Here is a 115,343-nt window from a genome sequence, read left to right as displayed (position 1 = left end):
AAACAAAGCTACACCGGCTCCTTCTGCCATAACGACATGGATATGCTGATTGTTGGTATGTACGGTGGAAGCAATAATGATTATATTGGCAGCATCGGCGGATGCAACGACGTCGAATATAAAACCCACTTCTCACTCTGGTCCATGATGGGTTCACCGCTAATGATTGGATGTGACGTGCGTAAGGCTAACCAGGTTACAAAGGATATTCTCCTGAATCCTGACCTAATCGCTATCAATCAGGATGTAGAAGCACGCGGAGCTTACCGCATTAAACCAGAACCGCAATGGTTTCACACGGACGATGTATTTATGCTGGTGAAGGTACTCACAGATGGAGATCTAGCTATTGGTTTCTTCAACCTGAGCGACAGCCAGCGGGAATTGTCTTTGCAATTTTGGGATATGGGTCTGCCTTACGCTGCCGGTTATGCCCTGTCCCTGTATGACTGCTGGGAACATCAAGAGCTTGGCGTATTCCGTGAACGCTTCGCTCCCGTTGTCGCAGCACATGATTGCCTCGTCGTCCGGGCCAAACTGGTGAAATAGATGGCTCAACATCGCCTGTGCACCTCATGTCATGTTCCGCTCTCTTCAGACGATGTGGGCATCTACCTTAAATTGATCTCGCGCTCTGCCCAGCAATTTCTGTGCATCGATTGTATAGGAGTGAAGCTGAACTGTGGACGTGAGCCTATTGAGAAGCTGATCCGTTATTTCCGAGAGTCCGGGAACTGCGCCCTGTTCCGTTAACGTTATGCCTTGGTCCGGTGCAGCGTCATGTACGCGGTTGGCGTGTGTGAAGTTGCTTTCTTGAATACTTTGGAAAAATATAACGGGTCATTGTAGCCGACAGAATAGGCTACCGATTGGATCGGCAGGCCCGACGTCTTCAGCAGTTCACAGGCGTGCCCGATACGGCAGGATGTAATATACTCCAAAACAGACTTGCCGGTTGCTGCCTTAAACAGACGAAACAAATAACTGCGCTCCAGATTAACTGCCTTTACAATCTCGGTGACGGTCAATGTCGGCTTCCAGTAGTTCTGCTCGATGTACTTTCTTGCCAGCCAGACATAATCCTTGGCTTCTACCTGCGGCTCCTTCGGATAATATTCCATATAGTAGGAGAGCAACAGACGCAAACGCGCATCCGCCCGCAGTAATTCATAGGAAGATGCACCCGCGTTCCAGGCAAGGTGGAAAAAAGGCTGCAGTGTCTCCGGCGATACCGTCACCACGGGTTGTACCTCTGAGAGCTGTGTCAGCCCCAGCAACCGCCCGGCATCCTCACCGCTAAATTCCACCCAGACGTACTCCCATGGATCTTGCGGGTCTGGATAATAGTAAATCTCCTTTTGCGGAAATATGATAAAGCTTTCCCCCGTAACGAGCCGAAAAACGCGGCCGCCCGTCTCCAGCGTCCCTTGGCCGCGGATAATATAGTGCAGCGCATAAACGTCACGCACGCCTGGCCCCCACTGGTGAGGGTTAGCTGGCTTGTGACCACCGCTGATAAAATACAAATTACTGGCCCTACTGCTCTCATGCCAAATCGGATTCAACCTTGATTCCCCCTTTCTAATGCCACGTTGATCAGATGTCCGGTAACGCTTACACGCTAAATCCAGAGAGGAGAATGTTGTATGCTTAGAATGGTTACGGTAGAACATGGACAAGTGCAAGGACTGCCCGCGGCGGACCCGCGGATTACCAGCTTCAAGGGAATTCCTTTTGCCGCACCTCCTGTAGGTGAGAACCGCTGGCGCGCTCCGCAGCCGCAGTCGAACTGGGAAGGTGTACTGCAAGCTTTTGATTTTGCCCCCATCTCCATGCAAGCCCCAACAGTCATCGATGATAACAATATCTATACCCGCGAATGGGCCGTTGATCCCGACCTGCCTATGAACGAGGATTGTCTGTATCTGAATGTCTGGACACCCGCCAAGCGCATGGACGAGAAGCTGCCTGTCTTTGTCTGGTATTTTGGCGGGGGCCTGCAAGTCGGCCATACGGCCGAAATGGAATTTGATGGCGAGCGAATCGCTCGCAGAGGTATTGTCGTTGTAACAATTAATTATCGGCTGAATGCCTTTGGCTTCCTGTGCCATCCTGAGATTAGTGCCGAATCCCCCCATGCACCCGCCAACTTCGGGCATCTCGATCAGCAAGCAGGTACCCAGTGGGTCAAACGCAACATTGCCGCCTTTGGCGGTGATCCAGAACAGATCACCATCGGCGGACAGTCGGCAGGCGGAGGAAGTGTACTCAGCCAGATGACCTCTCCGCAAAATAAAGGCTTGTTCCAGCGAGCCGTCATCATGAGCGGTATAGCTACCGAGTTGTACCCGAAGGTCCGAGTGCCTTCTGTCCGCTCCACACTAAGGGATGCAGAGCAAGCAGGGGTTGAATTTTTTGGCTTCCTGGGCGTAGCTTCACTGGCTGAGGCGAGACAACTGGACGCTGAATATCTCCGTGACAAAGCACTCGAATACAAAAGCTTCTGGGGAACCGTCATCGACGAACAATTCTGCGCAGGCGATCCGTTTACTCGTTTTGTTCAGCAGGAGCGCGAGGCGATACCCGTAATGCTGGGGCATACGTCTTCCGAATTTTGGACCCGTCCCGCCGCAGCCAATCTGGAAGAACTGAAGCAGATGGCTGTGGAGTTGTTTGGCGAGGATGCTCCTGCCTTTTTGCAGCTATGTGAGGCTGATTCCGGCCAAATCGAACATGCTCTGCAACAAGCATCGGTCCGCATGATCCAACATGCCATTCTGCTCGCCATCCGCGCGAACAGCGGTCATCCGTCTGAAACGCCTCTCTACTATTATAACTTCGACGCCGAGATTCCGGGCTGGGATCAGCCAGGTACTTTTCACTCCGTTGATCTGTGGTTTTTCTTCGAAACACTTGCCAAATGCTGGCGGCCATTCACAGGCAAGCATTATGATCTGGCTCGCCAGATGTGTAATTATTTATCCAATTTTATTGCTACAGGTGACCCAAACGGCTCGGATTCCACCGGAAAGTTGATGCCTCATTGGACTTCTTGTACTACGGAACAGCCGTATCTCATGGAATTTGGCGATCAAGCTCAATTACAGAAGGCCGAGTCCGGACCAATGCTCGCGTTTCTAATTGAACAATATTTCAAGAAACAGAATGCACCTGTTGTTTAAAACATAAGGCTTGCCCTCTCGCGATATATGTAAGAGCCATGCGGTCGCATGGCTCTTTTTGTATAGTGTGAATGGTAGAGCGATGTTCTTTCGCCTATGCCTATCTAGCAAGCTTCTCCACTACAGCAGTCTAAGGTAACAAAATTAGACAGCCAGAGAACCCCCACGGAAGACCATCAACATCATTCCAAGAGATTCGTTTTTGTTGCTCGCGATAATGATAACGTCTCTTTCCCCTCCATTATATATGAGTCTGAGTTGGTTTGTTGAAGATGACAGGTAGCTTAATCTGTAGCGAAAAGGTATCTTCTTCCTCCGATACTGTCAACGTCCCGTTGTGCTGCTGGATCATTTTCTGACAACTAACGAGTCCAATTTCGTTGCTATCTTTCTTTTTGCCAACACGTTTAATCTTATTCTCCACCGCAAGAATGACCCATTGTTGCCTCAAAGAAATCTGGATATGAACGGGATGCACTGGATCGGCGTATTTTCGAATATTTGAAAATATGTTATCCATTACGCGACGCATGGCGACCAGATTGATTTCCAGCAAAAACTCCTCATGATGAGCATCTGTCTGAACCTGCACATCTATATCGTCTAAAACCACTAATTGCTCATCTATGAGTTGATCGATAAGAGCTCTGCCCTCATACATTTCAAATTCTACTTCCTCTTCTTCAGCGGCAGAGGATACCGTAAAATATTCGAATAGTTTGTCCGACAGCACTTTGATCTGATAGGCCTTCTCCCGGCTATTATGAATATACTGCAACAGATCCTCATGTGTCTTATATTTGTTAAGCTCTATGATATCCATATATCCTAATAGAATCGTGAGTGGCGTACGCAAATCATGGGAAATCGCCGTGATCAATTCACGGTTGGCCATCCTGACCCTCTCCTCGCTGTCCAGCCGCTCCACAAATGATTTCCTCATCTCATCAATACTCTGGGCCAGAGATGACAGTTCATCCTTTCCCGATATCGTAATCGAATAATCCAAATTTCCACCTTCGAGTATTTTGATCTCTTGTTCAAGCACGCCAATATAAGATGTTTTCTTATTAATCATCAGTAGAAAGGAAACAAGGAACACAATCGCCGCTATGAAAACACCAATAATCAGAATGAGGTTGTAATATTGATACTCATAAAAGCTAACCAAGTATATCTGGGCATCCTGATCCGCAAAATGGATGGTGGTGATGGGTATTTTCGATGGCACGAATTGAGTTAACAACTCTTCATTAATGGCAGGATCAACTTCCGTGTTGGAGGAAAATATCAATTTGTCTTTTGCAAAAATATACAGATTTAAGTAGCGCTCATGTCTTATCCAAGCAGACAATTCCTCATGATCACGAGTTGACACGTTCTGGTTATTCACAAATGCTTCTAATCGATCCAGCGCATCTTGCTGCCTGTTCTCTACAAAAGTGGATTTGCTTAAATAACTATCCAATACCGTCTCGCCAACAACTTGTAAAATAACGAGTGCACTTATGGAAATGACCAAAGAAATGACAACCGCCAGAACCAGTTTAATCTTCAGCTTTTTTCCGATTAATAATCTATTCAATTTTGTACCCCTTCCCCCAAACGGTCTTCACATATTTAGGGTTCTGCGGGTCATCCTCCAGTTTGCCTCTCAAGTTACGAATATGAACCATCACTGTGTTATTACACGTATAAAAATAGGGTTGCCCCCAAACACTCTCATATATATTTTCTGCCGAAAACACCTTTCGTCGCTTCTTAGCCAACAGCAGCAAAATCTGGTATTCAATTTCAGTTAGAGCAATCTCCTTCTCTCCAACAAACACGGTTTTTGAATCCTGATGGACGGTAAGATCCTTAACGATAATCTGGTCCTGTTCTTCGGTCTTCTCCTTGCCCCGATAAACATAATACCTCCGCAGTAAGGCCTTCACCCGCGAAACAAGTTCTGTATAGGAAAAGGGTTTGGACAAAAAGTCATCACTGCCTGAGGAAAAGGCCAATTGTTTGTCAGAGTCCTGAGTTTTCGCTGTGAGAAACAGGATCGGTGCGCTTGTTTTTTCACGAATCTCCAGACACGCCTTCAGCCCCGATTTATTGGGCATCATCATATCCAAAATAATGAGATCCGTCTCTTCGTTCACTTTATCAATCGCATCTTGACCATCTATCGCTTCAATCACTTCATAATTCTCACTCTCTAACAAAATCCTTACAATTTCACGAATTTCACTGTTATCATCAGCAATTAGAATTTTCTTGCTCATCTGATCCCTCCGTCTAATTTCAGTATAATATGCGCTATTAGCGACTACCAGCAAATACAATCGACTTAAGAATTCTTCAGAAGTTATGTAGGTATCTCTTAATAATTTCGTCTTATACTGTAAATATGTAGAAGTTATTACACAAAGGGGTCGTCAGGAATGCCACAAACTTCGAAAAAAGTAATGATTAACATATTGTTGGGTCTGTTCATCATGTTGTCCATTGGTCTACTGGTGTATTATTCTCCTGCCATTATTAGAATCATGTCTTCCATGGACAACTTCAGAGCGTATATTCACTCAACAGGCCATTGGGGTCCGGTCATGTTTATTTTATTCCAGATTCTTCAGATCGTGGTTGCACCTATTCCAGGAGAAGTGGTACAGGTCGCAGGCGGTTATATCTACGGGGTTACAATTGGGTCTTTGTATACTACAATAGGCTTGATTATAGGCTCAGCGATCGCCTTCTATTTCACCCGTTATATCGGTCGCACCTATATTTCACGACTAATACAAAAGAAAAATAATAAGTGGATGTCGTTAATTCATGATGAGAAGAAGTTCTCCGCATTTTTATTCATCTTTTTCGTAATTCCTGGCTTACCCAAAGACATGCTTGTATTTGTCGCCGCACTTACATCGATTAGTTCGTTTAGGTTCTTCACGATCCTTATCGTCGGTCGTCTGCCATGGATCATCGCATCTACCGTTATAGGGTCCACGATTCATATGCAACAATACACAATCGCCATTATTATTTCTGTTATCGCTGTAATCGGGTTTGTACTCGGTTATATCTATAGGGAGAAATTGGTGGGATTGTTCTCCCGGTCAGACAGTACCAAAGCCAAACCCAAGGTTATACCCAGTTATAGTACTAATAGGGAGTCTCGTAAAATAAAAAGAGATACAACATGATCATAGCCAATCTATTGATATGAAAACCGGAGGTATATCATCTTATGCAAACACTTGAAACCAATCGATTAAGCCTGCGAAATTTCACCGTAACGGACGCAGCCGGACTGTTGGAATACACGGCAAATCCCAGAGTGAATTGTTTTATGGATCAAAGAATTTCCACATTGGAAGACGCGGCGGCAGCAGTCGCAAAAAGAAGCAGTGACGATTCCCACATCGCGGTCTGCCTGAAAGACAGTAACGAGTTGATCGGTGAGCTGTTTGGTATGAGGGAAGATCGGGATTCCGATACGGATAAGGATTCGAATTCAGATACGTACAGTATTGGTTGGAATTTTAATGGCAGATATGAAGGGAACGGGTACGCCAGTGAGAGCGCCAATGCTTTCATTGAGCACCTCTTTATGGAACAGGGAATAAGAAGATTGTACGCCTATGTCGAGGATGATAACTTCCGTTCTCAGAAACTGTGTGAGAAGCTGGGCATGCGCCGGGAAGGTCTTTTTTTGGAGTTCATTTCATTTGTCAAAAATGAGGACGGCACACCGAAATACGAGAATACGTATCAGTATGCTTTGTTGAAAAAGGAATGGCTGGCACAGCGTGAATCACAGAAATAAAGAATGACATACCTATGCCTCATCATTAGTTTAAAAAAGTTATAGAAATGAGAACGTACCCATGTGTACGTTCCACAACAAAAATGGCGGCTTCTCCCTGGATAGATTCCAGAGGAAAAGTCGCCGTTTCATTATCGCTCAGAACACCTATTGTTCGAGCAATGTGTTTATAAGGTCACAATACATTCAGCTTAAATCCTAGACGGTACTGCCCCAATATTGCTTTGCAATCTTCTGCCCCTGATCAATCTTCGCCCATTGCTGAGCTTCGCTTAATTCGTTACCACCATCGCAGGATGCAAATCCGCATTGGTGAGACAACAGCAGCCGATCCTTATCGATGATTTTGGAAGCTTCGTCCAGCAAACGGACAACGCGCGCTTCATCATCGAGTGTACTCGTTTTGGATGACAACAGACCCAGTACAATTTCCGTTTCAGGTCTGTCCTTGAACACTTCCAGAGCTTCAATTGAACCCGCACGATCATCATCCCACTCCAGGAAGAAACGGTCATACTTCAATTGCTTCAGGAACAGATTCGCAATTTTGGCATACGATCCACCACCCATGTTGCGGGAATCATAATTGCCGCGGCAGTTATGTGTCCACATTTTCAAGCCAAGGCTATGACCAAAGTCAATCACGGTATTATTAATATCAATGAATTCGGTAGCAAGTCCCTTTACTTCATCTTGATTAATATTTTCCCCTGTAAAAGGAGAGTTCGGGTTGTCGTCTGCAAACAGTTCCCACAAGCAATCATCGAATTGCAAAATTTTACCGCCCACTGCAGCGAATTCCTCCACGAATTCCTTATACGCGATCACAAGACCCTCTTTTAGTTCCTGTATGTTTTGATATACAGCATCCGTTCCACCAATGTTATCCGACCAGGAAAGCTCACCGAAAATATGGGAAGGAGACGGTACGCAAAGTTTCGTTTGTTGCTCGCCAGCCGTGTCTTGCAGTTGTTGGAACAATTGAATGAAATGATGGTTCTTTCCACTCAATTTATCAGTGATGCGCAGTCCAATATCTTTGCGTGTTTCATACTTCGAAGTTCCGTCCACATCTCTGAAAAAATAGCCATGATCCGCGATGTAACGCTTCACTCCGCCAAATCCCCATACAAAGTCCAGATGCCACATCGATTTGGAAAATTCGCCATCGGTAACCACGGACAAGTTATGTTCGATTTCCTTAGCGACAACTTGTTTGATTGCCTCTGTCTCACACTTCTCATATCCTTCGTAGTTTTCATAGAACGGATATTGGATATCATCATTATGTTCAATTTGCGTTTTATATTTCAGCAGCTCATCCGGCCGCAATAAACTTCCTACGATCTGGAACTTATCAGTCATGTAAAAAACCCCCTCGTTGTATACAATGATCATATCATGCTGAGAGCAGTTAGAAGGGATACTTAAAAACCATAACTGGTTATAGTTAAAAGCTATATCCACTTATTAGACAGATTTCAGTGAAACCGTCACCGACACAGTGTACCTCTATCCGTGAACGTTATTCAATTTCACACCGTACGACGACGCAGTTCATAAAAATATTGTACCGCTGGATGCTTTAATTTGACCTGCTCCGACATGTTTAGAATTCGCTTTTTGCCAACTCGTCTATCCATTAAAGCCAGAATATTAAATAAGATATCCTTGCTCTCCAGATTATACTCTATAGAAGTGGATAAATACGTCGTAGCTGCAACCGTAAAATTTGATTTACTGAGTGCGGTCTGAGCCAGCAAAAGCTCTTTGGCATGTACGGAGATTTTTCTGCTTCTTGCCATGACTTGAAGACGATCCTCGGGAATGGGTCCTTTGGAATCTTTTCGAATAACTTCAATCTCTTCATCGCTCACAGGAATCATAATCTCCGGGTCGCTCTTGATCTCCTGCTCTGTCTCATACCATCGGATTGGGGTTGTTGTATCGTTCATGTTGAGTACATTCTTTTTATCTACAGTAATATAACAATTGCCTGATTTATCAGGTGAATAGCGATAGCTGGTAGCACGGTACTCTACCCTTCCAACTAACGCAGGACTAAGAAAACTCTCCAGTTGTTGCTTCAATTTGCTCCAGGACATAAATCCTCCTATTATCAAAAGCCTACCGCACGATTTGCGGCGATCATTTCAAATATTTTTCAATCCGTCTCCAGTATCAACATTCATCTAAATTATAACATAGCAAAACAAATTGACGATGGAAGAAACCCAGTTATTGGTTTTAAATTTCCCTATGTGATAAAATTGCAGAAAATTATCTACTTACTATTAAATCGTCATAGCCTACCATTGGAACATACGTTGTTATTCACAAAGGAGAGGAAGAGTGTAATGGCTACGAAGGAAGCAACCTTACCTGCTCATATGGAAAAACTCGTTAAAGATAATGATATCGCAACCGTAAAAGAGGTTTTCGAGCAATGCGAATGGGATGCCCGCGGGGGCTACAGCAAAGGTACGACCCTCAGCTTTCGTCAAATATCGGATGAATTGGTTCGTTGGCTGGTAGCGCAAGGGGCAGATATTAATGCACGCGACAAATATCAACGCACGCCTTTACATGCCCATGCCTCACATTGGTCAGGAAATGTGCCCCTGTTCCTTGAATTAGGTGCGGATCTGGACGCTGTGGATTACCAAAATGAAACTCCGTTACATGCAGCGGTCAATGGGTATCGAACCAAAGTGGTTCAAGAGTTGGTAAACCAAGGCGCTACTATTAACGTAGAAAATAAACAGGGAAATACGCCATTAGCTAAGGGGTTAGCCAATTGCAGGAATAGCGATATAGTCAATCTGGCAGAGATTGCCGCAATTCTGCTGGATGCCGGAGCATCGGTCACCCCGGATATGAAAGAATCGGTGAAGCGGATCGGTAAGGATTTTGAATTCGTCCGTGAGAAGTTCAATAAGGACAAGGTCGATGAAGTTTCAGACGCGCTGATCAAACTGTACCAGTTATTTGATGTCGAAACGGTAGCGAATCGGATCATGCATGACGGGACTTCACCCATTCATGTAAAGGCAACCACTTGGACCAAACAGCACCAAGAGCTGTGGGAATATCTCATTCCGGCCCAAGGCCACGCTCAAACGGTGCAGGGAGAGGTCATCCGCATCACAGGACGTGTGTCCCATGAAGTATTGGATAATGGCGGTGGAAACTGGGATGCGGAGTATCGCAAGATGCTGGATGCACTGATTCGTCACCTGGGCACTGGTGCGCCACTCGCCCCGGCCCTGCTCCAAGAGGCAGCAGACTTAGTCAGCAGACTTCACAATGGATACGATTTTGATGCGCCTGCCAGATTATCCGAGTTGGCTGTGATATGGGTGCTTGCCAATCCTCAACCGGTCGCAATGGAGAAGCCTGCGTATACGCGTTAAACAGCAAAGCAAAAAAAAAGAAGCGGATGAGTTACCGCTTCTTTTTTTTGCTATTAATCTACCTGAATCATACTCCGTATCCATGATTACGCCTTACTCTACTCGGTCTGTTCATTACTTTCAAACTCATTGAGCAATTCGCGTACTTTAGAAGTGGTCTTGGCGTTCATCAAGCTGTTTCTCAGCTCACTAGCACCGCGGAAGCCACGAACATAGATTTTGAAAAAACGGGCCAGCGGGCTGAATGAACGTGGGTCAAGCTCGGAATATTGATCATGGAGATCCAAATGCAGCCTTAGCAGATCAAGCAATTCCTTACTGCTGTGTTCCTTCGGCTCCTTCTCAAAAGCAAACGGATTCTGGAAAATACCGCGTCCAATCATAATACCATCCACACCATATTGCTCCACGAGCCTGAGGCCTGTTTCACGGTCAGGAATATCCCCATTAATCGTCAGCAGTGTATTAGGCGCTATCTCATCGCGAAGTTTCTTAATCTCCGGAATCAGTTCCCAGTGAGCGTCTACTTTGCTCATTTCTTCTCTCGTTCGTAAGTGAATGGACAGATTCACGATGTCCTGTTGCAAAATATGGGTCAACCAGTCGCGCCATTCATCGACCTCAGTAAATCCAAGACGCGTTTTTACACTGACCGGCAGCCCCCCGGCTTTCGCCGCCTGAATAATCTCCGCCGCAAGGGCTGGCCGGCAGATCAATCCACTTCCTTTTCCATTCTCAGCTACATTCGCTACCGGACAGCCCATATTGATATCGATGCCTTTAAAGCCTTCCTTTGCCATACCGATACTCATCTCACGAAAGAATTCCGGTTTATCTCCCCAGATATGAGCCACAATAGGCTGTTCATCCGCTGTAAATGTCAGACGCCCGCGCACACTATGGTGCCCCTCCGGGTGACAATAACTCTCTGTATTCGCAAACTCCGTAAAAAACACATCCGGTCTGCCCGCTTCACCTACGACATGCCGAAACACAACATCCGTCACATCTTCCATCGGTGCCAGAATAAAAAATGGTCGTGGCAATTCACGCCAAAAGTTTTCCTTTGTCATCTCAAAAGCTCCTCTATACATTCCAGGACAGTCTTTGTCCTCATTAATAGTAAAACTCGTAACTCATGCATCTGATTGCTATCATTTACATGATCATTCGCATTTTCGTTGCAATTCACATTATGGTGTCCTAGCTTCTTCTTCACTTATACCATGCAAATGTAACTTTGTTCAAACAGCAGTATCTGTTATTACTTCCATTAGATCTTCAGATTAACGGAAGTTCGATGATCTCGAAATTGCCCTTTCCCGATTTTATCACGTCTTTATTAGATTTTCAGCCCGATTGCTCTTGCCGAACTGGAAAAGCTCCTCTAAAATGAAGCTCGACAGGCTTTTAACCTGCAAATCGAGATTTTAAGGAGGCCTGAATTAGATATGGAAATTTCACTGGATATGATCAAAGACAAAGTCGAATGCTTACAGGCTTATGACTTCCGTGAACTGGAACGAGCGATCGAAGAACGAATCGGAATGAACAAAGCATTAATGCTGCGTGTGAAGCAAGTTCAACATCAAGTAACGTTTGACCCTTTTCGCAACAAGATGTTATATAGTGCAATCGTGCATTTTGCCGTAAATTAATGGACCAAGATTTTAAATAGTGAAAAACAGTTCACTGACGCAATTGCATTTAAACATATCCTATAAAGCATGCAAAAAAGAAGACGCGAATTCGCTCGCGTCTCTTTCCATATCATACTCCACTTTCTCTTGTTACAACTCCTGCTTAAACAACAACAACAACAACTTATAAGCAGAATTGTCACCTGCAATCATATTTTACATAGTTAAATACGGGATCGTACAACTATACAAATAGTCATTTTTGAGGATTAAGGGGAGAATACCATGCAAGAATTAATATTTATGAAGAATTATAAAAACAATGAAGTACTGCGCAAGAGTTTTTTCGAGCTTGCTGTCAACACGTTTGAGATCAATTTTGAAGATTGGTATCAACAAGGATACTGGGGCGAGCGTTACATCCCTTATTCATATGTCGATGGAGACCAGGTTATTGCCAACGTTTCTGTTAACATCCTTGAGCTCATCATTCAGGGTGAGAAGAAAAAAGCGATTCAAATCGGTACGGTGATGACACATCCTGATTATCGGGGGAAAGGACTCTCTACACATTTAATGAATAAAGTTTTAGAGGAATACGAGAACAAGTACGATTACATGTACCTTTTTGCCAATGAATCGGTGCTCGATTTTTACCCCAAGTTTGGATTTAAACCCGTGGAAGAACGTCTTTTTTCAATGAATTATACGGCAAAAAAATCACCCGAGCCTGCGAATATCCGAAAACTAAATGTAACTAACGCGGAGGATTTACGTCTTATTCAAAAATTGGCATCGGAACGATTACCTGTTTCTCAGTATTTCTCCACCCATCATGCTCAAGGAATACTCATGTTTTATTGCCTGAATGTTTTTAGTGATGATATTTATTACTTGGAAAACGAAAACGTCATTGTTATTTATCAGAAAGAAGACAATCATATTGAGCTCTTCGACGTTGTTAGCTTAAACGAAATGAATATGAAAGATATCTTGGATAAGATTGCAGATGAAGATACAGAGAGAGTAACCTTTCATTTCACTCCAGATGATCAGGGTCTTGATCTAAAAAGTTCGATCACCAATGAAGGTTTATTTGTAAGAACCCATGGTGAACATATCTACCCTCTGCACGTTAAACATCCGATTACATCTATTGCTTGATGATTTAATTTAAATAAGACCTACCACCTGACCATATTAAAAAAAGATCAAAAAGGAGCAGGATTTCCCTGCTCCTTCGTTATGTGAAACTTCTTTCTCTCATCAAACGTAAATTCACAAGGTATAATGAAATCAGATGACCGTTCAGCATGATCTTATGACCATCATAATGAAGGAGGGGACATTCGTGGCGTTTATCCCGTTAAACTGCCCCAATTGCAACGGAAAAATTGAATACAAGAAGGATGAGGTTTTAAAGTGTCCCTATTGTGAAACAGAGCTTTTATTGAAGCAAAATCATGTCTATTACGTAGACCAGACTATTAATCATTACCATGGAACGCCCCCTAAAGTACCACCGAAGCAGACTGCCTCCGTAAAGGTAATGCTGATACTGATGTTAGTCCTAACTGGCGCGATCGGTACATATTTTTATTATAGCAACAGCTCCACCTATCCAAAAACAGAAGCCAATCTGCCTGTGCGAAAGATGCCCGAAAGCGAGGTTCTGCTCTCATTTTTGCGAGATATCTTCGATAAAGGGTCCGCCTTGCCAACAGAGGAGGACTTGGCTCGTATTCGCTATTTAACCGTAGAGCATTCGGAGAATGATCAGTGGAAGTTTACATATAGCCTCTCCGATCCCTTCAGCGATGAACAGGCCGAGAAGATCACTTATGTTACTCAGGACAAGAAACTGAATAGCCAGCGGATTGATCAGCGAGATTTTGAAGCTTTTAAGGGACTGACGGCATTGGACCTGACGAATACCTATGAAATATCCCAGACGGACCAAACCACTTTGGCCCATATGCCCGGATTAAAAAGTTATGCTGGCGCTTTTAACGAATCCTTTAGTACATTTTCGGGCTACTTTGGCGACAAGTCTACAATTACGGAGCTTACCACTCAGCTTCGCAGCAATCAGGAATTGGCCATGTTGCTGGACTTCCCCAATCTGAACTCTTTATCCATTACCTATGTGGATGAGTCCGTAACGGATTTTCACTTGTTAAACCAATTGCCAATCAAGTCCCTGTCGCTCACCTTTGTCGATGAACTCGGATGGTTGTCGTCCATGACCGGGCTATCATCCTTGTCTATACAGTACAGTGAAACCACAGACCTGCAGCCGCTGTATGCCTTGACCCAGCTTCAGGAGCTTCAGTTGTCCTATTTAACGAATGTAAAGTCCATCGACTTTGTGCAAAATATGCCTGCTCTACAAACATTAGATATTGAAAATGTAAACTTCTCCAGTCTGGAGCGCTTGACCGGCAAAAACTCTATTACCACACTACGCCTGGCTTCTCTAAGTGAGCTTGGCTCGGTAAAGGCCATCAATAGCCTGTCCTCTTTGCGGGAATTAGCGTTGTCCGGCTACTACGAGAATGCAGAAGCGCTGACACTGCCTAAAGTAGAGCGAGTGGAAGTTCCAAGCTCCTTTCTCCCCGGGCTAAAGGCCCCGGCTACAACCAGTCTGACGCTCCGTGGCGGAAGTGGGGAACTGAACTTGGCTGCGCTGGGGAAATTCCCGAAACTGGAGCAACTCTCGCTCTGGGAGATCGATGAAATAACCCGTCTTGCCGCCCTGGACGGCTTGTCCCGCCTAGAAACCTTAAACATTTACGACTCGTCACTGTTCAAGGAAAGCGATGCCTTATTTCGTTTGAAGCAGGTGAAATCTTTGGTGTGCTCCGAGTGTAGGCTGAACTTTGAACAAAAGGCGGCCGCGGAGAACAGCGTACTTGAACATTTGATCTTAGACCAGTCATATTTTAGCATGAACAATACCTCTGTTACTGAAGTTGACCAGATGATGCCTTACTTTGCCAACATGTCCGCTCTACGTTCCTTCACCATGCAGGATAGCAATTTGGATTCTTTGGAATTCATGAGTAACTGGCAGGGCATAGAAGAGCTTCATCTCGAGAACAATGCCATTTCCAATATCGAGACCCTAAGCCAGCTGCCTGATCTGCAAAAGGTATATCTATCCGGTAATTCCGTACAAAACAAATCCGTGGTTGGTACGGGTGTGCACGTATATTAATTACCGGCTGGGATGATGGGAGTTCTAGACTATTTTAGTTAATGGATGCTATTGAAACAAAGACAAGAAGGGGTTCGAGAATTATGTATAAATTCTCGAACCCTTTATGTTTATATTTAGCTTCTAACCGACATCTCTACACTCCAGAACGCTGCGGATTGTCCGTGCCAAAGATATGATACGGTGTAATCCCCTTTGAAAATAGACTATCGATCAGCTTGATCAATTCTTCCGACGATAGATCTTTGTCTCTGTGTATCCAAAGGCGAAACATAGATATTAATATTGAAATGTAAAACTCAATGATATATGGTGCCAAGACATCATCTGTTGGAAAATCCACAATCAATCGCTCAAAGGGAATTTCTCTTTTCAAGCGTTCCACAAAATGAACAGAACCATAGTCGCCCAAGAGGGCTTTCAGAACTGAAATGTCCTCTGCATTTTCCAAGCATTGAAGTGCATCCTGGAACGTATGTGTAGAAAACTCTCTGCCTGCCATTTCCTCGTTAATGGATTTCAAAACACGCTCTTCAACGCAGTCCAACAACTCATAGATATCTGTAAAGTATTGATAAAATGTACTCCGATTATATCCTGATTGGTTAGCAATCTCTTGAATGGATATTTTTTCTATTGGTTTTCGGCTATATAAATCGCAGAATACATTTATGAATGTCTGCCTTGTTTTGTCCGTAATTTCAGGTTGCTTTTTCATTATTTGCCTCCGTTTGCTGTTCGATCAATTATCCGACAGATATTAAAAATCTGATGGTTGATGACCGTATAGTGAATCAATACAATAACATTATACAACACGTTGTTGGATCATCAACAAGGATGAATATGGATTATTAGGAGGCTAAGATGAGAATTTTATTTTTCGGTAGAGGTGTCATATCGACCCAATACGCATGGGCTTTCGAAAAGGCAGGGCATACCGTTGAGTTTTACGTTAGAAAAGGGAGAAAAGAAACCTTTGGAAGCCATATAGCGCTTGAAATGTGGGATGCGCGAAGAGGGAAACAGTTAATCCAGGAAAGCTGGAAAGTCAAGTTGCATGAGGAGGTAAGCCCAAATTACGATCTCATTATTGCGAGTGTCAACACGAAACAACTTCCCGAAGCAGCACAATTACTATCGACTACCGCGGGTAACACCCCGATCCTTATATTCAATAATATTTGGCAGGATTTAAAATCATCGATCTTGCCCTTGTCTATGAACAATGTTGTCTTTGGTTTCCCAGGAGCAGGAGGCGGCATTGAGGACAATAAGCTTAGGGGCGGCTTTTTAAAAATGATATTTCTGGAGAAACCACGTGTAGGCACGGAACAGATTAACAACAAATTCAAAGAACTATTTGAGAGCGCCCATTTTAAAATCAATTGGATAAAGGATATGCAAAGCTGGCTATGGAATCACTTTGCCATGAATGCGGCGATGGAGACCGAGGTGTTAAAACGGGGAAGTTTTCCAGCACTTATGAATCATCGTGACTCATTCGCAAATGTTGGTAAGAATATGCGGGAAATGGCACCTGTACTTAAAGCAAGAGGAGCAAAGATGGACGCGATTACTCTACTGTTGACCAAAATTCCATCAGCACTTCTCGGCACGCTGTTTAACAAGGTTATTTTTGCAAAGGGCAGCTTACCGCGACTTTTCATTGAATACAACAATAGTAAAGCCGGCTTTGCAGTACAAGAAGTTGTGAGAGAAGCAAAAAAGTTAGGTATGCCTTCACCACGGCTTACTGCGGCATTTGCAAACACTGAGCAACAACACAAAGCTATTGAGAAATGATAAACTGAAAACTGGATATTGTTCAGACCAACATCAACTCTACTAATGGTTATAACAACTATAGCCCGAGCTTTAGAAGCTTCGGGCAAAGTAGCTATTTATTAAAAAGGTAAATGTAGCTTCAAAACACTACACCCTAACCAACATCGCTACACTCTCCACATGCACCGTGTGTGGGAACATGTCCACCGGCGTTACCTCAACCGTCCGATATCCGCCATCCTCCAGCACACGCAAATCACGCGCCAGCGTACTTGGATTACAACTCACGTACACAACTCGCTCCGGCTTCATCTCCTGGATCGTTTCCAGCAAACGTGGATCGCAACCCTTCCGCGGCGGATCGACGACGATCACATCAGCTTCGATGCCTTGTTCTTTCCAGCGTGGAATAACGTCCTCTGAGGCACCAACTTCGAACTTCACGTTACGCATCTCGTTCAAGAGCGCATTGCTACGTGCATCCTCGATTGCTTCAGGCACGATCTCTACCCCGTACACCTGATCCGCATGTTGCGCGAGGAAAAGAGAGATCGTACCGATGCCGCAATAGGCATCAATGACTGTCTCTTTGCCACTCAGTCCTGCATACTCTACCGTCTTCCCATACAGTACTTCCGTCTGCACCGGATTCACCTGATAGAATGAACGCGCTGAGATTGCAAACTGCACATCACCAATATAATCATAGATTACATCACGGCCCCACAAGACGCGGGTCTCATCGCCAAAGATGACGTTCGTCTGTTTTTTGTTCACGTTCTGGCAGATGCTCGCCACATGCGGAATCGCTTCACGGATACTGCCAATCCATTCGTCTTTGTACGGAATGTCTCGACCATTCGTAACCAGAACAAGCATCATCTCGCCAGTACGGAACGCTTTCTTCACGACCACGTGACGCAACAAGCCGCGACCTGTCTCTTCGTTATAGGCACTAATTCCAAAATGACTGCCGATCTCCTTCACCTTCGCAACCACTTCATCATTATGTTCGTGCTGAATGAGACAAGTCTCCATGTCAATGATCCGGTGGCTTCCTTTAGCGTAAAATCCACCCACCAAGCCGTCCTCGGTCACGCCAATTGGCACCTGTGCCTTGTTCCGATAGCGCCATGGCTCGTCCATACCCATCGTAGGCAGTACACGAATGCCCTGCTCCGTATCCTCTTCGTTCATGACACCTTCGAGACGAAAACGAATACGATTACTTCCAATCATTTGTGCTTCATTCGCCTCACCAACTGAAACGTCATCCTGCACGTGCTGTTCGGCGCCCTCATTATCATCCACGTTGGATGCCAACGTCTCTGCATCCTCCACCATTACGTTCAACTTGCCAATCCGCTGCAAATTATCTACCACCAATTGGCGTTTCCAAGCAAGCTGTCCGGCATAACTCATATGCTGGATCTGGCAGCCGCCGCACTGATCATAGATCGGGCATGGCGCGGACACACGATCCGGGCTTGCTTTCACGATCTCCAGCAGTTTGGCATAGCCATACTGCTTCTTGGTTTTCATCACGCGCACACGCACGGTTTCACCTGGAAGCGCACCCTGCACAAAGAGCGTGTATCCATTCGCACGACCTACACCCTCACCGTCATGGTTCATGCCAATGATGTCGATGACGGTCTCTTCATTTTTGCTAACGGGCAGACCTTCGATTGGTGCAGATTCACGCGTTCTCCCCTTTGGACGAACGGCAGAAAGAGATGCGCCTTGTGGCCGCACCTCTTTTCCCTGCTGACGTGTAGATGGACGAGATGATTGACTTGGCTGACGGGACGCTGAAGCGTTCCCTTGCCCCTGAGAGGCAGCCGAATTCCGGCGGTTTTTTCCACGACCGCTGCGGTTCGTATTAGACAACGTACATTCACTTCTTTCTTTTTAGTATTTAACGATACAACATCAGATGATGACGCAAGTTGGTAAATGTAGCTGGCAATGTTCCCCCCAACTCTCCATCGAGGTTCAATTGCACATATCCCGGGGACGTAACTTCCATATGACTCGTCTGGAAATGAACCACTTTCTTGTCGTTCAGATGCTCCCCACGCAGCGCGAGCGTTACGAGGCGGATCATATCGGCCAGATTACACTTGCGAACACCGATCACATCGAACAGACCATCATCAATGGTTGCACCTGGAGCCAACTTCTCAAATCCCCCGACCGAATTGGTATTGGCGATGAGGAATAACATAAATTCATCATGGATTTCTTCCTGACCGTCGGCGCGAATAATCAGCTCCTGTGGAGACAGACTCGCCATTTTCTCAATACCCTTCATATAATAGGCCAGTTGCCCAATCATCGTTTTCAGACGACTCGGTACTTCATAGGTCAGTTCAGTCAATGAGCCGCCACCGGCGATGTTGATAAAATATTTATCATTCGCTTTGCCCAGATCTAGTGGACGAAGCTGCTGGTTAATGACCAGATCCACGTAGTCTTCCCACTGTCTCGGAATGCCTAGAGCACGCGCAAAATCATTCGTCGTTCCCAAAGGAAACACACCCAGCGGAGGACGGTTCTCCCGCTCAGCCATACCGTTAATCACTTCATACAACGTGCCATCGCCACCAGCAGCAATAATCATGTCATAACCGCGCTCAATCGCTAGTTCAGCTTCCCGGGTTGCGTCACCTTCACCCGTTGTTGCGTGACATGAAGCTTCAATACCACCTTGATCCAAACGCTGCAAAATATCAGCCAGACGTTTCTTCATTTCTTCCCGGCCTGAGGTCGGATTATATATTAAGCGAGCTTTTTTCATCTCATACGCCACCTATTCCACATTATCCATGAGTCTAAACGACCTCATATTCTTACGTTGCACGAGTCCACAGAAGGGTATATTTTTTACATATAAATGATCTTCCGTTCATTCTGCTCGAATCTTTCGTCTTACCTATATCTATGCATCAGGAATTCCGTCTCATTCCAAAGCCTTTAACTCCTATCATATCATCAAATGTAAAGATGTCCTAGCCTGTAATCCATAAGTATATTTTTTCATATAGGTACCCATTAATCCATCCATTACCCAATAAACCTCACGCACCGCTCCTGAATCTTCCCCACTACCTTTTATGTAAAATAGTCTCATTAATCAACCATTCTGCCCGCTTGGACAGGAATTAGTCTTCGATTTCGATGATCTTCATATGATTATGACATAGATATGCTACAAATTTACAAATCTTAAGATGAAAAGATAAATAACATCAACCTTTTTCCAATATAGTTTTATTGAACTCTCAACTTAGCACCACATCATACCCTTGAAGGAGAAGTGTAAATGAAAAAAATCGTGTTAATGCTCATGGTTTCGCTTATGGCCTGTATTCCTTGGGTCACTGTTATTGAAGCGGCAGAAATTAATCATGATCAGGTAGTCGGATTCCAGGAAGTTACGCCTGTCACCGTCACGCAACAAGCAGCCAAGCGTTTTCAGCCTTTTCTAAAAGTCTATCATGGATGCGTGCCTTTCCCCGCAGTGGATCAACAGGGCAATACCAGTGCTGGCTTGAATACGTCCGGGTCATCGAATGGGAACTGTAGCTCAAATACAGGGCAGATCTACTCCCGCTCCGCATGGCACAATGGGGTGTGGGCTATCATGTATTCGTGGTATTTCCCCAAAGACTCCCCTTCCTCTGGACTCGGCCATCGTCATGATTGGGAAGGGATCGTCGTGTGGGTCGATAATCCGGCAGCGGCCAATCCCCAAATCCTCTCCATCGCCTATTCCGGTCACGGACAATTTACAAAAGTTACACCAAGCAATACCAATACACAAGGTAACCATCCGTTGATTTCCTATAATAGTACCTGGCCACTGAACCATGAGCTTGGCGTTACTAATGCTGTAGGTGGAACTCAGCCTTTAATCGGATGGGACGATCTGACTTCTGCGGCACGGAATGCACTCAACACCACGGACTTTGGCAGTGCCAACGTACCTATGAACGATAACAATTTCACGAACAATTTGAACAAGGCCTGGTTTAGATAAAAAAAGAAAATCCTCTTCGAGTGAACAATTCACTTGAGGGGGATTTCATTATAATGCGATCGTATTCCGATCGCCATATAGGTCCAGCTAAAAGCTTCCCGCCAGAAAGCTCCTCGGAACATGACTGTCTTTATCCTTACTCGAAGAATAAGTTATTCTGTCCTCGTATCGCTCTTCAGCCAACCTCAAAATCCGATTTTTCTACCTGCATGCAGCTGTTTATACCAGAAATAGACGGTGCAGCCTACACAATAACCCAGCAGGGCCGCACTTGCAGCCATGAGAAGCATGACGGAGAATACATAACCTGCAGCTACCCAGCTGAGCGAGAACGAGATGAGTGCCAGAGACAGGAAGAGTACAGCCAGAATATTGTTGAATCGCTGGAGCTCCACCGCCTGCGTCTCTGTCCCTTGACCAGTCAGCACGACTTTGCCAATTTGCACAAACAGATTCAATTTGCCACTGGAAACCAGCCCCACCACCTGAATGATCCACAGCAAGCCCAGAACTACCAGCGGATTGAACACAAACGAGAGTAAAACAAACAATACAATACCGACCTGATTCGCTTTCACATAGCGCATAGGTATTTCCCGCATCTGTATATCTCCTTATCCCCATTTTATTAGTTGGTTTTATTGTAGTCGGTATGCAGGGAATGAGCAATACATCATTTAAGGGGAGTAAAATCTCTTTTCAGCACGTCCCAATGGGGAGTCGGGACGCCTGTTGTCTTTTTCCAATCGGTAAATGCATTATTTAACGCCTCAATCTCTCCAAAAGAACCCGCAATCAGCTTATGAATTGGAAGCACACTATAGATCTTCAACAGAAGGTGCAACATCCGTTGATGCTTGCGAATCATTTTAGCCTGAATCTCCGGTATAATCGTTATGCCCATAGCCTCAAGCACGCTAAAGCCCTCATCCATCGCCCTAATCATATGTTGGATTTGCTTTCTGTTCCCGTCCAACTTGATCAACTCACGCTTCTCATTAAAGCTCACCGCATTAAGCATCAGAATGGGGATGATATGGCTTTTCAGCCAGGCATCAATATCGCTCAGGACATTTAACTTGTATTTCACATGTTGGAAAGCTTGATCCAGCAAAGGTTTGAAGCCTATCTCACCGTCCAGACTGCCGATCACCATTTGTCCGCTACCTCCACCGATCGATAACATTCGGTCCTTTTCCCGCTTTCCTCCACTCACATGGAATCCAAACGCGACCTGTTTTGCTACCCTGCTGTTTTCCTCCAAAAAATTTTGCATGCTTCGCGCATCTGCGTTGTTTCCCACAATCACAATATTGCTGCTCTGATTCTCTGCCAGAATAGGTAACACTGAAGGAAAATCATTATATTTCATGACAACAAAAATCAGATCATATTGGTCATCCATTTCCAACGTTCTGGCTACCCGAACCGGATCAACTGTCGTTTTGAATTGAAAAACATGCCGGATGACGATTCCATCCTTCTCCAGCTCCTCTGCCCGCTTCCCTCTAGCCAGAATGGTGACTTCATTGCCGCCGCGCACCAGAACATGCGCCAGTTGACTGCCCAAAACACCTGCACCATACACTAATATTTTCATTGGTTATCCCTCTATTTCATATTTTATCAATATTCGTTGCTTTATGAACATTTGTTGATAAAATAAGATTAACAAAGCACCTACTGTGCTTCAATCGTTAAAATATCCGTTTTTGTTGAATAATCAACGAATGATTCCTTATTGTTGAAAACCATCATAGGAGGGGCCATGGACAGACGAGTACTCAAGACACGAAAGGCGATAATCGAAGCTTTTGTCGGGTTACTGGAAGAACGGGATTTCGAGCAAATTACGATAAACGATATTGCTGATCGGGCTAATGTAAACCGAGGAACAATCTATTTGCATTACGCTGACAAGTTCGACCTGTTGGATCAATGCATTGAGACCTATTTGCAGCGGTTGTTGGATGCCTGTATGATCGAAAGCTCTACTACAACACCCGTTACGGCCAAGGATGCGCTTCTCAGAACCTTCCGTTATCTGGAACAACATGCGTCTACCTATACCATACTTCTAACCAAAAAAGGTATTCCGGCATTCCGTAGTAAGTTGATGACATTGTTGGTCCAGGGAGTGGAGGAACAGATGGATGCCTGTGGTATACAGGAAGGTATGAAAAAAGAGATCACCATACAGTTTCTTGCTTCCGCTGCTGTGGGCCTCCTGGAGTGGTGGATTATGAATTCCATGCCTTATCCGGCCGAGGAGATCGTTGACCAATTAATAAGTTTACTGGAGCTACATCTGCAATTGCACGCACCGATTAATGGATAGCCCAATTTCTTTCAAGTGATCTACAACAAACAAAAACCACGTCCTTCGACGTGGTTTGATTGTTTATGAAGCTATGGAGTTCAAATCAATTGATACGACATTACTGCGAGCGATGTGATTACACACCTATGCCAAAGCGATCACTTCAAGAAGAAGCTTTAACCTCATTACATCTCTCCAGCAAAATCTGGATTTGGCGCTCCAGCCACTGCCCAAGCAATGGATGTGGTAACAGTGTCTCACCGCTGTACACATAGTTCAGTTCCTGCAGCCGATCCGGGATAACGTTCCTCGTGAAATAACCGGCACTCAAAAACAGCGGCGCCACAATGACTCGGTTCCCCCGCTCTTCGCTCCAGTACTTCACTTTATCGTACACACTCTCCGGATTCAGCAATGCATAATCCATATGGGCTACACCACTAACTTCCTGCACACGCTCTGCAAGGGAAGAAATTCCGGCTTCCCAACGCTCGCGAAAACCATCATGAATACTCCCATGGCCTACCAGCAGAATCGTTTCCTTCTCTGGTTGCTGCGACAACAATCGGACTTTGTCCCACACCATCACGGCAATATCCGGATCGTTATCCACCGGATACCCGAAGTGAACCCGAGCCTTCACATCGAACGGTTCCAGATCCGTTTCGCGATCAGGTGTTTCCTTTGCACCAATGGCATATTCAATTTCATCCACATGTGTACTCCCGGACGAAACAAATAGAGGTACGACCAGAATATCGGTTACGCCTTGTGCTTCCAGTCGGTCGATACCGTCCTGGATCAGGCGTCCTTCCACAAGTTCAAGAAAACCGGCTTCAACCGGTAATGGAATAGGCAGATTCAACCGGGAGATCGCGTCATCGACGGATTCCACCCAGGTCTGCTCCTGTGAACCGTGACTGATGATGAGTACACCCGGCTTCTTCATATTAGCGTCCCAGGCGTTCCAGCGTCATTTTATAACCATCATTGCCGTAATTCAGGCAGCGTTTCACACGTGAAATTGTAGCTGTACTCGCGCCTGTCTCTGCTTCAATCTGGTTATACGTATTGCCTTTACCCAACATACGAGCCACTTCCAGCCGCTGGGACATGGATTGGATCTCGTTAACTGTGCAGAGGTCATCAAAGAAAACATAACACTCTTCAATATCTTTTAGCGTCAAAATAGCCTCGAATAGTTGTTCAATGCTTTTATCATTTAGCTTTTTCAGCTGCATTTCATCATCATCCCCTAGCGGTTACTGTGTACCTACATTGTACTCACCCTGAGTTGGTATTTCAAGCGTTACCGATTTCACGCACTACAGAATAAAAATACATGTTACCGCTTACAAAAGGTACTATTGTCCTCCCCTCGCGTACATCGGACGAATTTACCGCGCTATTTCCCAGTTTTCACCTGTATATATCCGATTACTTATGTAGGATTTCAATCCTCCTAAATGTTACAACTTTGTGTCTGAACTGCATTTTACTCTTCGTGAACCTGCCATCTTACATGCGCCCAAATCCGCAAATATCCCGTTTTCCGGGATACCCGCCTACGCCGTCTCTCCGCGAATGACATACAGTATAACAAAAGGGAGTTCCACAAGGGTCTATGATGTACATCTGTCATGCAACTCATGGAACGCAATTCCGAAATCCAACATAGAAGGAACGTGATCGTTCATGCCACAGCATTATTATCACCGCCAGCCAGCACCAAGGCAGCGTCCGTCTTCTCATGCTCATCGCCAGGCGCATACTTCTGCCTATATGCCGCCCGGTGTGGTTCCACGGTCTTTGAATGAAACCCAGATCCAACCGATGTACCCTGGCGTAGAACCACACTACCCGGGCTTTGGTGAAGTCGAAGCATCTGCAATCGTACCGTATGGGCAAGGTGTAGCTGGCGGGAACTTATATGGAGGCGCAGCTCAGGTTCTTCCCCCAGCTCCGGTACCGGCGCCTGCTACTGGCAGTTCCGGCTTTTCATTAGCCAACATCGGTGAGTTAAAAGGAATGATTGACCGCTTCGGCGGCATTGATGGGATCATGAGTGGAATAGGCAAAATGCAGAAGGTCGTCGGTGGGATCCAGCAGATGGCTCCGATGATGAAACTTGTTATGGGCATTCTGCCTTTTGGAAAAGGAAAATCGAATAACAGCGCAGCTGATGCAGACTATGAAGAATATACGCCACCCCGGAAACGTAAAAACAAACGTCGGAACAAAACAACGAATGCTACACGTCGCCGCAACACAACTCCAGTCCGCCGCAAATCCAATTCCACGAAGCGTCGTCCCAAAAGTCGCAAAGGTTAAAAAATCCAGGCATCCCCTTGCAAAAGGCGGGTGCCTTAACAACGTTCATCCGTATACAAATAAATTTCAGGAACTTACGTTCTTATTTCTGTAATTTGAGGTATACTGGATAGTAACTAAAGGAGGCGGACCATGGAACTTATCAAAGACAAATACACTCCCGCATTAATCGATCGGACCGGCGAACTGTTGCGTCAATTCTACCCAAAGCTGGATACACAGCAATTTCATGAATTGGTTTTCGCTGAAGGCTGGGGACAGTTAGAATTCAAAGCGCGCATTCGCAGAATCACACTGGCTTTGACCCAGGTACTGCCGGACAATTATGAGGAAGCATTACATATTATTGAACAAGCCGCCCCGACGATGAGAGGTGTTGAATATCTATTTGTACCCGATTTTATCGAAGTGAACGGACTTGACCCAGAGGATTACGAGTTATCCATGAAGTATCTGACCCTCTTCACACCTTATTCCAGCTCTGAGTTCGCGGTACGCCCGTTTATTGAACATTATCCAATCCAAACGATGAAACATATGATGACGTGGGCAGAGAGCAACAACGAGCATATCCGCAGACTTGCCAGTGAAGGCAGCCGGCCACGGTTGCCATGGGGCGCCAAACTCCAGAACTTTATCACCGATCCAACACCTGTACTTCCGATTCTGCATGCATTGAAACAGGACGAGTCCCTCTATGTTCGCAAAAGTGTCGCCAATCATCTGAATGACATCTCCAAGGACCACCCTGAACTAGTTATGGATCTGGCCACGACCTGGTATGGACAACATGTACACACAGACTGGATTGTCCGGCATGCCAGCAGGTCATTACTGAAGAAAGGACATAGCAAAGCACTAAGTCTTTTTGGTTATAACGAGCAGGATTCGATTCACATTGAGCAGCTTCTGCTTGTCCAGGATTCGATTAGCATTGGCGAGGATCTTCACTTTTCGTTTGATGTCGTTAATGAGAGCGGCGAGTCACAGATGCTGCGAATTGAATATGAGATGGGTTATATGAAGGCAAACGGCAAACAGGCTCCCAAACGATTCAAATGCTCCGATAAAATGTACCCGACAGGCAGAACCAAGGTAGCCACTACACAATCGTTCAAAATCATTACAACAAGAAAATATTATGCTGGACTACATACACTAACGATTGTTGTGAATGGTAAAGAGGCAGCAACGACTTCTTTTGTTCTTGAAGTGGAGTAACAGGAAGACATCGTAAGTTATACACAGCTTACTGCAGCGGAATAGTTATTCACATGTGGATACATTTTTTTTTCAAAACTTCTAATAGAAGAATCAGAAAGGCCACCTGGCAAGCATCATCTCCCGACAGTTATTTCTGCCTGAGATCCTTGTCCAGTGGCCCTTTTCATATGTAACAAACGTTGCTTCAGCTAGCTATCTTCTTCTGATGATCTGCTTGCAATAGCGTGCGCTTATCACCGAAAGATGGAACTGCATACGGAGCAGTAAGGTATAACATTTTCTACTTAAACCAACCCCGTTTTACAAACCAAGCCACCATACTTCCGCCAAGCACAAACATTAACAGCAGCACCGCACCATACCCAAACTTCCATTGCAGCTCAGGCATATAGGCAAAGTTCATGCCATAAATACCCGCGATCAGTGTGAGTGGCATAAATACGGTCGTAATCACCGTGAGTGTCTTCATGATCTGATTCATCCGGTTGGAGTTCAGGGAAATATAACTGTCGCGCAGGTCAGCGGTCATCTCCCGATCAGCTTCAATCATATCCGTCAGCTTCAATAAATGGTCATAGATATCGGTAAAATAAGCCGTATGTTCACCTGTTCGCTGTACATGCTGGGAATTGACCACCCGATAGAGCAGATCCCGCATCGGTACTACCGTTCGTCTCAGCTTCAGCAATCGAGTCCGCAGATCAAACACCTGGTTCATCAAGTCTTCAACTGACTCCTGTCCACCCCGGTTCTCCAGTTCAGCCAGTTCATCCTCAATCGCAAATAAAGACGGAAAATAATGATCGACCAGCTTGTCCATCACCGTATAGGCTGCTGCCACCGGACCTCGCGCCCAGATGGTTCGTTCATGTGCATGGTGCAACAAGCGCTCCCACGCTTCATCCACTTCCTCCAATACGCCATGATGAAAAGACACTAGGAAGTTTGATCCGAGAAACAAGTCAACCTCCTCGGCTTCCAGTGTGGACGGGTTCAGTGCATGCAGTACAAGAAACTGCAGATTATCATAATAATCAAGCTTAGGCCGCTGCAATACATGCAGACAGTCCTCAATAGCTAAAGGGTGAAAATGAAAATATGTATCCAGCAAACGGCTTTCCTCTTCCGTTGGCTGGTTAAAATCGGCCCATACCCAGGCGTAATCGTTCAGATCCAGCTGTGTAAGTGGTACGTTAACGGAGACTTGATGTTCTCGTGTAATGGCGAGTGTACGAATCATAAATTAGACCACGTCCTTGTCCTGTATCTTTACGTCATTGTACAACTTTAACCATAGGTACGTCTCCCACGTGTCCAAAATATCCACAGACGCATTCAAACTCGACAACAAAAAAAGCCAACCCTGTTGGCTTCTCTCATTTCCCTATCCACAGTTCCCTGTATCCACAGGAATATCTTCTTTTGGTTTATCATTCCACGGATGGCTATCCACATATCCAGCCTGTCCACACGTTCATGCACAGGCGTCTCTTGATTTTGGTTGTATATTTATCCACATATCCCGATATTCACACAGTTATGAACAGATTGTCTGGTAACTCCGAATTTGTTCGGGATAACTTCTCTTTTTAGAAAATAATCCAGTACAATAATCCTGCCAGTGCCCCAGTAATCGGAATCGTAATGAACCACGTAATAATAATACGTCCAGCAAGTCCCCATTTCACCGCAGAGAAACGTTTCGCGGAGCCCACACCCAGAATAGCTGATGTGATCGCGTGCGTTGTACTAACTGGAAGGTGAAGCAACGTTGCTGTGAAAATAACGGATGCAGCTGACAGATCCGCGGCAAAACCGTTGATCGGTTCAATTTTAAAGATTTTGGTACCCATCGTTTTGATGATTTTCCAACCACCAATGGATGTACCCAGAGCCATCGCAGTTGCTGCTGAGATTTTAACCCACAGCGGAACATCCAGATTATCCTGCACACCTGCTGCAACCAGAGCAAACGTAATAATCCCCATCGCTTTCTGTGCATCATTCGTACCATGCGTGAATGCTTGCAGTGCTGCCGTGAAAATCTGTACCGTACGGAAACCTTTGTTCACGTTATGCGGACTGCGTTTGGCGAAAATATATTTGAGAATCGTCATGACCACATAACCTATCGCAAATGCGATCAGAGGTGATAATAACAAACCACCGACGATATCAATGAATCCGCTCCATTTCACTTTATCAGATCCTGCGCCAACGAGTACGGCACCTGCAAGGGCTCCAATAAGTGCATGTGAGGATGAGGACGGAATACCGAACCACCATGTAACCAGGTTCCAGATAATCGCTGATATCAAGGTGACTATGACGACCTCTATCCCGTTATCCAGCGTGGTGGGGTCGGTCACACTCCCCCCAATCGTCTTCGCAACACCTGTGAACATCATCGCACCGACAAAGTTCATCACCGCTGCCATAAGAATAGCTCGACGTGGCGTCAGCGCTCGGGTTGAGACCGAAGTCGCAATGGCATTGGCCGTGTCGTGAAAACCGTTGATGAAGTCAAACGCCAGTGCAAGGAAGACGACTATACCTAATACCCAAATCGTTGTTTCCATTATTCTCTGGCTCCTTAAGAATTACGCATAATGATGGATTCAAGCACATTCGCTACGTCTTCACAAGCATCCGTTGTTGTCTCAAGACGCTCGTAAATTTCCTTACGCTTGATCAGTTCAATCGGATCAGACACGGTAGCGAAGAGATGTTTGATACACATGCGAAGCACTTCGTCGCCCTGGTTTTCCAGATCATTCAAACGAATGGTGTACTCACGAATAGCCAGCAATTTTTTCTGGGACAGCAGATGGATCGCCTTCTGAATTTCGTAAGCCGATTGGCGCAAAATTTCAGAGAACTGAACGATAAATTCATCCGGTTCAGTCAATTGGTACATATAGAAACGGGAAGCCGTTGCTTCGAGTCCGTCCAATACGTCATCAAGTGTTGTTGTCAGCTCCATGATGTCATCGCGTTCGATCGGCGTGATAAATGTTTTGTTGAGTTCTGTAATAATCGTATGCACGAAATCATCACATTTCGACTCGTACTTCTTCATTTCATTAGCGAAAAGAGTCACATCCTGAAGGTTGGACACATGCTGGGAGAAATAATCCGCCGCTTGAACAACCGTATCTGCCATGTTCTCCAGTGTCTCAAAAAATATATCCTTCTTCTTCTTAAGCTTCATAGCTCTATCCCCTTTACGAGAAAAATTGCTGATAACCGATGAAACATGAAATGACAACCTTTGATATCTTATCATATTTGTTTCATGGTTTGTACAAAAGGTGTGATCCTTTTTTATATTCTTATCACATTAATCTGAAATGAATCTTAATTATTTGGAATAATGGTAAATTCAAGTCAAGATTTTACACTGCGTTTACAATTCGACATCAAAATACAGAATCGACACGATTCTACTTTTCACGATAAGGTAAGTTATAATGCCTTTTTGACAACAAAATGGATACATGTTTCATTGTTTTCTTTCATTACATCCTTTTATTGGTGCACAGCCAGCTTCACGTGACTGGAAAATTCCGGTTGATTGGGAACAATGCTGATAAAGGTTTTACCCGGCACAAGAGCAACTTCATTACCACCCTGAGCAAATCGTATAATATCCCCCTGCTTCTTCACCCACTGCCCACGAATCATCTTGCCCTTCTGAAACAACATGGCTTCCCCGCCCTGTTCCAAATTAACGGACAACCGACCTACACTATCGAGCACCTTGTGATCTGCACCTGCCACAATGATGTTCGCTGCGCCAAGTTGAGTGCCATTATCCAGATCCTGATCTGCCTTGCCATTCACCATTCTCATATATCGTCCGCTAACTTCATCATAATCATACGTCACCCGGTAACTATCCAATAAATAATGGATATCGAATTGCTTCACTGCCTCTCCTGCGGATGTCGCGCCTTCTTCGTTATAGATGTATACGGGAGACTTGAAGTCATGGCTATAACCCTTGATATCTGATCCTTCTCTCAGCTTGTCCGCTGAAGTATATAGATTATGCGGAGCTTTACGATCAGAGGAACGCCAGAAATATGGTCCACCATTCGAAATTTCATCCATATGCTGTTTCTGCTGCCTTTGCAAAATGGAATACGCATCCGGACTGCCTCCAGCGTGAACAAGTACCCCATCATAACTCTCGCCCAGCTCAATCAGATATGGACGTATACTGCGGACAGGTCCAACCGTCTCCGCACCGCCTTCACTCTGGAAGATGGCTATGAAACGGGTAATGCCTCCCTCAGCGAGGACTTCAAGAATGATATCGGCTGAACTAAGACCCGATTGGGGCCGAGCTGCTGGTGCATTATTAATCATTACGGCGAGTGGTCGACGCGTAATCGCTTCATCTACAGGCAGACCCGTCAGAGGTGCTGTATAAAGAGACGTGTTGGATTCCTCCACATTCTGTTCTTCTTGTACAGGGGCAAGTGTCGGTTCTGGCTGAAGTGGCATCGGGGTCGCCTCCTGGTTTTGGCAGGCAACAAGACTCAATGAGAGAATAAAGAGAGATGCAGCCGATGCTGCTTTGTTCCATTTAAAAAGCTTCAATATAGGACCTCCTGAACGATATGGCCTGGTTCTAAGTTGTGATATATGTCTCATGTAGGCAACCATTTCACGTATTTCTTTCCATTTAATCACACCCCATCCGATTTGTCTGCGCCCAGAAGGCCTTGATACAGCGTGTAATTCATATTTGAAACAGCATATCGCGAGAAAAATATGTCCTAAATGTGAACTCCTCAAACCTTACTTAAAATTTGAACTAGATTGTGATTTTAATCACAAACAAAACGACTTTTGAACTATACAATAAAGACATCAAAGGTGATCACTTAGAAAAAGAAAAAAAACAACACACACTAAATTCCATGAAGGAGTGGTTCATATGTTCAGCACAAACCAATGGCTTAGAGAAAACAAAGTAGCAATGTGGATTTTGACAGTACTTCGGGTGTATATCGGTTATGATTGGATGACTCATGGATGGAGCAAATTAACTGGCGGATTCCAAGCTGGCGGGTTCTTGGCCGGTGCGGTAGAAAAAGCAACAGGTGATCACCCGGCTGTCCAAGCTTGGTGGGCAACGTTCCTTGAGAAATTCGCAGTACCAAACGCAGGACTGTTCGACTTCGTTATCCCATTGGGTGAATTCCTTGTAGGTTTGGGTCTCATCCTCGGCTGCTTCACAACACTGGCTGCCCTGATGGCTATGGTCATGAACTTCGCGTTCCTCTTCTCGGGAACAGTAAGCACGAATGCTCAACTGGTTGTAATGGAAATCTTCCTTGTCGTTGCTGGTGCAAATGCAGGTAAAATTGGTCTGGATCACTGGGTACTGCCTTACCTTCGCGGATTGTTCACTCGTAACAACAAAGGAAATCTTCCTAAAGACACACCAACGATTAGCCCTACTCAAAAAACAGCTTAAGCAATCATTCATAGCATTCTCGGCCCTGCTCCCAATCCCCCTGGAGAGCAGGGCTTTTTACTTTTCAAAATCAGCCCGAATGCCTGACTGACTTGCCCATCCACAGAAAATCGTATTATGATGAAATAAAGTTGAACTTCAAAGGAGTACAGGATATGCCGACCCAGCGACGTCTCGAGACCGATGCGGACTTCCAGGAAGCCATGAATATGAAGTATAAGGTTCGAGTTTTTAAAGATAATCACCAGATTGACTCCGGTGGCATCATTATCCGTTTTGACAGCAACACCGTAGTGGTACAATCCAGTGTCAGTGAGCTCGCTTATCATTCGCGTACAGACTGTGAATTGTTCGAAATCCGCAAATAAAGATCTATTGCATGAATAAGTCCTTGTATTGAAAAAAGGTTACTGTAGCCCATCAAGGGTGTACAGTAACCTTCTTTTTTGTTTATATATTGTAATTGTATGCATTAATACACGTTATTCGTACGAAACTGGCTTCAAGCACCATAATCAGGCTGTTGTCTGTTCCAAGTTACACGCCGTCTCCAAACTGCCAGCAGTTCAAACTGAGCGTTCCATAAGGGTAAGACTGGAATAGACGCTTCGCTGATCGGGACATATCCGCTGTACCCATGGCGTAGAACAAAGGTGCAATGTGTTCTGTACCATACGACGGAACCGCCGTACGTGCATGAGGGGCTTTTTTCTCATATTGAAACAGTTCTCTTGTGTTCCACTGCTGCAAGCGCTCCCCGATCCAGTTATCAAACTCCACCGCCCACTCTTGCGGTTCATCCGTATTGCCCAGCAATCGCAAATTGTGAACCGTTCCACCGCTGCCAATGATTAACACATCATCATGCCGCAGCTGTTCCAGCATTCGGCCAATATCATACTGTTCCTGCGGCGTACGCAGTGAGTCTACAGATACAGCAATCACAGGAATGTTAGCCTCGGGATACATATGGAGCAACGGTACCCATACGCCATGATCCAGCCCTCGGCCTCGAATCGGCTGATGTGCCAGATTGCTGCGGGTGAACAAAGCACATATCTCGTTTGCTAAATCTGGCTGCCCAGATGCAGGGTATTCCATCGTATACATCGTAGAAGGAAATCCGTAAAAATCATGCAAGGTCTGATGTGTATCATCCATCGTCACGGACGGTTCAGGACAATCCCAATGCGCCGTAAATACGACAATGGCTTTCGGAGCCGGCAGCCTGTCTCCAAGCTGGTTCAAGAAGTGAGTGTAGTCATTGCTCTCCACCGCCAGAGCGGGAGAACCATGCGCAATGAAAAGTGCGGGTAATGTCATTGCTGCCAACCTCCAGACACGGATAGAATGCTTACTCCTCTATTTTACCCTTAAGAAGGCGCTTTTCCAAGCTGACATCCCAAACAGTTGTAATCCTGCCACTTATATCATCCAGTGCTGCCAATCCTGCTCGATCTTCTGACGTTCGCCAAGCCACTCTCTGGTACGCGTAATCAGCTGTTCCCGCTCTTTACCTGAAGAGAAGGTGTGATCGCCCTGGAAGATGATCTCCTTGTCACAGCGGCCCTCTTGGCGCATCCAGAATACCTTTTGATACAGGAATGCGTAGTCTACAGGAATAATCTCATCTGACGTGCCATGCACGACGAGTACATCTCCGCTAAACTTAACTGCTTCCTGGAATGGCTGTTGTTCAGCTAGGGACTCGAAGAACGTCGGTGTGAATTTGTATCCCAGATAATCAGCCGCACCCAGTTTCACGCCTTCATCGTATACTTCCCGTCCCGTAATCTTCACGATATCATTGAATGGATAACCCACGGAGGACCACATCACCAGGTTTTTGACACGTTTGTCACGTACTGCAGTTAGTAATGCAACGGCACCACCCAGACTATGACCAATCAGCGTAACACGCGTAGGATCTACATCACTGCAATTCACCGCGTAATCCAGCACCGATCGGGTCTGCAGCACCATGGACTCCAGTCCTTCCGCTCCGTACTCCCCACTGCTCTCTCCGCAACCGATATAATCGAAACGCAGGACCAGATAACCGTCTTCAGCCAGCTCCCGAGCAGTCTTTACAAACAAACGATCCACGCCGATCCGGCTACCAACAAAGCCGTGGCAGATGACCGCCAGAGGGACCCGTTGCTGGCTCTTCTCCTCCTTGATATCTTTCACAACCGGATAATGAATCGTGGCTGTTAATTCTTCCTGCCCATGACGGATACTGATCTGACGTTCCATACCGATTTCCCCTTTCACGCTTAGCCTGTTGAGCTTCATTTATTAAATATATATAATCCGATAAGTTTAGTGTGTATTAAGATGTTATTCATATATTATCATCCCGTAACCTTCAAGTCAACGTACGTAAGAATCCTTTCTACGTCGACTGTTATTCTACATTTTATCGGTTGATGACCGCAAAAAAATGAGCCACGCTGATAACAGCTGGCCCGGATATCATTTGGAATTCTAACAAGTGTTGCAGGATCGTTATTCGTAGCTTCTACGGAACATCTCGTGGGTCTCCACCCGCCCATTCCACTCATGCTCATGACCCGAATCACTATTGTCCCAGAAACTTCTTCCCTTCAAATTGCCATCTGTCAGTTCTTCTGCATACTCCGTATCCTCCAGGTTCTCTTCAAAGGATACAACTTCGTCCACGACTCCACGGGAGTTGCTGTTCAGTAGCAGCTTCCGCGTCAATTCTGTTTGTTTATCCATAACAAGCACACTCCAATCTTGGATTTCTGTTGGAAATGCTACTATTGTGATGGAATCGGCTGCTCTTTATGCATCCTTCACACAATCGTTAGATCTGGGAGGCGTGAGGGTATTTTTTTACATGAACAGGGGAAAATAAATGAACAAACATAGGTAGCATATGCCTCGGAATCCTTCTGCCGAAAGGAATGAATTCATGGAACATCTACTGGAATGGATTCAACATCACGGTAAACTGGTGCTGTTATGCACCTGTGTTATACTGGCCTGTGTATGGATATGGGTCCACCATGAGCAGCTTTTTTATAAGGAATAACTTTGCGAAACGAGAGCCCTTCCCGTATACTAAAATACCGTCAGGGTCTTCAGACCATTGGAAGATCAGAACGTGTGTAGACAGGGGGAGCAATCATTGGGGATTTCCTATAAGAAGCTTAAAGAAATACAGAATCGGCAAATAACCGAGATGAGTCGAATGACACCTGAACATGTGAAATTGTATGACCAGATCAGCACAATTGCGCGTCATGCGCCAGCGGACGAGAGAACACAGGAAGAGTGGATACTCTCCGCAGGAAAAGCAATCGTACAGGCTCAGCGGGATAACAAACCCGCTCGCGAGTTATACGGACCTGATCTGGAACAAGACATCCATGCACAGCTCGGGATAACAAATAAAGCACCGGAGAAGACGGCTGCCGTTGAGCTGGGTAAATCCAGCCCAACTCGTGGTAATAGTCCAACAGCTTCATCGAAAAAGAAAGCCAACGCTGTAGAACCACAGCCAACCGAGAATCCAGAGCCTGTGAAACGGACACCAAAGTGGTATGCCATGATCGCTTGGGCGGCTTTGTCTTTTGTCATGTTGATTCAAGGATGTGTGGGATTGTTCGTGGGTTGGACTGGCGGAGATACGGAGCCTTTCCAACACATTAGTCTGTTCTCTCTGATCATTGCGGCAGTTGGAGGGATCGCATTGGTGGAGATGCTTCGCCGTCTTGCTGAGCGACCGGACGATGAAGGAGCGGACAAGAACACCGTACCTAAGGTTAACCTTAAGGGAATCATCATCTACATCGTCATCGTGGTCCTTGTGCTATTTGTAGGGTATCCATTGCGTGATAAATTGCCGGTATTTGCACTGGCTCCGTGGGTGAGTGCGGTGATCGGAGTTGTGGGACTTGCAACGGTAAGGCCTTTATTTGGACAAAAGAAAACTGCATAACACGCTACACGTTATATAAGCGAGGCTTCACGAATTCGTGAGGTCTTTTTCCATTTGGAGCTGATTCCGATGTTTGATTCCTTTGCCCGGTGTCTCTCCAAACTCCCGCTTGAACATCCTGATGAAATAGTTCACTTCCATCCCAACGGTCTCTGCCGCCTCTCGAACACTTGCTCGTGGATGCTTGTCCATCCAGTCCGAAGCCTTCTTTAAACGTAATCTTTGCATATATTGATGTCCTGTCACGCCATAATGCTGGTGAAATAATCGATTGAGATGCTGAACCGAATAACCCACTGCGTCAGCAACATGCTTCAATAACAGATCGTCTTGATAGTGCGTATGCATCAATGCTACTGCTCGGATGAGTGCATCCTTGCTCGGATCAGACTCCCGATTAGAACGTGTTACAGTGCCGTCCTGTGCCATCGATGATCCATCACCGCCAATATCTACAACAGATGGAATTTTCGATTGTGCTATATCCAAAATAAGCTGGTAGATCAGGGTTGATGTGTTCCACATCTCCGTTGCTCCTCGATCCAGCCCATGCCAGAGATTGGTCATCCTTGACCAGATGATTTCAAAACCGGAGATATGGTACGGCTCGTTCTGAATCAAACCCGCGCATTGTAGCACCGATCCAGCCGATGCACCGCCAATACCGATATAACCAAGTTCTCCTTTGGATTTGGAATGAGGCACATACTCATGCGCAACCTCGGGTTCCATGATAAATAACTGCCCTGCTCCCATCGTCCATGCCCCTTTATCCGGAAGCCTGAACTGCCCTTCACCACCATGTGACAAAAACAATTGATACACCGGAAATCCATTCGGTCTATGCAGAACTTTCTCTTCCTGCGTGCCTACACAATACAGGTACAGCGGCAACCGGGAATCCGGCAGGCCGGTCAAACGAAATGCAAGCATTCCATCATTCCTTTCGGCTCATAGGCTTTACATAAGGTAAACTAATGATATTTACACTGGCCACTCCGTTTCGTGTAAATGTTTAGTTCGATCTATATCGCCTATTTACCTTTATTATCCATTATTCGTTCCTTATGTAACAATGGTCTAAGGAACCTTTTTGGCGACAAGATTTTCAAAAAGCAATTTGAAATACTAGCCAGACGATTGTCGTTCATACATAATGAAAACACCCTTTCCGGATGGAAAGGGTGTTCGAGTTTGTTTCAGTGTAAATTTTTACATTCAGCCCTGTGGAGGTGTTTGCCCCTCACTTGAGGCTGGTGGATTGGTAGAAGGCGTCGGCTCCTGTGTTGGCGTAGACTGAGCTTTATCAAGCTTGAATGTATCCGATGGGCCTGAAAGTGTATGTTTATTCGTTGGTGTATTTGCAGCAACTGAAAGAATATACACCTTGTACTCGCCTCCTTCCACCAGATTGGCTCCAGTTGAATCTATAGCTGTTTTCGTTAATGTAACTTCAACCGCTGCAGGATTTCCAATTGGGTAGCTAGTGTTAGAGCTTGCTGTAGTAATATCCAAATTATCTGTTCCTTTAACAATAAAGAGTCGGTATGCAGAAATCCCAGTTTCAGAAGTTGGTTTAGCAAAGCTAAGCTTATAACTTGCCTCGGTTACAGTACTTGTATTTTGAAGACCTGTTATAGTGGCAGTTTGAACCACATTTGCTTGTGCAAAGATATTAAACTCATTGGAAGCAGAAGACAGATTGGAAGCACGTGATGTACTGTCCGAAACGGACAAGACAAACACTCTGTACTTCTGTCCAGCTACAAGGGCACTACCATTAATATCTCGATGTCCACCGTTTAGTACTACCGGACTGCCTGCATTGTTTTTGTTAATTTCAATAAAAGAATTAATTCCAAGAGCAGAACTTGTATTGAATGCACTCACTTGGTTAGCAGGCACAATCAGGATACGATAATTGGAGATATTGGTCTCGTTAGTTGCCTTATTGAAGGTTATTGTTACATCCGAAGGCGTTCCAGACTGTCCTTGATCTTTAACGGTTGCATTCACATTACTCGCCACTGCTACAGCGGAATTTGAAGTTAATGTGATTACACTGGAGGCTGACGATAATGCATTTGCCAAAGATGTATTATTATTCACAGCCATCACGTAAACGCGATAGCCTACATCATTACGGATCAAGTCACCATCCACTGTTCTCGAACCAGATAAAGTAATCGTCTGGTTGCTTCCAGTTCTACTTACATACGTATAATTTGAGCTATTCACTGTATTGGCTACGTTCAGATTGAAGCTGCCTGCATTTGCATTTTTCACTACAAACACCCGATAATGATTCACATTTGTCTCATCTGCGGATTTAGTGAACGTCACACGCAGATCACGTCCATCTCCAGTATCCCCAATATCACTTGCAACCACATTGCTCGGAGCTGTTACAGCCGCGTTTGCCGACAATGTAATTTGGGAAGAGTAACCAGACAAAGCATTCTGACTGGAGTTTCCGTTGTTGTTCACCGACAGAACGAATACCCGATAAGCAACATTATTGCTAATGGTATAACCATTGGTATCTACCGCATAGTTTGGAAGCGTAACGGACAGGTTACCACCCGTTTTGTTCACCTGCGTATAGTTGTTTGACGCATTAGCTGCGCTTAGTGTGAAGCTGCCCACATTAGCGGAACGAACTACATATACTCGGTAGGCAGAGATTCTGGATTCATCCGCAGCTTTGTTGAAAGACACCCGCAGATCACGCCCATCACCGTAGTCACTAATATCCGCAACAGACAGGTTGCTAATAACTCCCGCGTTACCGGTCGTTGTCAGTCTCAGAGCTGTGGAGGAAGCTGACAGCGCATTGGTGTATCCATTTTGCTGATTGCCCACCGCCATCACAAAGATGCGATAATCTTGCAGATTCGTTACGTTATAACCACTTGTGTCCTTCATGGATGAAGGCAAAGTCGTTGTAATGTTGTTACCTGTTTTATTCACCGTATAGTACAGACTGGAGGACAGGTTGCTTGCCGTTGTCAGATTAAAGCTGCTGGCAACCGAGTTGCGCACCACAAAGACGCGATAATTCGCCACCTTGGACTCATCTGATGAACGGTTGAAGCTCACCTGAATATCACGACCATCTCCATAATCCGAGTTATCCTTCACCTGCGTAATTACTGGAGAGGTTGCTGTGTTCACGGACAGCGTAAGTGAAGATGTTGCTGCGGACAGCTTGCTGTCTGTTGTTGTATTAGTGCTTACCGACAAGATGTAAACTACATATGCTGTACCGCTTTTGATCAATTCGCCGGACGTATCCCGTGTCGAAGAAGTCAACTGGCTTTTCACTGCGGTACTGTTTCCTTTGTATATGATCGTGGAGTTTGCACTGGACACTTTGTTCGCTGCAGCCAGATTAAATGCAGAAGAGTCCTTCGCTTTAACAACAAAAGCACGATAATACGTAATATTCGATGTTGTGTTCGGCTGCGTGAAGTTAATCTCCAGATCGCGGCCATCGCCATAGTCACTAATATCTGCGGCACGCAGACTTGTAACCGCCTGTACTGTGGATTTCACATTATTGAGCTTCAATGCTTGGGAAGACCAGTTCAATGCATTTTTATAATTATTGCTGCTGTTTCCAACAGTCAGTACATACAGGCGATACGTTTCATTGCTGTTAAGCAAATCCCCGTTTACGTCACGCGTCTGTGCATTAAGTGTCAGTTTCGGGTTGCTGCCATTTGGTGTAACCGATGTATAGTTCGCAGAAGGTACGGCAGACGCTGCCGACTCCGTAAAGCTATTCACATCGCGAGTTTTCACCAGCATAATTCGGTAAGCAGATACAGCCTTCTCTGAAGTTGGACGTGTGAAGCTCACGGTCAGGTCACGACCATCTCCATTACTTCCAGATACCGAACCATAGATGTTCCATGCAGCATATTGTGTCTCATCCACTGGAGGCGTCGCGGTTGTCTTGATATCTACACGCTGATTACGCGAGTTCCAGAATACTTTCTCTCCAAAAGCTTCACTGACAAAACGAATTGGAACCATCGTGTTGCCCTTAATCGTGTTCGCAGGTACATCCAGCGAGATCGCTTCTCCGTTGATGTATGCCGTTTTGGAACCAAGTTTCAAAGTAACTTCCTGATCATCACGAGTTGCAACAATCGTTTTGGTTCTGTTGGTGTACGATACCTTCGCGTCCAATCCTTCAAAAATCGACCGAAGTGGAACCAGTACACGTCCACCTTTCATGACAGGTGCCTGAGCAGATGATAACTCTGCATCATTAATATATATACTGATTCTCGCAGCTGCATCCATAACCGACGTTGGAAGTGCGGACATCAGCATGGCCGATACAGCCAGCGCTGACATTACCTTCTTCACTTGTTTTCCTCCCGCTTTCCTCATGTCCCATATCCCCATTCTCGCAATTAGTTAACATCGAAATAGATTCGCTGTTCTTTTCATTAATTCCTGTATTTACCTATGCACAACTAAGACGTTCCGATCGGCTCAAAAGTTTCCAGTTGTACAAAAAATATTTTCTCAGAAGTCTTCCTCTATCTTCCACCCTCCAAAAGTTAAAAATAACAGAAGAATTTGTCACCATTCCGCAACCACATCCTGCACCAATTGGGTTAATGTATAGTGACTAGTGAACAACGCCTATCATTTTCTCAACTACGGGAGGTTCATATCTATGACATCATCGTTTCAATCCGCCAAACGTACAGGCATGCGCACCTTCATTACAGCTACCGCCATTGTCTTGCTACTCCAAACGGCTGTCGCTCCATTATCCGGAGTCGCTGCTGCCGCTTCTTCCAGTACAGATACCAAAGTCACGACGGCCAGTTCAACAACGATATATAAAACATTTCAATCCATGCTCTATAAAAAGAACGGCTTGCCTGCCGCGGATACCTATCTCGAATCTCATATCAAAAAAGTAACAAAGCATCACGCCACCCTGATGGTGCTTCAATTGGAGAATGCTCGCCTGGAGGCGCTAACAGCCATGACGGACCGCATACTCGTACCTAATGTTCAGGACAAGATGATCAAGGCCTACAAGTTGAATGATAGCTTCACCAAACTCATGGAGCGTACCCAGGACTCTGATCTGCGTGCACTGTTAAAAGAAGCCCGTGACAGCGGCTACCGCCTCGTCATGCTCGAAGGCTCCCTCTATCCCATAATGAATTATGCGGCTTTCGTGAAATATAACTCTGAAATTAAAGAAGATATCTCTAGCTACATCAGTATCATGACAAGGGAAACGAAAAACTTGCCTGCGGATGACGGTGCTCTGGTTATTGGCTATCAGGAAATTCTCCTTCGAGCACTCGGCCAGGAAAGATTCCTGGAACTGCATCCAAAATCAAATCGAGCTAAGCAGGTGCATAATCTGTTAAACAGTTATACCCTGTATACCTTTTATGGGCTGAACAATACACCGCTGTTTGATTATGACACGAACAAAATGGTTGCGAACGCCCAAAGAGGCTACAACGGCGTCTTGCAGCGTCTTGCATCCGTCGATAGTGAATTCCTCACTAAGCTGGATGCCTTTATGGGCGTGGTTAAGGAATCGAAGTATGAGAAAACGGCTGCTGTCGAGAAATGGCTGGACCAGAATGTGCCGGTCAGCGACTATGCGAATTATTGAGTTAATCCGTTCCCAGAGTTAATATCCAGGCCAAAATTCAGGCTAAATCCCAACAGATAATCACGACAAAAACCGCCACAGGATTCGCTCCTATGGCGGTTTTCTTCATGCTTCTATCATCAAAACTGACTTAACCCGTCAGCGCTCTGTACTATTGAATCGGTTTAACCATATGATTATACTCATGTCCTGCGATGACAATCACACCGTCTTTGACATATCCCTGCCGTTCATAGAGCATTAGCGCACGGCCGTTGTCCCGTTCTACAATCAGGGATACCTGCGAGTGACCCAGCTCTCTGCCCTGCTGCTCAAAAGCAGCCATCAGTGCCCGGCCGATGCCCTGCCCCTGATAAGCTTCACTTACCGAGAGAGTATCCAGATAATACTCCCCCGGACGGGTTTCTTTAACCAAAGCATACTTCTCTTCCTGGCTTCGTCCAGGTCGATCCAGAATCGGCTGGTCCAGACGATCTGCTTCTCCGCCATCATAGGCTACCAGAATCCCCGCAATCAGCCCATCCTGCTCCATCACTGTCACATGACGATAGCTAATCCGGTTGTTTTCCTGTACATAGAACGCCTGCAAAATCCGCATCGCCTTCTCATGATCCGCCTCACCCGCAAGCGCGTATGCAATGTCTCCTATCGCCTGATACAGCAAAGGAATAACCTGATCAGCATCTTCTATGCGTGCAGGTCTGATCAGAGGAGATGTTTCTTGGTGATCTAATTGCATCTTGTAATTATTCATCAGATTAACATGTTGAACAGATTTAGATTTTTGTTCAGTTCGGTATAGGCGATACCTTTGCGGTTCATGCGTTCAATGAGCGGGTGGTAGTCTTCCTTGTACATCAGCTCAATGCCCACCAAGGCAGGGCCATTTTCCTTATCATGCTTTTTCGTATATTCGAACCGGGTGATATCATCATTCTTCCCTAGAACTTCCTCCAGGAATTCACGTAAAGCTCCTGCACGCTGCGGGAAATTAACCATGAAATAATACTTCAGACCTTCATAGATCAGGGAACGTTCCTTGATCTCCTGCATCCGGTCGATATCGTTGTTCCCGCCACTAATTACGCAAACCACCGTCTTGCCCACGATTTGCTCACGATACTGCTCAAGCGCCGCAACAGCCAAGGAACCGGCAGGCTCCACAACGATCGCATTTTCATTATATAACTCCAGAATAGTTGTGCAGGCTTTGCCTTCTGGTACTTTCACAATGTCATCAAGTATACTATTGCAGATATCAAAGGTGAGATCGCCAACACGTTTCACCGCTGCGCCATCCACGAATTTATCAATATCATCCAACGTCACAACCTGTTTGCGGAACATCGCCTCACTCATGGAAGCTGCACCAAGTGGCTCAACTCCAATGATGCGTGTCTCTGGACTCACGGTCTTCATGTAGGTTCCCACGCCGGCTGCCAGCCCTCCGCCACCAATCGTCACGAATACATAGTCGGCATTCTCATCGAGACTTTCCATGATTTCCATCGCTACCGTACCATTACCTGCAATAATCTTGGGTTGATCAAAAGGATGGATAAACGTCATGCCCTGTTCGTCACATGCACGCATCGCTTCAGCATAAGCATCATCATACGTATCTCCGATCAGCACCACTTCAACGTTGCTGCCGCCAAAACGTCTCACTTGCTTCACCTTCTGGTTCGGTGTTGTACTCGGCATGAAGATTTTGCCGTTAATTCCAAGGGCATTACAGCTAAAAGCAACACCCTGAGCGTGGTTACCCGCACTTGCACAGACAATACCCTTCTCCATCTCGGCTGGTGTCAGACTGCGAATCATATTATAGGCGCCTCGAATTTTGAACGAACGCACCACTTGAAGGTCTTCCCTTTTCAGATACACATTACAGTTATATTTGGCCGACAATACAGCATCCCGCTGTAACGGCGTTCTTACAATGACCTCACGCAGCACATGATGTGCGCGTACGATATCTTCCATGCCAACACTGGCACGACCGGGACTTGTGGTTCCCGTTGGTTCTTGTTCAACTGGTTTCATGTTGTCTCCACACTCCGCTTTTATGGTCTATATAAGTTGAACTAAAGTTTTATTTACACTGACACTACGATGACAGAATAACCCTCCAATCGCTGTTATCCCCAGATTTTTTCGATTCCCTTTTCTCAAGGGAAAAATCCGGTGATAAAGGCGAACGCTTCGCTTTTTCAGGTTCTTTCTGTCCTCTCCGTTATCGTGTAAATCACTAATTCAACTTATCTAGCAATGTCGCGCACTGCTTTTCTTTGTATTGTATCACTTTTGCTCTGTTCTTGCGCCTGAGCTCACGTCATTTATCATTCGTACAATTTCATCAATAATGACCTGAGGGTCTGTATACATAACCATATGTCCCGATTGATCGGCCCCAATCCATCTCGCATTAGAGAGCTGGCTCACCGTCTGGCGATGCGCCGTGATGAGGGCAGGCCTGATTTTCCCCTCTCCCTTGCCCGGGTTCGTACCCGAGATCACGCTAACTTCCAGATTACCCAGAGCCGGAGGATGTTCCAGCAACGCTGCCATGTCATCCAGAAATGTTTTTCCTTCCGCAAGCATCGTGCTGGCTGCCCGTACAGTGAAATCCTCCTTGAGATGATCCGCTGCCACATCGTCAGGCTGAACACTTCCAGCTTTGCTGCCAAGTTTCTTATATAAGCCAGTCCGCGCCATGATTGGAATAATGAAACCATTGATGGCAAAGCTCTTTTTAGTAAGCTTGGAAAAATACATTTCGCAATGCTCGTCTGATGGATCTACCAGGATAATGCCACGTAATCGAGATAGATGTGCAGCTGCCGTAGCCCGTACAATCGGACCTCCCCAGCTATGTCCAACCAGAATGAATGGGCCCGGGCCCAGAGCTGTCAGCAGTTCCCCAAGATCCCCTGCAATACGTTCAAGGCTGCGGGGAGCCGAGTCGATATCACTTTGTCCCGCCCCTGCCCTGTCATATACAACTGCACGTGCATGCTCAGCAATGGCTGGTGCAACCAGTCCCCAGTTTGATCTGGAGGCGCCCATACCGGACTCAAACACCACCGTCAGGTCTCCTATCCCCTTGGACATATAATGTAGTTTGCGACCATCGCGGGTCTGAACAAACGCACTTGAACCAAATGTATGTGAGCTAGGGTTAGAATTCATATTCCCCTCCTGATTACGTGGATAATCATCTTTCACCGAATCTAATTGAAAATGATTATCAATTACTTTATTATAGAATAATCCATGCTTTACGACAACCATGTTGCTTCAGCAAGATACAGCCGTTCTGTCGCTTCTATCACGTTTCAACGATCATTCCCCGCCCCACCGTTCTGCTAAGCCTCCTTTTTCCTTATGGAAAAGAAAACCCGATCCATAATCGGATCGGGTAACTGTCCCTGCCACTATGCGGCTAGGCATCATATATAAAATATAAAAAAACAGCCCGATTTCAATTTCCATCAGGGCTGTTTTTAACTGCTTTAGCTTCACGATACCCAGGATTAAACATATCGCTCATTTAATAAGGAAACAACAATTTATGCCTGTGTCTTAAACCAAGTTGCCGTAGCTTCTGCTTCGGTACGAGTCAACTGATGACCTTGACGCTCCCAATGTGTGTTTACATTGGCACCTGCACCGCTCAGCAACGAAGCAAGTTCCTCCGTCTCACGTCTTAGTACAATCGGATCGTTCTCGCCCGCACCAATGAACACAGGCAGACCTTTCAGATCCGGCAGTTCCAGTCCGCGCAGCGGTACCATCGGGTGATGCAGAATTGCACCTTTGAATACATTTGCTTGATGGAAGATCAAACTTGCCGCAATGTTGGCACCGTTAGAGTAACCCAGTGCATACACGTTGGACCGATCAAAACCGTATTCCACCGCAGCTGCATCGACAAAAGATCCCAGCTCTGCCGTACGAGCAATCAGATCTTCTTCATCAAAAATGCCTTCGGCCAGGCGGCGGAAGAAACGGGGCATCCCGTTCTCCGATACATTACCCCGCACCCCAAGTATGCCAGCTCCTGGTGCGATCATCTCCGCCAGACCGATCAGATCGTTCTCGGTTCCGCCTGTACCGTGAAGTAACAGGATTGTTGGCGCATCCGGCTGAGCACCTGCTTTATAGATATGTTTCATTGTATTGGTTGTGGTCATGATTTGGACTCTCCTTTCCATTCACGTACTTCAATTCGTGGCAACAATTGTTCAATCTGCTCACGCTGTGGTTCATACCATTCAGGCAGCATCAGTTTCTCACCCATGCTCTCTGCTGGTTCATCCCGTGAAAATCCTGGAGGATCCGTAGCCAGTTCGAACAGTATACCACCCGGCTCCCGGAAATACACAGCGTTGAAGTATTGACGGTCAATGACTGGCGTTGGATGATATCCGGATTGTTCAAGATCCTGCTGAATTTGTTCATGTTCCACGTAATCTTTGGCACGCCATGCAATATGGTGGACCGTTCCGGCTCCACCAATCCCGCGCTGGATGCCTGTGGACTGAATATCGATGATCTGACCGATATCGCCGCTTGCCTGAAGACGAAGGAGTCCGTTCTCTTCACCGACTTGCTCCAGACCCAGTTTACTCACCAAGACGTCCATGGTTTTCTCAGGAACGTGGCTGAACAATACGGCTCCGCCAAATCCTTTGATGGCATGCTCCGGTGTCACACCGTTGAAAGTCCAGCTGCTTGGCTGACCACCTTCACGCTCAACCAGTTCAAGCAACAGACCGCCTTTGTCGAAGAAACGAATGTATTGCTCACCGAATCTGGTTTTATTTTCATATGGAATATCGAAGGAAGCAAGACGTTCTTTCCAGAAAGGCAGGCTTCCTACCGGAACCGCATATACGGTAACTCCAGTCTGACCGGAACCAATGACACCTCTTCTTGAATTTTGCTGTGGGAAAAAGGTAATGATTGTGCCCGGTGCACCCTGCTCATTCCCGTAATACAAGTGATACACGTCCGGTGCATCAAAGTTAATTGTTTTTTTCACCAGTCTGAGCGCCAACACACCTGCGTAAAAATCAACGTTTTTCTGCGCATCGTCAACAAAAGCTGTAATATGATGAATTCCTGAAGTTCTGAACATAATCTCCACTCCCTTGTTTTAGTTGTATCATAGGTTGTTTTTACTTCTTTTATTTATTGCTTTTCGTTATTTATCTTTAAGTTAAGATTCTTTAAATTTATATTAATCCATTGAACCTCAATATGCAAGCTTTTATTTTAAAATTAAGATTTAATACAAAAAGCAGGCCCCGATCACTCCGGGAACCTGCATATCGTTATAACGATTGATTAGGTTGGTATTCCTGTATTACTTTTGTATTACTGCTTCTTAAACCAGTTTCATTCTTTTTGGTGGATTCACCAAATCTTTATGTTCGTATTCATCCTTGATATCTCCGACAATCTCTTCAAGGATATCCTCCATCGTAACCATACCTACCGTAGCACCTGCCTCGTTTTTCACGGTTGCAATGTGTACACGGCTTTGCTGCATCTGGATCAGTACATCCTTGATTGGAGAACGCTCGGAGAAACTCGGGGTATTGTGAACAAATGTCTCCATATTGAAGTCTCTGCCCGCAGCTACACTCGTCAGCATTTCTTTGGTGTTAATAAAGCCCACAAAATGCGCCTGATCCCCATTTGCAATAACAGGGTATCGCGTGTATTCATGTCGATTCAGCGTCTCAATAATCTGATCAAGCGGCATTTCCTTATTCAACGTAACAATTTTATCACGTGGAATCATAATCTCCTGAAGCAGACGCTCATCAAAAGCAAAAATGTTTTTAAGATAGTCCAGCTCCGTCTGATTGATCTCGCCACTCTCATAACTCTTTGCCATAATCAGTTTCAGCTCTTCCTCCGAGTGAACGGTATCATGCCCGGCAGGTTTTACACCAAATATGCCAAGCAACAGACGAGCAGCTCCATTTAATGCATAAATGAACGGATTCATGATTTTACCGAACCAGTACAGTGGTGGTGCCAGCAACAACGTCATTCTCTCTGCAAACTGGATCGCCAGGGTTTTTGGTGCCAATTCACCAATAACCACGTGCAGGAACGTAATGATCGCCAGAGCGATACCGTAGGAAAGCACGGTAGACAATGCCGCCGGCACTTCCATTCGCTCAAACAGCGGATGCAGCATTTTCTCAACGGTAGGTTCACCCAAGGCTCCCAATACCAGCGCCGTGATGGTAATCCCCAATTGACATGCCGACAGATAATAATCCAGGTTGTGCGCCACTTTTTTGGCCAGTACTGCCTTTTTGTTCCCTTCCGAGATCAGTTGATCGATTCGGGACATCCGTACTTTAAGAATTGCAAATTCGGCTCCAACGAAAAAGGCTGTCAGACCTATAAATACGGCTACTAAAAATAAATTCAAGGCTATTATTCCGTCCAATGATTTCCCTCAGGTTGAGGGATTCACCTCCAAGTAAAATTTATATTAAGGTTGCACGAGTGATGTTCCGGTGACGGCTCGTTCTTCCGATCGCCATTGCCTCCAAATTTTCCTGATTGTTGTTTTCAAAGGTTTAAAATTGGTTTGCAAACGCGAACGCTACGCTTCTTCAGAATCGATTCCGTCCCCTACACTGTTACGTTGCCAAAACGCTTTAAATTCTGAGGGCAATATCACGCCAGATCGCTTGTAGCTTCCTCAACCTGCGCACCGCTCACTCGTTCCAGAAGAACTTGTTTGATGTGATAATTTTCAGTGTCCACAACGGTCCAGACATAATCACCATGTTCCACCGTGTCGCCTTTTTCCACACCTACACCCTTCTGGTATTGAATCCATCCGGCCACGGTATCCATCTCTTCATTTCCTTCAAAGCTAAGCCCGAACTGCCGCTCCACTTCATCCAAAAGTACCCTGCCGTTAATGAGATATTGATTTTCTCCGGTCTCCTGAATATCGGCCACCTCATCAGCATCGAATTCATCGCGAATCTCACCGACAAGCTCCTCCAGAATATCCTCCATTGTAATGATTCCCGAGGTACCGCCGTATTCATCCACGACCACGGCCATGTGTACACGTTCCTGCTGCATTTTTATCATCGCATCTTGGATACTTGTAACTTCTGAAACGAACGGGATCTCGCGAACGAATTCACTTAGTTGATACGATCTTGCAGCAACCATGTCAGGCAAAATCTTTTTCACATTCACGACGCCGACAATACGGTCCTTGTCCCCATCCTCGATGACAGGGTAGCGTGAATAGTTATGTTCATCCAATATAGGAATAATATCGTCATAGGTCATATCCTGACTTAATGTCACCAGTTCCGTGCGCGGGACCATGATGTCTTTGGCATCACGTTCATCGAATACAAATACATTTTCCAGATATGAAAGCTTGGTCTTGTTATTCTCGTCACCTTCATAACTCTGGTTCATAATGATTCTGATCTCGTCCTCCGAGTAAGCTTGATCATGTTCCGCAGGTTTCACACCGAATCCCCGCAGAAGAACACGTGAGGCTCCATTCAACGCCCAAATGAACGGGTACATGACTTTACCAAACCAGTATAATGATGGGGAGAGCATCAATGTCAGTTTTTCCGAAAACTGAATTGCCAGCGTTTTGGGCGCCATTTCACCTACAACCACATGCAAGAACGTGACGAGTATAAAGGCGATCGCATAAGAAGCAATCGACGAGATTGAAGCAGGTACGTCTAAATAATTGAATACCGGATATAACAATCTCTCAACCGTCGGTTTTCCGAGTGCACCCAGTCCCAGTGCGGTGACCGTAATACCGAGCTGACAGGCTGACAGATAATAATCCAGGTCCGAGACAACTTTTTTGGCGAGTACAGCCTTTTTATTGCCTTCCGCGACCAGTTGATCCACTCTTGATGTACGAATTTTGACTACAGCAAACTCTGATGCTACGAAAAATGCAGTCAATGCAATCAAGATAATAAGTAAAGCGATATTCAATATGGTAATTATGTCCAATGATTTCCCCGGTTCTCAGGGATTCACCTCCAGAGATAGTTACAGCGTGATCCGTTAACTACGTTAACCATTCATGCGCTGTTTGTCGTTCATCATGGCTTATGCCTTATATGAAATCGAATAATGATCATATTTGTATATGTCATACGGTTTGACCTTGTAAAATACAAAACAGGAATTCAAGATGAAGTCAATGACTTGCAGAAACTTCTTCATTCAAATCGGGTTACCCCTCATGCTGTCAATTGTTCCTCGCTTAACTCCACCTAGATTCGCCATTTGGACAATTTACAATATCGCCTACCCAATAGATATCCACCTCCCCTCATACGCATTCCTGTTTCCGAAAAGTATACCATGATTCCAATACAACCATCCAGTTGCACGTTATGGTTTGGCACAAGCTTACAGTTTAATGTTCACAAATTAGTCTTTATGTATGTTACGAACTTGATATAAAGATATGTTTGGTATTACCTTATAATGTGATATTCTTCACATAATTAGTATAGTCCAATTTATAAAAATACTACCCTTTACTTTAGGTCATTAAACATGTGTGTTTACATAGCATACATCTATATACGCAACAAAGAGCCCGCAGGATGCAACAACCTTACGGCGCACATCTTTACGGGCTCTCTCCTATTTATCCTACACCAATGCTTTGGCAGCAATATCCGTCCGCTGATGTTTGCCATCAAAATGGATACATTCCGCCTGTGCGTAGGCTTTGTTTCTAGCTTCTGCAATATCCGCGCCAAGGCCAACTACGCCCAGGATCCGTCCACCATTCGTGACCCAGTCTCCTGCTTCACTACGCGCTGTACCTGCGTGGAATACCACGGCATCTTGCACTTGTTCGAGACCTTCAATGACTACGCCTTTGGCATAAGGACCCGGATAACCTCCTGAAGCAAGCACCACACATACTGCGGCTTCATCGCTCCATTCAATTTCAATGTCTGCCAGCTTACCATGAACAGTTGCCCAGAAGATATCGAACAGGTCACTCTTCAATCGTGGCAAAACAACCTGTGTCTCGGGATCACCGAAACGTGCATTGAACTCAATCGTTTTGGGTTTACCATCTGGTGAAATCATCAGTCCAGCAAACAACACGCCTTGGAACGGACGCCCTTCGGATACCATGGCCTTGGCTGTTGGTTTGATGATCGTCTCTACGGCTTCTTCAATAATGGATGCAGGAATGTGTGGCAAAGGTGAATATGTACCCATACCGCCTGTGTTTGGCCCCTGATCATTATCGAATACAGGTTTGTGATCCTGTGCTGCCGCCATTGGACGAACCGTCTCCCCATCGACAAAAGCCAGAATCGACATTTCCTGTCCTGCGAGGTATTCCTCAATAATCACTTTGGCTCCTGCTTCACCAAATACTTTCTCCACCATAATACTGCGAAGTGCCTGATCAGCCTCTTCACGGGAATAAGCTACCGTCACACCTTTGCCCGCTGCCAATCCATCTGCCTTGATGACAACTGGAATCGCTTGCTCATTCAGGTAAGCCTGTGCCTGTTCGTAGTTATCGAATTTTTCATAGGCTGCGGTTGGAATGTTGTATTTGTGCAGCAGGTCCTTCATGAATGTTTTACTTCCTTCGATCTCTGCTGCATTACGACGGGGTCCGAATACTGGAATACCTGTCGAATCAAATGCATCCACGATCCCATCCGCAAGCGGATCATCCGGACCAATAACCACCAGACCCACTTTAAGCTCTACAGCAAGAGCCGTTAGTTTATCGAATTCATTTACCGCAATGGCATGACACTCAGCGAGCTGAGCAATACCTGCATTTCCCGGTGCACAGTGAATCTTGTCTACCTTTGGACTCTTTGCCAGCGCCCAGATGATGGCATGCTCCCGGCCACCGCCACCTACTACCAAAATATCCATTCGTTCTGTTCCCCCTCCGTGCATAACTGGATTTGTTACGTTATTGCGTGTTGATAAGCCTAAAAAAGAGGGGGTGTACCATAAGTCATAGATATGACTGGCGACACCCCTTATTAAACCTTTTTCGCTCTAGTGCTTGAAGTGACGAACGCCTGTGAAGACCATGGCAATTCCGTATTCATTCGCTACTTTGATGGATTCTTCATCTTTGATCGAACCACCAGGTTGAATCACTGCTGTAATTCCGGCTTTTGCTGCCAGTTCCAGCGTATCACCCATTGGGAAGAACGCATCAGATGCTAGAATAGCACCTTTTGCTTGCTCGCCAGCTTGCTCAATTGCAATTTTGGCTGCACCCACACGATTCATTTGTCCAGCGCCCACACCTACCGTCATATCATTCGCAGCAAGTACGATCGCGTTCGATTTCACATGTTTAACTACTTTCCAGCCAAACAACAGCTGTTTCAGTTCTTCTTCCGATGGCGCACGATCCGTTACCACGTTCAGCTCGCTCGCTTCAATGGAGTGCACATCGGACTGTTGCACGATCATACCGCCGTCGATGGACGTAACCACGAATTGGCTCTCCCGTTTACGAGCAGCATTCAGTTCGCCCGTTTTGAGCAAACGAATGTTTTTCTTCTTCGTCAGGATATCGAGAGCCTCTTGCGTAAAGTCAGGAGCAAGTACGATTTCCAGGAAAATCTCGCTCAATTTGCCTGCTGTATCGCTATCGATAATGCGGTTCGCTGCCACAATGCCACCAAAGATAGATGTTGGATCTGCAGCATATGCTTTGCTGTAAGCTTCATAGATACTTACGCCAATGCCCACGCCGCATGGGTTCATATGTTTAACCGCGACAACGGCCGGTTCTTCAAACTCTTTGACAATCTGCAATGCTGCGTTCGCATCGTTGATGTTATTGTAAGACAACTCTTTGCCATGCAATTGCTCGGCTGTTGTCAACGTATCTTGAGCAGCCAGCGGTTTGCGGTAGAATGCCGCCTGCTGGTGTGGATTTTCGCCATAACGCAAATCCTGGAGTTTTTCGTAAGTAACCGTCAGACGCTCTGGCAGTGGATCACCATTTACGTTGGACAGGTAGTCGGAGATGAGTGCATCGTAAGCCGCTGTATGGCGGAACACTTTTGCCGCAAGCCGTTTGCGAGTTTCGAGAGTGGTATCTCCATCGTTGCGCACTTCCTCCAGCACTTGGCTGTAATCAGATGCGTCTACAACGACACTGACAAAGGCATGGTTTTTGGCTGCCGAGCGAAGCATCGTTGGACCACCGATATCGATGTTCTCGATGGCATCTTCGTATGCCACGTCCGGTTTCGCAATAGTCTCTTGGAATGGATATAGGTTCACGACAACCAGATCGATATAGCCGAGACCGAGTTCTTCCATCTGGCGTGTGTGCTCTTCGTTATCACGCACAGCCAACAACCCACTATGAACTGCCGGATGCAATGTTTTGACACGTCCGTCCATGATTTCCGGAAATCCGGTCACATCCGAAATTCCGATGACAGGTACGCCTTCCTTCGACAACAGGCTGCTTGTACCTCCTGTCGAAATAATCTCCACACCCATTTGCGACAGCTCGCGGCAAAAGTCCACGATGCCCGTTTTATCCGATACGCTAACCAGCGCTCTTTTGATACTCACAATATGCTCCTCCTTTAATGTCCCATGGCTTCGCGTTTTCTGACGAAACACAGCCGATTTATTTCCCGAGAAATATCACAAAATGCGTACCAATATTCGACTTCTGTTATATAAGTGGAACCAAGATGTTTACACGGGACACTCCGATGACAGAACAACCTTCCAATCGCTGTTATCCCCAGATTTTTTGATTCCCTTTTCTTAAAGGGAAAATCCGGTGATAAAGGCGAACGCTTCGCTTTTTCAGGTTTTTTCTGTCCTCTCCGTTAATGTATAAAAATTTTTCAACTTATATCAAACCGGTTTGTTAACAGTGACGTGACGTCCGTCTAACTGAACCAGACCTTGCGCGAACCAGGAAACAACTTCAGGGTATAACTGCTGTTCAGCTGCATGGATGGAACGGCTGATGGTTTCAGGGGTATCCTCTGGCAAAATGGGAACAGGATGCTGGGCAATAATCGGCCCTGTATCCATGCCACCGTCTACAAAGTGCACGGTCACACCCGTCACTTTCACGCCATAATCGAGAGCCTGTCCAATCGCATCCTTACCTGCAAATGCCGGTAGCAAGGACGGATGAATGTTAATCAGCCGCCCTGCGTAACAATCCACCACAACAGAAGTCAGCAATCTCATATATCCTGCTAGAACGACCAAGTCTATCTTTTTGGATTCTAGCACTTCCACGATCTCTGCCTCATAGGCTTCACGGGAAGCATAATTTTTCGGAGTAAACAGATGACAATCCACGCCTGCGTCCTGTGCCCGCTGCACAACACGTGCAGCCGGTTTATCACACACGAGCAGATCAACGGACGCATTCAGCCCACCGTTTCGTACTGCATCGACCAGTGACTGAAAGTTGGACCCTTCACCCGAGGCAAATACAGCTATGCGGTAGTTCCCCATTAAACATCCGCTCCCGTGAAGGTTACTCGCGCATCTCCTTCAGTAACACGGCCAATGATGTACGCTTCTTCACCAGATGCTTTCAGTTGTTGCAGCGCTTCTGTTGCATCTGCTTCATTAACGACCAGTACAAGCCCAACACCCATGTTGAATGTGGTGAACATGTCACGGTTTGAGACAGCTCCCTTTTCCTGTAACAGGTTGAAGATCGGCAGGATCGGCCAAGAGCCGTAGTCAATATCCACATTCACGTTGCTTGGCAACATACGTGGGATATTCTCGATGAAGCCACCACCTGTAATGTGTGCCATGCCTTTTACTTTTACCTTTTCCAGCAGGGACAACAGAGGTTTAACATAGATCTTTGTAGGTTCCAGCAGGGAATCACCCAGCTTACCGCCCAGTTCCGCTACTTCATCATGCAGATCAAGTCCCGCATCTTCCAACAAAAGTCTGCGTACCAGCGAGAATCCGTTACTATGCACACCGCTGGAGGCCAATCCAATCACTGTGTCGCCAGGTGCGATGGTTGTACCGTTGATGATCTTCGCTTTGTCCACGATGCCCACCGTGAATCCGGCAATATCGTATTCGCCTTCACTGTACATGCCCGGCATCTCCGCCGTTTCGCCACCGATCAGCGCACAACCCGATTGATGACAGCCTTCAGCGATGCCCGCAACAATAGCTTCGATCTTCTCAGGAATGACTTTGTCACATGCCAGATAGTCAAGGAAGAAAAGTGGTTCTGCACCCTGTACCACAATGTCGTTCACACACATCGCTACCGCGTCGATTCCGATGGTATCGTGACGGTCCATGGCAAATGCAATTTTCAGCTTGGTGCCTACACCATCCGTACCGGATACAAGCACCGGCTCATCGTATTTATCTTTGTTCAAACCGAACAGGGCACCGAATCCACCCAGATCCGTCATCACTTCCGGACGGAAGGTACGCTTCACGTGTTTTTTCATCCGTTCAACCGCTTCATTACCTGCCGCGATATCGACGCCGGCCTTTTTATATGCTTCAGACAAGTGGAATCATCTCCTTTTTTTTCGCCCCACCTAAATCCTCCCGCCCGGGAGGACCCCATAGGACCTTGGCAGGCCCTCTGGACACCCGCCAAAAAAAGCGGTGCAGAGGTGGCTGGTGTGATCTTGCTATGGTTGGTTCGTTCGTGATCTCGCGGGATTGTTCGCCGATTCCGTTGGCTGTAAGCCATCGGTCGGCGAACCCCGCTCAGCTACGCTGCGGGGCAAGCCCGCTGGACAGCTGCTTCGCTCGGCTGCCTGGCCCCTATTGCTCCGCAAGGCGGGGCTTAACGGCGCGGGCTAGGCCCGGGGGCAGCTGCTTCGCCTGGCTGCCTAGCCCCTGTTGCTCCGCAAAGCGGGGCTATAAGGCTAACAGCTGCAGCCGAATTTTTCTTCGCCGTTGAAATCGAGGCGGGTTGGGTAATCATGATCAAAACATGCGAGGCAAAGCCCGCCCTTGGGATCATCCTGATTATCTCCCTGAATCGATGCAATCAGTCCATCGGGACTGAGGAACTCCAGGGAGTCCGCATTAATTTCACGGCAGATTTCTTCCACCGACAACTGTGAAGCAATTAATTCACGGCTGTCAGGCGTATCAATACCGTAGAAACACGGGTTTTTGAAAGGTGGTGATGTAATTCGCACATGGACCTCGGTAGCTCCTGCATCACGCAGCATGTTCACGATCCGACGGGAGGTTGTTCCCCGTACGATGGAGTCATCAATCATGACCACACGTTTGCCTTCCACAACGCGACGTACAGCGCTCAGCTTCATCTTCACACCCTGCTCCCGCAGTTCCTGGCTTGGCTGAATAAACGTACGTCCGGTGTATTTGTTCTTGATCATACCCATCTCGTACGGAATACCCGTTTGCTCCGCATAACCAATGGCCGCCGAGATGCTGGAATCTGGTACCCCCGTAACCAAGTCCGCATCCACAAACGACTCAATCGCCATACGGCTTCCCATCCGTTTACGAGCAGCATGCTGGTTCGTACCATTCATATCACTATCCGGACGGGCAAAATAAATATATTCCATCGCGCATAATGCCTTGCGGTGTTTGTGATGATCAAAGCGATCCTCGTGCAGACCATCTGCATCCAGCACAAGCAATTCACCCGGCTCGATATCACGAATCAACTCTGCGCCGATTGTTTCCAGTGCACAAGTCTCGGATGCAAACAGATACGCATCTCCCAGCTTACCCATCGTCAGCGGACGAAGTCCGTGCGGATCGGAAGCCACGAGCAGCTTGTCGTTGGTCATGATCAGAAACGCATAACCACCCACAATGCGCTGGAATGCCTCTTTTGCAGCCTCAACAAGCCCCTTGGAGGATCGTGCAATCAGATGCGCAATGACCTCGGTATCACTTGTTGTTTGAAAAATGGACCCGCTCTGCTCCAGCTCACGCCGGATCGTTGGTGCATTCACAATGTTTCCGTTAGTCGCTACTGCGAGATCACCATCACGGTATTTAAATACCAATGGCTGTGCGTTCGTCAGTTTACTGTCACCACTTGTTGAATAACGGACATGTCCAATGGAAATATCCCCAGTCAATGTCTGCATCAGGTCTTTGGTGAACACTTCTTTCACCAGACCCATACCGCGATGATAGTTAAACTGGCTGCCATCACTCACACACATGCCTGCACTCTCTTCGCCCCGATGTTGCAGCGCATGCAGTCCATAATAGGAGAGCGAAGCCGCGTCAGGGTGTCTGAACACCCCGAACACGCCGCATTCTTCTTTCAATTTGTCGAGTCCGTCCTTGCCGGACCCTTCATTATAATAATCGCCTGTCCACAACGGTCCTGTCGTCAGTTCATGAGACATGGAATCGCATCCTCCCAGACCTGAGCTAAACCTCCTACAGGTTCGCTCACGGCTGATGTTCCGTTCAATTCAATCGTCAGGTTACTTCCTTCTACACGTCCAATCACAGCTACAGGTACACCGCGCTCACGTACAAATGCCTCAAGTTTACCCGCTTGCTCTGGCGTAGCCGACAACAAGATACGGGATTGGCTCTCACTGAATAGGGCGTGATCTGCACGCAGTGCAGTCTCGACATTTACCTGTGCTCCTACGTTACCACTGATACAAGACTCTGCGAGTGCAACAGCCAAGCCGCCTTCAGACAAGTCATGTGCCGAGCGAACGAGACCGGATTGAATAGCTTCCAGCACCGTGCTGAGCAACGCTTTTTCCGTTTGCAAGTTCAGTTCTGGCGGACGACCTTCCGTCTGACCATGAACCGCGTATTGCAGCTCGCTGCCACCCAGTTCAGCTTTTGTTTCACCGAGGAGGATGATGACATCACCTTCGGACTTGAATGATTGTGTCGTGATATGATCCGTATCATGAACAAGACCTACCATTCCGACAACTGGCGTTGGATAGATGGAGCCTTTGGCGTTTTCGTTATACAGACTTACGTTACCACCGATGACCGGCGTATCCAGCACACGGCAAGCTTCTGCCATACCGTCTACGGCTTTCTCCATTTGCCAGAAAATATCCGGCTTCTCCGGGTTACCGAAGTTCAGGTTGTCCGTGATCGCCAGCGGCTCCGCACCGGAACATACAATGTTACGCGCTGCTTCACTCACGGCAATCCGTCCACCAACTTCAGGATCAAGGTACACATAACGTCCGTTACAGTCCGTTGTCATCGCGAGACCTTTGCGTGTGCCACGAATCGTAACTACGGCTGCATCCGAACCTGGACGAACGGCAGTACTTGTACGCACCATGTAGTCGTATTGATCATACACCCATTTTTTACTTGCTACTGTTGGGGAAGCCAGCACTTGTTTCAACGCTCCGCCGAGATCCGACACTTCGTCGTAACGAAGCGTGTCGATGGAGGCACTTTGCTCGTAGTACGCAGGTACAGAAGACGGTTTGTCATACACTGGACATTCGTCAACCAATGCCGTTACTGGCATATCTCCGACCACTTCGCCGTGGTGGATCAATTTCAGACGACCGTCATCCGTTACTTTACCAACTTTGGCACAGATTACGCCCCAACGTTCAAAGATTTCCATCGCCTGCGCCTCATCCTTCGGCTCAACAACGAATAGCATCCGTTCCTGGGACTCAGACAACATCATCTCGTAAGGCGTCATGCCTTCTTCACGCTGTGGTACCTGATCCAGATACAATTCCAGACCGTTACCCGCTTTACTTGCCATCTCTGCACTTGAACATGTCAGACCCGCAGCACCCATATCCTGAATACCGAGCACGATGCCCGTGTCGATCAATTCCAGACAGGATTCCATGACGAGTTTTTCCATAAACGGGTCACCAACCTGAACCGCTGTCCGTTGGGACTCGGATTCTTCCGTCAGTTCAACCGATGCAAAGGTTGCTCCATGAATACCATCCCGGCCAGTTGGTGGGCCCACATAGTAAACCGGGTTACCTACACCTTTAGCTACACCGCGCTGAATCTTGTCATGATCAATTAGACCCACACACATGGCGTTAACCAGTGGATTACCTTCGTAGCTCTCATCAAACATGACTTCGCCTGCAACGGTAGGAATACCGATACAGTTACCGTATCCAGCAATACCCGCTACCACATGTTCGAACAAATATTTAACGCGATCGCTCTCCAGCTTGCCGAAACGAAGGGAGTTCAACAACGCTACCGGTCTTGCGCCCATGGAGAAAATATCACGGATAATGCCGCCCACGCCTGTTGCCGCACCTTGATAAGGCTCAACCGCGGAAGGATGGTTATGGCTTTCAATTTTGAATACAACGGCCTGGTTATCACCGATATCCACGATACCGGCACCTTCACCAGGTCCCATCAGGACACGTGGTCCAGTGGTTGGGAAACGGCGCAGCAATGGCTTGGAGTTTTTATAAGCACAATGCTCGGACCACATTACACTGAACACACCAATTTCCGTGTAGTTTGGCTTGCGCCCCATGAACTCACAGATCAGCTCATACTCGCTGTCAGATACGCCCATTTGTGCGTAAAGTTTATGTTCTGCGACCTGTTCTGCTGTTGGTTCCTTAGCGGATAGCTGCTGCGTCATGCCGATCCCTCCATGCTTTCAAAATAGATGTAAACATACGTTTGCCGTCTTCCGAACCAAACAGTGAATCCACTGCACGCTCTGGATGCGGCATCATGCCGACCACGTTTCCAGCCTCGTTACAGACTCCTGCAATATCACCCAGAGAGCCGTTCGGGTTGGTACCATACGTAAATACGATCTGGTTGTTCGCTTGCAGACTCGCCAGCGTCTCCTCGTCGCAATAATAGTTGCCTTCACCGTGAGCAATCGGGATGATAATCTCTTCGCCGGGTGCATAGTCACGTGTAAATGGTGTATCTGCGTTTGCCACTTTCAATACCGTATCGTGACAACGGAATTTCAGGGAAGTGTTACGGATCAATGCACCTGGAAGCAATCCCGCTTCCGTCAGGATCTGGAATCCGTTGCAAATACCCAAAATATATTTACCTTGTTCAGCAGCTTTCGCTACCTCGTTCATTACCGGTGCAAAGCGGGAAATCGCTCCGCAACGCAAGTAGTCACCATAAGAGAAACCACCTGGAACTAAAATACAATCATAAGCCGATAGATCTGTAGCCGTGTGCCATACATAATCAACCTCTTGTCCAATCGCATCTTCCACTGCCTTGTAACAGTCGATGTCGCAGTTGGAGCCAGGGAACACAAGAACTGCAAATTTCATGAGATTAACCCTCCAATTCGTAGCGGTAATCTTCAACAACGGTGTTGGCCAGCAGCTTTTCACACATGACTTTCAATCGTTTCTCCGCTTCCGCACGATCTGTTGTATCCAGGTTCAATTCCATGACTTTACCGATCCGTACACTTTCCACTTCGTTGAATCCCATGGAATGCAGGGCTCCTTGAACAGCTACGCCTTGCGGGTCGAGTACGCTTTGCTTAATAGTGACATATACGGTTGCTTTGATCATGATCCTTATGTTCCTCCTCAGTAATGAACGGGATAAATGCTTTACGCTGTTAAAAAAGATGACTTGGGGCGCTTGCTCCGGGGCGGATTGTTCTTCCGGTCGCTTGTTGTCCCCAGGTTTTTTGATTGTTTTGAACCGCTGTGCGGTCAAAACCCGGGGACAAAGGCGAACGCTATCGCTCCTTTAAGAACAATTCCGCCCCTACGCTAGTCCATGCGACGTTTTTTAAAGGCCTAAACCTTTTACGTTGCACGGTGTGTAATGGTCTAGTCTGACCATTACTTGGAAAGAGTGAATGGTCTTCAAGTTACTTTAGTAATCAATGAATTTAACTCTCATAATCTTTTCAGGCTTCCCTGCCTGCGGGTAGCCACCGCTCTTAAATTGCCTCATCCACCAGTTTGAACACTGGCGGAGGGAAAGATTTGAGCTAGAGAAACGAAGTGCTCGCCTTTGCAACCGGAATGTTTCCTTTTAAAAAAAGGATTCCAATCAAAACATTCCGGGGGCAACAGCGATCGAAAGCCAAACTTTCTCGTAGTCCGCTCAAACGTTAGTCTCCTCAAACGTTATTATTTCGTTAAACGATTATAAATATCGACGTATCTTGCGGTTGTTGCTTCAACTACCTCTTGTGGGAGTGGATCGGGTTTACTGTTCTTGTCCCAATCGGTTCCAGCGAGATAGGTGCGCACTGGCTCTTTATCCATGCTGTCGATCTCGATGTCCAGTTCATAGTTCTCTTTGGCCCAGAAGCGTGAAGCATCTGGAGTGAAGATTTCGTCAATCAGGATGACCTTGCCATCCACGATGCCGAACTCGAATTTGCAGTCTGCGAGAATGATGCCACGCTGATCGCAGTAATCACGGGCGAATTCGTACAGGCGCAAGCTTTTTTCCTGAAGCTCAACTGCGAGTGCGTCTCCCACCAGTTCTTTCATGCGATCCATTGGGATGTCCTCATCGTGACCAACATCATTTTTGGCTGCCGGTGTGAAAATTGGAACTTCGAGCTTGGCGTTTTTGCGAAGTCCATCAGGCAGTTTAATGCCATTCACTTCACCACTCGTCTCGTATTGTCTCCATCCCCCACCAGTGATGTATCCACGCACGACACATTCAATATCAATGCGTTCTGCTTTGCGGGTTACCATGATGCGGTCTTTGAGCAATTCAGGGTCTGTGATGAGATCACCCAGTTGATTCACATCGGTATGAACGACGTGATTCTCCATCATGTCACCCGTCAGTTCGAACCAAAAGCTGCTGAGTTTATTCAGTACGTTTCCTTTCTCGGGAACCGCCGGGTCCAGCACGTAATCAAATGCCGATATACGGTCCGTAACCACGATCAGAAAATGTTCACCCAGATCGTACAATTCACGTACTTTTCCTTTATATAACAGAGGTGCTTTAACGAGATCTGCCGCAGTGGACAGTGCCATGGGCTCACCTTCTTTCAGGAGATGTAAAGTATACGTCCAATTCCCCTTATCACGCGGGTCCACTCCGAATGCAGAACAACCTTCCGATCGCTGTTATCCCCAGATTTTTTGATTCCACTTTTGCAAAGTGAAAATCCGGGGATAAAGGCGAGCGCTTTGCCTCTTCAGGTTTTTTCTACCTTCTCCGTTCCAGCGTGAACACATAATCAACCTATACTTTTAGGGAGTAAAACTTGTTCTAAATTTGATAAAGGCGCAGCGTATGCTTCCGAAGTAGCTTTCTTTCAAAAAGCTTTTAGCTTTGCTTCTTCAGCTTATTTCTGTCCTCTGCGTTCCCTGCGAAACCATCATTCTGCGCTATAGCCTTATGGGAGTTATATATTAATCGTTCAAGCCGAGCTTTTTGAAGATGGTGTCTACGTGCTTCAGGTGCCATGACGGGTTGAATGCATCTGCGATTTCCTCTTCGTTCAGCACTTCTGTGATTTCCGGTGTGGATTTCACGATATCCTGGAACTGGCGTTGTTCTTCCCATGCTTGCATCGCACGTGGTTGAACGGTATCGTACGCTTGCTCGCGGCTGAAGCCTTTGTCGATCAGTTTTGTCATGATGCGACCGGAGAACGGTACCCCGTAGGTGCGCTCCATGTTGCGTTTCATGTTCTCAGGGAAAACCGTCAGGTTCTTCACGATGTTACCAAAACGGTTCAGCATGTAGTTCAGCAGCATCGTTGCATCCGGCAGAATGATACGTTCTACGGAAGAATGTGAGATGTCGCGCTCATGCCAGAGCGTTACGTTCTCGTATGCGGATACCATGTGTCCGCGAATAACGCGGGACAGACCAGAGATGTTTTCACTACCAATTGGGTTACGCTTGTGCGGCATTGCTGAAGATCCTTTTTGACCTTTAGCAAAAGCTTCTTCCACTTCACGGAACTCACTCTTCTGCAGTGCACGTACCTCTGTAGCAAACTTGTCCAGGGACGTTGCGATCAACGCCAGTGTAGCCATATATTCCGCATGACGGTCACGTTGTAATGTTTGGGTCGAGATCGGCGCAGGTTTCGTGCCCAGCTTCTCGCAGACAAACTCTTCAACAAACGGATCGATGTTCGCGTATGTTCCTACTGCGCCAGAGATTTTGCCGTATTGTACATTGTCTGCCGCATGACGGAAACGCTCCAGGTTCCGTTTCATCTCTTCATGCCACAATGCCATTTTCAGTCCAAATGTCGTTGGCTCAGCATGCACACCGTGCGTACGTCCCATCATTGGTGTGTGCTGATAAGCCAGTGCTTTTTCACGAAGAATTTCAATGAAATTCACGATATCCTTTTCCAGAATTTCATTCGCTTGACGCAGTACATAACCCAGAGCCGTATCCACGACATCTGTGGAAGTCAGTCCGTAGTGCACCCATTTCCGCTCCGCACCCAGACTTTCAGATACCGTACGTGTAAATGCGATAACGTCATGACGTGTTTCCTGTTCAATCTCATAGATCCGGTCGATGTCAAAAGATGCGTTCTGACGAAGCAATGCTGCTTCTTCCTTAGGAATTACACCCAGTTCAGCCCACGCCTCACATGCACAAATTTCAACTTCCAGCCACGATTGGAATTTGTTCTCTTCGGTCCAGATGGCTCTCATTTCGGGTCTGCTATAACGTTCAATCATGAATTTGTATTCCTCCAGAGGTTAGTTTGTTCAATCCATTGCAATCCTTCTTCAACATCCTGACAGAGCAGATTCACATGCCCCATCTTCCGTCCTGTTTTTGCTTCAGTTTTACCATATATGTGAAGCTTGGGAATCACACCGAGTTCTATCGCTTCTGCATCAGGTTGCCCTGTTCTGGCGATAATGCCTTCCAGATGTTCTCCAAGCACATTGACCATAACAACCGGACTCAATAACGAAGTGTCCCCGAGTGGTAATCCGCAGATCGCACGGATATGTTGTTCGAACTGAGAAGTCGCACAAGCTTCCATCGTATAGTGACCAGAATTATGCGGTCTTGGTGCCAGCTCATTGACGTACAGTCTTCCATCCGCCGCTACAAACAGTTCCACAGCCAGCAGTCCAACAGCCTTCATCGATTCTGCCACCGCTGCTGCCAGCTTTTGCGCTTCAATCTGGATATCTGCGGCAACTCTAGCCGGTACAATTGAAGCATGCAAAATGTTGTTCACATGAATGTTCTCCGCTGGCGGGAACGTTTTGATCTCCCCATTTGTACTACGCGCTACAACGACCGATATCTCGCATTCAAACTTGATGAATTGTTCCAACACCAGTTCCGCACCAGTAGCCGCAAGTTCTTCGTATGCCGCAACAGCCTGACTTGCTTCCCGGATGACCCGTTGACCTTTGCCATCGTAGCCTCCAGTCACCGTCTTCAGTACACACGGCACTCCAAGTTCGCTAACAGCAGCAAGCATTGTATCCGCACTTGTGATCTCACGATAAGGCGCGACTCTTACTCCAGCAGCTTCGATCGCACGTTTTTCACGCAACCGATGTTGTGTGGTGTACAGTAACGCACTTCCTTGTGGAACGTAAGACTCACGCTCGAGCAGCCCAGCGACTTCTGCATCCACATTTTCGAATTCATACGTAATGACATCGCATTGCCGAGCCAGTTCAAGTGCAGCTTTGGCATCGTCATAACCAGCTTCAATCTGGCGAGCAACTTGACCACAAGGTGCATCCGCAGCCGGATCAAGAGTAACGAATCGATAACCCATTGCCGTTCCTGCGAGCGTCATCATACGTCCGAGCTGTCCGCCTCCAAGAATGCCGATGGTTGTTTTCCCGGGCAACAGGACTTTTTTTAGCTCTCCTGCTATACCGGATTGGTTCCCGACTCTATTCATAGTTCTTCACTACTTTCGAGTACTTCTTGTTTGATGCGCTCTCGGCGAGCTTCAGAGCGACGTTGGACATCCGGGTCAAAAGCACCGATCATTTGAGCTGCCAGCAATCCTGCATTCGTTGCCCCTGCCTTGCCAATCGCCACAGTTGCGACGGGAATACCACCAGGCATCTGAACAATGGACAACAAGGAATCGAGACCGTTCAATGCTTTGGACTGAACCGGAACGCCAATGACCGGAAGCATCGTTTTGGCGGCAACCATACCGGGTAGATGTGCTGCCCCGCCTGCCCCTGCAATGATCACCTTGAATCCTCGATCAATTGCTTGCTCTGCGTATTCAAACATCAAATCCGGTGTACGATGGGCGGAGACCACCTTTTTCTCATACCCAATCTCCAGCTCATCCAGCACCTCGCACGCATGTTTCATCGTTTCCCAATCCGACTTGCTGCCCATAATTACAGCGACTTGCAGTGACATGAATACATCCAACTCCCGTCTGAGCTTTTTTGATTACATCTGACTATTAAGGAACTCTTATTACGTGTGAAATGAAAAAATCCGCTACCCGCGAAAACATCACATTTTCTCCGGACACCGGACTCCAAGAAATACGTATCCCTCATTTGGGCATGCCAAAAGGGGGCTTGCTGTCCGCATCTGGTTGCGTGCGACTCTCAGCCGTATCTCCTCGTAGTCCGGAAATTTACGGTTCCCGGGTAGATACTTCCGGGCCCTATTCCCGGCGTTATACGAGCAAATATCTATCAAACTATCATCGTTCATTTTTGTTATCTCTTATTACATATTTCGTTCCTACTCGACCTTATTCTTACCTGATCGACACATCTAACATTCTAACAATCCCCTACAGCTAATGTCAACTTAAAGACGAACATTTAACATATTGACAAATATAATGTTCGGGAATTGCTTCTTTAGATTCGCTTAGTCATCCATTTCATCCCATAAAAGAAAGCCGGCTCCTCTTCAATCTCTCGAAGACAACCGGCTTCCTGCTTTTTAGTGCGTACACACTTCATCCATTATTATTTTACGACCAGTACTGGAACCTGCGCATGCTGCACCACATTGTGACTGACACTACCCAGAACAAATTCCCGAATTCCACCCAGTCCGCGGCTACCAATAATAATGATATCAGAATCATTTTCTTTGGCAAAATCAAGCAATACTTCCGCAGCCGCTCCTTGAATCAAATCCACATTGGCCGTTACACCCGCAGCCTGAATTCGTTCTTTCGCTTCATCTGTCGTCTGTACTGCCAGATTGTAATAGTCATTATTAAGGGAAGGTGGCAGTGGAGCCAACCCCTCACCGATGAATACACGCGGGAAATCAAAAGCATGAATGACATCCAGCACTGCATTCGGGGACACTTTCGCTAGCTCAATCGCACGATCAAGTGCTTTATTTGAAGCTTTGGAACCATCATAAGCCACTAATATTTTGGAAAATAACATGTGAATCCCGTCCCTTCCTTTATATGTAGAGCACGCGAAGCAAGCTTCGGTCTGACATGTAATAAACTAACAGTTAAATAACAGAACCATGTAACTCCTTAAACGTTCCAGAGCCACAATGAACCATTTATAAGAACGAATTTACATATGAGACCACAGTATGAACGGTTACGCATGTGTTCATTGAATAAAGTAACCGTAGATTACCGCATTCAAGAATAACAACAATGGAATACCAATGGTGAAGCTGGGATGTTTAGTCTTATGCCTTTTCCGATACATTGCGATCCAGACTCCCAAAGCACCGCCTATAAAGGCTAATAAGAATAACGTCCGTTCGGGTGTACGGTCACGACGCTGTTGTGCACGCCTCTTATCATCGGACATCACCAGATAACCAACTACATTAATAAATAAAAACCACAATATAAGTCCGGTTTGCATATAATTCTAGCGATCCCCCTGTCCCGGGACATCTCCCTGTCTCCATTATAGTCCTCATTCGGGACATGTTCAACGCACCGGGTAGGGAACCGGAAATTGGTGTATAAACGCTAACTCACTCTGACCTAGGACTCCTGCTTGGGAATACCGTTCAGACTTGGTACTCTTTTGGCTGCTTTGGCTGGACGAACAGCGATGTTTTCTTCCCGAATGCTATCTTTGTTCTGCTGGTTATGGATCTTTTCGGGTTTGTTATGCGGCATATGGGTATCACCTCCTTGGCTTACGTTGCCTGAAAACGGAGGATCTTATACCGCATCACATGTATGATTAGGGATACGCGCAGCAATCCCTCTCCATAACGTCAGTTATTCGCAACTAGCATTACATGCGTGATGCGATCTGCGCTAACTCAGAGCTTGCTCTACTCTCCCTTTTTCTCCATAGCCGCCTTCAGCAGATCTCCAAGGTTAGAACCAATGGACTCCTGCTTCGCATATTGTTTCACCAGCTTTTGCTGATCGCGTTTGTTCACATGCTGTTTGTCCTTATCCAGCGTTTCTGTAATGCCGCAAGGCAGACATTGAACATATAACCCCGCCTTGCCTTCTTTAATTTCCATCTTTTTGTGGCACTGCGCACAACGACGATTGGAGAGTCTCTTCTCTGCCGAACGACGATACCCGCAGTCCTCGGTAGGACATACAAGAAACTTGCCGCGCTTGCCTTTCTTCTCCAACAACCGTGCGTTACAGTCCGGACAATGGCTATTGGACACATTATGCGGCTTGTACTCTGCTTTGCTGCCTTTTACCGTAGACACCAGCTCTTTTGCCATGGATCGGATACTATCCAGAAACGGCCCCGGTTTCCCTTGCCCACGAGCGATGCGTTCCAGTTCAGCTTCCCAGCGAGCAGTCAGATCCGGTGTACGAAGCTGCGGAGCAGCCAGTTCAATCAACTGTTTTCCTTTGCCAGTCGGGTGCATGCTGTTGCCTTGACGATCTATTGTATCGGAACTGACCAGCTTCTCGATAATATCCGCACGTGTAGCCGGAGTTCCGAGTCCATGCTTTTCCATCTGGGAAAGCAAAGCGGCTTCGGTATACCGTTTGGGCGGCATCGTCCGTCCACTTTTGATATGGCAACGCTGAACCGTCACGGACTGTCCTTGCTGCACATCTGGCAAAAGCGCACGCTCATGGTCTGCTGCATCATCAGCACGGTCATCGTCATCATCGCTGTAATCACCGCCGTATACTTCACGCCATCCACTTTCTTTAACCGTTGTACCTTTAACATGGAAGGAATCATTCCCCAGTTGAACCGTGATCGCAACCGAGTCGTACTTCGCTGCCGGATAGAACAGGCTGATAAAACGACGTACGATCAGATCGTACAGTTTGCGTTCCTCTGGATTCAATTGATTCAGAAGCACCGTCTGCTCCGTGGGGATAATCGCATGGTGATCCGTAACTTTGCTGTCATCCACAATACGTTTGGTGATATTCAGATTTTTGCGCAGCAAAGGACGTGCCAAAGACGCATAAGGTCCAATAGCTACACTGTCCAGCCGTTCTTTCAATGTAGCTGTCATATCGGAAGTCAGGTATCGACTGTCCGTACGTGGGTATGTCACAAGCTTGTGCTGTTCGTACAGACGTTGCAGGACATTTGATGTTTGCTTTGCAGAGAAACCATATTTCCGGTTGGCATCCCGTTGCAGTTCCGTCAGGTCATATGCCAGTGGATGTGGTTCCACTTTCTCGCTTTTCTTCACCTGGGCAATCGTGCCCTTGCGCCCATCTACCCGTTTCTTCAATTCTTGCGTTTCTTGAGGGTCAAAAATTCGTGAATCTCCTCCAGCTGCCCGCCACACAGCCTGAAAACCTCCCAAATCTGCCGTTAACGTCTCATACTCCTGTGAGCGGAAACCGTTAATTTCATTTTCCCTGTCCATAATCATACCTAATGTCGGGGTTTGTACCCGTCCAGCAGACAACTGAGCATTAAAACGAACGGTTAGCGCACGGGTCACGTTAAGTCCGATCATCCAGTCAGCTTCCGCCCGGCAACGTGCAGATTCATAGAGGCGGTCGAACTGACTGCCTGGCTTCAGCGAAGCAAATCCGTCTTTGATCGCCTTATCTGTCTGGGATGAGATCCAAAGGCGTTTAAATGGTTTTTTCCACTGAGCCATCTGCATGATCCAACGAGCCAGCAATTCTCCCTCACGTGCCGCATCCGTCGCAATGACCAGTTCGCCTACATCCTGACGTTTCATCAGCTGCTGCACCGCTTTATATTGATGGTTGGTCTCTTTAAGTACTTTCAATTTCGTACGATCTGGCAGAATGGGCAGGTCCTCCAGATTCCATGTTGCATACTTTTTGTCGTAATCCTCCGGTTCAGCTAATCCAACCAGATGTCCAAGCGCCCAGGTAACGATATATTTCGGACCTTCCATATAACTTTTATGTTTATCACGCGCACCCATAACTCTGGCTATTTCGCGTGCTACAGATGGTTTTTCTGCGAGTACCAATGTCTTCACTTCATATCTCTTCCTCTCTGGTAGAACGTTATGTCTCTTTAATCCTATCTTTTCATTATATCATTTCACACTAAAGGTATGCTCTGTCATCTCTACTTCCTAAACTACTCGCATCCTGCAACCTCATGTTTAATCAACATATCGAATTCATGTTATATTTATTTACATTAAAATATGTAATAGTTTTTCTGAGTACATGTAAACAGAAGCATGAATAAGTATTAACACAGTAAAGTATTGATGTATACGTTTTTTTGGATAAATATAAACCTTGTAAGATTACCTAACATAACTATACAATGTGTCAAAAGCATAGAAACAGGATCGCTGCTAACACACATCAATGAGACACAGGAAGGGAGCGTGGATGCATGACTTATCATGGATCTGTATTGAAAAAAAATGGGGCTTTGTTACTGGCGGGAGCTGTTGTTGCCACAACTTGGGGAGGAACGGTGCCTTCGGCATCAGCCGCAACGGCAACGCCTACGAGTAAAACAACAATAGCTGCTGTATCCAAAGGAAAAGCGCCTGCTACTCCGGCCGCATTTGTTCAGGCCATGGAAGAAGCGGCTACACTTGCAGGTGTTCCTTTTACCATGGACAAGCTCTCCGGCACAACCGTACAACGTAAAGATGCTGCGGTCGCCCTGCAACAATGGCTCAAGCTGGATTCGACTACCGAATCATTCAAGGATGTCCCGGATGAAGCCACTTTCGCAGGTGCTGTTGGTGCATTGAATACCGCAGGGTTAATGAAAGGTTATACCGATTCCCTCTTCCTTCCAAACGCTGTACTTACGGAGAATGACCTATCCATACTGAAAGAACGCATTTATAACTACATAGAACCGTTTGTCTTGGAGGAAGCAACCATTATGGATCTCCAGGCCGCAATGATGCAAGGAAAACTGACATCAAAAGAACTGGTTCAGAAATATCTGGACCGCATTGAAAAATACGATGATCAAGGTGTAAGCATTAACGCTGTATTAACCCTGAACCCAGATGCACTCCAAATTGCGGAGCATTTGGATGAAGAACGTGCAGCTCAAGGTGCTCGTGGACCTCTGCATGGCGTTCCGATTCTGGTGAAAGACAATTTTGATACCAATGACATGCCGACAACCGCAGGCTGTATCTGTCTGAAAGATTCCATTCCTGCTCACGATGCTGAACAAGTGAAGAAACTCAAAGCAGCTGGCGCCATTATTTTGGGCAAAACAAACCTGCATGAATTCGCATTTGGTATCACGACATCCAGCTCATTGGGTGGACAAACACTTAACCCTTACGCCCTGGACCATTATCCAGGTGGCTCAAGCGGTGGAACAGGTGCAGCCATTGCATCTAACTTTGCTGCAGCCGGCATGGGTACAGACACTGGCGGTTCGATCCGTATCCCATCCAGCTTCAACAGCCTTGTGGGTATCCGTCCAACCATCGGACTGTCCAGCCGTGAAGGCATTATCCCATTGGCTTTGACACAGGATGTAGGCGGACCTATGGCTCGTACGGTTAGTGACGCTGCAATCATGTTGGATGCTACAGCCGGCTATGACAAAAAGGATGTCGCTACAGCCTACGCGGTTGGAAAAATTCCTTCCAGCTACACTGATTTCTTGGATGTAAACGGGTTGAAAGGTGCACGCATCGGAGTGGCCACAGAACTCATCCCAAGTACCAAAGCTGAAGAAAAAGCCGTTGCTGACGTAATCAACACAGCTGTGGAAGAACTGAAGTCACTTGGCGCTACCGCAGTTCCAATTTCCATCCCGAACTTAACTGAGATCAATAAGTACCCAAGCCTTAGTGGATATGAATTCAAGTTCCAACTGAATGACTATCTGGACTCATTGGGCGCAGATGCTCCATATCACAGTCTGTCCGAGATCATCGCTTCCGGAGAGTTCGACAAGTCTCAGGAGCAATCCATGAAAACTCGGGATGCTCGCCAAGCGTTGGAGACTACAGAGTACAAGGACATCGTTTTGAAACGTACCCAAGTGACACGTGAGTCCCTGCTGAAAGTTATGGCAGATAATAACCTGGATGCCATAATCTATCCTACATCCACACAAGCCGCTGGTGTTATTGGCGAAGGACAAAACTCTGGTGGTAACAACCGATTGAGTCCTTTCTCCGGCTTCCCGGCGATCACTGTACCTGCCGGTTTCACAACCGATGGTTTGCCAGTAGGTATGGAATTCCTGGGTCGTGCTTTTGATGAAGGAACCTTGATCAAGCTAGCTTACAGCTACGAACAAGGTACACATCACCGCCAAGTGCCTAAACTTACGCCGTAAAATATTTATGGAATTAAGCAATCCAGTTAACAAAAAAATAAATGCAATCATATCACTTTTTTGAAACGAGTTAACCCAATAAAGAGACCACCCTCTTCATGACTGCATGAAGTTTGGGTGGTCTCTTTTATATTCTCTATTTATTTTTTTGTTGCATACAGTCGTATGTTACTCATTCCTGAATCTTGTCCGGCACGCCCCATTTCAGCACCAGACCTGCGTACGTCAGACCACCGCCAAAGCCAAATAGAGCTACGCTCTGTCCTTCTTTCAATTTCCCTTCATCCACTGCAAGCTGTAAAGCAAGCGGAATGGAAGCAGCAGATGTGTTCCCACGATACTCAACACTGGTTAAAGTACGTTCCAAGGGTACCGGTCCACGTTCGCAAACAGCTTCAATCATTCTCATGTTGGCACTATGCGGGACAAACCAGTCAATCTGGTCAGGTCTTAATTCAGCTTTCGTTATCAGCTTACCCAATTGCTCTGGAATCGTCCGTACAGCCCACTTATAAATCTCTCGCCCATTCTGAACAAGGCATCCCTCACCCTGTAAAGGCACACCATTCATCTCAGAAGACAAGCCACTCTTATAGAGATGCACCCCGCCTTCTCCATGTGTACCTGATATGGCTGCCATAAAGTCACCTTCAGCACCCGATGATCTCTCCACCAAGAAGGCCCCCGCTCCGTCACCAAACAATACACAAGTCGTGCGGTCTGTGTAATCCGTAATTTTGGATAATGTCTCTGCTCCAATAATCAGTACTTTGCGGTACATTCCACTGGTCACCAGACTGTCGGCTAGCTGTAGTCCGTAGGTAAAACCTGCGCATGCAGCATTTAAATCGAGTACGCCCGTGTGTGGGATCTTAAGATTAGCCTGTACTCTGGATGCCGTACTTGGGAAAGCATATTCAGGTGTACTTGTAGCCACAAGGATCATATCTACGTCTTCTACACTTACTTGGTAACGGCGTATCATATCTTCTACAGCCTTCGTAGCCAGGTCAGATACAAATTGATCTTCAGCTGCAATTCTCCGTTCTCTCATCCCAGTACGCTGTACAATCCATTCGTCACTTGTCTCGACCAATTTCTCCAGATCAGCATTCGTTAATATTCGATCCGGTACATATGTCCCCATTGCCGTGATGGTTGCCTTTGATTGATGATTCATACCGGTAATCACCTCACTTGTTTTTTCTATTATAGCACTAAGTCTTAGTACTTGGTACTAATTTTTTTATAATCTTTACTCAATTTATACTCGGAATCCGCATTACTTTTATCCGAGTGAAGAGATGTTTCTGAACCATTACCCTATTTATGAGCTTTCTATAGACACTTTGTCCTTATATAAGGGTTACATCAGTCGAATTAAAAATTTCAGGCTAAGGTGAACCTTAATAACGGGGACGGGGAATTGACATTTCTGCTAGCTACATTTGAAGAAACGGATACAAAATCATATAAAAAACAGCTTGTCGCAATATCGACAACCTGTTCCATAATTATAATAGTGGGGTTATGAACTTCACTTCCGGAAACCGACTATCGGGTTCGTTCATTAGAATTCCGCCCTTTTCTTTCAGATACAGGTCAAAGAAATCCAGCATATAGGAATTAATAATGAAATTTGCTCTATCGGGCGCAATCTTCCCTGTAATACCTAGAATTCTAAAAATTGGAGAAATGAACTGCACGTCTGTAAAATTTAAATGCTCCGCATTATCGATATATAGAACTTGTCCCCCTGCGGCAACTGTTTTACGCATCCGATCAAGCTCCAACTTTTTGTCTTTCCTTTCTTGATCCACCCACTCTCTTGTATTACCCATACGCTCAAGTTCAACATCCGTGTAGACTCGGTGATCGATCAACATTTTTAATTTTTCGTATCCACTTTCCGAGTTTATGAACAAAATCGGCTTCCGCAGGCCCTCTTTGTCATGCAGACCATAAAGTCCTCCATCAAGGTCTATCCCAGCTTTTATTCGTGGATCGTAAGAAGCATCATAGGCCGTCGCTCCTCCAATGGAATGACCGAACACTCCGATATGACCCAGATCCACCCTCCCTTTTAGCTGACTTGGAATTTTCCCCGATTGAATCAGTTCGAATTGGTCCAGCGCAAACACCACATCGGCGGTTAACACTTTTCCCAACTCGTCACGTTTTTCTCTTTCTGTTCTGTAATCATGTTCGGGTGAAAACAAATCGCTGGTTGTATTGGTCGTGATTTGACCGTCCGGAAACTCGGTTGCAAATGTATTATAGGTGTGGTCGATCACTGCCACGATATATCCGTGACTCGCCAGATTTTCGGCTTGTGACGTGTGAAAAAACCTGGAGGAACCAAAGCCGGGATTTGCAAGAACCAATGGGTATGAGTCCTGAGCTGAAGAGACTTCAGTCGCTAAGTACGCATGACTGGATACATACTTCAGGTGTTGAAAAGTAAACCCGGGGAGGCCATAATTCTCCGCCATATAAGATAAGATTCGGGGATTAGGGATAAATGGAGTATACTTCCCAGTACCAGCTTCAGCCGGATACCATACCTGAACCATTAATTCTCTCTTGCCTGTCTCTGATTTCCCGAATGTCTCCTCCCGGTTTGGATCGACGAAATGAAAGACTTGTGTGCCTACTTTTAACTTGCCAGTTGGTGCTGGAGGGTCAAAAACCGGAAACACATAGTGGAAACAGACTGTTACGATCAGCCCAATTGCAATAAAAAGGGGACCAAGCACTCTAAGAATTCGGGAGACTGGCCACACGCCTTTCTGTGATCGAACAACTTTTATAAGAGAAAACATGAACATCAGGGGCGTAAATCCGTATAAAAATACAAGCTGAATCCTGTATCCTTCAACAAGAAAATGTATCACTAAAAGAATGATGCCGACTCCGCTTGTCAGGAGCAAAGCAGATCTCCTGATACGTTGATTGAATATAAATGGGATTGCCAACAAAAAAACACTTGAAAAGAACAACAGTATTTCAAAAAGCCTCACGACAACTCCCCCTAAAAATTAATCCCTTCGATGGATAGGATTAATATACAGGAGCAGCAAGATTGATACCTATTGATCTAGATTATAATCGCCTTACACTCTTGTAAGATTGTTATCAAGTATGTATCCAGGTTGCTGGTTAAGTGCACATCTGGATATCTGAGGTGAATTGTGTAATAAAAAAACAGCCCATAAAATCTGAGCTGTTCCTAATTTCATAGATTAAATTATACACAAATAAAAACCACCACCGAATAACATCGGCAGTGGTTCTTTGCTTGGCGGCGTCCTACTCTCCCAGGACCCTGCGGTCCAAGTACCATCGGCGCTAGAGGGCTTAACGGTCGTGTTCGGGATGGGTACGTGTGGAACCCCTCCGCCATCGCCACCAAACGCATAGCTTAGCTTACATTCAGAGATCGTTCTCTGAAAACTAGATTCGAAACGAAACACGCGAATTACAACTTGCTATTGGATAAGCCCTCGACCGATTAGTACTGGTCAGCTCCATGCATTGCTGCACTTCCACCCCCAGCCTATCTACCTCGTCGTCTTCAAGGGGTCTTACATACTGGGAAATCTCATCTTGAGGGGGGCTTCACGCTTAGATGCTTTCAGCGTTTATCCCGTCCGTACATAGCTACCCAGCGGTGCTCCTGGCGGAACAACTGGTACACCAGCGGTACGTCCATCCCGGTCCTCTCGTACTAAGGACAGCTCCTCTCAAATTTCCTACGCCCACGACAGATAGGGACCGAACTGTCTCACGACGTTCTGAACCCAGCTCGCGTACCGCTTTAATGGGCGAACAGCCCAACCCTTGGGACCTACTTCAGCCCCAGGATGCGATGAGCCGACATCGAGGTGCCAAACCTCCCCGTCGATGTGGACTCTTGGGGGAGATAAGCCTGTTATCCCCAGGGTAGCTTTTATCCGTTGAGCGATGGCCCTTCCATGCGGTACCACCGGATCACTAAGCCCGACTTTCGTCCCTGCTCGACTTGTAGGTCTCGCAGTCAAGCTCCCTTATGCCTTTGCACTCTTCGAATGATTTCCAACCATTCTGAGGGAACCTTTGGGCGCCTCCGTTACTCTTTAGGAGGCGACCGCCCCAGTCAAACTGCCCACCTGACACTGTCCCCGCACCGGATTACGGTACCAGGTTAGAACCTAGATACGATCAGGGTGGTATCCCAACGTTGCCTCCATGCAAGCTGGCGCTCACACTTCAAAGGCTCCCACCTATCCTGTACAGATCGTACCCAAATTCAATATCAAGCTGCAGTAAAGCTCCATGGGGTCTTTCCGTCTTGTCGCGGGTAACCTGCATCTTCACAGGTATTAAAATTTCACCGGATCTCTCGTTGAGACAGCGCCCAAGTCGTTACGCCATTCGTGCGGGTCAGAATTTACCTGACAAGGAATTTCGCTACCTTAGGACCGTTATAGTTACGGCCGCCGTTTACTGGGGCTTCGGTTCACAGCTTCGGGATTACTCCCTAACCACTCCCCTTAACCTTCCAGCACCGGGCAGGCGTCAGCCCGTATACTTCGCCTTACGGCTTCGCACAGACCTGTGTTTTTGCTAAACAGTCGCTTGGGCCTTTTCACTGCGGCCCCCTCGTGCTATTCACACTACCGGGGCACCCCTTCTCCCGAAGTTACGGGGTCATTTTGCCGAGTTCCTTAACGAGAGTTCTTCCGCGCGCCTTAGAATACTCTTCTCGCCTACCTGTGTCGGTTTGCGGTACGGGCACCATCACCTGGCTAGAGGCTTTTCTTGGCAGTGTGAGATCATGACCTTCGCTACTATAATTTTCGCTCCCCATCACAGCTCAGCCTTACAATGTGCGGATTTGCCTACACATCAGCCTCACTGCTTAGACGGACATCCATCAGTCCGCGTCACTACCCTACTGCGTCCCCCCATTGCTCATAACGGCTTACGGTGGTACAGGAATTTCGACCTGTTGTCCTTCGACTACGCCTTTCGGCCTCGCCTTAGGTCCCGACTTACCCTGAGCGGACGAGCCTTCCTCAGGAACCCTTAGGCTTTCGGCGGATCAGATTCTCACTGATCTTTTCGTTACTCATACCGGCATTCTCACTTGTATAATGTCCAGCGCTCCTTACGGTACACCTTCAACCCTTATACAACGCTCCCCTACCCCTGATGCAAAGCATCAAGCCATAGCTTCGGTGGTGTGTTTAGCCCCGTTACATTTTCGGCGCAGAGTCACTCGACCAGTGAGCTATTACGCACTCTTTCAATGGTGGCTGCTTCTAAGCCAACATCCTGGTTGTCTGTGCAACTCCACATCCTTTCCCACTTAACACACACTTGGGGACCTTAGCTGATGGTCTGGGCTGTTTCCCTTTTGACAATGGATCTTAGCACTCACTGTCTGACTCCCGGAAGTAAGTCTATGGCATTCGGAGTTTGACTGAGCTTGGTAACCCTTGCGGGCCCCGCACCCAATCAGTGCTCTACCTCCACGACTCTGTTTTCCGAGGCTAGCCCTAAAGCTATTTCGGGGAGAACCAGCTATCTCCGAGTTCGATTGGAATTTCTCCGCTACCCCCACCTCATCCCCGCATTTTTCAACATGCGTGGGTTCGGGCCTCCAGTGCGTGTTACCGCACCTTCACCCTGGACAGGGGTAGATCACCCGGTTTCGGGTCTACGTCCACGTACTAAGTCGCCCTATTCAGACTCGCTTTCGCTGCGGCTCCGGCTCTTCACCTTAACCTTGCACGGGAACGTAACTCGCCGGTTCATTCTACAAAAGGCACGCCATCACCCCTAAAACGGGCTCTGACTTTTTGTAAGCACACGGTTTCAGGTTCTATTTCACTCCCCTTCCGGGGTGCTTTTCACCTTTCCCTCACGGTACTGCTTCACTATCGGTCGCTAGGAAGTATTTAGCCTTGGCAGATGGTCCTGCCGGATTCATACGGGGTTTCACGTGCCCCGCACTACTCGGGATCCGTCTCGGAGGGAACCAACTTTCAACTACAGGGCTTTTACCTTCTTTGGCGGGCCTTTCCAGACCTCTTCGCTTAACCGGTTCCTTTGTAACTCCATGTGAGACGTCCCACAACCCCAAAGAGCAAGCTCTCTGGTTTGGGCTTCTCCGCGTTCGCTCGCCGCTACTGACGGAATCACTATTGTTTTCTCTTCCTCAGGGTACTTAGATGTTTCAGTTCCCCTGGTATGCCTCTACATAACCTATGTATTCAGTTATGAGTAACTGGAAATTACCCCAGCTGGGTTTCCCCATTCGGACACCCCCGGATCAAAGCTTGCTTACAGCTCCCCGAGGCAGTTTCGTTGTTCGCCACGTCCTTCATCGGCTCCTAGCGCCTAGGCATCCTCCGTGTGCTCTTAGTAGCTTAACCATTTTGTTCCGGTTTCGGTCGCTCGCTTCCCTTGTTTTGCTTGCGCAAAGCCAAAAGTCGCTCTCACCCGATACCATCACAAAAGCAATTTAACTACCTTTATACACTTGACTTGTTTGCACAAGTTCAGCTAAAAAGGAATGTTCTAATTCGCGTTTGTTTCGTTTCGATATCTAGTTTTCAAAGAACAAGCTCCATGCAAAAGCAAGCTGTTTTGAGAGTTTGAGCTCTCAAAACTGAGCAACGAGTGAGTGTTTTGCAGCTAAGCTGCAGTTTTGAATGTTTCCACTCGGGAAACGATTCTCCATAGAAAGGAGGTGATCCAGCCGCACCTTCCGATACGGCTACCTTGTTACGACTTCACCCCAATCATCTATCCCACCTTCGGCGGCTGGCTCCTTGCGGTTACCCCACCGACTTCGGGTGTTATAAACTCTCGTGGTGTGACGGGCGGTGTGTACAAGACCCGGGAACGTATTCACCGCGGCATGCTGATCCGCGATTACTAGCAATTCCGACTTCATGCAGGCGAGTTGCAGCCTGCAATCCGAACTGAGACCGGCTTTGTTGGGATTGGCTCCATCTCGCGATTTCGCAGCCCGTTGTACCGGCCATTGTAGTACGTGTGTAGCCCAGGTCATAAGGGGCATGATGATTTGACGTCATCCCCACCTTCCTCCGGTTTGTCACCGGCAGTCTATCTAGAGTGCCCACCCGAAGTGCTGGCAACTAAATATAAGGGTTGCGCTCGTTGCGGGACTTAACCCAACATCTCACGACACGAGCTGACGACAACCATGCACCACCTGTCTCCTCTGTCCCGAAGGAAAGGTACATCTCTGTACCGGTCAGAGGGATGTCAAGACCTGGTAAGGTTCTTCGCGTTGCTTCGAATTAAACCACATACTCCACTGCTTGTGCGGGTCCCCGTCAATTCCTTTGAGTTTCAGTCTTGCGACCGTACTCCCCAGGCGGAGTGCTTAATGTGTTAACTTCGGCACCAAGGGTATCGAAACCCCTAACACCTAGCACTCATCGTTTACGGCGTGGACTACCAGGGTATCTAATCCTGTTTGCTCCCCACGCTTTCGCGCCTCAGCGTCAGTTACAGCCCAGAGAGTCGCCTTCGCCACTGGTGTTCCTCCACATATCTACGCATTTCACCGCTACACGTGGAATTCCACTCTCCTCTTCTGCACTCAAGTCACCCAGTTTCCAGTGCGATCCGGGGTTGAGCCCCGGGATTAAACACCAGACTTAAATGACCGCCTGCGCGCGCTTTACGCCCAATAATTCCGGACAACGCTTGCCCCCTACGTATTACCGCGGCTGCTGGCACGTAGTTAGCCGGGGCTTTCTTCTCAGGTACCGTCACCTTGAGAGCAGTTACTCTCCCAAGCGTTCTTCCCTGGCAACAGAGCTTTACGATCCGAAAACCTTCATCACTCACGCGGCATTGCTCCGTCAGGCTTTCGCCCATTGCGGAAGATTCCCTACTGCTGCCTCCCGTAGGAGTCTGGGCCGTGTCTCAGTCCCAGTGTGGCCGATCACCCTCTCAGGTCGGCTACGCATCGTCGCCTTGGTGAGCCGTTACCCCACCAACTAGCTAATGCGCCGCAGGCCCATCCCCAAGTGACAGATTGCTCCGTCTTTCCAGTTTCCTTCAGGCGAAGAAAACAATTATTCGGTATTAGCTACCGTTTCCGGTAGTTGTCCCAAACTTGAGGGCAGGTTGCCTACGTGTTACTCACCCGTCCGCCGCTAAGTATCAAGGAAGCAAGCTTCCTTGATACTCCGCTCGACTTGCATGTATTAGGCATGCCGCCAGCGTTCGTCCTGAGCCAGGATCAAACTCTCCAATAAAGTATTGAAAAGAGCGATAAGCTCATTTTGAATCTGACGAGATTAAAAATCTCATTTGTGCTCCAGCTGATTCAAGCCAAGGCTTGTCTCCAACTTTCGCGTTCATTCTGCAAGCAGAATGTTTACTCACTCGTTGTTCAGTTTTCAAAGATCAAACTTGTTTCGTTACCGAATGTCGTTCTCTTCAACAACTCTTATATAATATCATGTCCGAACCAACTTTGCAAGCTTTTTTTTAAGTTTCTTTCGAAGCTTATTTCAATCGCTTGCCGCACCGTGTATCTCGTGTTTTTTTGGCCGGAAATAGAATATACCATGTACAGTTATGGAACGCAAGTCTTTTTTCGATAAACATTTAATTCTTATAAAATGAGTACCCTGTAGACCTTTTAACAAGTATCGCCTTATAGTCTGCTGAATGATACATCTGCGCACTACCTTTAATGAACCGGAGTAATTAACTTACATAAGCAAAAGGTTTCCCGTATGAACCCTAATCCAAGTATAGAGATACTCATGTTGTATACAGTACAGACTCAACACGCTATAGAACTTATAAACCGAGATTTCATCGGATAAACAACCAACAGATCATAGAACATTATACTCATTCCTTCTATATAGAAGGAAAACATTTTTGAAATTCATTTTGCTCAAGAAAGGAAAACAAAAAAAAGCGAAAGCACCGGGTTTGAATCCCGTGGCTTCCGCTTCTTTCATTTTATAAGATAAAAACTTATCTCCGTACTCTTCATAAAACTAAATTAAGTTTACTCCCCGCCAATAAATACGTATCGGCAGACTACAATGAGCGCCAAGATCCACATAAGCCAGTGAATTTTCACTTTACGCTCTGTAACCAAGTTGCTGAATACCGCCAGAATCACATAAGATACGATACCTGCCGAGATTCCGTTCGCGATTCCACCTGTGAAAGGCATCAATACAATCGTAAGGAACGCAGGGAAAGCTTGCAGGAAATCATCCCACTCAATGCTGCGCACTTGACTCATCATAAGCACACCCACGATGATCAATGCCGGAGCCGTCGCAGCGGATGGAACAACAAGCGCAAGCGGTGCGATAAACAGGGCCAAAATGAAGAGCAAACCTGTCGTTACCGAAGTCAGTCCTGTACGTCCACCTGCCTCAACACCTGAAGCACTTTCAACGTATGCTGTAATGGTACTTGTACCCAATGCAGCACCTGCGCTGACACCAACTGCATCGACGAGCATCGCTTTACCGATGGTCTTCTCGCCTTTTTTCTTATCCTTCATAATCCCCATACGTGTTGCAGTACCTACCATCGTACCAAACGTGTCGAACAATTCAACGAAGGTAAAGATGAAGATGATCTCGAACAATCCGAGACTGATCGCACCTTTCAAATCCAGCTGTCCAACCGCCAGATCACTGAAATTAGGCAACCAGCTTGCGCCTGAAAGACCACTCAGATTCGTAACGCCCATCGGAATACCAATCAGCGTTGTTGCTACGATCCCGATCAGCAGAGCGCCTTTGACACGCATAACCATCAGAATAGCAATAAGGAGCAAACCAATCAGGGCCAGCAACGCATCGTGATGTGTTACAAAGTTGCCCAATGACAAGTTAAAACTGCTACCCGGAATCGGCTGACTCAGATCTGCGTCTGGTGCAACATTAACTGTTACAGCCACGAGATTAGCAAGCTTGAAACCAATAATGGTAATAAAGAGACCGATACCCACCGTAATGGCCATTTTGATTGACTGCGGAACTGCAACAAGCAGCATTTGACGAATCTTTGTCACGGTCAAAATAATGAACACGATACCGGAAAGGAACACCGCTCCGAGAGCTGCTTGCCAAGTAATCGCTCCATTCGAACTTAGAACGACAGTCATGAAGTACGCATTCAGCCCCATACCTGGTGCAAGTGCGATCGGAATATTCACGAACAATCCCATAATAATAGTCATTAATCCGGCGCCGACGGCTGTCGCAAAGAATACTGCATTATCCGACATCCCCGCACCGGCTTGTCCCAAGAACAACGTATTTACAAAAAGAATGTAAGCCATTGTCATAAACGTAGTGAGACCCGCAACAATCTCCGTTCTAACGTTTGTTCCGTTTTCTTTTAATTTAAAGAAACGATCCATAATTACTAACTCCCCCTTAGAGATGTTGAAGCCATATTGAAAAACGACAAATGACCCTGATGAAGATTCTTCACCCAGGGTTCAGCTGACAAGGAGTGGCATGATGCCTTTACTAAGAACAAAAAAAATTCTAATGTGCGTGATGTCCCCGCAATCATGTAGAATTCATGTGCTTAGCCTTCTCCTCTTCGTAGCCAGATCATTAGGGTGATCTCGTAGAGACTCCCGGGCCAATCCCCAGGATTATACGAATAAGTATGCGCTATTTGTTTGTTTCCCATCACTATTTTAGGAGGGCAGTATGTTTTTGTCAATGAGAAAAACGAATATTAATCTCGCCCTTGTATAATATCGTTCGTATTATTTAACAGATTGAACCAGTTCAGCGGTTTACAACCCAATTGAATACGCTTTTTTCGGTGTAATCTCAATGGGATATGTCCATTCTTTCAGACTGAAAGTTCCGCAGGATAACATAATAAGCTAGCCTGATCAAAGGGCGAGAAGCGCTCTAATCCGGCTAGCTTATGTTTCTGATGCGTTTTAGCAATCAGGTGAATGATGATCTAGGAATTACGATGTCTCGTATTACGAAGAGTAAAACTCATTAGGTATATGGAGCAATTTGCGACATGTTCCAGAGCATTTTTTTACCGGATCAGTCCTATGTTAACTATATCTCTGTCTGCGGAGCATCACCCTGTAGCTCTTGTTGTTCCTGATTCGTGTTTGTTGTTAAGTCAGAGGATAACTCCTGATTTCTGGTCTGATCGGAAGAAGCATCCGCTGCCTCTAAGTTCACAAATGGTAATTCTCCCGAACCGGAGGCAAGGTCTTGCATTTCTGAACCGTATCCTGCCAGCATCACCATCAGAAACGCACTTCCAATGCCCATTTTCCATTTGCTCATATAGTCGGTTTTACGCATACATTCAATCTCCTTTCAGTAGCCATATAGCTCTTAGTATATACCTATTGTACAGGCCCGACCTGAAAGGATCATGAAGTGAACTTTAAAATGGGATGAAATTCGAGAGTTTATTACTAGGAAAACAGTCCCCTGATAAAAGTTTAATCATAATATATGCAATAAAAAACTCCCTTCTATCTGCGATAGGCCGCAGATAAAAGAGAGCTTTTTAAAAAATATTGTTTGGGTGTATACCCTACTCCCACTCGATCGTTGCAGGTGGTTTGGAAGTTACGTCATAGACGATACGGTTTACATTATCAACTTCGTTAACGATCCGTACGGAGATTTTCTCCAGCACATCCCAAGGGATACGTGCCCAGTCCGCAGTCATACCGTCGATGGACGTTACGGCACGAATACCTACAGTGTAGGAATACGTACGCGCATCACCCATAACGCCAACACTCTTCATGTTCGGCAGGGCTGTGAAGTACTGCCAGATTTCGCGGTCGAGACCGGCTTTGGCAATCTCTTCACGCAGAATGTAGTCTGAATCACGAACAATTTTAAGTTTCTCTTCGGTAACCTCACCAAGAACACGGATCGCAAGACCCGGGCCTGGGAAAGGCTGACGCCATACGATAGCTTCAGGCAGACCGCACTCTTCGCCGACTTTACGCACTTCGTCTTTGAACAGAGCACTCAGTGGCTCAATCAGTTTGAAGTTCATGTCCTCAGGCAGACCGCCCACGTTGTGGTGGGATTTGATGGTCTGTGCAGTTGCTGTACCACTTTCCACGATATCTGTGTACAGTGTACCTTGCGCCAGGAATTCAAAATCATCAAATTGCTTGGATTCTTCATCAAATACGTAAATAAACTCGTTACCGATGATTTTACGTTTTTGTTCCGGATCATCGACGCCTACCAGTTTGGACAGGAAGCGTTCCTGTGCATCAATTTTGACAACTTTCATGTCGAATTTGCCGACAAATGTCTCCATTACACTTTCTGCTTCGCCTTTGCGCAGCAGACCATGGTCGATAAACATACATGTCAGTTGGTCGCCAATGGCTTTGTGTAGCAGTGCAGCAACAACAGAAGAATCCACGCCACCGCTCAGTGCACACAGAACTTTACCGTCGCCCACTTTTTCACGAATATCTTTGATCGTATCTTCAATGAATGTCTCCATGCTCCAGTTGCCTTCGCAACCACAGATTTCGAACAGGAAGTTACGAATCATATCGTTACCACGAACAGAGTGACGTACTTCCGGGTGGAACTGAACAGCATATAATTTGCGCTCGTCGTTACTCATTGCAGCGATTGGCGCACTTTCCGTGCCTGCATCCAGTTTGAAACCCGGAGGGAGTGTAACCACGTGGTCACCGTGACTCATCCATACTGTGTGCTCACCGTCGATACCTTGTGCAAGAGCAGCACCTGCTGCGAACTCGATGTCGGCTTTACCGTACTCACGCTTCTCGGAGCGTTCTACTTTACCTTCAAGCTGCTGGGCCATAAGTTGCATCCCGTAACAGATTCCGAAGATGGGAAGTCCAAGATCATAGATAGCCGGGTCCACATGTGGTGCATTTTCTGCGTACACACTGGATGGTCCGCCAGAGAAAATGATTCCTCGTGGTGACATTTCTGCGATCTTCTCTGCCGGTGTGTTATACGGCAAAAGCTCGCTGTATACGCCGAGATCCCGAATTCTTCTGGCGATTAACTGGTTGTATTGGCCCCCAAAGTCAAGGACAACCACAATTTCATTTGGTTTATTCATTACCGTGCCTCCCTCAATTCAATGAAACTAATTATACGCAACGACAAAACATACCGTCAAGGAAAGGCGAAACTCCTTTTTTCGACATATCAAAACAGGATTACCAATTGCCTCTAAATATGAATTTTCGATTAGAAAAGCTTGGCAGCAAGATGCTGGTTCAAGTGTATGATCGTGGAAAGACGCCTCGTTCGCAGCGAAGCGCGAAAGGCGTCTTATGTATGGCATGCAGCGATGAACCAAACGCTGCATTTAAATAACAATGCGCCAGCCAATGGCGATCTTCATCTGCCCACAAGTGGCCAAGCTCTATTGGAAAGCGATAGCGATTGTATGGCAGCTGCTTCGCATCTTTGGTGTAACGTTGTAACATCCTTGTGTTACAACGCCTGCAGCCGCCGGGCCAGACGAAGTGCCCGGCGCAGGAAGTCCAGACTGTCCGCGCGCAGCGGACGGTCTGGGCCGTACAGCAGCCGTTCCCAGTCGGCTGCAAACCGCGCGATGTCCGCGCCGTCCGCGCCTGCGGCCAAAGCCGGTGACGCTGCATATTCACGCAGCGTCATCCCCGGCGGCCGCGGGCCGTACCGGCGCGCGAGCGCGGACCAGACCGGAGCGGCGGCGCGCAGCAGCCGCTCGCGGTCTGGAAAGCTGCTGCGTGGCCACGCCAGCAGCAGCCCTAACCGCAGCGCGGGGCGTAGCCGCCGCATGCGGACCAGAGCAGCGGCGCCCAGCAGGGCCGCTGCCACAAGGGCTGCCGCGAGCCATGGCTCCGCGGCAATGGCCCGTGCGCGGGCGAGCAGCCATGCGCCCGCGTTAGCCAATCCGCCGCTCATATACGGCGGAGTCTCCGCGCCAGGCTGCGGCCCGGCGAGTGCTGCAGCATCTTCGCCCGCGCCTTGCGCCATGGTGAAGCCAGGCGTGGCCTCAAACGGCATCCAGCCTGCACCCGGAAAATACACCTCTACCCAGGAATGTGCATCTCCCTGTGAAATCACATACTGACTGGGCACATCCGGGTCAGCAACTCCGGGGCCAAAGCCTTTAACCCAGCGTGCGGGGATACCTTCCGAACGAAGTAACACAATCATAGCTGTGGAGAAATGATTGCAATACCCCTGCCGGGTGACGAATAGAAAATCGTCCACAAAATCTGTTCCCCGCGGTGGCATACGGGTATCCAACGTATACTCGGCATGAGCAGCCAGATAAGTCTTTACAGCTTGCACAGCGTCATACCGGGTCTCACTGCCTTGAATGATTTCCTTGGCGAGCGTCTGCACTCGACCGGGGAGTGATGTAGGCAATTGCAGATAGTCCCTCCGAATGGCTGCCGGATCTTTCCCTTTATTCGTTTCCCCAAGCAGACGTAACTGTTCAGGTGTTGCGACAGGAACCATGACGTCTGCCGAATAATTTTTAACTATCTTATCGTCCCCTGAGCTCGCGAGCCACAATGTTGCCGAATTGCGATTAGACAGCAAAGAAAACATGTTTTCCTGATTATCCTTGTTCTTATCCTGGAACGATACGTTGACCGGTATGCCCCCGGTAAAGAGTGGATTTGGCCCTTTCCACTCTCGCTGCATCGTAACGGTTTGGCGAATGCGATTCCAATAGGTTGGATTCTCCCAACCATCAGCACGCAGCATTCCGGATGGACTTGCTGTTTCAAAGCTTTGACCCGGATCACTCCAAGTACTACCGTTATAATATGAACGGGTCTCCCCTCGCCAATACGTCACTTTTGGACTCTTCGCTATAAAAAAGATGGAATTCCCCTGCACCAACGGTGCTCCCATAGGCGCGTCAGCTGTGCTATATCCCGTGACTGCCGTTGCAGCAGGGATACTACTGTGCTGTGTATAACCTGCCCATCGAGCTATACGTTCACCCATCTGTTCCAGAGATATGCGTTCCGGTTGAGGAATGGAAGCAAACTGGCCAGGTAACGCGGAGAGAAGCACCATAGCTGCGGAAACAACGATAGTTACTGCACTCCAACGGCCATAGGGGCTGCCGTGATAACTCGGAGTCGTGACTCCTCCATTGAGACGTAGTAGCTGAAGCAGAGCCTGAATAAGAAAAGTCCATAGGACAGACCGTATTACAGAAGCATACACATCCAGCCCCGCAAAGGATTCAAGCAGAAGCAAATAGAGCAGCGTCGCACTGCCAAACAGCATAACGCTTCGACGTAACAATACGAGGGATTGCACAGAAGCCATGAGCATGCTCCAGCCGCACATCATGAACAAACCTCTCGTTTCTGTACTAATCGAGTGGAATCGCCATTTATTTATAAAAGTGTCCATATCCGCTGAAAATAATCCCGGATAAGCAGCCGCCCAACGAACAGGATCACTTCCTCCGTACATCAGACATAAAGCAGCGAGTGCAATGAATAATCGGATCAGTACCCCAGTGATCCATCCTGTACGAATTAGCCCTACGAGCAACAATGCTCCCGTTAATCCCGCCATTACGGACAAGAACCGTTCACTGCCCTGCTGATCTGATGATGTAACAGGATATATCCACTCCAGAGACAGTATAAGTAAAATGGCCGAAATAAAAATTTTGTACAGGACAGGTACGCTAACATATCCCTCATCCTTTATATCCGTCACAGAATTCTGGTTCACAGCTTTATATACAGAATAGGCCGATTCTATTCTCGTACGGGCCGTTGACTCTAAGTCGGCCACAGTGGAATTTGGTTGCTGGTTACGATTACGCTCCCACATCCGTTACCTCCACCTTTCCCAATGAAGATAACGCAACGTCTGTAACCGCGTGGATCGGCACCCCGCTGTGACGAAGCCGCTCCAAACTTAAGCTGTCATATCCCAATCCATTCATCAATCTATCCGTTGATCCTAATTGGTCCTGATTCGCTTCAGTCAATTGCACCTCGACACGATAACCCGACCCGATTGCAGTTATGATCCATTCGGCCAGAACCGGATCCATCTTGCCTGTGAGAACCACAATTCGCGACCCGCTCGCCAGTCCATCCAGCATCTCCGTTCGAAGCGAAACAGAGGTTGATTGTGCTTTGGATATTCGCGCTCCCGCTAACTTGTCCAGTCCATGATTCTCATCATCTGCATGGAACGGCCCATGTTGCCATTGATCTTGTGCATCATAACTCTTATCGCCGCCTTCCATCCACAGATGATAAGGAATGTCATCCTGCTCAGCGGTATGAATCCAGCGGGCAGCTGTACGAACCACTCGTTCAAAAGCAGGTGCATCCATGTTCTCCCGCTGTTTTACGTCATAACCCGACGCGCCTTCATACACAAGGATGCCGAGTGAAGCTAGATCCGTGGTATCAGGCAGAAAGGTCTGAAGTTTTCCCGTTTTGGCTGTACTTTTCCAATGAACTCGTCCCAGTGGGTCACCCTGCTGATATTCACGAAACTCAGGGCTACGGTTTCCCTGACTATTTCTTCGCTCCGAAAAAGTCCCTTCGATCATCGCTGCGAATTCTACCGAATCACCCTTCCCCCAAGCCGTTGCTTGAGGAACAACGATCAGGGGGGTACCTCCTGCGATCTCTGCGGAGAGGGTATTCCAGCCAAACATATCCCCCCAGTACAATCTGCCCGTATCCCATCTGTAGACTCCTCTGCGTAACCCAGAACATTCATATTGATAGGAAAATTGTCGCCGTGTTCCCGGGAAAATCAATTTGCGATGAACACCTGCAGGTGTGTTCTCACACAGAACGATCCATAACAATGGAATACGGCAATTGAATTCCAGTTCGACCAGAACCCGTACATGCTCGCCTGCCTCAATCCGGTTCGTGTGTATTTTCCGACGGATGTGAATACGCCGTGGTCTGAACCAATGGAGAAGCAGACCTCCTGTGAACATCAAGAAAGTTATAACGGATAGAAACAACGCCACTTTGCCCCCATGCCACTGATACAAGGAAGCAAAAGCCACCACCAAGACAGCACTCACAATCCGTTGTCCCAGCGCAGTCATTGTCTCCGTCCCCTTCCCTGTGATGCCATTTGTACAGGTACCGGAACCGATGACAATGCTTCTTCAATGACTTGTACTTGCCCCCAAACCTCCGCTCTGTTCTGGGGCTTCAATTGAATACGATGGGAAAGGACAGGCACAGCCACCTCTTTCACATCATCCGGTATGACATAACTGCGTCCCTGAAGGTAGGCAAATGACTGCGCAGCAGCCATCCAGGCCAGTGTTCCGCGAGGACTGATGCCCAGTCTTACCGCCGGAAGGCTGCGAGAAGCCACAGCAACGGCCACCAGATACTGTTTGACAACAGGATCAACATGTACCTGTTTGACTTCACGCTGCATGGCTACAACCTCTTCAGCAAGCAGGACAGGACGAAGTTCTTCAAGTACTTCCCTGCTTTGCATGCGGGTTAACAATTCCAGTTCCTGCTCTGGATCTGGATACCCCAGTCCAATCCTCATGATAAATCGATCCAGTTGTGCTTCAGGCAGACGGTACGTACCCTCGAATTGCAACGGATTCTGTGTCGCCAGCAGAAAGAAGGGGCGTGGCAAGGCGTAGGTTGTGCCATCGACCGTAATACGTCGTTCCTCCATTGCCTCCAGAAGGGCAGACTGAGTGCGGGGTGAGGCTCGATTTATTTCATCGGCCAGGACGATGTTGGACATGACAGGTCCGGGCCGAAACTTGAATTCAGCTGTATGCGGTTGATAGATTGAGGTGCCCGTAACATCTGCCGGCATGACATCAGACGTGAATTGAATCCGGCCCATGGAGCAATCCAGCGCAGAAGCAACAGCACGAACCAGCATCGTTTTCCCCGTACCGGGCACATCTTCCAGAAGCACATGACCTCCACTGAGCATTGCAGTGAGGACATAACGAATCTCTTGTTTTTTGCCAATAATCACACTTTCTACTCGCTTGATGACCCTGTTTAGCAATTCGACTGCGTGTTCATGTTCCATTCGAATATAAGACATTTCTCCTGATCTCCTTCCGTTCATCAGCATTTCTGAGCCATAGTAATCTATGATTCAGTGTTGCCCGGAAGTAGAGAGAATAGTCCTGCAAGAATGACTTTCTTCAGATCATTTTATACATAAATATACTGTTCATCGCCGAAATGGATATGGACGGGCCTGCCTTCACCGTCCACTCTGTTTCATTGCTGTTTAATGCGTGCACCCTTAACCCCATCTGCTCCAGCAATTCACGTAACGGAACCCAGATGGTCCCCCCTTGACTCTGTACTGCCCCCATTTCACTTAACCCTTTCGTTGTTAGTGTTCCGCTCACAGCGTCTGCATGAATCGTTCTTTCCTTCCACACAGCTGTAGCTGTTCTGGACTCAGGGTCCCAGCGAGTGCTGCCCCCGAATTTTTTCATAAAGGTACGCAACGGCACCATGATTCGTTGATCCTCCATACGGAATTCGCCCGACTGTAGGGTAGCCGCAGCCAATCCCACCTCTACCTTCAGCTTCTTGCTCCCAAGCCACAATGTCGCATTCGCTTCTACATGCTCTGTAATCCAGGCCTTTCCTGGCACCTTGCGCCCTTTATACTTATCAGCTGGATGTACACGGAATTGAACCGGCTGATCCGAACCCTTCATGATGTCAAAACGATATCCGTGATCACGATAATATTTGATAATACCCGGGAGTGCTTTCACTGTTTCAGCGTGCGCACCTCCATCATGCATCAGGAGAATGACTGAACGTGCTCCCGCAGGTACTTTGGTCGAATTGCTGAGGATTTCTTTGGCCGGAACTCCTTTGCGCTTGGAATCTCCGCTATCGACGTTCCAGTCCATGACGGTGTACCCGCCCAATTGCAGCAAATCAAAATAACTCTGGTCAAAATGCCCATAGGTACCACCTGGTGCTCGCACCAGATTCGGACGGAAACCGGTTATACGCTCCAGCACTTCCTCTGTCTGCTTAATCTGTTTCCAGAACACTTTAAAATCACTATACAGCTGTTCGTATTGATGATTAAAAGTATGATTGCCCAAAGCATGTCCATCCTCGACAAGTCCCCGGATTAACTCGGGATAACGCTCTGCCTGCTCACCCAGCACAAAAAATGTAGCCAAAACCTTCTCCTTACGCAAAATATCCAATACTTCACGGGTATGGTTACCCGGTCCATCGTCAAAACTCAGATAGACTACCTTGTCTTGAGTATTCTTATCTTCCGAGATTGGATCACCTGAGCCGGAAGCAGAAGATGCATAAGCCGTGCCTGCATATACAGCAAATGCACATAACAATATCGCAATACGCATGAGAATGACATACCATTGTCCAGATAAAAACATATGTATGGTTGTTGCAGAGTTTCCCCCTAATTCCTTGATTCTGAATTCCGGTCTCTGTACCATTTACGAATCGACCTCCACCGTCTCTAGTAATTTGCTGATAGACTTCAGCAGATTTGTTAGAATTATATGGAGACTACATGGAAAAAAGACGCGATTTTGTTTAATATTTTTTCACAATTTGCTATGTAGCCTGATTGATTCTTCGCTTCAGATTAGGTAGCATAATGAACAGGCAGAACACATTAAAACACCTTGGAGAGTATTCTTGCTCCCACCCCGTATTCAGGAGAGTGAAATCTATTGGAATTGCTTGAGAAGATCCAACATCTGTTTGGGTCCTACGGATACAGCGTATTGTTTTTTGGCTTGTTGCTTGAATTCATCGCACTTCCCTTTCCTGGTGAAACAACGATGGCTTACGCAGGGTTTCTCTCCTATAAGGGACATCTTGATTTCGGTATCCTCACCATACTGGCTTTTCTGGGAACGACGATTGGCATGACAATTACTTATTTTATTGGAGCCAAAGCAGGTCTGCCCTTCATAACTCGGTACGGAAAATGGTTTCTGCTGAAACAGGACAAGCTCGATAAAACACAAAAGTGGTTTGCCAAGTATGGGAATGCCTTGATATTCATCGGTTATTTCATTCCGGGGGTAAGACATTTCACCGGATATTTCGCGGGCATAGCCGCGGTTCCTTTTCGCAAATTCGCTCTCTACGCCTATTCAGGCGCGCTGTTCTGGGTTGTGCTATTTCTGGGCATTGGCAAAATATTTGGCCCCCAGTGGAATGCCGTATTCCATCTGGCTCATCAATATGCAGCATATATCGTGGGAGGAATCGGCCTGTTACTTATCGTGGCTGTGCTCTACCGTTACCGCAAAGCATGGGCAGCAAGATCCGTGTCCAAGCCTACCACTGTTCGACAAAGACAAAAGTAAATTCGAACGAACGTCTATCTATAATTTCAAGTAAGGAGCTGCGTGTCATCGCGGCTCCTTTTTTGTGTTATCCAAACGGAAGGAGAACCTTTCATTCTTTTTTGTGATAATCCGAATTCATCCAGGTCATACTAACTTGCAAATATAGGATGTATAAGGAGGATACATGATGAGTGCATCGGTACAGGACGGTCAAGGTCTGAAGAGAATCTCTCCAGATCTGAATGAAAATACAACGTACTGCAAGCAAGTCATGGGACACAGTAATGACTTGATGATTCGTCCTTTGCAATGTTTGCATAAATGGCCTGCCGTCATGCTGTACATTGATGGAATGGTCGATGTACAAATTCTAAATCACTCCATCATGGAATCCTTATTACATAAACGTGATCTTCCAGATTTTTCAGCGGATGCTGAACATCTTAGTTACCTCCAAAATGATGTTCTGATCGCAAGTGATGTCCTGCTCGTCAATGATATGGATGAAGTGCTGAATGCCCTGCTGTCGGGATCAGCCGTACTTCTGCTTGAAGGTTCTGTACGAGGGTTGAAAATCGGTGCAGCCGGTTGGGAAGACCGGTCCATCGGGGAACCAGTCTCTCAGACTGTCGTTCGGGGTCCGATGGAAGGCTTTAATGAGAATCTACGTACCAACACTTCATTAATTCGCAAACGAATCCGAGATCCTCATCTCTGGATCGAAGAAAGAGAGATCGGTCGAGTCACCAAGACTCGCGTTGCAGTGCTCTATCTGGAACATGTCGTGGATCAGGAGATTGTGCAGGAACTAAGGCGAAGACTGGATGAGATTGATATCGATAGCATTCTTGAGGGAGGATACATCGAAGAGCTGGTTCAGGATAAGACAAGGACCATTTTCCCAACAGTATATAATAGCGAACGACCCGATACCGTGTCCGCGGCACTGCTGGAAGGCCGGGTTGCAATCATTGTCGACGGGACACCCTTTGTTTTAGTTGTTCCCGCCTTGTTTGTTCATTTCTTTCAGTCACCTGAGGATTATTATCAGCGAGCTGATATCAGTACACTGATTCGATTGATCCGATATCTGGCTTTTTTTATCGCGTTGCTCTCTCCTTCCTTTTATATTGCCATTACCACTTTCCACCAGGAGATGCTTCCTACCAACCTTCTAATCAGTTTGGCAGCTCAGCGAGAAGGCGTTCCTTTCCCCGCCTTTATTGAAGCCCTGCTGATGGAGCTAACTTATGAAATTTTGCGAGAAGCGGGCATTCGGATACCAAAGACGGTCGGTCAGGCTGTGTCCATTGTGGGTACGCTTGTTATTGGTCAAGCCGCGGTGGATGCTGGAGTTGTATCTGCTGCAATGGTCATCATCGTATCCATCACTGCGATATCCAGTTATGTCATTCCTGAAAATGGGCTCTCCATCTCGGTACGCATGTTGCGGTTCGTTCTGATGATCCTGGCCGCTGCCTTCGGATTTTATGGCATCCTGATTGTATTGTTAATTACCATAACGCATCTTTGCAGCTTGCGTTCTTTCGGGGTACCTTATATGTCTCCTTTTGCACCCTTTATTCAGAAGGATCTCAAAGACACGATCTTTCGTGTACCCTGGTCTCGTATGAAGACTCGTCCACTCTCTACCAGCACAACAAATGAAGTTAGACAATCCACCAAAAAAACGAAGCGGTAATTCGGTAAGGAGCGCACACCATGCATAGATGCTTACGCTTAATATTATCCTGTGTCATTCTGCTTCCTCTCCTTACCGGATGCTGGGATCGGCAGGAATTGAATGAACTTGGCATTATGTTGGGTCTCGGTGTGGACAAAGATGGAGATCTGATCAAAGTAAGTGCTCAGGTCGTTGTTCCGAATGAGGTATCTTCCAAAGCAGGGGGAGGGAAAGGGACACCCGTTACACAGTACGAAGCGTCGGCTACAACCTTGTTTGAAGCCATTCAAAAATTAACGGAGACAAGCCCGCGCAGAATCTTCCTTGCACATATCCGGGTTCTGGTATTTGGTGAAGAATATGCACGTAAAAAGGGAATATATGATGTTATTGAGGCGTTAATGCGCGAGCCTACAGCAAGACCTGATTATTACGTCTTGGTTGCTAAGAATACTACTGCTTCCCAGCTGCTTGACGTACTTACACCTTTAGATAATACTCCAGCTGAAAAAATGTATAATTCTCTCGATATATCTTCTACGACCTGGTCTCCCACTACCACGGTCACCGGGGATGAATTACTGGAGTTCATGATATCGCCTGGCATCCAGCCCGTCATTACAGGTGTAGAGATCCTCGGTCCCAAAGGTCAAAGCGGGAATAAAGAGAATATATCGACCATTCGCTCACCAGCTCGCCTCAATACGACGGGACTGAGCGTGTTCAAGAAAGACAAGCTGATTGGTTGGTTAACGGAGGATGAATCCAAAGGCTACAATTATATCCGTGACAATGTAGAATCAACGGTCAACCATATGCCTTGTCGCAAGCAAGGCAACGTGACGTTTAAGGCCCTCCGTACAACAACGAAAAGAAAGGCAGAAATCGTAAATGATAAGCCCGTAATCCACATCGATGTCAAGAATGTCTCCTCCATCGGTGCAGTTGAATGCGGGATCAAGATTGGTTCGATGAAAGTTCTCAAAGAACTTGAAGCCGATAGTGAAGAACGATTAATTGAACTGATGCAGAACTCTGTCAATGCAGTAAAACGCAAATTCCATGTCGATATATTTGGTTTTGGACAGGAAGTGTACCATGCAGATCCCAAGTTCTTCAAGAAGATAGAAAATGAGTGGGATAAACATTTTGAAGAACTGGACATCAAGTACAAAACCAATGTGCAGATTAAACGTGTCGGTACACTGGATGATTCATTCAGAAACGAATTAAAGGAGTGATTGAAGCGTGCTGATTACACTTGCGGTTATCGTCGTAGCAGCTAGTATTGGCTGGATCGATCTGCCTGGCCTCATTCACCGGAAAGAATGGCGAGAAACAGCTGTATACAGTGGAATGCTTCTCACTGCTACGGTGTTCGGCATTATTGCTTCCAATCTGTGGGAGTTCCCTAGTCCACTCTATATCATCATGTGGATCTATGACCCTGTGAACCATATATTAGCACGACTGACTGGAACTTAGGAGACAAGGGAGGGTATATCATGCTTGAAAAGGGACGGATCGGAACAAGACAATTATCCACCCTTACATTTATGTTGGTGGTTGGAGATATGATGCTGATCTACCCCTCCGTTATTACGTCCTATGCCAAGCAAGATGCCTGGATCTGTGCTCTTATTGGCATTCCACTCGGAATGGCTCTCATGGCCATGATTATGAAATTGGGAAGTATGCATCCGGGAAAGAATCTGGTACAGATTGCCCGAAGTATTTTGGGCTTTTGGCCAGGCACCCTTTTCTCCTGTTTCTACTTATTTTTTTTCATCATTGGTACATCCACATATACCCGGGAAGTCGGGGATTTCATGACTTCCCAGATCTTTCAGTACACTCCTATACGTGTCATCATTCTTATGTTTGTTATTGCTATAGGATGGGGTGTGTACCATGGCCTAGAGACGATCGCAAGAACAAGTGAACTGCTGATACCAATCGTCATTCTTTTCACAATGGCACTCGCCTTCTGTCTACTTCCACAGGTTGAAACCAGTAATCTGAAGCCAGTAACAGACACCGGTGTTGTCTCTATTGCGCAGGGTATTCTGGTGAGTATCATATATCCCGTCGGTGAAACTATCCCCATTTTAATGATCCTTCCCTATGTCGCAAACAGTGCCCACCGCATGCGTGACATTGTCATTTCAGCAGGGCTCGGCAATCTGATCCTTGCCATTCTGGTTACCATATCCATGCTCGTTCTCGGTCCTTTCCTTACCCAACATAATATATACGCTTCGTTTGTCTTGTCTCAAAAGATTAGCATCGGTGGAATCTTTGAACGAATTGAGGTGATCATGGCTTGCTCGTGGTTTATCTCTACCTACTTCAAAGCGGCGATCTACTTATATGCCTTTATTGTTGGATGCGCAGAACTGTTCAAACTTAAGCATTTCAAGATGCTCATTTTACCATCGACATTGCTCGTTTATGGCATGGCCAATCTCGTTGCACCCAGTCTGACGTTTATCATCATCACCATTGTTCCGTACTGGGTGGATTGGGATACCACGCTAGGGATCATTCTTCCCGCTATGCTGATTCTTATCGCGTCAGTGAAATCCCGCAGAAAATCCAATTCGCAATCTCAGCCAACCACAGAAGGTTAACTCTGAAGGGTGCTTTAGACGTCAAACCATGGAAAGGAGCAGAAGGGCATGTTGATGAAGGAAAAACTCACAATTCGGCAGTTCACCTTGCTCACTTTCCTGGTTATGATCGGAGATATGGTTCTGATCTACCCTTCACTTGTTACCGCAGTAGGCAAACAGGACGCATGGTTCTGTTCTCTCGTTGGTCTGCCAATCGGTCTTGGCATCATCTGGGTTCTATATAAACTGCATCGAACATATCCTCAGTTGTCCCTTTTCGAAATATGTAACAAGTTACTTGGGACTTGGGTTGGTTCCGTGCTTTCAGTTGCCTATCTATTCTATTTCGCTATAGGTGCAGCCACATGTGTTCGTGAGGTCGGTGACTTCATGACAACCCAGATCTATCTCAAGACCCCCATTCGGGTCATTATTCTGATGATCATTTGCTCTTTGGCCTGGGGACTTATCCATGGTTTTCGTACGATAGGTTTAAGCTCCGAACTGTTAGCCCCAATCGTTGTGGTCTTTATAGCTTTTCTCTTTCTGGGGCTTCTTCCTCAAGCCAAGACTGCTAATCTTCAGCCTTTCTTTGATATTCCCTGGATACATTTAGCAGACTCTGTCATCCGTGGTGCATTTACTTCCTTTGGTGAACTTATTGTTCTTTCCGTATTTCTCCCCTACGTGAACCCCGGGCCTCATCTCAAACGGGATTTCTTGCTGGCTACCTTCTTTGGGGGATTACTATTAAGCTTGTTATTGCTGCTCTCACTCATGGTGATGGGACCTACACTGACGCAGCACAGTATCTATATCTCATACGCTCTTTCACAAAAGATTAATATAGGTAATTTCTTCGAACGAATCGAAGCATTCATGGCTATCGCCTGGTTAATTTCGACCTATTTCAAAAGTCTGCTGTATCTATTTGCCTTTGTGCTGGGAACAGCACAATTATTTCGTTTAAAGACGTATAAGCCTCTCATCTTGCCTTCTTCCCTGCTGTTATTTGCCCTGGGTGTACTGCTTGCTCCAAATGTTATTTTCTATACGGATACGATCATGCCTGTATGGGTAGACTGGAATATCACCGTCAGCTTCATCATTCCATTGTTCCTCTTGCTGGTATATCGCATTCGTTCATGCAAGCATAAGCAACAGTTATAAAGGGCTGGAAATCCGCATATGCAAAAGGCTGTGTTCACGACAAATTCCGCGAACACAGCCTTTATATTGTTAATTATATGTTGCCGGAGCAGCTTATATGGACTTCAGCGCCTCAAGTGCTGCCTCGATATGTCCTTTGACCCGAACTTTGGACCAGTCCTTGATCAATTTCCCCTCTTCATCAATCAGAAAAGTGGAGCGAACCACCCCCATGTACTCCTTGCCATACATTTTCTTCAGCTGCCATACACCGTATTGCTCGGCTACAACGTGCTCTTCATCCGATAACAAGGTAAACGGCAGTCCATATTTGGCAATAAACTTGTCATGTTGTTTCATCGGATCGGTGCTGATTCCGAGAATGACCGTGTTCAGCCCTTCAAATTCAGCATGTCGATCCCGGAAATCACAAGCCTGTTGTGTACAGGACGAGGTCATATCTTTGGGATAAAAATAAAGCAGCACCCGCTGTCCGCGGTAATCCGAAAGCTTTACCGATTCTCCCGTACTGGACGGAAGCTCAAAATCCGGTGCCAATTCGCCTACTTTTAACGTCATGTCAGTTCCTCCCTAATCTCCCCCATGAATTACTATAGGGCGTTATTATGAACCTGCTCCGCGATACCGCTTCACGCCAAAATTCCACAGAAGCAATCCCATAGAACCAAACACCAATCCCATCACAGGTGTAAGCAGCGCCATGCGATGCATCTCGGACCTTTCCAGGAACAAGGCTGCGGGATAGATCCCCACGAAGGCAAACGGAATGATCCAGGTTAACAGCACCTGAATGGCACGGTTATAGATCGTGACAGGGTAGCGTCCATATCCTTGAATGTTATACATCAACGGCAGGATACCTGTTGGCGCGTCAGAATAAAAGGATAGTGAAGTCAATGTGGTGTAGATTCCGGCATAGATCATGACTGAGCTGAGTGCCAAAATAATTAAGGCAGGGATATGCCACCACTCCAGCATCAGACCCATCTCTGCTCCACTGAAGATCATGATGATCAGGCCGATAAATGAGCCCACGAGTGCAGGCGGATCCACATTTTCAAGCAATATTTGGAACAGATTATGTGCAGGACGTGTCAGGATCCGATCCATCTCACCTTTGACGATGTACCGCTCACTGAATCCCCACAGATTGATAAAACAACTGAAGATGCCATAGGGCACCATAAAATATCCATAAACAAAGAGCACTTCACTCTCACTCCAGCCGCCCAGGTTATCCGTGTGGCGGAAGACCACAAAGATAAAGATCAGGTTGGTTGCCTGGAACAGCAGATCCGATAGGATCTCCACCCAGAAATCGGCGCGGTACGTAAGTCGTGTTTTCATGTAATTTTTCAAATATTCCCAGACCAGACCCATATAGTACATATCTGTTATCCCCCTTGCACGAACAGACGCTTGCGCGCCTTACGCCAGATCAATACCATCGGAAGCAGCAGTACGGCAAACCAGAACACCTGAATACCGAGTACACTCCAGATGGCGGTACCTTCCACTCTTCCAGTGAAGACGGAACCGGGCAGATACGTAATGGCCTGAAAAGGCAATACTTTCATCACTGCGGACATCCAGCCTGGATACAGGCTGATCGGGATGATTAGACCGGAGAACAAATCAACCACGACGCGTTTCATACGCATCATGCCTTCATTGTTTTCCACAAAGAATGCCGCCAGTCCTGTTATCACATTAATCTGGGAATTAATGAGGAAACTGAAGAACAGCATGACGAGAAAGCCAATCCACGCCGATGGCGCCGTAGGCAATTCAACCGGGAACAGCAGAATGGCAATGAGCATTCCCGGAATCATGAGAAGCAGAAAGCGGAAAATACCTTCCCCAAGACCCTGCATCATTTTGACCATAACGTAATTGATCGGTCTGATGAATTGAATTGCAATGGAGCCATCCCGTATATCTGCGGCAATCTCCCGGTCCAGGTTGTTAAAATAAAAGGCACGTGCCATCCAGGATACAGCGATGTAAGTGGTCATCTGCGCTGCCGTGAAGCCGCCGAGTTCACCACTGCTACCGTAAATGGCTTGCCAGGTAAAGTAATACACGCCGATATTCAGCGTATATATCAAAATGCCGGAGTAATAATTCACCCGGTATGCCAGCATCGTTAGAAAACGGATGCGCATAAAATCAATAAATGCACTATTCATCTCAGGATACACCCACCGCTTCTTTCCCTGCTCCCACAATCTCTGGACGCTCGGCGGAACCGGATTGGTAAATACTGCGCACAATCTCATCCGTGTTAATCTCGATAATCTGAATATCGGTAATATCAGCCTGTCCAACGACACGTCCGAGTACATCCGAGACATTCAGTTCCAGCGGAATCCATACAGATGCGGACAATTCATTCTCTACCGTCCAACGGACAGGCAACGCAGCAGTCCATTCCTGCATCTGATTGATGTTGTGAGCTGAACCAAACTTGAAGCGGATCTCGCGCTCCTTACCCCACTGGGACTTGAGATGATCCAGACCTCCATCATAGATAATGTTGCCTGCATCAAGCATGATGACCCGGGAACACAGGGCCTCAATGTCCTGCAAATCATGGGTTGTGAGCAGAATGGTCGTTCCATGCTCCTTGTTCATGTCTTTCAAGAAATCCCGAATTTCCGACTTCACCACAATATCCAAACCAATAGTTGGCTCGTCCAGAAAAACAATACTCGGATTATGCAACAAGGCTGCCACTAACTCGCAGCGCATACGCTGACCAAGACTGAGCTTCCGCACCGGACGACTTAACAAATCCTGAAGCTGCAACCGCTCAACTAGTTCATCCAGCCGTTTACGGAAATCGACCTCTCCAACACGATATACTTTGCGTAATAAATGGAAGGATTCGATCACGCCAATATCCCACCACAATTGACTGCGCTGACCAAAAACAACACCAATATTCTGTACAAACTTCTCCCGTTCCTGATACGGAACATATCCACCAACCGATATTTGCCCTGAAGTAGGCACCAAAATGCCGGTCAACATCTTGATTGTTGTTGATTTACCGGCACCGTTCTCCCCAATATATCCGCATATTTCGCCCTGCGGAATCTGAAATGAAATATCATTTACAGCCAATACCTCTTGGTATTGACGTGCAAACAGGTCCTGGAACGCGCCCTTCAGCCCACCTCGGCTTTTCTGGACGCTAAACGACTTGCGCAAATCTTTGACATCAATCGCCAGCATGATTATACCTCACTTGGATTTTGTTGAAATTGCTTGTAGCCCAAAAAGAAATTATAATGGTATCAGTCAAAATTCAGCAAGCTTTAAAAATAGTCTGGAGCCGCGTCCTGTGCCTGATGACGATGGAGACGTGAGCGGAAAGCTTCGGCTAGATTATAACAGAAACAACTTTGGACTTATTTTATATCTTATCTCAAATACAAAGGAGAGCTAGCATGACCAGAAAGACGAAGAGAACCATCTGGATTTCTCTTGCCGCCTTCGTGTTAATTATTGGAGGAGCAGCGGCATATTATTTCGGTTCTATTCTCAATCAGTTGGACGGTTTGGCAAAAGACGGTGACGAATCACCATTCGCAGGTATCGAAAATGTGGAGAAAGTAAATACTCCTGACCCACCCAAATGGGAAGGCACAGAAACGGTAAATATTCTCGTTATGGGTGTCGATGCACGTGGATTGAAAAAAGGTGAAGTTCCTCGCTCCGACAGCATGATGGTTGTATCGCTCGACCCACTGACCAAAAAAATCAATCTGTTCTCCATTCTGCGTGACACTTACGTCAATATTGACGGGTACGGTAAGGAGCGGATCAACACCGCGATCACCCATGGCCCTAACGCAGCGATGCAAGCTGCAGGCGACCTGCTCGGCATTCCTGTACAGTATTATGTGTATACGGATTTCCAGGGATTCATCAAATTGGTGGATGCCGTTGGCGGCGTGGATTTTGATGTGGAGAAAGACATGCACTATACAAGTAAAGCAGACAATAACGAATACGATATTGATCTCAAAAAAGGCTATCAGCATCTGGATGGCGAGACAGCGCTCATGTACGTTCGTTTCCGCCATGATGCGATGTCGGATTTCGCTCGTTCCGAGCGTCAGCGTGAGTTACTGAAAGCTGTAACAGCGAAAATGCAGTCAACAACTACCATTGCCAAACTGCCTGCCATTCTGGAACAGGTTAATCCTTACGTAGATACAAATCTCACGCTTTCCGATATGTGGAAGCTGGGTGGACTCGGATACCAGAGCAGCATGAACGGCAGTGAGCAGATTCCGCCAATGAACCTGCTGAAAGAAGAACGTACAGCAGGCGGTGCGCAAGTATTGACGGTTACCAATGAAGAGAAACTGAAGCAGCATATTCAGGATATTATTCACCCGCCTGCTACAACGGATGATAGTACGACCAGCACCGAAGATAAAACAGCCAGTGGTGACGATCAGAAGTCAGAGCAACCGGCTCAGTAATCTAAACATGCAGAGGGCAGCCATTACGCTGCCCTCTCGTTGTGCCCGGCTATCAGATTATGAGAAAATTATCATATCTTTCTGTGGTTTATACCTTTATCATATTTTGAATGACGAAAGGAAGTTATCTTATGAATACATCACGTTCCCGTTCCGAACTTCTATACGCAGAAGCACTTGAACATATTGTTGGGGGTGTTAACAGCCCTTCACGCTCGTTCAAAGCCGTTGGTGGCGGTGCACCTGTATTTATGAAAAAAGCCCAAGGGGCCCACTTCTGGGATGTCGATGACAACCGTTATATTGATTATCTGGCCGCTTACGGTCCGATTGTTACAGGACATGCTCACCCGCATATTACACAGGCCATTACGGAAGCAGCAGCAAATGGCGTGCTGTACGGTACCCCAACAGAGCTTGAAATCAAGCTCGCCAAAATGCTGAAGGAAGCCATTCCTTCCATGGATAAAGTTCGTTTTGTAAACTCCGGTACAGAGGCGGTCATGACTACGATTCGGGTCGCTCGTGCCTACACCAAACGCAACAAGATCGTAAAATTCGCCGGATGTTACCATGGTCACTCCGATCTAGTGCTTGTCGCTGCCGGTTCAGGCCCGTCCACGCTCGGAATTCCTGACAGTGCGGGAGTTCCAGCCAGTATTGCACAAGAAGTCATTACTGTGCCCTACAATGATCTGGAAGCCCTGAAAGATGCTTTGGAGCGCTGGGGGGATGATGTTGCCGCGGTCATGGTTGAACCGATCGTGGGTAACTTTGGTATGGTTATGCCGGAGCCTGGCTTCCTGGAAGGCCTCTGTGCCATGACACGTGCTAACGGCTCACTGGTTATCTATGACGAGGTCATTACGGCTTTCCGTTTCCATTACGGTTCTACTCAGACGTATGCCGGACTCGATAACCATGCGGAGATTGAACCCGATCTGACGGCTCTTGGTAAAATTATTGGTGGCGGCCTGCCAATCGGTGCTTACGGCGGACGCAAACATGTTATGGAGCAGGTTGCTCCGCTCGGACCGGCTTATCAGGCGGGCACGATGGCTGGTAACCCTGCATCCATCTCGGCTGGTATCGCATGTCTGGAGGTCCTGCAAGGCGAGGGTGTATACGAAGAGATGGAACGCCTTGCAATCGACCTGACGGCAGGTCTGCAAGCTTCTGCTGACCGTCACGGGATTGCACTGACAATCAACCGGATTCGTGGTGCGTTCTCCACCCATTTCTGTAATCATCCGGTGACGAACTACGATCATGCTCAAGACACGGATGGCGAGCTGTTTGCTTCCTTCTTCCGTCATATGCTTGACCGTGGCATTAACCTGGCTCCATCCAAATATGAGGCCTGGTTCCTGACCACGGCTCATACAGATGAGGATGTTCAGGCTACATTGGAAGCCGCAGAAGCTTCCTTCAAGGCGATGGCTCAGGAATAAATCGGATTATTTCCACCACACTATAGCGTACAAGCTGTAGTGTAGATGGTTAACAATTCATGGAAAAGGCGTCCAACAAGTGATTAACTTGTGTGGACGCCTTTTGTTATATACGGACAACATTCCGATTCTTCAATTTATTTCTGCCTGATCTGAAGTTTCAAAATTTCCTCCCGGATCTTCTGCATCCCTTCCTCGATTCGCTGCTTCGGCACATTGGAGATGTTCAAGCGCAGCATCTGATCCTGATGCACCTGATATGTTCCCTCCGGATAATACCGTTCAGTCGTATCAACGATCACTCCGCGCTTTTGAAGCCGGGACAACAGAACACGAAGCGGCAGATCGCCCGCCAAAGGCAATACGGTATGCTCGCCTCCTGTTCGAGGAGCCTCCATAAATGGAGCAAAGTCTGGATATGTGTCCAGTTGCTCATGCACCGTGTGCATCCGGGCAGCATAGCGGTTACGAATCACTTTCCTGTGATGAGCAAACATTCCGCTGTGGACATAGATCTCCAGAGCAGCTTGAGACAGGACGGATGTGTCGATATCGAGCATTTTTTTGTAAGCACCAAAAGATTGAATTAGAGGTGAAGGCAGAACAGCTACACCAATGCGCAGACCTGGAAACAAAATTTTGGAATAACTCTTCAGATAGATGACCCGGCCTTCGGTATCATAGGACCATAGAGGGTCCTGTTTTGTACTGTCCTCCAGATCGGCCAGATAATCGTCCTCCACCAGATAGACATCGTACCGCTGTGCCAGCCGGATCAGTCTCTTCTTGTCAGCAACAGTCAACGATGTGCCAATCGGATTGTGAAAGCGCGGCATGACATAGAAAAACTTGATATCTCCTTCAGCAAACTGATGTTCAAGCGATGCCCAGTCCAGCCCATCCAGGGCACGTCTCACACCGACAATCGGCACATTCAATCCACTCAGTAGCGAGGGCATATTGTGATAGGTCGGTAGTTCAAGCAGTACTTTTCTCTTGCCATTGGGAAATGGCATCAATGCCAGTACAGCCAGTGCCTGTTGCACACCTGATGTGATGAAGAACTGCTCCGATCTGGCAAATACCTGATAATCTGCAAACTGCTTCTGCAACAGCATGATAAGCGAAGGTAATCCCTGATCTGTGCCATACATAAATAACTCTGCTTGCTTCTTCTCCATCGCCTGATCCACACAATGACGAAAGTCTGCATAAGGGAACACCCTTGGATCGGGAGCCGCTGAAGCAAAGTCCAACGCTCCCTGCCAGTCCATGTCCTGAGCACCTGCCCCATTCTGTACGGCATAATAGCCAGATTGAGGTATGGCATACACCAAATGCCGCTGCTCCAGCCACTCATATGCACGAATTGCTGTGCTTACACTGCATTGATATTGTTCTGCTACAACTCGAACGGCTGGAAGACGGATGCCCTTATCTGCCCACTGGCGACGATCCTGCTGCAGCATCTGTTCCTGTATCCACTGCTTTAATGCTTCGGCAATCACTTTGTATTTTCTCACTGCACCCATCCCTCTCCCACAACTGTACCGCTACAGTTTACCCTTTTATCTATTGTAGCACGATGCACCTGGCAGTATATTGAATAAGGCCAGCACGTGCCTCGAACCTGACATAATTCAGGTTAATGAAAGATAAAGCGCTATGACTACTGTATTGGAGGAGCATTCATGAACACAACACACACTCGGGGATACGCTTATATAGCAGCTGTATTGTACGCAGCTATTATCGGCCTATCTTTTTTATTTGTTAAAATGACCGTCACTGTTGCACATCCCATTGATGTGCTTGCCCACCGATTCGCGCTGTCGCTGATCGTTGTCAGCATTCCTGTCATTCTGGGTTGGATCAAAATCCGACTTAGCCTTCGTGATCTGTGGCGAATTATTCCACTTGGGCTCTTATCTCCCGTCTTATTTTTTGCCTTTCAAGCCTTTGGACTAGTCTCTTCCAACTCATCGGAAGCGGGTATTATTCAGGCCTTGGCCCCTGTATTCACACTCGTTCTCGCTTCAGTCTTCCTGAAGGAACGCACATCCACGATGCAGAAGCTGTTCCTGCTTCTATCTGTTGTTGGAGTGGTCTTTATTTTCATCATGCAAGGAAGCGGCATGTCTATAGGTAACCTGAAGGGCATTGCATTATTACTGTTATCCACGGTCTGCTTTGCAGGTTATGGTGTGCTTGCGAGACCACTGACCCAGAGGTATAAACCGTTGGAATTAACCTGGGTCACACTGATGGTTGGCTGTATCGTATTTAACGCCGCTTCCCTGATCCGGCATGCGTCCAGCGGTTCCATGATGGACTACATCAAACCGCTTGGAGATACATCCTATCTGGGTGCACTCGCTTATCTGGCAATCCTCTCCACGATGATCTCCACCTTGCTCGCGAGCTATGCTTTGACTCATCTGGAGGCTTCGCAAATGAGTGTATTCAGCAATCTGTCCACGCTTATTTCCATAGTTGGAGGTGCATGGATATTGCATGAACCAGTGGGATACTACCACTATATTGGTGCATTGTTGATTATCGCTGGTGTGCTTGGCACCAATATGAGCGGTCGCAAACAGAGGCTGGTTAATATGATCAAAGCGTGAAAGAGATTCTTATCGAAGGGACTCGTGAAGCCAGAAAGATCGCCCGGGAAACGATGCTAAAGATACGAGAAGCCATGGGCACTCGTTATTTCCACTGACGGTATGAAGCGCTCCATTCACGTTAACACTGCTGAGGACAGTCTATTGGAAAAAGGGGACCCCTCAGCATGAAACGAACACAACCTTCATTTTTACAAGCTATGATGTTGATCATGTTATCCGTTGGCTTGATCAGCCATGTTCTGATTATTCCTGCCCTTTTGGCTGCGGCCAAAAGGGATTCTTGGATTTCCGTCCTATTATCAACCGGACCATTTCTCGTATTTGCGCTAATGCTCGCCTATGTCTCTCGCTTCCTCCAGCATCAAACCCTGCATGAATGGTTATCATCCCGTCTCGGCAAACCCATTGGCCTGTTCTTTCGAGTTGGAAACAGTCTTTTTTTTCTGAGCGTAATTTATTTCACCCTGCACGATACAACGACTTGGGCCAAAACAAACTACCTGACAGAGACACCTGTTTTGGTAACCAGTATTGCATTGATGTCCCTCTGTGCTTACGCTGCGTATAAAGGTATTCGCTCACTTGCTTTTACAGCAGGATTGATCCTGCCACTGGTGGTGTTATTAGGGTTCTATGTCTCTATCGTGAATACTCAATACAAGAATTACAGCCGTCTGCTGCCCGTTCTTGAACACGGATGGCATCCTGTACTTAATGGCATGGTATACAGTCTTGCAGGCATGTTTGAACTGCTGTTCATCTGGTACATCCAACCCCACCTCACCAAACGTATACGTGTATGGCAGTACCTCATGCTGGCACTCATTATTGTGGGGCTGACTGTCGGCCCACTCATTGGGGCCATTGTGGAATTTGATCCTTTTGAAGCTGCCAAAATGCGATATCCCGCCTTTGAAGAATGGCGAATTGCCTCCTTGGGTAAATACATTGCCCAGACCGACTTCTTTTCCATCTACCAATGGCTCGCAGGCTCGTTCACCCGGATTAGTCTCGCCATGTATATTATAGTAGAAATATGGAATATTAAGAGCTCCACCAGAAAGCTCATCAGTTGTATCTCGTTAGGTGTGTTCTTTATTCTAACCATGTTGTATCCTCTGGATGATATGACCTTCGAAAAGCTTCTGGTCGAATACATATTTCCGTTCAATCTCGCGTATCTGAGCGGACTTGCGATTATAGCAACGGCAGTTGCCTTTATTCACTCACGTCATCAGAGGAGGAAACATCATGGAGCATCAGAAGATTGACACCACGTCCCATGAAACACTGCTGGCCTCATTACAAGATCAATTTGATCCGTGCGCCGATGTCGTTCTTCAAACTTTTCCTGCCAAAAGTGAAAACGGCCTGCAAGTGATTGCACTATATTGCGAAGGCTTAGTCGATGCAAAACAAATCAATCAGTTTATTATCCCTCGTCTTGAACAGCATTCCATGCATTTGGAAGAGACACATCCCAAAGAAATGAAACTAGCCATGAATCCGGTAGAAGATTTAAATGACACCGACAATCTGAATTTATTAATTTTTAGCGGACAACTGCTACTGATTTTCGGGAATGGAGACCCCGCGTGCAGTCTGGATATCGCAAGCATTCCAGGTCGAAGCCCGGAAGAGTCTGCCTTGGAGTCATCAGTAAAAGGGCCACGCGACGGATTTACAGAAGAACTATCCGTAAATATTGCCCTTATCCGTAAACGAATGAAAACCTCTTCGATGTGTTATGAAAAGTATGTAAAAGGCGGACGTACACAGACGGCTATTGGCCTATTGTATATTAAAGATGTTATTAATCCAGATATCCTGAAAGAAGCCCGGAGTAACCTTGATCAGATTGAGATCGATGGCATTATCGGCAGCTCCGTTATGGAACGGGCTGTTATGGGTGGTGTTCGCAGTATATTTCCACTTACCGATAACACCGAACGTCCAGATTTTGTGGTTGATTCCTTGCTAAATGGACGTTTTGCTGTTTTGATTGAAGGTTCGCCGGTAGCGATCATCGCCCCAACCACCCTGTTTAATCAGTTGAAATCCCCGGAGGATGAGAGCACACCATTCTTCATCGTTACCCTTGAGCGAATTTTGCGCATTTCCGGGCTATTGATCGCCTGTTTCTTTCCCGCTTTCTATATCGGCCTGACCAGCTTCAATGTGGAACAGATTCCTCTGCCTCTTCTCGCAACTATTACCGGAACACGTATGGGCTTACCCCTGCCGGTAACATTGGAGGCATTCCTGATGATCTTCATGTTCGAACTGTTTAATGAAGCCGGCCGTAGACTCCCACGCGCCTTGGGACAGACGGTCAGCGTAGTTGGTGGACTGATTATCGGTGATGCGGCCATCCGTGCAGGAATAACGTCTCCTACCATTATTGTAACGGTAGCGATCTCTGTTATTTCCAGCTATATACTGGTGAATAATGTTCTGAGTGGTGCGACAGCTCATATCCGCATCGCAATGCTTGCCATATCCTCCATACTTGGACTATTTGGTTTTATGATTGGATTATTTGCTCTACTGGTCCACATCGTATCACTGGAGTGTTATGGTGTATCCTATCTGGCCCCGGTGTCTCCCTACATTCCCGAAGACTTCACCCAAGCCGTATCCATGCATTCCTCGATGAAACGAACCAAGCGCCCAGCCGCACTTCATACCCAGGACTCCACCCGTCGGAGAAAACGTCCTTGACAAGATGGGCATCCTTGAGCGGTCTAATTGTATGTTGCTTGATCCTGTTAACGGGGTGCTGGGACTCCAAAGAGGTACAGAGCATTAACTTTATTACGGCGGTAGGGATAGACTATAAGGATGATCGATATATTACTTACGCTCAACTGATTGATTTCTCCAGTATTGCTAAACAGGAAGCACCAACTTCTCGGGAGGCAAAGGATATCTGGATTGGGCGGGGAGAAGGCACAACACTCAGTATGGCTATTAATGATCTATATGAGACTTCACAACAGCAAACACTGTGGACCCATGTCAAAGCCATTGTTTTATCCAAAAATGTGCTGAACGGACGACTCGAAGATACTTTTAATACACTGTTGCATTCCGGTCAGTTGAGATATACACCATGGATCTACGCTACAGAGCAGGACATTCCTGAAGTGCTCTCTCCTTCGGTCTTGCTGAATCAATCCGCCCAGACGATCGAGATATTTGAGCCCATGAGGTTATACAAACAGCATTCAAGTTACGAACCTATCCGGCTCCATCAGCTTCTCGATGGACTACGGGAACCGGCTTCCGTCGTTCTTTTACCTTCGGTTTCAACAAGGAATGAGACCTGGTTCAACGGCGATAAGACGCCACCCCTTGTTAAAATGGATGGATTTTATGTCATTTCCAAAAGCAAAAGTCAGGGTAGAGTTGGGGGAGCAGAAGCAGATGGTACACGATACGTAAATTATGAGCGAGTACATCAGTACCCACTATACGTATATGGGAATGGTGGAAAAACTCCTGATTTAACCTTGTTGCTTCATCATCCCAAGACAAAAATCAAGGCGAGGAAACAAGGAGATGGCGTCACATTTGATCTGGTTACCTCGGCCAAAGGTACCATCACTGAAGATCATGGGGCTCCTCGGTCTCCAGATGCCATGGAACAAGAAGCCGAGAAACAGATCGAATCCCAAATCCGAGATACGTTCGAAAAAAACAAGTCGCGCATGATTGATTCCTATGGTCTTGTGGAACACTTATATCGCCACAACCTTCCCTTATGGAAACAGGAAGTCGATAACCGGGCGGATCCACTCAAACGTTTTAAACTTGGTAAAGTGGAGGTCCACGTGGATATCCTGAATGCGAGCACGTACAAATACGGTAAATAAAATGAAGAAAAGAAGCCCCGTACCTGCATTGAATGCAAGGTTACGGGGCTTCTTGCCATCTCCAACTATGCTGTCGATTGGGGAAGTTATCCTAATGGATACGCCATGACACTCATCAAAGCCAATTCAGGCTGGGTCGTGTCCAAACGGCTGTACTGGACGATAACGGGGATGTTGCTCGAAACCGTAATCGCATAAGGCACGCCCGGCGGAATAGACTGCTCCCCGGATCGTAGCGATGCAGTCCGAATATGCTTCGTCCTTCTTGCTGGCACTTCAGCGACCATACCTTCGAGTGGTTCTCTGTCTTCAAAATAAATCGTGATGTGCAGCTCCGCATCCGCGGCACTGGTGTTCAGTACACAGATGCTCTCATGACTCTCCAATGTGCCCCGGCTCTCCGGGGGAATATAACCATCCGGAATAACCCAGTAGGCGTGGCCTGTAGCTGCTGAAACATTCTTCCTGGCAGATGTGCCTAATTCTGTCTGGTCAGGTGTCATTGAAATACATCCTCCTTTTTTTTCACGAGTGCAATATAGGTTAAAAATCAGTGGGCTCGCGGGGCAGTCGCTTCGGTGGGCGGATCGGGCTGTGGACCGCTGTTGGCTCGGAATTTCTTCTATTCCCCCTCAGCAGGGGAAATCCCGCTCCAAAGGCGGACGCTTCGCTCCCTTTACCCGATTCCGCCCTCCTCCGCTGCTACGCTCGCCTGTTTTTTAAAAGATTATTGCCTTCGCTATTCGTTAGGCAACTTTTGCTGGCTCGTTACTTCGTTTAACTCGCTACAGCTTTTAAACCCTGAATAGCTCGCTGGGCAGTCGCTTCGGTGGGCGGATCGGGCTGTGGAACGCTGTTGGCTCGGGATTTCTTCTATTTCCCCTCAGCAGGGGAAATCCCGCTCCAAAGGCGGACGCTTCGCTCCCTTTACCCGATTCCGCCCTCCTCCGCTGCTACGCTCGCCATTGGCTTTTAAAAGATTATTGCCTTCGCTCTTCGCTGGGCAACTTTTGTTGGCTCGTTACTTCGTTTAACTCGCTTCGCTTAAATACAGACACACAGGACTTAAAATCCTGCGGGAACTTATCCCCTAGAACAATAGAATTAGATCCTCTACTGATACTAATTACCGCAGATACATCTGCAACGGTTGCAATTGCAACTCGCGTATGGCTTCTGCCACCTGCTGGGCAAGGCGGCGGGCGCCGCGTTCCTGAAAATGTGTGTTATCCTCCACGCCTGAGGGGAAGTTCACATACTCGCCTGGAAGTACCCACATAAAGTCGTCCTTAGTGCCTTCTACGCCTGCCTGCTCGAACAGAAGACGGCTGCGCTCAGCCAGATCGATCAGCGGAACATCTTCCTCTTCGGCAAGCTCACGCATGGCGATGATATAATCGCCGTGGGTATCGGTCAATGTGCCATCATCCGCAAAATAGCGACGATGCACCGGGGTTATGAGCACTGGACGAGCCTCGGCTTCGCGTGCAGCGTCGATATACTTTTTCAAATATTCCTTATATGTTGTGAATGGGTCCGTCCCACGTTCAGGGTCCGGCTTCTCATCGTTATGTCCAAATTGAATAAATAAAAAATCCTCTGGCTTCATTCGCTCCATAATGGCGCTCAATCTGCCTTCATTGATGAAACTGCGGGAACTTCGGCCTGACTGGGCGTGATTATCCACTGCCACATCATGTTTGAACTGCGCTGGCAATAACTGGCCCCAACCGCAATACGGATATCCACTTTCCGGCTGATCTGTTACGGTTGAATCCCCAGCAAGAAATACGGTCATGGTCTGATTCGCAAGGGTAATCTCTAACGCATTGATTCTCGGTGCAGGACCGGAGAATGACAGACGAAGTCTGCCGCCGCGAACAACAACCGAGAATCTAACCTCTGCGTATTGTCCGGGAAGTGTGCGAATGGTTGGCAGTACAAGCCTGCCTTCACCAGCTTTCACGCGGGTCATTGTCTCAGCCAATTCATCCCCTGCAACAAGTAATACTTGGTAGGTTCCGTCGGGAACATCCACGATGAACGATGCTTTGAGCGGAATACAGAAGCCTGAACGCAATCGGGCAGACATGGTTGTCTGCCCCGGATTGTTATGATGTTGTTTCGTGGGATCCGACACATCGTCATCACCGCTCCGTTGTTTCTCATACACCAGAGATCCTGCCTCGAATCCGTATCCTCCGCGTTCTTCATATGCGGTTGTTGCAGTTACTTTCAGATAATCCCCTGTCTCATCTGCTCTTCCCGAGTCTGGTCCAAAGTTAAACTTCCAGCTGGTCACGGACACTGCCTGGCCCTCTGCCGCTGCCCCCATGGCAACGGCCTGACTACCTTGAGCTTTATTCAAAAGCGATAACCTCCTTGGTTAACTTTTGTAAACGTTCATTCGGGCGAAGATACGAAGATACAGTGAATCCGGCTTATCCTTTCAATCCGCTGGTGCTCATCCCTTGAACAATTTGTTTTTGGAAGATGAAGAACACAGCTACAACCGGAACCAGACTGACGATGGACATGGCGAACATTGCACCCCAGTTGGAAGCAGATTCGCTATCGAGGAACATTTTCAGCGCCATCGACACGGTGTATTTATCAGGCGAGTTCAGGTACAATACCGGACCGAGCAGATCCTCCCATCTCCAGTAGAAGGAGAAGATGGCTGCAGTCGCCAGAGAAGACTTGATCAGCGGCATAATAATCTGGATATACAGTCTGAATTTGTTACATCCATCGATGGTTGCTGCCTCATCCAGTTCCTTCGGAATCGTTCGAATGAACTGTACCATCAGGAAGATGAAAAACGGCATTCCGAAGAATGTAGGGACAACAATTGGCAAGATAGTGTTCAGCCAGCCGAGCTTCGTGAAAATGATGTACTGAGGAACCAATACCACGTCATGTGGCAACATCAGTGTTAACATCATCAAGGAGAACCAGAATGTACGTCCCTTGAAGTTAAGTCTGGCAAAACCGAAAGCGATCAGCGATGACGATATCACAGCACCGATGGTAGATATCACTACGATTACAAGTGAGTTGGTGATGTAATCCATAAACGGTCTTCCAGCTGTGCCTTTCCAGCCATCCACATAGTTGCTCCAGATCCACTCCGCAGGAAACAGGGTATCCGCTGTGACAAAGATCGTACGGCTTTCCTTGAATGAACTGAATAGCATCCATAGGACCGGATAGAGCATCAGGAGGGCAAGAGCTGCAACGAACAGGTGATAAACGGGCCACTTTACATTTCTCCAAACCATCGTTACTTCCCTCCTTCAGATTCGTAGAACACCCAGTACTTGGATGTCAGGAAGACAGCTACCGTGAGTATACCGATCATGATGAGCATGATCCAGGCCATTGCCGAAGCATAACCCATGTTGTTAAACATAAACGCCTGACGGAACAGATACAGGGAGTACAGCATCGTACCGTCCATTGGACCGCCTTCGCCTTTGGAGATAATATAGGCAGGTACAAACGTCATGAATGCTCCAATCGTCTGCATAATCATATTGAACAGGACGATCGGGCTAAGCAGTGGCAAGGTGATGCTGAAAAATTTCCGTATAGGATTCGCGCCATCCACACCTGCTGCCTCGTACATCTCAGTAGGGATATTTTTGAGACCAGCCAGGAAGATCAGCATGGACGAACCAAACTGCCATACAGACAGTGAGATGAGCATAACCAGGGACGCATTCGGGTCACCAAACCAGCTGATAGGCCCGATCCCGATTGCCGTTAGAGCACTGTTGATAACACCCTCATTACTGAAGAGGTTACGCCACATAATGGATACGGCCACACTACCACCGATAATGGATGGCAGGTAATACAGCGTCCGGTACGTTCCAATCATACGAGAGCCAGTGTTTAGGACCATCGCTACGAAGAGGGCAAAGATCAACCTTAACGGTACCCCAATGAATACATACAGAAACGTCACTTTGACCGAGTTCCAATATTTCGGGTCATCAAAAAACATTTTGGTGTAGTTATCAAGACCAATCCACCGCGGAGAAGTAAACAAGTTATAACTCGTGAACGACATATATAAGGACACAAACATGGGGATGAGTGTGAAGCCCAGGAATCCAATAATAAACGGGCTTATGAACGCATATCCAGTTAAGTTTCTACGTAACGACGAATACTGCCTCAATGGAACGAACCTCCTTCATGGATCAGCTTGCTCCCTCATCCTTGCTTCGGGTTATCTGGACGGGGAAAGGCCCTCGCATTCGCGAGTAGCCCCATTCCCGACCATCCCTGAAGTGGGACGAGCAAGCCATCATTCAACTGTTATTTATTGTTCGCAAGTACAGATTCGGCGTTCTTGCGGAATGTTTCTGCTGCCTGTTCAGGTGTAATTTTGCCAAAGTTCAACTCTTCAACCACATCTGCCAGAGCAGAGATTACTTCAGGTGAACCAACCGGTGGCGGAGAACTCATTGGTGAAGCCTTTGGCTCCATGGCTGCTACGAATTCAAAAACCTGTTTTGTTGCGTCACTCAGCTCAGGTGCGATAGCTTCTTTGATTGCTCCTGAAATTGGCACACCGCGCTCACCTTTGATCAGTTTGTTCGCTTCCACGTCATTCACCCAGAAATCAATGAATTTAGCCGCTTCTTCCTTCACTTTGGAGTTGGACGTTACACCCCAATACATACTTGGTTGCATATATAGTCCTTTTTCCATATCCGGTCCTGGCATTGGAGCGATTTCGAGTGGACGGTTCGCCACCTGTTGCAAGGCTACGAACTGGTTGGACCATTGCCATACGCCAATTCCTTTTTCCTTCACGAGATCTGATTCCTCAATAATGCCTTTGGTTTGGTTGGCTACATCCGGCGTAGGTGCTGCACCCTGCTCGATCATGCGGCGCATAAGTCCGAAGAACTCCACAAACAATTGGTCATCATCATAACCAAGGCCAGTTCCTTCTGCATTGTAAAGCGAATGTCCTTTGGTACGCAGGAAGTAATGGAAGAAGATATCAGGAGCTACCCCTCCATCCAAATACAGGCCTTTCTCTGCGGCTTGTTTGCCCAGTGCTTCGTATGATTCCCATGTCATATTTTCAGGCATAGCTTCTGCTCCCGCTTTTTGAAGCAAAGCAGGGTCATATTGGAAGCCCAGAACGTTAACACCGGCAGGTACGCCGTATTGTTTGCCGTTAATTACACCTGTGCTAATAACGTTCTCGGACACATCGTCCACTTTGAT

The 115,343-nt window shown here is 46.9% G+C and carries 95 protein-coding genes, 3 rRNA genes and 2 riboswitches (2 of these 100 running past the window's edge); of the genes, 31 read left to right on the top strand and 67 right to left on the bottom strand.

All coding sequences use genetic code 11. From position 1 onward, the window contains the following. A protein-coding gene (locus AC4E8D_RS04245; protein WP_221818750.1) for a glycoside hydrolase family 27 protein crosses the window boundary here: on the top strand, nucleotides 1–549 show its 3' portion. It extends 615 nt beyond the left edge of the window; 549 of the gene's 1,164 nt are visible here — the last part of the coding sequence; its start codon lies off the left edge, out of view; the stop codon is at nucleotides 547–549. Further along, nucleotides 550–753 (top strand): hypothetical protein, encoded by a 204-nt coding sequence (locus tag AC4E8D_RS04240; RefSeq protein WP_221818749.1) that lies wholly within the window; start codon nucleotides 550–552, stop codon nucleotides 751–753. It begins immediately after the preceding gene. A gap of 2 nt (nucleotides 754–755) precedes the next feature. Here AC4E8D_RS04240 and AC4E8D_RS04235 read toward each other — a convergent pair whose 3' ends face one another. Next, on the bottom strand, nucleotides 756–1,673 hold the full coding sequence (locus AC4E8D_RS04235) for an AraC family transcriptional regulator (RefSeq protein WP_339306846.1): 918 nt from the start codon (nucleotides 1,671–1,673) through the stop codon (nucleotides 756–758). Between AC4E8D_RS04235 and AC4E8D_RS04230 the strand changes: the two genes are divergently transcribed. Further along, nucleotides 1,647–3,182 (top strand): carboxylesterase/lipase family protein, encoded by a 1,536-nt coding sequence (locus tag AC4E8D_RS04230; protein WP_221818747.1) that lies wholly within the window; start codon nucleotides 1,647–1,649, stop codon nucleotides 3,180–3,182. The two genes, AC4E8D_RS04235 and AC4E8D_RS04230, sit on opposite strands and share 27 nt — an antisense overlap. A gap of 241 nt (nucleotides 3,183–3,423) precedes the next feature. On the opposite strand, the gene AC4E8D_RS04225 is transcribed toward AC4E8D_RS04230, so the two are convergent. Both AC4E8D_RS04225 and AC4E8D_RS04220 read right to left on the bottom strand, forming a co-directional pair. Further along, complete coding sequence (locus AC4E8D_RS04225; protein ID WP_221818746.1) at nucleotides 3,424–4,767, bottom strand: sensor histidine kinase; 1,344 nt, start codon at nucleotides 4,765–4,767, stop codon at nucleotides 3,424–3,426. Further along, nucleotides 4,760–5,452 carry a response regulator transcription factor gene (locus AC4E8D_RS04220; RefSeq protein ID WP_076253798.1) on the bottom strand — a complete coding sequence of 231 codons (693 nt, stop codon included), beginning with the start codon at nucleotides 5,450–5,452 and terminating at the stop codon, nucleotides 4,760–4,762. Before AC4E8D_RS04220 ends, AC4E8D_RS04225 begins: the two co-directional genes overlap by 8 nt. A gap of 159 nt (nucleotides 5,453–5,611) precedes the next feature. Between AC4E8D_RS04220 and AC4E8D_RS04215 the strand changes: the two genes are divergently transcribed. Together AC4E8D_RS04215 and AC4E8D_RS04210 are read left to right on the top strand one after the other, a co-directional pair. Continuing rightward, nucleotides 5,612–6,373, top strand: a complete 762-nt coding sequence (locus tag AC4E8D_RS04215; RefSeq protein WP_221818745.1) for a TVP38/TMEM64 family protein — start codon at nucleotides 5,612–5,614, stop codon at nucleotides 6,371–6,373. A gap of 44 nt (nucleotides 6,374–6,417) precedes the next feature. Beyond that, on the top strand, nucleotides 6,418–6,996 hold the full coding sequence (locus tag AC4E8D_RS04210) for a GNAT family N-acetyltransferase (RefSeq protein WP_221818744.1): 579 nt from the start codon (nucleotides 6,418–6,420) through the stop codon (nucleotides 6,994–6,996). Nucleotides 6,997–7,194: 198 nt separating this feature from the next. Here the strand turns inward: AC4E8D_RS04210 and AC4E8D_RS04205 are convergent, their stop codons facing one another. Together AC4E8D_RS04205 and AC4E8D_RS04200 are read right to left on the bottom strand one after the other, a co-directional pair. Continuing rightward, entirely contained in the window at nucleotides 7,195–8,361 is a 1,167-nt protein-coding gene (locus AC4E8D_RS04205) for a cobalamin-independent methionine synthase II family protein (RefSeq protein ID WP_076253801.1), read from the bottom strand. 170 nt (nucleotides 8,362–8,531) lie between these two features. Then, nucleotides 8,532–9,101: an SF0329 family protein gene (locus AC4E8D_RS04200; protein ID WP_221818743.1), complete on the bottom strand. Its 570-nt coding sequence runs from the start codon at nucleotides 9,099–9,101 to the stop codon at nucleotides 8,532–8,534. Between the two features lie 252 nt (nucleotides 9,102–9,353). Between AC4E8D_RS04200 and AC4E8D_RS04195 the strand changes: the two genes are divergently transcribed. Next, nucleotides 9,354–10,409 carry an ankyrin repeat domain-containing protein gene (locus AC4E8D_RS04195; protein ID WP_339306839.1) on the top strand — a complete coding sequence of 352 codons (1,056 nt, stop codon included), beginning with the start codon at nucleotides 9,354–9,356 and terminating at the stop codon, nucleotides 10,407–10,409. Between the two features lie 98 nt (nucleotides 10,410–10,507). Here AC4E8D_RS04195 and AC4E8D_RS04190 read toward each other — a convergent pair whose 3' ends face one another. Then, nucleotides 10,508–11,482 (bottom strand): tRNA dihydrouridine synthase, encoded by a 975-nt coding sequence (locus AC4E8D_RS04190; protein ID WP_339306837.1) that lies wholly within the window; start codon nucleotides 11,480–11,482, stop codon nucleotides 10,508–10,510. A gap of 378 nt (nucleotides 11,483–11,860) precedes the next feature. On the opposite strand from AC4E8D_RS04190, the gene AC4E8D_RS04185 reads away from it, so the two are divergent. The 3 genes from AC4E8D_RS04185 to AC4E8D_RS04175 all read left to right on the top strand — a co-directional run bounded on the left by AC4E8D_RS04185 (nucleotide 11,861) and on the right by AC4E8D_RS04175 (nucleotide 15,266). Continuing rightward, complete coding sequence (locus AC4E8D_RS04185) at nucleotides 11,861–12,067, top strand: DUF2536 family protein (protein ID WP_076329555.1); 207 nt, start codon at nucleotides 11,861–11,863, stop codon at nucleotides 12,065–12,067. A gap of 267 nt (nucleotides 12,068–12,334) precedes the next feature. Then, on the top strand, nucleotides 12,335–13,213 hold the full coding sequence (locus AC4E8D_RS04180; protein ID WP_339306835.1) for a GNAT family N-acetyltransferase: 879 nt from the start codon (nucleotides 12,335–12,337) through the stop codon (nucleotides 13,211–13,213). A 385-nt stretch (nucleotides 13,214–13,598) separates the two neighbouring features. Continuing rightward, on the top strand, nucleotides 13,599–15,266 hold the full coding sequence (locus tag AC4E8D_RS04175) for a leucine-rich repeat domain-containing protein (RefSeq protein ID WP_490205876.1): 1,668 nt from the start codon (nucleotides 13,599–13,601) through the stop codon (nucleotides 15,264–15,266). Nucleotides 15,267–15,402: 136 nt separating this feature from the next. On the opposite strand, the gene AC4E8D_RS04170 is transcribed toward AC4E8D_RS04175, so the two are convergent. Then, nucleotides 15,403–15,984 (bottom strand): TetR/AcrR family transcriptional regulator, encoded by a 582-nt coding sequence (locus tag AC4E8D_RS04170; RefSeq protein ID WP_490205875.1) that lies wholly within the window; start codon nucleotides 15,982–15,984, stop codon nucleotides 15,403–15,405. Nucleotides 15,985–16,133: 149 nt separating this feature from the next. On the opposite strand from AC4E8D_RS04170, the gene AC4E8D_RS04165 reads away from it, so the two are divergent. Further along, nucleotides 16,134–17,072 (top strand): ketopantoate reductase family protein, encoded by a 939-nt coding sequence (locus AC4E8D_RS04165; protein WP_339306829.1) that lies wholly within the window; start codon nucleotides 16,134–16,136, stop codon nucleotides 17,070–17,072. 129 nt (nucleotides 17,073–17,201) lie between these two features. Here the strand turns inward: AC4E8D_RS04165 and rlmD are convergent, their stop codons facing one another. Both rlmD and AC4E8D_RS04155 read right to left on the bottom strand, forming a co-directional pair. After that, nucleotides 17,202–18,944 carry a 23S rRNA (uracil(1939)-C(5))-methyltransferase RlmD gene (rlmD, locus tag AC4E8D_RS04160; RefSeq protein WP_339306827.1) on the bottom strand — a complete coding sequence of 581 codons (1,743 nt, stop codon included), beginning with the start codon at nucleotides 18,942–18,944 and terminating at the stop codon, nucleotides 17,202–17,204. 28 nt (nucleotides 18,945–18,972) lie between these two features. Then, entirely contained in the window at nucleotides 18,973–19,854 is an 882-nt protein-coding gene (locus AC4E8D_RS04155; protein ID WP_017690659.1) for a diacylglycerol kinase, read from the bottom strand. Nucleotides 19,855–20,379: 525 nt separating this feature from the next. Here AC4E8D_RS04155 and AC4E8D_RS04150 point away from each other — a divergent pair. After that, nucleotides 20,380–21,096, top strand: a complete 717-nt coding sequence (locus AC4E8D_RS04150; RefSeq protein ID WP_339306825.1) for an NPP1 family protein — start codon at nucleotides 20,380–20,382, stop codon at nucleotides 21,094–21,096. A 185-nt stretch (nucleotides 21,097–21,281) separates the two neighbouring features. Here the strand turns inward: AC4E8D_RS04150 and AC4E8D_RS04145 are convergent, their stop codons facing one another. Together AC4E8D_RS04145 and AC4E8D_RS04140 are read right to left on the bottom strand one after the other, a co-directional pair. Then, nucleotides 21,282–21,698: a DUF4395 domain-containing protein gene (locus AC4E8D_RS04145; RefSeq protein WP_339306822.1), complete on the bottom strand. Its 417-nt coding sequence runs from the start codon at nucleotides 21,696–21,698 to the stop codon at nucleotides 21,282–21,284. Nucleotides 21,699–21,769: 71 nt separating this feature from the next. Then, nucleotides 21,770–22,696: a ketopantoate reductase family protein gene (locus AC4E8D_RS04140; RefSeq protein ID WP_339306819.1), complete on the bottom strand. Its 927-nt coding sequence runs from the start codon at nucleotides 22,694–22,696 to the stop codon at nucleotides 21,770–21,772. Nucleotides 22,697–22,864: 168 nt separating this feature from the next. On the opposite strand from AC4E8D_RS04140, the gene AC4E8D_RS04135 reads away from it, so the two are divergent. Beyond that, nucleotides 22,865–23,434: a TetR/AcrR family transcriptional regulator gene (locus AC4E8D_RS04135; RefSeq protein ID WP_339306817.1), complete on the top strand. Its 570-nt coding sequence runs from the start codon at nucleotides 22,865–22,867 to the stop codon at nucleotides 23,432–23,434. A gap of 145 nt (nucleotides 23,435–23,579) precedes the next feature. On the opposite strand, the gene AC4E8D_RS04130 is transcribed toward AC4E8D_RS04135, so the two are convergent. Beyond that, nucleotides 23,580–24,365: a sirohydrochlorin chelatase gene (locus AC4E8D_RS04130; protein WP_339306815.1), complete on the bottom strand. Its 786-nt coding sequence runs from the start codon at nucleotides 24,363–24,365 to the stop codon at nucleotides 23,580–23,582. Nucleotide 24,366: 1 nt separating this feature from the next. Further along, entirely contained in the window at nucleotides 24,367–24,657 is a 291-nt protein-coding gene (locus AC4E8D_RS04125) for a YerC/YecD family TrpR-related protein (RefSeq protein ID WP_017690665.1), read from the bottom strand. Nucleotides 24,658–25,111: 454 nt separating this feature from the next. Between AC4E8D_RS04125 and AC4E8D_RS04120 the strand changes: the two genes are divergently transcribed. Beyond that, complete coding sequence (locus tag AC4E8D_RS04120; protein ID WP_339306813.1) at nucleotides 25,112–25,747, top strand: tyrosine protein kinase; 636 nt, start codon at nucleotides 25,112–25,114, stop codon at nucleotides 25,745–25,747. 132 nt (nucleotides 25,748–25,879) lie between these two features. After that, nucleotides 25,880–26,968: a DNA alkylation repair protein gene (locus AC4E8D_RS04115; RefSeq protein ID WP_490205874.1), complete on the top strand. Its 1,089-nt coding sequence runs from the start codon at nucleotides 25,880–25,882 to the stop codon at nucleotides 26,966–26,968. 283 nt (nucleotides 26,969–27,251) lie between these two features. Here AC4E8D_RS04115 and corA read toward each other — a convergent pair whose 3' ends face one another. From corA to AC4E8D_RS04095, 4 genes are all read right to left on the bottom strand, one after another. After that, a complete protein-coding gene (gene corA / locus AC4E8D_RS04110) occupies nucleotides 27,252–28,211 on the bottom strand; it encodes a magnesium/cobalt transporter CorA (RefSeq protein WP_036668386.1) in 960 nt (319 codons plus the stop codon). Nucleotides 28,212–28,560: 349 nt separating this feature from the next. Next, a complete protein-coding gene (locus tag AC4E8D_RS04105) occupies nucleotides 28,561–29,550 on the bottom strand; it encodes an inorganic phosphate transporter (RefSeq protein WP_036668387.1) in 990 nt (329 codons plus the stop codon). A 14-nt stretch (nucleotides 29,551–29,564) separates the two neighbouring features. Then, complete coding sequence (locus tag AC4E8D_RS04100) at nucleotides 29,565–30,182, bottom strand: DUF47 domain-containing protein (RefSeq protein ID WP_221818723.1); 618 nt, start codon at nucleotides 30,180–30,182, stop codon at nucleotides 29,565–29,567. 317 nt (nucleotides 30,183–30,499) lie between these two features. Next, nucleotides 30,500–31,576, bottom strand: coding sequence for a DUF3048 domain-containing protein (locus AC4E8D_RS04095; protein ID WP_339306809.1), 1,077 nt, complete (start codon nucleotides 31,574–31,576; stop codon nucleotides 30,500–30,502). A 340-nt stretch (nucleotides 31,577–31,916) separates the two neighbouring features. Here AC4E8D_RS04095 and AC4E8D_RS04090 point away from each other — a divergent pair, with 340 nt between their 5' ends. Continuing rightward, nucleotides 31,917–32,459, top strand: a complete 543-nt coding sequence (locus AC4E8D_RS04090) for a DoxX family protein (RefSeq protein ID WP_036606056.1) — start codon at nucleotides 31,917–31,919, stop codon at nucleotides 32,457–32,459. A 155-nt stretch (nucleotides 32,460–32,614) separates the two neighbouring features. Continuing rightward, complete coding sequence (locus AC4E8D_RS04085; RefSeq protein WP_017690673.1) at nucleotides 32,615–32,827, top strand: hypothetical protein; 213 nt, start codon at nucleotides 32,615–32,617, stop codon at nucleotides 32,825–32,827. 169 nt (nucleotides 32,828–32,996) lie between these two features. Here AC4E8D_RS04085 and AC4E8D_RS04080 read toward each other — a convergent pair whose 3' ends face one another. The 3 genes from AC4E8D_RS04080 to AC4E8D_RS04070 all read right to left on the bottom strand — a co-directional run bounded on the left by AC4E8D_RS04080 (nucleotide 32,997) and on the right by AC4E8D_RS04070 (nucleotide 35,201). After that, nucleotides 32,997–33,782 (bottom strand): DODA-type extradiol aromatic ring-opening family dioxygenase, encoded by a 786-nt coding sequence (locus AC4E8D_RS04080; protein WP_017690674.1) that lies wholly within the window; start codon nucleotides 33,780–33,782, stop codon nucleotides 32,997–32,999. A 102-nt stretch (nucleotides 33,783–33,884) separates the two neighbouring features. Beyond that, complete coding sequence (locus AC4E8D_RS04075) at nucleotides 33,885–34,715, bottom strand: alpha/beta hydrolase (protein WP_036606057.1); 831 nt, start codon at nucleotides 34,713–34,715, stop codon at nucleotides 33,885–33,887. Nucleotides 34,716–34,967: 252 nt separating this feature from the next. After that, nucleotides 34,968–35,201, bottom strand: coding sequence for a hypothetical protein (locus AC4E8D_RS04070; protein WP_047840502.1), 234 nt, complete (start codon nucleotides 35,199–35,201; stop codon nucleotides 34,968–34,970). 412 nt (nucleotides 35,202–35,613) lie between these two features. Here AC4E8D_RS04070 and AC4E8D_RS04065 point away from each other — a divergent pair, with 412 nt between their 5' ends. Continuing rightward, nucleotides 35,614–36,426 carry a DUF1129 family protein gene (locus AC4E8D_RS04065; protein WP_221818721.1) on the top strand — a complete coding sequence of 271 codons (813 nt, stop codon included), beginning with the start codon at nucleotides 35,614–35,616 and terminating at the stop codon, nucleotides 36,424–36,426. Between the two features lie 27 nt (nucleotides 36,427–36,453). Here AC4E8D_RS04065 and AC4E8D_RS04060 read toward each other — a convergent pair whose 3' ends face one another. Together AC4E8D_RS04060 and AC4E8D_RS04055 are read right to left on the bottom strand one after the other, a co-directional pair. Continuing rightward, nucleotides 36,454–37,359: an AraC family transcriptional regulator gene (locus AC4E8D_RS04060; protein WP_221818720.1), complete on the bottom strand. Its 906-nt coding sequence runs from the start codon at nucleotides 37,357–37,359 to the stop codon at nucleotides 36,454–36,456. Nucleotides 37,360–37,644: 285 nt separating this feature from the next. Next, nucleotides 37,645–40,803: a stalk domain-containing protein gene (locus tag AC4E8D_RS04055; RefSeq protein WP_339306807.1), complete on the bottom strand. Its 3,159-nt coding sequence runs from the start codon at nucleotides 40,801–40,803 to the stop codon at nucleotides 37,645–37,647. Between the two features lie 316 nt (nucleotides 40,804–41,119). Here AC4E8D_RS04055 and AC4E8D_RS04050 point away from each other — a divergent pair, with 316 nt between their 5' ends. Beyond that, nucleotides 41,120–42,088, top strand: coding sequence for a hypothetical protein (locus AC4E8D_RS04050; RefSeq protein WP_339306805.1), 969 nt, complete (start codon nucleotides 41,120–41,122; stop codon nucleotides 42,086–42,088). A 151-nt stretch (nucleotides 42,089–42,239) separates the two neighbouring features. On the opposite strand, the gene AC4E8D_RS04045 is transcribed toward AC4E8D_RS04050, so the two are convergent. From AC4E8D_RS04045 to AC4E8D_RS03935, 23 genes are all read right to left on the bottom strand, one after another. Further along, nucleotides 42,240–42,842 carry a GNAT family N-acetyltransferase gene (locus AC4E8D_RS04045; protein ID WP_490205873.1) on the bottom strand — a complete coding sequence of 201 codons (603 nt, stop codon included), beginning with the start codon at nucleotides 42,840–42,842 and terminating at the stop codon, nucleotides 42,240–42,242. After that, on the bottom strand, nucleotides 42,842–44,134 hold the full coding sequence (gene ilvA, locus AC4E8D_RS04040) for a threonine ammonia-lyase IlvA (RefSeq protein WP_017690682.1): 1,293 nt from the start codon (nucleotides 44,132–44,134) through the stop codon (nucleotides 42,842–42,844). The genes AC4E8D_RS04045 and ilvA overlap by 1 nt, the downstream gene beginning before the upstream one ends. A 255-nt stretch (nucleotides 44,135–44,389) precedes the next feature. Further along, nucleotides 44,390–45,280: an alpha/beta fold hydrolase gene (locus tag AC4E8D_RS04035; RefSeq protein WP_221818715.1), complete on the bottom strand. Its 891-nt coding sequence runs from the start codon at nucleotides 45,278–45,280 to the stop codon at nucleotides 44,390–44,392. Between the two features lie 380 nt (nucleotides 45,281–45,660). Beyond that, nucleotides 45,661–46,266: an alpha/beta hydrolase gene (locus tag AC4E8D_RS04030; RefSeq protein ID WP_490206464.1), complete on the bottom strand. Its 606-nt coding sequence runs from the start codon at nucleotides 46,264–46,266 to the stop codon at nucleotides 45,661–45,663. 14 nt (nucleotides 46,267–46,280) lie between these two features. After that, a complete protein-coding gene (locus AC4E8D_RS04025) occupies nucleotides 46,281–47,231 on the bottom strand; it encodes a ring-cleaving dioxygenase (RefSeq protein ID WP_445252489.1) in 951 nt (316 codons plus the stop codon). Between the two features lie 249 nt (nucleotides 47,232–47,480). After that, entirely contained in the window at nucleotides 47,481–48,563 is a 1,083-nt protein-coding gene (locus AC4E8D_RS04020; RefSeq protein WP_221818713.1) for a hemolysin family protein, read from the bottom strand. A gap of 233 nt (nucleotides 48,564–48,796) precedes the next feature. Continuing rightward, nucleotides 48,797–50,134 (bottom strand): hemolysin family protein, encoded by a 1,338-nt coding sequence (locus tag AC4E8D_RS04015; RefSeq protein WP_339306800.1) that lies wholly within the window; start codon nucleotides 50,132–50,134, stop codon nucleotides 48,797–48,799. Between the two features lie 654 nt (nucleotides 50,135–50,788). Further along, the gene (gene purD, locus AC4E8D_RS04010; protein ID WP_339306798.1) at nucleotides 50,789–52,054 is read right to left on the bottom strand and encodes a phosphoribosylamine--glycine ligase; all 1,266 of its coding nucleotides are present in this window, start codon (nucleotides 52,052–52,054) and stop codon (nucleotides 50,789–50,791) included. A 129-nt stretch (nucleotides 52,055–52,183) separates the two neighbouring features. Then, a complete protein-coding gene (gene purH / locus AC4E8D_RS04005; RefSeq protein ID WP_169482947.1) occupies nucleotides 52,184–53,731 on the bottom strand; it encodes a bifunctional phosphoribosylaminoimidazolecarboxamide formyltransferase/IMP cyclohydrolase in 1,548 nt (515 codons plus the stop codon). Between the two features lie 294 nt (nucleotides 53,732–54,025). Further along, nucleotides 54,026–54,643: a phosphoribosylglycinamide formyltransferase gene (gene purN, locus AC4E8D_RS04000; RefSeq protein WP_221818710.1), complete on the bottom strand. Its 618-nt coding sequence runs from the start codon at nucleotides 54,641–54,643 to the stop codon at nucleotides 54,026–54,028. Continuing rightward, a complete protein-coding gene (gene purM, locus AC4E8D_RS03995) occupies nucleotides 54,643–55,683 on the bottom strand; it encodes a phosphoribosylformylglycinamidine cyclo-ligase (RefSeq protein WP_076329579.1) in 1,041 nt (346 codons plus the stop codon). The genes purN and purM overlap by 1 nt, the downstream gene beginning before the upstream one ends. Nucleotides 55,684–56,049: 366 nt before the next feature. After that, nucleotides 56,050–57,528 carry an amidophosphoribosyltransferase gene (purF, locus tag AC4E8D_RS03990; protein ID WP_339306795.1) on the bottom strand — a complete coding sequence of 493 codons (1,479 nt, stop codon included), beginning with the start codon at nucleotides 57,526–57,528 and terminating at the stop codon, nucleotides 56,050–56,052. Then, a complete protein-coding gene (purL, locus tag AC4E8D_RS03985) occupies nucleotides 57,513–59,756 on the bottom strand; it encodes a phosphoribosylformylglycinamidine synthase subunit PurL (protein ID WP_339306793.1) in 2,244 nt (747 codons plus the stop codon). The genes purF and purL overlap by 16 nt, the downstream gene beginning before the upstream one ends. Beyond that, nucleotides 59,734–60,423 (bottom strand): phosphoribosylformylglycinamidine synthase subunit PurQ, encoded by a 690-nt coding sequence (purQ, locus tag AC4E8D_RS03980; RefSeq protein WP_036606071.1) that lies wholly within the window; start codon nucleotides 60,421–60,423, stop codon nucleotides 59,734–59,736. The genes purL and purQ overlap by 23 nt, the downstream gene beginning before the upstream one ends. 4 nt (nucleotides 60,424–60,427) lie before the next feature. Further along, on the bottom strand, nucleotides 60,428–60,673 hold the full coding sequence (gene purS, locus AC4E8D_RS03975; protein WP_017690695.1) for a phosphoribosylformylglycinamidine synthase subunit PurS: 246 nt from the start codon (nucleotides 60,671–60,673) through the stop codon (nucleotides 60,428–60,430). Nucleotides 60,674–61,245: 572 nt separating this feature from the next. Further along, nucleotides 61,246–62,118: a phosphoribosylaminoimidazolesuccinocarboxamide synthase gene (locus tag AC4E8D_RS03970; protein WP_076253839.1), complete on the bottom strand. Its 873-nt coding sequence runs from the start codon at nucleotides 62,116–62,118 to the stop codon at nucleotides 61,246–61,248. 381 nt (nucleotides 62,119–62,499) lie between these two features. Continuing rightward, the gene (purB, locus tag AC4E8D_RS03965; RefSeq protein ID WP_047840491.1) at nucleotides 62,500–63,798 is read right to left on the bottom strand and encodes an adenylosuccinate lyase; all 1,299 of its coding nucleotides are present in this window, start codon (nucleotides 63,796–63,798) and stop codon (nucleotides 62,500–62,502) included. Beyond that, complete coding sequence (gene purK / locus AC4E8D_RS03960) at nucleotides 63,795–64,997, bottom strand: 5-(carboxyamino)imidazole ribonucleotide synthase (protein ID WP_237178153.1); 1,203 nt, start codon at nucleotides 64,995–64,997, stop codon at nucleotides 63,795–63,797. The genes purB and purK overlap by 4 nt, the downstream gene beginning before the upstream one ends. Further along, nucleotides 64,994–65,479 (bottom strand): 5-(carboxyamino)imidazole ribonucleotide mutase, encoded by a 486-nt coding sequence (purE, locus tag AC4E8D_RS03955; RefSeq protein WP_017690699.1) that lies wholly within the window; start codon nucleotides 65,477–65,479, stop codon nucleotides 64,994–64,996. Before purE ends, purK begins: the two co-directional genes overlap by 4 nt. 194 nt (nucleotides 65,480–65,673) lie before the next feature. Then, nucleotides 65,674–65,775, bottom strand: a riboswitch (purine riboswitch). Between the two features lie 273 nt (nucleotides 65,776–66,048). Beyond that, nucleotides 66,049–66,483 carry a universal stress protein gene (locus AC4E8D_RS03950; protein WP_076215141.1) on the bottom strand — a complete coding sequence of 145 codons (435 nt, stop codon included), beginning with the start codon at nucleotides 66,481–66,483 and terminating at the stop codon, nucleotides 66,049–66,051. Nucleotides 66,484–66,663: 180 nt separating this feature from the next. Next, nucleotides 66,664–66,927: a DUF1294 domain-containing protein gene (locus AC4E8D_RS03945; protein ID WP_017690702.1), complete on the bottom strand. Its 264-nt coding sequence runs from the start codon at nucleotides 66,925–66,927 to the stop codon at nucleotides 66,664–66,666. A gap of 125 nt (nucleotides 66,928–67,052) precedes the next feature. Then, nucleotides 67,053–67,190, bottom strand: a complete 138-nt coding sequence (locus AC4E8D_RS03940) for a hypothetical protein (RefSeq protein ID WP_186327993.1) — start codon at nucleotides 67,188–67,190, stop codon at nucleotides 67,053–67,055. A 161-nt stretch (nucleotides 67,191–67,351) separates the two neighbouring features. After that, nucleotides 67,352–69,481, bottom strand: coding sequence for a DNA topoisomerase III (locus tag AC4E8D_RS03935; RefSeq protein ID WP_221818706.1), 2,130 nt, complete (start codon nucleotides 69,479–69,481; stop codon nucleotides 67,352–67,354). 371 nt (nucleotides 69,482–69,852) lie between these two features. Here AC4E8D_RS03935 and AC4E8D_RS03930 point away from each other — a divergent pair, with 371 nt between their 5' ends. Beyond that, nucleotides 69,853–71,787: an amidase family protein gene (locus tag AC4E8D_RS03930; protein WP_490205872.1), complete on the top strand. Its 1,935-nt coding sequence runs from the start codon at nucleotides 69,853–69,855 to the stop codon at nucleotides 71,785–71,787. A 172-nt stretch (nucleotides 71,788–71,959) separates the two neighbouring features. Here AC4E8D_RS03930 and AC4E8D_RS03925 read toward each other — a convergent pair whose 3' ends face one another. The 12 genes from AC4E8D_RS03925 to AC4E8D_RS03870 all read right to left on the bottom strand — a co-directional run bounded on the left by AC4E8D_RS03925 (nucleotide 71,960) and on the right by AC4E8D_RS03870 (nucleotide 91,308). Further along, complete coding sequence (locus tag AC4E8D_RS03925) at nucleotides 71,960–72,967, bottom strand: ketoacyl-ACP synthase III (protein ID WP_221818704.1); 1,008 nt, start codon at nucleotides 72,965–72,967, stop codon at nucleotides 71,960–71,962. Nucleotides 72,968–73,301: 334 nt separating this feature from the next. Continuing rightward, nucleotides 73,302–74,807, bottom strand: a complete 1,506-nt coding sequence (locus AC4E8D_RS03920; protein ID WP_221818703.1) for an alpha/beta hydrolase family protein — start codon at nucleotides 74,805–74,807, stop codon at nucleotides 73,302–73,304. A gap of 276 nt (nucleotides 74,808–75,083) precedes the next feature. Further along, nucleotides 75,084–75,200, bottom strand: a 5S ribosomal RNA gene (rrf, locus tag AC4E8D_RS03915). A gap of 78 nt (nucleotides 75,201–75,278) precedes the next feature. Continuing rightward, nucleotides 75,279–78,206: ribosomal RNA gene (locus AC4E8D_RS03910) — 23S ribosomal RNA — on the bottom strand. Between the two features lie 310 nt (nucleotides 78,207–78,516). Further along, nucleotides 78,517–80,069, bottom strand: a 16S ribosomal RNA gene (locus tag AC4E8D_RS03905). The 16S, 23S and 5S rRNA genes sit together here, the layout of an rRNA operon. Before the next feature lie 770 nt (nucleotides 80,070–80,839). Continuing rightward, the gene (locus AC4E8D_RS03900) at nucleotides 80,840–82,216 is read right to left on the bottom strand and encodes an NCS2 family permease (RefSeq protein ID WP_047841443.1); all 1,377 of its coding nucleotides are present in this window, start codon (nucleotides 82,214–82,216) and stop codon (nucleotides 80,840–80,842) included. A 171-nt stretch (nucleotides 82,217–82,387) separates the two neighbouring features. After that, nucleotides 82,388–82,487: riboswitch (purine riboswitch) on the bottom strand. A gap of 402 nt (nucleotides 82,488–82,889) precedes the next feature. Next, on the bottom strand, nucleotides 82,890–83,144 hold the full coding sequence (locus AC4E8D_RS03895) for a hypothetical protein (RefSeq protein ID WP_339306781.1): 255 nt from the start codon (nucleotides 83,142–83,144) through the stop codon (nucleotides 82,890–82,892). Nucleotides 83,145–83,382: 238 nt separating this feature from the next. Next, nucleotides 83,383–84,921: a glutamine-hydrolyzing GMP synthase gene (gene guaA, locus AC4E8D_RS03890; RefSeq protein WP_221825786.1), complete on the bottom strand. Its 1,539-nt coding sequence runs from the start codon at nucleotides 84,919–84,921 to the stop codon at nucleotides 83,383–83,385. Between the two features lie 380 nt (nucleotides 84,922–85,301). Continuing rightward, nucleotides 85,302–87,665 (bottom strand): DUF4129 domain-containing transglutaminase family protein, encoded by a 2,364-nt coding sequence (locus AC4E8D_RS03885; protein WP_490205871.1) that lies wholly within the window; start codon nucleotides 87,663–87,665, stop codon nucleotides 85,302–85,304. Beyond that, nucleotides 87,652–88,917, bottom strand: a complete 1,266-nt coding sequence (locus AC4E8D_RS03880) for a DUF58 domain-containing protein (protein ID WP_339306776.1) — start codon at nucleotides 88,915–88,917, stop codon at nucleotides 87,652–87,654. The genes AC4E8D_RS03885 and AC4E8D_RS03880 overlap by 14 nt, the downstream gene beginning before the upstream one ends. Next, nucleotides 88,914–89,903: an AAA family ATPase gene (locus tag AC4E8D_RS03875; protein WP_339306774.1), complete on the bottom strand. Its 990-nt coding sequence runs from the start codon at nucleotides 89,901–89,903 to the stop codon at nucleotides 88,914–88,916. Before AC4E8D_RS03875 ends, AC4E8D_RS03880 begins: the two co-directional genes overlap by 4 nt. Before the next feature lie 103 nt (nucleotides 89,904–90,006). Beyond that, complete coding sequence (locus AC4E8D_RS03870; RefSeq protein WP_339306773.1) at nucleotides 90,007–91,308, bottom strand: polysaccharide deacetylase family protein; 1,302 nt, start codon at nucleotides 91,306–91,308, stop codon at nucleotides 90,007–90,009. A gap of 240 nt (nucleotides 91,309–91,548) precedes the next feature. Here AC4E8D_RS03870 and AC4E8D_RS03865 point away from each other — a divergent pair, with 240 nt between their 5' ends. From AC4E8D_RS03865 to AC4E8D_RS03840, 6 genes are all read left to right on the top strand, one after another. Continuing rightward, the gene (locus AC4E8D_RS03865; protein WP_221825775.1) at nucleotides 91,549–92,193 is read left to right on the top strand and encodes a DedA family protein; all 645 of its coding nucleotides are present in this window, start codon (nucleotides 91,549–91,551) and stop codon (nucleotides 92,191–92,193) included. A gap of 169 nt (nucleotides 92,194–92,362) precedes the next feature. Next, nucleotides 92,363–93,877 (top strand): spore germination protein, encoded by a 1,515-nt coding sequence (locus AC4E8D_RS03860; RefSeq protein ID WP_221825790.1) that lies wholly within the window; start codon nucleotides 92,363–92,365, stop codon nucleotides 93,875–93,877. A gap of 20 nt (nucleotides 93,878–93,897) precedes the next feature. Further along, a complete protein-coding gene (locus AC4E8D_RS03855; protein WP_449005421.1) occupies nucleotides 93,898–95,100 on the top strand; it encodes a Ger(x)C family spore germination protein in 1,203 nt (400 codons plus the stop codon). Nucleotides 95,101–95,107: 7 nt separating this feature from the next. Next, on the top strand, nucleotides 95,108–95,344 hold the full coding sequence (locus AC4E8D_RS03850) for a hypothetical protein (protein ID WP_221825770.1): 237 nt from the start codon (nucleotides 95,108–95,110) through the stop codon (nucleotides 95,342–95,344). Nucleotides 95,345–95,364: 20 nt separating this feature from the next. Beyond that, nucleotides 95,365–96,489: a GerAB/ArcD/ProY family transporter gene (locus AC4E8D_RS03845; protein ID WP_221825767.1), complete on the top strand. Its 1,125-nt coding sequence runs from the start codon at nucleotides 95,365–95,367 to the stop codon at nucleotides 96,487–96,489. A gap of 48 nt (nucleotides 96,490–96,537) precedes the next feature. Further along, the gene (locus tag AC4E8D_RS03840; protein WP_449005422.1) at nucleotides 96,538–97,641 is read left to right on the top strand and encodes a GerAB/ArcD/ProY family transporter; all 1,104 of its coding nucleotides are present in this window, start codon (nucleotides 96,538–96,540) and stop codon (nucleotides 97,639–97,641) included. 93 nt (nucleotides 97,642–97,734) lie between these two features. Here AC4E8D_RS03840 and bcp read toward each other — a convergent pair whose 3' ends face one another. Genes bcp through AC4E8D_RS03820 form a run of 4 tightly spaced genes read right to left on the bottom strand, consistent with a single transcriptional unit; the run spans nucleotide 97,735 to nucleotide 100,878 of the window. Beyond that, nucleotides 97,735–98,199: a thioredoxin-dependent thiol peroxidase gene (gene bcp, locus AC4E8D_RS03835; RefSeq protein WP_221825765.1), complete on the bottom strand. Its 465-nt coding sequence runs from the start codon at nucleotides 98,197–98,199 to the stop codon at nucleotides 97,735–97,737. A gap of 45 nt (nucleotides 98,200–98,244) precedes the next feature. Then, complete coding sequence (locus AC4E8D_RS03830; RefSeq protein WP_221825763.1) at nucleotides 98,245–99,030, bottom strand: ABC transporter permease; 786 nt, start codon at nucleotides 99,028–99,030, stop codon at nucleotides 98,245–98,247. A 5-nt stretch (nucleotides 99,031–99,035) separates the two neighbouring features. Further along, nucleotides 99,036–99,830 (bottom strand): ABC transporter permease, encoded by a 795-nt coding sequence (locus tag AC4E8D_RS03825; protein WP_036614077.1) that lies wholly within the window; start codon nucleotides 99,828–99,830, stop codon nucleotides 99,036–99,038. 1 nt (nucleotide 99,831) lies between these two features. Beyond that, complete coding sequence (locus tag AC4E8D_RS03820) at nucleotides 99,832–100,878, bottom strand: ABC transporter ATP-binding protein (protein WP_449005423.1); 1,047 nt, start codon at nucleotides 100,876–100,878, stop codon at nucleotides 99,832–99,834. Nucleotides 100,879–101,093: 215 nt separating this feature from the next. Here AC4E8D_RS03820 and AC4E8D_RS03815 point away from each other — a divergent pair, with 215 nt between their 5' ends. Together AC4E8D_RS03815 and AC4E8D_RS03810 are read left to right on the top strand one after the other, a co-directional pair. Next, nucleotides 101,094–102,137, top strand: a complete 1,044-nt coding sequence (locus AC4E8D_RS03815) for an LCP family protein (RefSeq protein WP_124118727.1) — start codon at nucleotides 101,094–101,096, stop codon at nucleotides 102,135–102,137. 131 nt (nucleotides 102,138–102,268) lie between these two features. After that, a complete protein-coding gene (locus AC4E8D_RS03810) occupies nucleotides 102,269–103,588 on the top strand; it encodes a glutamate-1-semialdehyde 2,1-aminomutase (RefSeq protein ID WP_221825761.1) in 1,320 nt (439 codons plus the stop codon). Nucleotides 103,589–103,725: 137 nt separating this feature from the next. Here AC4E8D_RS03810 and AC4E8D_RS03805 read toward each other — a convergent pair whose 3' ends face one another. Then, nucleotides 103,726–105,120: an aminotransferase-like domain-containing protein gene (locus AC4E8D_RS03805; RefSeq protein WP_339306767.1), complete on the bottom strand. Its 1,395-nt coding sequence runs from the start codon at nucleotides 105,118–105,120 to the stop codon at nucleotides 103,726–103,728. Nucleotides 105,121–105,279: 159 nt separating this feature from the next. Between AC4E8D_RS03805 and AC4E8D_RS03800 the strand changes: the two genes are divergently transcribed. From AC4E8D_RS03800 to AC4E8D_RS03785, 4 genes are all read left to right on the top strand, one after another. Continuing rightward, nucleotides 105,280–106,215: a DMT family transporter gene (locus AC4E8D_RS03800; protein ID WP_339306765.1), complete on the top strand. Its 936-nt coding sequence runs from the start codon at nucleotides 105,280–105,282 to the stop codon at nucleotides 106,213–106,215. Between the two features lie 167 nt (nucleotides 106,216–106,382). Continuing rightward, nucleotides 106,383–107,489: a GerAB/ArcD/ProY family transporter gene (locus AC4E8D_RS03795; protein ID WP_221825755.1), complete on the top strand. Its 1,107-nt coding sequence runs from the start codon at nucleotides 106,383–106,385 to the stop codon at nucleotides 107,487–107,489. Then, nucleotides 107,470–108,939: a spore germination protein gene (locus AC4E8D_RS03790; RefSeq protein WP_339306763.1), complete on the top strand. Its 1,470-nt coding sequence runs from the start codon at nucleotides 107,470–107,472 to the stop codon at nucleotides 108,937–108,939. Before AC4E8D_RS03795 ends, AC4E8D_RS03790 begins: the two co-directional genes overlap by 20 nt. Next, nucleotides 108,936–110,093, top strand: a complete 1,158-nt coding sequence (locus AC4E8D_RS03785; RefSeq protein ID WP_221825750.1) for a Ger(x)C family spore germination protein — start codon at nucleotides 108,936–108,938, stop codon at nucleotides 110,091–110,093. Before AC4E8D_RS03790 ends, AC4E8D_RS03785 begins: the two co-directional genes overlap by 4 nt. 86 nt (nucleotides 110,094–110,179) lie before the next feature. Here AC4E8D_RS03785 and AC4E8D_RS03780 read toward each other — a convergent pair whose 3' ends face one another. The 5 genes from AC4E8D_RS03780 to AC4E8D_RS03760 all read right to left on the bottom strand — a co-directional run. After that, nucleotides 110,180–110,596: a sensory rhodopsin transducer gene (locus AC4E8D_RS03780; protein ID WP_221825748.1), complete on the bottom strand. Its 417-nt coding sequence runs from the start codon at nucleotides 110,594–110,596 to the stop codon at nucleotides 110,180–110,182. 623 nt (nucleotides 110,597–111,219) lie between these two features. Further along, nucleotides 111,220–112,428: a rhamnogalacturonan acetylesterase gene (locus AC4E8D_RS03775; protein WP_445252502.1), complete on the bottom strand. Its 1,209-nt coding sequence runs from the start codon at nucleotides 112,426–112,428 to the stop codon at nucleotides 111,220–111,222. Between the two features lie 106 nt (nucleotides 112,429–112,534). Beyond that, on the bottom strand, nucleotides 112,535–113,374 hold the full coding sequence (locus AC4E8D_RS03770; protein WP_091039044.1) for a carbohydrate ABC transporter permease: 840 nt from the start codon (nucleotides 113,372–113,374) through the stop codon (nucleotides 112,535–112,537). A 2-nt stretch (nucleotides 113,375–113,376) separates the two neighbouring features. Next, a complete protein-coding gene (locus AC4E8D_RS03765; RefSeq protein WP_047841423.1) occupies nucleotides 113,377–114,279 on the bottom strand; it encodes a carbohydrate ABC transporter permease in 903 nt (300 codons plus the stop codon). Between the two features lie 140 nt (nucleotides 114,280–114,419). After that, nucleotides 114,420–115,343 carry the 3' portion of an ABC transporter substrate-binding protein gene (locus AC4E8D_RS03760; protein ID WP_221818698.1) on the bottom strand. 360 nt of this gene lie beyond the right edge of the window, so only the last 924 of its 1,284 coding nucleotides appear in the window; the start codon falls outside the window, past its right edge; it ends in the stop codon at nucleotides 114,420–114,422.

The sequence above is a fragment of the Paenibacillus sp. SRL342 genome (assembly GCF_984798905.1).
The sequence above is the reverse complement of the archived record's forward strand: the minus strand, read 5'-3'. Positions and strand labels throughout refer to the sequence as shown.

Bases quoted from the DNA above. Each gene is read 5' to 3' on its own strand.
- AC4E8D_RS04240 (WP_221818749.1), top strand. From the start codon at position 550: ATGGCTCAACATCGCCTGTGCACCTCATGTCATGTTCCGCTCTCTTCA.
- AC4E8D_RS04230 (WP_221818747.1), top strand. From the start codon at position 1,647: ATGCTTAGAATGGTTACGGTAGAACATGGACAAGTGCAAGGACTGCCC.
- AC4E8D_RS04235 (WP_339306846.1), bottom strand. From the start codon at position 1,673: ATGTTCTACCGTAACCATTCTAAGCATACAACATTCTCCTCTCTGGAT.
- AC4E8D_RS04220 (WP_076253798.1), bottom strand. From the start codon at position 5,452: ATGAGCAAGAAAATTCTAATTGCTGATGATAACAGTGAAATTCGTGAA.
- AC4E8D_RS04215 (WP_221818745.1), top strand. From the start codon at position 5,612: ATGCCACAAACTTCGAAAAAAGTAATGATTAACATATTGTTGGGTCTG.
- AC4E8D_RS04210 (WP_221818744.1), top strand. From the start codon at position 6,418: ATGCAAACACTTGAAACCAATCGATTAAGCCTGCGAAATTTCACCGTA.
- AC4E8D_RS04205 (WP_076253801.1), bottom strand. From the start codon at position 8,361: ATGACTGATAAGTTCCAGATCGTAGGAAGTTTATTGCGGCCGGATGAG.
- AC4E8D_RS04200 (WP_221818743.1), bottom strand. From the start codon at position 9,101: ATGTCCTGGAGCAAATTGAAGCAACAACTGGAGAGTTTTCTTAGTCCT.
- AC4E8D_RS04195 (WP_339306839.1), top strand. From the start codon at position 9,354: ATGGCTACGAAGGAAGCAACCTTACCTGCTCATATGGAAAAACTCGTT.
- AC4E8D_RS04190 (WP_339306837.1), bottom strand. From the start codon at position 11,482: ATGACAAAGGAAAACTTTTGGCGTGAATTGCCACGACCATTTTTTATT.
- AC4E8D_RS04185 (WP_076329555.1), top strand. From the start codon at position 11,861: ATGGAAATTTCACTGGATATGATCAAAGACAAAGTCGAATGCTTACAG.
- AC4E8D_RS04180 (WP_339306835.1), top strand. From the start codon at position 12,335: ATGCAAGAATTAATATTTATGAAGAATTATAAAAACAATGAAGTACTG.
- AC4E8D_RS04175 (WP_490205876.1), top strand. From the start codon at position 13,599: ATGCTGATACTGATGTTAGTCCTAACTGGCGCGATCGGTACATATTTT.
- AC4E8D_RS04170 (WP_490205875.1), bottom strand. From the start codon at position 15,984: ATGAAAAAGCAACCTGAAATTACGGACAAAACAAGGCAGACATTCATA.
- AC4E8D_RS04165 (WP_339306829.1), top strand. From the start codon at position 16,134: ATGAGAATTTTATTTTTCGGTAGAGGTGTCATATCGACCCAATACGCA.
- AC4E8D_RS04155 (WP_017690659.1), bottom strand. From the start codon at position 19,854: ATGAAAAAAGCTCGCTTAATATATAATCCGACCTCAGGCCGGGAAGAA.
- AC4E8D_RS04150 (WP_339306825.1), top strand. From the start codon at position 20,380: ATGAAAAAAATCGTGTTAATGCTCATGGTTTCGCTTATGGCCTGTATT.
- AC4E8D_RS04145 (WP_339306822.1), bottom strand. From the start codon at position 21,698: ATGCGGGAAATACCTATGCGCTATGTGAAAGCGAATCAGGTCGGTATT.
- AC4E8D_RS04140 (WP_339306819.1), bottom strand. From the start codon at position 22,696: ATGAAAATATTAGTGTATGGTGCAGGTGTTTTGGGCAGTCAACTGGCG.
- AC4E8D_RS04135 (WP_339306817.1), top strand. From the start codon at position 22,865: ATGGACAGACGAGTACTCAAGACACGAAAGGCGATAATCGAAGCTTTT.
- AC4E8D_RS04130 (WP_339306815.1), bottom strand. From the start codon at position 24,365: ATGAAGAAGCCGGGTGTACTCATCATCAGTCACGGTTCACAGGAGCAG.
- AC4E8D_RS04125 (WP_017690665.1), bottom strand. From the start codon at position 24,657: ATGCAGCTGAAAAAGCTAAATGATAAAAGCATTGAACAACTATTCGAG.
- AC4E8D_RS04120 (WP_339306813.1), top strand. From the start codon at position 25,112: ATGCCACAGCATTATTATCACCGCCAGCCAGCACCAAGGCAGCGTCCG.
- AC4E8D_RS04115 (WP_490205874.1), top strand. From the start codon at position 25,880: ATGGAACTTATCAAAGACAAATACACTCCCGCATTAATCGATCGGACC.
- corA (WP_036668386.1), bottom strand. From the start codon at position 28,211: ATGATTCGTACACTCGCCATTACACGAGAACATCAAGTCTCCGTTAAC.
- AC4E8D_RS04105 (WP_036668387.1), bottom strand. From the start codon at position 29,550: ATGGAAACAACGATTTGGGTATTAGGTATAGTCGTCTTCCTTGCACTG.
- AC4E8D_RS04100 (WP_221818723.1), bottom strand. From the start codon at position 30,182: ATGAAGCTTAAGAAGAAGAAGGATATATTTTTTGAGACACTGGAGAAC.
- AC4E8D_RS04090 (WP_036606056.1), top strand. From the start codon at position 31,917: ATGTTCAGCACAAACCAATGGCTTAGAGAAAACAAAGTAGCAATGTGG.
- AC4E8D_RS04085 (WP_017690673.1), top strand. From the start codon at position 32,615: ATGCCGACCCAGCGACGTCTCGAGACCGATGCGGACTTCCAGGAAGCC.
- AC4E8D_RS04080 (WP_017690674.1), bottom strand. From the start codon at position 33,782: ATGACATTACCCGCACTTTTCATTGCGCATGGTTCTCCCGCTCTGGCG.
- AC4E8D_RS04075 (WP_036606057.1), bottom strand. From the start codon at position 34,715: ATGGAACGTCAGATCAGTATCCGTCATGGGCAGGAAGAATTAACAGCC.
- AC4E8D_RS04070 (WP_047840502.1), bottom strand. From the start codon at position 35,201: ATGGATAAACAAACAGAATTGACGCGGAAGCTGCTACTGAACAGCAAC.
- AC4E8D_RS04060 (WP_221818720.1), bottom strand. From the start codon at position 37,359: ATGCTTGCATTTCGTTTGACCGGCCTGCCGGATTCCCGGTTGCCGCTG.
- AC4E8D_RS04050 (WP_339306805.1), top strand. From the start codon at position 41,120: ATGACATCATCGTTTCAATCCGCCAAACGTACAGGCATGCGCACCTTC.
- AC4E8D_RS04045 (WP_490205873.1), bottom strand. From the start codon at position 42,842: ATGAATAATTACAAGATGCAATTAGATCACCAAGAAACATCTCCTCTG.
- ilvA (WP_017690682.1), bottom strand. From the start codon at position 44,134: ATGAAACCAGTTGAACAAGAACCAACGGGAACCACAAGTCCCGGTCGT.
- AC4E8D_RS04035 (WP_221818715.1), bottom strand. From the start codon at position 45,280: ATGAATTCTAACCCTAGCTCACATACATTTGGTTCAAGTGCGTTTGTT.
- AC4E8D_RS04030 (WP_490206464.1), bottom strand. From the start codon at position 46,266: ATGAAACATATCTATAAAGCAGGTGCTCAGCCGGATGCGCCAACAATC.
- AC4E8D_RS04025 (WP_445252489.1), bottom strand. From the start codon at position 47,231: ATGTTCAGAACTTCAGGAATTCATCATATTACAGCTTTTGTTGACGAT.
- purD (WP_339306798.1), bottom strand. From the start codon at position 52,054: ATGGATATTTTGGTAGTAGGTGGCGGTGGCCGGGAGCATGCCATCATC.
- purN (WP_221818710.1), bottom strand. From the start codon at position 54,643: ATGGGGAACTACCGCATAGCTGTATTTGCCTCGGGTGAAGGGTCCAAC.
- purF (WP_339306795.1), bottom strand. From the start codon at position 57,528: ATGTCTCATGAACTGACGACAGGACCGTTGTGGACAGGCGATTATTAT.
- purL (WP_339306793.1), bottom strand. From the start codon at position 59,756: ATGACGCAGCAGCTATCCGCTAAGGAACCAACAGCAGAACAGGTCGCA.
- purQ (WP_036606071.1), bottom strand. From the start codon at position 60,423: ATGAAATTTGCAGTTCTTGTGTTCCCTGGCTCCAACTGCGACATCGAC.
- purS (WP_017690695.1), bottom strand. From the start codon at position 60,673: ATGATCAAAGCAACCGTATATGTCACTATTAAGCAAAGCGTACTCGAC.
- AC4E8D_RS03970 (WP_076253839.1), bottom strand. From the start codon at position 62,118: ATGGCACTGTCCACTGCGGCAGATCTCGTTAAAGCACCTCTGTTATAT.
- purB (WP_047840491.1), bottom strand. From the start codon at position 63,798: ATGATTGAACGTTATAGCAGACCCGAAATGAGAGCCATCTGGACCGAA.
- purK (WP_237178153.1), bottom strand. From the start codon at position 64,997: ATGAATAGAGTCGGGAACCAATCCGGTATAGCAGGAGAGCTAAAAAAA.
- purE (WP_017690699.1), bottom strand. From the start codon at position 65,479: ATGTCACTGCAAGTCGCTGTAATTATGGGCAGCAAGTCGGATTGGGAA.
- AC4E8D_RS03950 (WP_076215141.1), bottom strand. From the start codon at position 66,483: ATGTTATTTTCCAAAATATTAGTGGCTTATGATGGTTCCAAAGCTTCA.
- AC4E8D_RS03945 (WP_017690702.1), bottom strand. From the start codon at position 66,927: ATGCAAACCGGACTTATATTGTGGTTTTTATTTATTAATGTAGTTGGT.
- AC4E8D_RS03940 (WP_186327993.1), bottom strand. From the start codon at position 67,190: ATGCCGCATAACAAACCCGAAAAGATCCATAACCAGCAGAACAAAGAT.
- AC4E8D_RS03930 (WP_490205872.1), top strand. From the start codon at position 69,853: ATGACTTATCATGGATCTGTATTGAAAAAAAATGGGGCTTTGTTACTG.
- AC4E8D_RS03925 (WP_221818704.1), bottom strand. From the start codon at position 72,967: ATGAATCATCAATCAAAGGCAACCATCACGGCAATGGGGACATATGTA.
- AC4E8D_RS03900 (WP_047841443.1), bottom strand. From the start codon at position 82,216: ATGGATCGTTTCTTTAAATTAAAAGAAAACGGAACAAACGTTAGAACG.
- AC4E8D_RS03895 (WP_339306781.1), bottom strand. From the start codon at position 83,144: ATGCGTAAAACCGACTATATGAGCAAATGGAAAATGGGCATTGGAAGT.
- guaA (WP_221825786.1), bottom strand. From the start codon at position 84,921: ATGAATAAACCAAATGAAATTGTGGTTGTCCTTGACTTTGGGGGCCAA.
- AC4E8D_RS03885 (WP_490205871.1), bottom strand. From the start codon at position 87,665: ATGTGGGAGCGTAATCGTAACCAGCAACCAAATTCCACTGTGGCCGAC.
- AC4E8D_RS03880 (WP_339306776.1), bottom strand. From the start codon at position 88,917: ATGACTGCGCTGGGACAACGGATTGTGAGTGCTGTCTTGGTGGTGGCT.
- AC4E8D_RS03875 (WP_339306774.1), bottom strand. From the start codon at position 89,903: ATGTCTTATATTCGAATGGAACATGAACACGCAGTCGAATTGCTAAAC.
- AC4E8D_RS03870 (WP_339306773.1), bottom strand. From the start codon at position 91,308: ATGGTACAGAGACCGGAATTCAGAATCAAGGAATTAGGGGGAAACTCT.
- AC4E8D_RS03860 (WP_221825790.1), top strand. From the start codon at position 92,363: ATGAGTGCATCGGTACAGGACGGTCAAGGTCTGAAGAGAATCTCTCCA.
- AC4E8D_RS03855 (WP_449005421.1), top strand. From the start codon at position 93,898: ATGCATAGATGCTTACGCTTAATATTATCCTGTGTCATTCTGCTTCCT.
- AC4E8D_RS03845 (WP_221825767.1), top strand. From the start codon at position 95,365: ATGCTTGAAAAGGGACGGATCGGAACAAGACAATTATCCACCCTTACA.
- AC4E8D_RS03840 (WP_449005422.1), top strand. From the start codon at position 96,538: ATGTTGATGAAGGAAAAACTCACAATTCGGCAGTTCACCTTGCTCACT.
- bcp (WP_221825765.1), bottom strand. From the start codon at position 98,199: ATGACGTTAAAAGTAGGCGAATTGGCACCGGATTTTGAGCTTCCGTCC.
- AC4E8D_RS03830 (WP_221825763.1), bottom strand. From the start codon at position 99,030: ATGTACTATATGGGTCTGGTCTGGGAATATTTGAAAAATTACATGAAA.
- AC4E8D_RS03825 (WP_036614077.1), bottom strand. From the start codon at position 99,830: ATGAATAGTGCATTTATTGATTTTATGCGCATCCGTTTTCTAACGATG.
- AC4E8D_RS03820 (WP_449005423.1), bottom strand. From the start codon at position 100,878: ATGCTGGCGATTGATGTCAAAGATTTGCGCAAGTCGTTTAGCGTCCAG.
- AC4E8D_RS03815 (WP_124118727.1), top strand. From the start codon at position 101,094: ATGACCAGAAAGACGAAGAGAACCATCTGGATTTCTCTTGCCGCCTTC.
- AC4E8D_RS03810 (WP_221825761.1), top strand. From the start codon at position 102,269: ATGAATACATCACGTTCCCGTTCCGAACTTCTATACGCAGAAGCACTT.
- AC4E8D_RS03805 (WP_339306767.1), bottom strand. From the start codon at position 105,120: ATGGGTGCAGTGAGAAAATACAAAGTGATTGCCGAAGCATTAAAGCAG.
- AC4E8D_RS03800 (WP_339306765.1), top strand. From the start codon at position 105,280: ATGAACACAACACACACTCGGGGATACGCTTATATAGCAGCTGTATTG.
- AC4E8D_RS03795 (WP_221825755.1), top strand. From the start codon at position 106,383: ATGAAACGAACACAACCTTCATTTTTACAAGCTATGATGTTGATCATG.
- AC4E8D_RS03790 (WP_339306763.1), top strand. From the start codon at position 107,470: ATGGAGCATCAGAAGATTGACACCACGTCCCATGAAACACTGCTGGCC.
- AC4E8D_RS03780 (WP_221825748.1), bottom strand. From the start codon at position 110,596: ATGACACCTGACCAGACAGAATTAGGCACATCTGCCAGGAAGAATGTT.
- AC4E8D_RS03775 (WP_445252502.1), bottom strand. From the start codon at position 112,428: ATGGGGGCAGCGGCAGAGGGCCAGGCAGTGTCCGTGACCAGCTGGAAG.
- AC4E8D_RS03770 (WP_091039044.1), bottom strand. From the start codon at position 113,374: ATGGTTTGGAGAAATGTAAAGTGGCCCGTTTATCACCTGTTCGTTGCA.